Origin of the sequence: Spartinivicinus ruber, from assembly GCF_011009015.1 — a bacterium.
GTDB lineage: Bacteria > Pseudomonadota > Gammaproteobacteria > Pseudomonadales > Zooshikellaceae > Spartinivicinus > Spartinivicinus ruber.
This window is the reverse complement of sequence record NZ_CP048878.1, coordinates 5,675,001-5,790,343: the sequence shown is the minus strand read 5'-3', so window position 1 is coordinate 5,790,343 and position 115,343 is coordinate 5,675,001. Positions and strand designations below refer to the sequence as shown.

Here is a 115,343-nt window from a genome sequence, read left to right as displayed (position 1 = left end):
TGAAGCGACTGATATTCCTACATACCTACCTAGGGTATGATTTAGCTTTTGCATGTGGTCAATTATTTCATACCAAAGGTTTTTAGCTTTATTTTCAGGGAACGACTCATGAGTTAAAGACATTAAAATATTTGAATAAAGATCATTTTTATATTTGGTTTCATAACATTGATGCACTTTTTTATCATTTGCTATAAACTCAATCTCAGCTAATGACAGAGTGTTATCATCGACTTCAATAATATCTTCAAGTTGTTTGGCTTTTTTGTCATCAGCCTTATTACTTATATTATTGAACTTGTCGCTGTCATTTTTATTGACATTGTTGTCTTTACTACCTTGAGCCACGTTAGTACACCAATCCTAGTTTTTGACCTACACCCTTTCCGAATGACCTTTTGACTTCTTAAGTCCAGGGTTTAATTATAACTGAAATTTTTACTGTATCTGAATGATTGGCCACGCTTTGAGTGCCTTTTATAACAATATGGTTTGAATTGAGTACTGATTAACACAACAGCTTTTGACCATTAAATTATTATTTAATAACTGGTTTGAAAATGAAACAGCGTTGTTTTAGATTCATTTAACATACTGCTTTGTTACTCGTCCTCTTTTATTTTGTCGATTTCATTAACTAATGCCTCGCGCTTGCTATTAAGTTTGTCAAGTTGTTGTTGATATTCAGCCTGTTTAGAGGTAGTTGCTGTCTGAAGCAAGCCTTGCAACTGTTTTATCGATTGCTCAATGCCGCCTAATTCTGACTCTTTATCATGGAGTAGGCCCTGACCTTTTGACATAGTTGCTCCTAAAAGCCAATTACTTTGACTATATAAATGATGCTTTGGGTATGTATAGCACTGGCTTGCGTGTTTTATCCACTACTAACAGGGCCAACGAATGAGAATTTTTTCAACCACAAATAACCGCTTACTCCTGCAATAAAAGAGGCAATTAAGATTCCTGTTTTCGCTGTCATCAATGTTTCAGGCATGTTCTCAAACCCCAGATTGCTGATAAAAATTGACATGGTAAAACCCATTCCACCCAAAAAACCAATACCGACAATATGATAAATATTGATACTAGGTGGAAGATGGCCCAGGTTTAGGCGCAATGCCAACCAGGTGAAAAAAGGAATACCAATACCTTTGCCTATAATTAGCCCTAAAATAACGCCAACTGCTAAAGTTTCGTTCCATAGATTGGATATTACTTGCATATTTAAAGAAATCCCAGCATTAGCAAGGGCAAAAATGGGTAATACAAGTAGGGCTACAGGATGTTCCAGGGCCCTTTCCCAACGGCGCAGAGGAGTGGTGGTTTTTTCTGCTGCATTTTGTACCTCTTCAACAACGGCATGTTGAGTGGCTTCACCTAATAATGGTGTTTCATCATCTTTTGATTTTTCTATATCTTCAAACTTGCGAATAAGGCTATTGGTTTTACGAACAAACCAAAATGGCTCTTGCTTGGGGCGAGCGGGCACAGTGATAGCCACAAGAATACCTGCAACAGTAGCATGAATACCAGAGCCGAGCATAGCAGCCCAAGCAAGTAGTCCTCCGATTAAATAAACAACGGGCCGTCTGATACCACAAATATTACATAATATAAGCATACCAAGTAATAAAACACTTACACTTAGATGGGGCATGCTGATGGACTCTGAATAAAAAAAAGCAATAACTAAAATAGCGCCAAGGTCATCAATGATGGCTAACGCAGTGAGAAAGGTGAAGGCAGCTTGAGGAATACGCTTGCCTAGCAAAGCCAGAATGCCAACAGCAAATGCAGTATCAGTTGCCATTGGAATTCCCCAACCTTTGGCAAAAAAAGTGCCAGCATTAAATAAATAATAAATTACAGCCGGTACTAGCATTCCTCCCAAAGCTGCAGAGATAATAGGAATTAATCGTTGAACAACTCGAATTTCACCAACCAGAATTTCTCGCTTAATTTCCATGCCAAGTAACAAAAAGAAAAAAGTCATCAAACCTTCATTTATCCAGTGTCTTAAACTCATTTGAAAAGACCATTCACCTAAAACAAATCCAAAAGGAGTTTTAAGTATTGCTTCGTAGCTTTCTGCAAAAGGTGAGTTGGCGATAGTAAGTGCTGATATGGTACATATAATGAGTACAAGACTGCAGGTTGTCTGGTCGTGGATAAAATCCTGTAGCGGTGTAAAAACTTTTTCAAACCCTTTTTCTAGGGGTGTTTTGGTGATAGTCATTTATTAATCTTTTTGAACTAAATATAAGTATATAATATATGTATTTTCCTTATTATAATATTTATTGAGAAAAACTACATGCGGCTTGTGTAGTAATTTCTAAGCAATAAAAAATATAACTCTCCATATCTTTTATTCCAGTTTCAACTTTGTTAACTGTGTTATCTAGCCTAACTTGAAAGGTATCCTATATGTGCTGGAGGCTAGCTTATGACCACTTTTCGTCAACGTTGGGTTAGTGGCCCGCTTTTGCGGCGGTTGAAAGCAGTCTTGCCCCCTATTTCAGAGACTGAACGACAGGCATTAGAGGCCGGTGGTATTTGGTGGGATTCAGAGTTATTGTCTGGTAACCCTAACTGGTCAGTGCTGCATGATATTGGTAAACCTGAACTAACGGCAGAAGAGCAAGCGTTTCTGGATGGTCCAGTTACTGAGTTATGTAAAATTATTGATGACTGGGCTATTACCTTTGAATATCGTGATATCCCTAAACCTATCTGGCAATTTTTAAAAGAAAATCGGTTTTTTGGCATGATTATTCCCAAGCGATATGGTGGTTTGGAATTTTCTGCTTATGCTCATTCTGAAGTAGTAACCCGCATTGCAACGTGTAGCACCGCTGTTGCAGTGACTGTGATGGTGCCTAATTCACTAGGGCCTGGTGAATTGTTAATGGAGTTTGGTACTGAGGAGCAAAAAGAGCATTATTTGCCTCGTTTAGCTGATGGTCATGAAATCCCTTGTTTTGGTTTAACCAGTCCAGAGGCTGGCTCGGATGCGGCTGCAATGACTGATAAGGGAGTGGTTTGTTACGAAGAGTATAATGGTAAACGAACTTTAGGGATGCGAGTAAACTGGCATAAACGGTATATTACGCTAGGCCCTGTTGCTACCCTGTTAGGCTTAGCTTTTAAATTGTATGACCCTGACCACTTACTCGGTGAACAGGAGGAACTGGGTATTACAGTTGCTTTGGTTCCAGTTGATGCCCCTGGAGTAGAAATTGGTGAGCGTCATTACCCAGCATTTCAAGCCTTTCAAAATGGTCCTAACTGGGGAAAAGATGTGTTCATTCCCATGGACTGGGTAATTGGTGGTCAAGAACGTATTGGAGAAGGCTGGAAAATGCTGATGTCTGCACTGGCTGCTGGACGCAGTATTTCTTTGCCATCGCTTAGCACCGGTGGTGCTAAATTAGCAGCACGGGCAACTGGGGCTTATGCGCGTATCCGCGAGCAGTTTAATGTGCCAATTGGAATGTTTGAAGGCGTTCAGCAAAAATTGGGACGCATTGCTGCTTATGCTTATATGTTGGATGCCGCGAGGAAAACTACAACATTAGCTTTAGACAAAGGAAAGGTTCCAGCGGTTATTTCAGCAATATTAAAAGCACACTCCACTAGTTGTATGCGTGAAGCAATTAATGACGCAATGGATGTACATGGTGGTAAGTCCATTTGTGATGGACCAAGTAATTATCTTGGTAATTTTTATCGATCTATTCCAGTCGCCATTACTGTAGAAGGTGCAAACATTCTCACCCGTAGCTTAATTATTTTTGGGCAAGGAGCTATCCGCTGTCATCCATTCCTGTTAGATGAATTACATGTAGCTGAAGGTGAAGACGAAACTAAAGCTTTAGAAAAGTTTGATACTTTAATTACTCAGCATTTGATTTTTCAGCTCAAAACGTTTGGTCGTGCGTCGTTGCACGCATGGACAGGAGGGCTTTTTGCTAATAGCCCTGATAAAGATGGTAAGTTGCATCGACATTACCAGCGCATTAATCGATATTCTGCAGCACTGACATTGGTCGCTGAGGTTGCTCTATTAGCACTTGGTGGTGAATTAAAACGAAAAGAGTTTATTTCTGCACGGTTAGGAGATGTATTAAGCCAGTTGTATTTGCTGTGCTGTGTTTTAAAACGTTTTGATGATGATGGGCGGCATCAGGAAGATCTACCCTTAGTGGACTGGTGTATGGCTAATGGGCTGTGGATTGTTGAGCAGCGCTTATCTGAAGTCATTGCTAATTTCCCATCACGGCCATTAGCTTGGTTAATGCGCTTTTACATCTTGCCCAGAGGTGTTAGCCGTAAGCCTCCATCAGATACATTAACTCAAGCTTGTGCGAAGTTATTATTAGCGCCATCTAATACTCGACAACGATTGACTGACGGGGTATTTATTGGTGACGCTGATACTGGTGTAGGCCGGGTTGAAGAAGCATTTAACCAGGTAATCAACACCCAACCATTGCGGGATAAAATCAAAGCTAATCAATTACAGTCTATTGAGCAAGCTGTAGCACAAGGTATTATTACTGACCTTGAAGCTCAACGGCTCAAAGCTGCAGAACAGGCTGTAACCAAAGCCATAGAGGTAGACTATTTTGATGCTGATTATTTAAGCCAGTTAAAAACCAAGCCAGGTGGACACACTGGTGTTAAGAAAAAACGGAAGCATTAGAGGTGCTCTAAAGCTCTTGCTATTTTTATAATAAATAGTAAGAGCTTTGTTTTTCTGTATTTGAGTTCGTAATTCTTTTATTTTTATTGCTATTGAGTATAGTGATATTAAAAAAGAGGTACCCTCTGAATTAACGACCTTTATTGGCCAAATGCGCTCAGTATTGAGTTAAAGCGACCAGACGGGGTTGTGCTTAAGGTTAATGATTTATTTTTCCATGCAGTGGATGTATTAATATCTGGATTTATTGCCTAATATTATTAGGCTACAACTGACCCATCAGCATCGACTATTACTGTCAGTAAAGCCGGTAGACTTTCGAAAAGGAATCAACGGCCTTATTGCATTGTGTCAATTACAATTAAATGAGCGACCGGATTCAGAGCCTATTTTTTCTAACCGGGGTAAAGATAAAGCTAAATTATTAGTATACCATGGGCAGGGGGTTTGGCTCTGCATGAAAGGATTTTCTCAAGGTAAATTAAAATGGAGACCAAAGGCTGAAGACACCACCTATAAAATAAGTATAAAAGAGCTACAAATTCTGTTATACCAATGCAATTCAACACAGGCTGCCAATTATGGAAGACTGAAAATAAGTTGCTGCCTAGTTGTTTTTAGTGAGCCTAATGATTAGGCAGCTAAAGGGATTTCCTTTGTTAGTGCTTGTAATATTTCTTGGTAGTTCCAGAGCAAACAAGCAAACGGGTTTTTATGCCAGAGATTGAATATGCCTGCCTTTTTCTACTATTTATACCTCAAGCGTGGTTACTTTAGTAGCCATTGTTGTAGGCTAACAATAAAGTCTCTATCCCTGAGCTAGAAGATTTTCCCTAAACCTTGGTGAATGTATTTTCAAGTTAGTATGACTTAGCATGCTTTTGCTACAAATCAAATAAGTAGTAATTTTAATCATATTTTATGAATAAGTTATGATATATACTAAGAGCTTGGAAATACAATAATTATATAAATTTTATATAATATAAATCATATGTATCACCAAGGTTAAGATTTATACTTTCAGCGTCGTAAGATATTGACTTTACAAGAATAGCTTTTCTGTGACTGCTGGTAAAGTATTACCTAATTATCATCATACCTAAGCTATATTTAGTAGCTTACCTGGTAGTGGAGGTGTTCTCAATGCTACAAATGCTAGCCTAGGAATAAATTCTACTAAGCTAAATCTTCGATTAAATCGATACTGAAATTCAGCAAGATAACGTTGTGCATATTTAGCGCGAATAGCATGATAAGTACTACGTAAAGCACTTTTTAAGTTTCCAAGGATGGTGTTAACCCAATAAAATTCAGGTTCCTCTACTGATGCACGACCACCACCGCATACAATTTTATCATGAAGACAACCTGCTTCTATGACACCATTAAAACAGGCCAGTCCATCGGAGATTACGGTACTGCCCTTGGCCAAATTCTGCCTACTCCAAGCCGTTATCTCTTCTTTATTAAACCCTTTTAAAATGCTCAGTTTAATTCGTGTCGGTTGACCTTGTTTTGTTGTTTCTACGGCTGCTACAAAAGGTATTTTCCCATCTGCTCCCCTACCTCTTTTGCAACCTGTACGCTCACCACCAAGATAGGCATCATCAATTTCAATAAAACCCGACAATTGCTTGGTGCCTTCTCTTTCTTGCATCACTTTCATGAGCTTATGTTTCATTCTCCAGGCAGCTTGATAGGAAATACCTAAATGGCGATGTAATTCTATGGCTGATATACCTTTTTTGTCTTGGGAGATCAAATACATCCCTTGGAACCAAGTCTTTAATGGTAATTTGGTTGATTCAAAGATAGTACCTGCAGTTACAGATGTTTGCTGGTGACATTTATAGCACTGCTGAAGCTTTCTAGTAGTGAGTTGACAGCATTTGTCGTATCCACAATTGGGGCACTGAAAACCTTCTGGCCATCGCAATTTGTATAAGGTATTAAAGCATTGTTCTTCTGTACCATATTGTTTGAGAAACTCGTTTAAACTCAGGCCTTTTTGAAATTGAACTTTGTTGATAGCCATTATTTATACCTTCTCAATTAAGTTTCCATGCTGTTCAAATATACAGCAGTTAATGGCTTAGGTATAGTGATAATTAGGAAGTATTATACTTTTGTCTTCTTGTTTATGGATGCATTGTATTTTTCATACAATAAGGTTTCATATTCAGCAAGGCTACTGAGTGTTTATAGATTTTTGATGGTTAGTCATTTCAGCACGGTAAAAGCTTAAATACAAGCTTTACGGATAGATAGCAGAGATGCATACTTCATATATAAGCTTCTTTCGTAGGTAATGTTTTAATCATTAAAGTATGAAACTTTATTATTCAGCTTATTACTAGTAAAAAATATAGATTATATAAACTTTAGCTCTTTAATTTTTATATGATTAGTTTGTATGATATTTAATGTATAATATAAGTATACAATACTTGAAATATAATTCACTCTTTGTCTGATATCTCTGTTAATAAGAAATAAAGTCAACCCCTTTTTATTGCTGATTAATATTTTCTGCCTTGAATTTTGGATTTATAATTGTACAAAACTTGTAGACTTCGTTAGTAATCAGGGGGACAAGGTGAGTAATCTTATCCAGTCATTCAAGTGGGCCCTAATGAAGAAAACTTGTCTGAAACTAAGACGAAACTTTCAAACTGGAAGAAAGTAGCTGGTTTTGCATTTGGTGTTATTTCCCTTTCAGCTATTTTGGCGATTACTGTTTTCATTTCTAAACCTACCCTACTCAATGGAATGTATTTAAAACTGTACTAGCTATTGCGGTTGTCGGAAAAGGAGCCATTCTCGCTGGGTTTATTCCTTTCTATATATACATCGTAGATAGATTTACTAAATGTCGAAGTTAGTAATGGGATTAAAAACGATGAAACAAAAAGAGATAGCTGTCATCGGAATGGCTTGCCGCTTTCCTCAAGCCAAAAACTACCAAGAATTTTGGGATAAGCTTATACAAGGAGACTCTTGTGTAAGAGAAATACCGAAAGCGCGCTGGAATTGGCAACAATATTGGGGAGATCCCTATACAGAAAAGAATAAAACTAACTGCAAATGGGGGGGATTCCTTGAGGATATTGATGCTTTTGATGCTCCCTTTTTTCAAGTAGCAGCTAAAGAAGCCAAAAGTATGGACCCACAGCAGCGTATCATGCTCGAGTTAGCATGGAGTTGCTTTGAAGATGCGGGCTATCCCTGCAAAACCTTAGCTGAAAAAGAAATTGGTGTTTATCTTGGTATTTCTAATGCTGAGTATAAAGATTTGTCACAACAACAAAAAATCGATATCCAACCTCATTATTCTACGGGTACTGCACAACCAGCAATTATTCCCAACCGTATCTCTCTCTACTTTAACCTTAACGGCCCCAGTTTTTTTGTTGACAGTGTCTGCGCTTCGTCACTCAACGCCGTGCATGTAGCTATCCAAGCGATAGAATGTGATGAGTGCGATATGGCTTTAGCGGGTGGGATAAATTTGATGTTAACACCTACAATGTCCCTTGGTTATGCTGCAACGGGAATGCTGTCTCCTACTGGCTCTTGTAAAACATTTGATGCAAGTGCAGACGGGTATGTCCGATCAGAAGGAGCGGGATTGGTTTTACTCAAGCCTTTAGCTAAAGCTATAGAAGATCAAGATAATATTCATGGTGTAATCAAAGGGAGTGCTGTCAGACATGTCGGAAAAGTCTCTACCATTACTACACCCAATGCTGAAGCTCAAGCTAAAACCATTCACAAAGCTCAACAAAGAGCCGGAGTAGATCCAACGAGTATTCAATTTTTTCAGGTTCATGGCACGGGAACGCCAGTAGGTGATCCTATTGAAGTTGAGGGATTGAAGCAGGCTTGGGAGCTCTCTGGCGTATCTAAAACCTCGAAAGCTTACTGTGGAATCTCAAGTGTAAAATCTATCATTGGTCATACTGAAGCTGCATCAGGGATAGCTGGGCTAATAGCGACTCTATTGGCTTTTAAACATAACATGCTGCCAGGATTAGCTTCGCTAAACGACGTCAATCCGAATATTGATTTAGAAGACAGTCCTTTTTATATCGTCAAAACCCCTCTACCTTGGCACAAACCTAACTCACAAGATGGACGGAGTCTAAGACGTGCGGGTGTCAGTGCGTTTGGTTTTGGTGGAGTGAATGTACATGTGGTTTTAGAGGAGTATATCTCATCTAAAAATTCGCAGGCTCATAATCAAGAAGGTGAAAATACTCAGCTGGTAGTGCTTTCTGCAAAGGAAGAGGCAGGCTTAAAACGCAGAGCCGAGGATTTGCTGTTATATTTTGAAGCTTGTACGCAAGAGCAATTACCTTCCTTTAATGATATTATTTTTACCCTTATAAAGGGCAGAGATTTAATGCCGCAGGTCCTAGCATTTTTTGCTAAATCAAACAAAGAAATTATTCAAGGTTTAAAAGCCTTTTTAGATGAGCCTGCAGCTAAGAGCAATGATAAGTTTACTCCTGATTTCATCCGAGATATTCAAGAGGTTCAAAAAAAGCTTAAACATACTCCTCTTAATGTAGGCCAAAGAGTTCCATTACCGACTTATCCTTTTGCTAAAAACCGTTACTGGTTCGAAGGGGAAGGACTTGATGTTAGTCAACAGAAAGATAGTGATCGCTTGACCTATTATCGTCCTATCTGGGAAAATCGTTTGTTGGATAATGCTGCAATAAATAATGCTTCCCTCCAGGAGATGAATTGGATCTTTATTGATCACAGAGATGAACTAAGTCTTCAAACACAGATTCCCCCGCAAGAAAATATCATTTGGATCAAAATGGGAGAATCCTATCAACAGAACGGGGTCAATAATTATACCTTGCGTGCTGGATGTTCAAAGGAAATCGAAAAATTAGTATATATTCTTAAAGAGCATAAAGGCTTGCCTCAAAAAGTATTTTTTCTCTGGCCATTAGATATTCCTGGAACTTTAACGTTAGATAACTTGAGTGTCTCTTCGAAACAAAGCATTTACACTGTTGTTTCTTTAATTCAAACGCTTACTAAGCAGGAACATACTGATTATTCATTTTTGTATCTATATTCAGGAAGGTTTCCCGAAGAAAATCCTCTTCACTGGACATTATCCGGCTTCAGTAAGTCTTTAAAACGAGAGCATCCACAGAGTATCCTGAAGCTCCTTCATGTGGATGAATATGATCAAAATACATGGCCAATAGTTGTTAAAGAATCTCAAGCAAACAAAGAAGAACTACTTGTTTCTTACCAAAAAGAAAAACGTTTGGTGCATAGCATTACTGAGATTTCTAAAAAAGAATTGCAGAAAGCTAAACAGAATCCCAAAGCTAGTCTTAAAAAAGGGGGAACCTATTTAATTACTGGAGGGATGGGCGGACTAGGCAGGATCTTTTCTTCATATTTAGTGGACAAGTATCAAGCGAATATTATCTTAGTTGGACGGTCGGCTATAAATGAAGAGCAGCAGTCTTACCTACAGTCTTTTTTACAGCGAGGGGCAAATGTTAAATACTATCCTTTAGATATTACTGATTTTGATTCAGTCGCCAATTTATTTGCTCAGTTAGAATCTGACAATTTTTCATTAGTTGATAGTGTTTTCCATACAGCTGGTTTGATAACTAGCTTTGAAGTTGAAAATGATAGTTTATCCAACTTTAAAACTTTAATTTCACCAAAAATAAGCGGCACTTTGGTGCTAAACAAACTTCAAAAACAAGGAAATTTTCAGCAGTTATTCTTGTTTTCTTCAATATCAGCTTTTGGTTTTGAAGGAAGCAGTAGCTATGGAGCTGCGAATGCTTTTTTAGATGCTTTTGCTATGTCTATTTGTCGTCAGAGATCAGACTCAGTCTTCAGTATCAATTGGCCCCTTTGGGAATCAGAAGGGATGACACTAATAGAGGGAGTCAAAGATAATTTGATGCAGCCAAAAGGACTCGGCTTTTTAAGTGAAGAACACGGTTTGCAAAGTTTTGAGGCTGTATTGAAGCTTGGAATACCTCAAGTGTTAATTAACGATGGTGATCAGGGTAGATTTTTTCAAACATTCTCTACTCCGATTAAATCACTATCGTCAAGTGTACCAAAAAAATCAACAAGTTTGGGTATCTCAAATCATCAAGATTTAATGATTAAAATCAGAGAATGGATAGCAGAAATTCTAGGTATAAACGCAACAAATATCGCAGAAGAAGAAAATTTTATCAACTATGGCATGGACTCCATTGTTAGTATAAGGGTGGTTTATAAAATTAGAGCATCATGGTCAAGCGATATTCCAATGAATGCTTTGCTTAATTATCCAAGTTTAAAAGCGCTTTCAAATTACCTAAAAACATTCAATAAAGAATCCACCGACTCCATTAAAAGTACCAACACTCTGGCTTCGGCAATAGAGTTCTGTAATTACATGCCACTGATAAAAGAAGGTAAAGGTAGACCTATTTTTGTTTTTCCGGCTTTGTGGGGGAATTGCTCTTTTTATAGATACCTCTTAGAAGAAGTAACAGAGCGTCCGGTATATGGTGGCTATAGCTTTGGATTTCAAGGAGAAGCAGAGCCATTTAATCGTATTAAAACGATCGCTAGTTTCTATTTGGACTATATTTTGGCCATTCAAAAGCTTGGGCCATTTGATCTTATGGGCTACAGCTTTGGTGGGATGGTTGCTTATGAGGTTACCCAACAACTCATTCAAGCAGGGTATTGTATTGGCTTTTTGGGACTAATCGATACCTATTCTGCCTGGAAACCGCTCTCTCTATCTATGGGCCTAAAGGCCATTTCACCTTCTCTTTCAATCCAACCAGAAGCAATTAATGGGTTGAGTAAAGAAAGGATAGTTGCTTTAGTGAAAGAAAAAGGCCGCGATACAATTCCAGCCTTTTTTGGTACTGATTCGTTGAAAGTTTTTGAGTCTAATCAAAAAGCCTTGGTATCATATCAGCCGAAAAACTATATCGGTTCAAATAGAGTCTATTTTTTTGATGCACAAAAAAAGAATCCTAAAGACTTCCCTTCTTATAAAAAGAACTGGCTCCCCCTGATTGGAGATAAGCTAATAACTATTCCAATTTCAGGAGATCACTTTCAATGTATTCAAAAAGAGCAGGCTAGTCTTTGGAAATTCAAGCTAAAAGCAGCATTTCTACAAGCAAATAAAGTTGCTATTTTTGAAATGCCATTAAGTTTTGGTCAACTAGCATTATTTGCTTATCAACAAAAATATTCTGATTCTTATGCCTATAATATACCTTTATGCATAATGATACCGTCGGAACTTAATGTCAATTTATGGAAGCAAGCTTGTCAACTTTTTGTAGATTATCACCCTATATTAAAAACTCGAATTAGACTCAATAATGAAGGTACTCCAATTCAATGGCATGACAGTCATAGTTCTATCAATTTTGAGTTGGCTGATTTTAGAAACAAGAAATTTAGTGAAATCGATATAAAGCAATATATTACCAAAGAATCTCAACGTGCATTTAGCATTGAGAGAGATGTATTATGCCGTTTTCATCTACTTCAAGTAAATAAAAATGAGTGGTATTTTTTAACTGTTATTCATCATATTATTTTTGATGAGCATTCAGTAAGTCTTATTCAGGAATTATTTGATTTTTATCAGTTGTTACAGGATAAAAAAGCTCCTCAGTTTCATGAAAAAGAAAATAAGTTTTATGAGTTTATTGCTTGGCAAAATGAGTTCGTTCAAAGTGAAGCTTCTTTGAAACAGTTATCCTATTGGCGAGAGTCATTGAAAGGGTGCTCATGGAATATCGAACTCCCTTTTGATTCTCCTCTAGAGAAAAAGTCATCTGATGCGGGAGACTCACTGGTTTTTTATTTTGAAAAAGAAGAGGTAGATGCTATCAAAAAAATAGCTAACAGTAATGGGGTAACTCTGTTTTCTTTATTTTTTACTGTATATGCTATTTTATTAGCAAAATACTCTAATCAAGATGTTATACTAATTGGCACGCCAAGTCTGGGAAGAAATAAAAGTGATCATGAAAGTAGTATAGGGTGCTTTATTAATTTACTTCCACTACTTTGTTCAATTTCGGAAGATGACACTTTTTTATCTTTGCTTAAGAAGATATCAAATATTGTGAAAAATGGACTTGCAAATCAGGATTATCCTTTTCCAAAACTGATGCAAGAATTAAAAGTAACTAACCAGGCATGGGAATCTTACCCGATTCAAGCTTTTTTTGAAATACTATCTTTTGAGGAAAACCTAACGAGTAACAAATATCAAAAGCAGTATCCTTCTTTTACAATTAAAGGTTACTCTATCCCCATTCATGAAGGTATTTTCCCATTAAGCTTGATTCTGAATCCAGAGGTGGATGGCCGTATTAAAGTCTCTTGGAAATACAGGACAGACCACTTTAAAGCTGAAACGATAAAACGCTTTGCTAATAGTTTTAACCAAATTTTAAGTCAGTTAAGGAGTGCTATCGATCTACCCATTTCAGACATCTCAATCCTTAACTCAGAAGAAAGACAAGCACTTTTGGTTGATTGGAACCAAACAGAAAAAATTTACCCTAAGGAAATATGCTTACATCAAGTGTTTGAAAAACAAGCTCAAGAAACGCCTCAGGCTACTGCGGTAAAAATTAATGATCAAACAATCAGTTATGCTGAGCTAAACAACAAAGCAAATTGTTTGGCATTGTACCTCCAGTCATTAGGCATTAAACCTGATGATTTAGTTGGCATTTGTGTCGAAAAGTCACTTGATATGACTGTAGCTGTATTTGGGGTACTAAAAGCCGGTGCAGCTTTTGTTCCTCTCGATCCGCATTACCCTAAAGAAAGGCTTTCCTATATGATTGAGGATAGCCAAATATCCGTTCTTTTATCTCAAAGAAAGCTAAACACCGAACTCCCATTTTTTAAAAAAATCATTTATTTGGATTTAGACTGGCCAACGATAAGGAAAACAAAAGGCACTCTTAAAAATGAAGTACGTTGCGACCATCTGGCCTATGTCATCTATACTTCGGGTTCCACAGGGAAGCCTAAAGGAGTGATGATAGAACATAAGGCCATTTTAAATACTATTTGGGATGGTATTCAAAGGTTTAATATCAAATCAACAGAAAATATTGGTCAGTTTAGTTCATTTTCTTTCGATGTGGGTTTATATGATATTTTTACTGCTCTTTTATCAGGTGCGAGCTTGGTTCTCATTCCATATAATATACAAAAAGATACTCACAAATTCACAGAGTACTTTTATGAACATCAAATTTCTTCAATCGCCCTAATGCCTTCTTTTATAAAAAGTTTAAATCAGGTTAGGCTTCCTAGTTTAAAAAGACTGATTACAGCTGGTGAAAGGGCAAATCCTAGTGATTTAAATTATTATGCTAGAGATGCTGACGTTGTCAACGGTTATGGACCAACTGAATACTCAGTGCTTTCTACTTATTTCGAAATGAAACAAAACATCAGTAGCATTCCGATAGGCAAGCCGCTTTTTAATACAAAGTTGTATATCTTGGATGACAAGTTAAATCCTGTCCCCATTGGTGTACCTGGAGAGCTCTATATAAGTGGCGCAGGCCTTGCTCGAGGCTATCTTAATCGGCCAGAGCTTACTGAAAAAAGCTTTATCATCAACCCTTTTGTTGACCCTAAAGACCCGAAACTAGCAGTTTACCATCGGATGTATAAATCTGGTGACCTTTGTAAGTTTCTTTCTGACGGTAATATAGAATGGTTGGATCGAGTTGACACCCAAGTCAAAATTCGAGGTTTTCGTATAGAGTTAGGAGAGATAGAGGAAAATATAAAGCAACATCATCATGTCAAGAATGCGGTCGTAGTTGTACAAGGTGCTGAAGAAAATAAAAGACTAGTTGCCTTTTATTTGGCAGATACGACATTGACAGCAGGAGAATTAAAGTCCTACCTTACACAAAAGTTACCATCTTATATGATTCCAAGTTTTTGGATGAAGATAGATAAATTTCCACTCACCTCCAGTGGTAAAATTGATCGGAAAGTACTTCAGCAAAACAAAGTTTCAGCCACCTCTGAAGTGACCTACCATAAACCTAAAACGGAAATAGAAGAAAAAATTCATCAAATTTGGCTAGAGGGTTTACAACTGACAGAACTCAGTATTCATGATTATTTTTTTGATGTAGGTGGAAACTCTTTAAATGCTATTAAAATTACTTATATGTTGCAAAAACACGGTTTTAATATATCGGTAACTGATTTATTCAGTAGAGCAACTATTGCTAACCTAGCTTCACTCGTTGCTCATCAAGTTGGCTTGTCTCCAAAGGTAAGTGAAAAATCAACAGCAATACCATCTAACATAGATAAGCAGTCCAAAGAGGAAATAAAAGAAATTGCAATAATTGGGATGTCATGCCGTCTTCCTGGAGCTAGCAATGTGCAAAAATTTTGGGAAAATTTGCAATCTGGTAAAGAAAGCATTCAGTTTTTTAGTGAGCAAGAACTTCGAGAATCAGGCGTTTCTGAATCTTTGTACCACAAGCCAAATTATGTAAAAGCGATGGGGTGGTTAGAAGGCATTGAATATTTTGATGCGGAATTCTTTGGATATGCTGATTTAGAAGCCATGCTGATGGACCCGCAACATCGTATTTTTTTAGAACTTTGTTATCATGCACTAGAGGACGCCTCTTATAACTTAGACAAACAAAGTCGCCATATTGGCGTTTATGGTGGCTCTGGCATCAATTTCTATGAACAATATCATTTGCATCCTCACTATCAGCAATTAGAGCGAGCAGGTAAAGAGGATGCCGCTTTAGCCTATCAGAGGTTACTTGCTAACGCCCCAGACTTTCTTTGTTCAAGAGTGACCTATAAGCTTGATTTAACGGGACCTGCTGTTGTTTTGCAAACCGCGTGTTCAACATCAGCTACTGCTGTCGATAAAGCCTGCCAGGATATTCGTGAAGGCCGCTGTGATCTAGCACTAGCCGGTGGTATATCTCTTTTAGGCGGATTTGGAAAGAAAGGGTATTTATATCAACAGGGAATGATAGCCTCTCCAGATGGACATTGCCGTCCTTTTGATGAAAAAGCTCAAGGCACAGTTTTGAGTCACGGTGGAGGAGTGGTTTTATTAAAATCACTATCAAAAGCGCTAGAAGATGGTGACAATATTTATGCTGTCATTCGTGGCAGTGCAATGCATAATGATGGTGCAGAAAAGGTGAGTTATGCAGCACCTAGTGTAGAAGGACAACAAAAAACAATAGAATTGGCTTTAGAGAATGCCAATCTGACAGCCGATCAAATTGGCTATGTTGAAGCACATGGGACAGGAACAAACTTAGGAGACCCATTAGAAGTAAGAGCGCTAAATGCTGCTTTTCAAGGGATGGCTAAACAGGACTTACAGCCTTCTTCTTGTGCTATAGGTTCAGTAAAATCTAACTTAGGTCATACGGATTCTGCTGCTGGGGTGGTTTCGATTATTAAAACTGCTTTATGTTTAAAGCATCAATCGCTTGTACCTACCTTACATTATCAAACTCCCAATCCAAAAATTGGTTTTGATGAAACGCCTTTTTATGTTAATACTCAGTTTAAATATTGGGAAAATGCTTTTAATACACCAAGAAGAGCGTCTGTAAATAGCACAGGAATTGGAGGAAACAACGTTCATTTAATTTTAGAAGAAGCACCGGAGCACAACAAAAAGTCTTCGATTAGCCAACGACGTTATCACTTGTTTCCGTTTTCAGCCAAAAGCCCTACTTCTTTGATTTCACAAATTGCTTCATACGAAACCTATCTCTCCAGTCAACCGACATTTGAGATCGCAGACCTTGCTTTTAGTTTGCAAGTAGGACGAAGAAGTATGACCTATCGTAAAACTATCCAGGCAAAAGATTTGAGTGAGTTACAGGATAAATTAAAAGCTGCTCAGATTCAGAACAGCGTGTATAAAGAGCCCTGTCAATCGAAAGTTATTTTCCTGTTCTCAGGTCAAGGCTCTCAGTATGTCGATATGGCACAGTATTTTTATACGCAAGAACCAGAATTTCAAAAAACACTAGACCACTGCTTTTCTATTCTTAAGTCACAACAAGGCTTAGATCTAGCATCTGTTATTTATCCTCATAGTGGCTTATCTAAAGAGGAAAGCACCAGCGCGATTAATCAGACCAGGATGAGTCAACCAGCCCTTTTTTGTATTGAGTATAGTTTGGCTAAGCTTTGGGAATCTTATGGAATTACGCCAGACTTGATGGTTGGGCATAGTGTTGGAGAATACGTGGCGGCATGTTTAGCGGGTGTTTTCTCCTTGGAATCTGCTTTAGAGATTGTCAGCCATAGAGGTGCTTTGATGCAGTCTTTACCTGGTGGGAAAATGCTATCGATGGAACTAAGTGAAGTGGCAACAAAAACGTTGCTTAGTAAGGTTTTCTTCAGTGAAGAAAGCAGAAGTTTAGATATTGCGGTATTGAATCATCCTAATAAAACAGTAGTGTCCGGAGAGACTGAGTCGATAAATAGATTAAAAGAATACTGTGACTGGCACAAGATCCGGGTTGTAACTTTGCATACGTCACATGCATTTCATTCATCGATGATGGAACCCATTTTGGATGAGTTCCAATCGACTATCGCGAATCATAGCCTGGATGTTCCTAAGGTACCCTATATTTCAAATGTTACTGGCGACTGGATTACAAAGTCTCAAGCTTGTGATCCTAAATATTGGGCCAATCACCTAAGGAACCCTGTTCGATATCATGAAGGGGTGTCAACTTTACTGAATCAACTTCGTGAAGAAAAGCTTAATGGCTTGTTTATTGAGGTAGGTCCAGGTCAGGTGCTAAGAAGTTTAACGTCATTACACCCAGGAATAGGAGCTAAAGATTTAATCTTATCAAGCACTGGCCATCATTTAGACCCAAGCCTAGATGAAAAGCAGTTTCAAGAGAGTTTGGGGTTGGTTTGGGAAAAAGGGTATAACGTTAATTTAGGGCAGATTTATAAAAGAGAGCAACGTGTTCGGTTAACTGGCCTTCCTGTCTATCCTTTTGTTAAAAAGAGGTGCTGGGTTGAAAAGCCAGTAACAGAAATAACAGGTGAAACGAGGTCGATTCGAAAGGAAAATATTCAGAAAGTACACCACAAAAAATTGAAAAACAAAGCGCTCAGTCTGGAACAAGTGGAACAGATTGTTTCTAGCATTTGGAGCACCCGTTTTAATTTAAATTTAAATGACTTAATGGATAAAGACTTCTTTACATTAGGAGGAGACTCTCTAATGGCAGTGAGCTTAATTGCAGAAGTAAACCAAACTTTAAATATAGAAGTCCCTACTCATCAGTTAGCAACGACCCCTAGTTTTCAAGCGTTCTTAAATGCTGTATATCAAATGAAACCAGTTGATACCTCTACTTATCTTGATCATCAAAAAAGCGTATTTCCTGACTCAATAGATGTTAATCAAGAGAAGGAAGAACTGATTGTGCCATTGAGTCAGAAAGAAGCAGATAAAATATTGTACTTAATCCATCCAATAGGCGGGGAGGTTTATTTTTATAGGCCATTAGCAGATGCTTTAAGAGAAAGCTTTGAGGTATATGGCATTCGATCAAGACGAGGTTCTGTTAAAAAAGCTAGTTATACAGTAGAAGAGATGGCAACGAGCTATCTTAGAGAAATAGACAGGCACAGCAAAGGAAAAGAATATTATTTAGGTGGTAGTTCCTTAGGAGGTCTAATAGCATATGAAATTGGTCAGCAAAGGTTAAGCATGGGGAGGAAGATGTATCCGATTTTAATGATTGATACACCACATCCTGGTTATTTTCCGGAGCTAAATAAGACACCAGATCATGTATTAAATTACTTGTTCGGGGATCAGGTCAAAATTGAACTATCAATTTTGGAAAAGCTATCAAAATTAGAAAGTAAACTAGATTATATCGCAGGCTTGTTTGCATCTTCAGGTAGAGAGAGTTCATTCGTGATGGATATAACTCAGAAGTTAATTGACTCTTGGTTATCTCAGAGTGAAGGATTGTATATATATCAGCCAACGACATATGCTGGAGAAGTTTATTATGTTGGCCACAAGGAGAGAAAGGCCGGCTTCCCTGATGGGGCCCATCATGCATGGGAGAAGCTAATCAATCGGTTTTACTATTCTCAGACCAGTGGAGGGAATCACATTACCATGAATTATCCGCCCTATATTGAAGAAATAGCAGATGTAATTCAGTCTTATGTGTAGATGTAGAAGCTTAATCTAACCCTGTAACTTTAAGATGTCTTTTTAGCTCTTGAAGGGCCACGGAAGGCCCTTCAAGAGCGGCGAAGAATAGTCTGTTATTCCATATCGAACACTGGATTTATTTTCAACAACCTTTTGTGGAGCTAAAAATATTGAAAAACTATCGCCAAGACCAAGTCATATCGTGATCTGGTGTAATCATCACTTGCAAACTATCTGGATTGTAAGTGAGTGATAAATCGTAGTTGGCTAAATTCCGTAGATAGTTGCCATTCCACTGCCAACGTTGGGCTCGACTATTATTACAACGTTCGATCACTAATTTACCACCTTCGTTTATTTTTGCTGTTGCACACATATTGGTTGCATGGGCAGGGCGTAGACGACCATAACGGTCTTGCCACCATTTTTGGTTATTTCCTGAATTACAATCCCAGGCAAGAATCAAGTTGCCATCGGTTGTACCACTATCAGCTACGTCTAAACAATAGCCATCGTTAGACACTATTTGCCGCCATGTGTTACTCGGTGTATTACTATCCCCCGAGGCTCGAGCAAATAATTCGTTTACTACTGATGTTAGGGGTTGGCCATAACCAGATGCTTGTTTAGCTTTATTTTTCCAGTTTGCTGGGACGGATTGGCCTGAACTCCATTTACCAGAACCATCCTGCCAGGATTGCGCCATAGCATTAGGTGTTGGTGTCCATAAGAAGTCAGGATGGCGATTACTATACCACTCTCCACCTAAGATTTTACCTTTGTTATTTAATTCTAAGTCATAGTAATAACTGACTTTGGTAATGCCATCATATTGAGGACTATCGGTACGACGATGAGAAGGGTTGGTTTCTACAACATAAGACACATCCATTCTTACTCCAACAACATGACTAGATTGATTGCCACGGTAATTCCTAAATTTATCTTTGGTATAGCTAGATAATGGAATAGTGGCTGCTTTAGCTGAAGTATAAGTAGCGTTGGTCTGAGGGTTAAAATAAGTGACTTTATAGGACTGAAGAGGTTGGTTCCAAACCTGATAGTCATAAGTAGCATCCATAATTAAACTACGGCCAGAGATGCCTATTTGGTTAACCACTGAAATATGCCAAGTACCTGGGTTAGTATCAAAGCACACATTATTAGTTATTCGGCCATTACTATCCCGCTGAGGATTTTTTATATTACAGCGGCTACCGATAAAACGGGTATCAAACCTGGCATTAGCCCATAGTAAGGTAGCTAATGCTTTGATATCAGATGGATAAAAAGTAAGGTTTTCTCCATTAGCATCTTTAACACTTAAAGTTTTTATTGGTCGAGGTAGCATGTAAGCTGCAGGAGCCCAGCCATGACATAAACCCATCCAGCGCTCTACTTTTCCACTACGTTCATAGTAGCCTTTACCACTATTCCAAGCATTTGTTGTTAAAGTGTGATTGGAATCACCCATTAACAGGTCATATTTTTCAGCAGGGGATAAATTATCCCGTGATTGCCCGTAATAAGATGAAGTGGGCTTAGTTACATGGCTGAAATTCCAGTAATCTTTCCAGTTAGTTGGTGATGAATTCCATAAGTCACTATCGGCATAACGCCAGGCCGCTGCACCAGAATAAAGTGGCCAGTAAGTATCTGACCAAGGTTGTACATCTAGTGCGCGTTGTTTAGGAGCTTTGTTATCAAGAGTATATAAGTTACTAATAACATTATTACCTAAGTCAACTAATCGTGCAGGGTTGTCATTGTTATAATTTATTGGTGCTCTTGGGATATCTAAATTAGCATTATCTCCACTAATAATTTTTTGTCGAGTTTGATCTTTATATTGAATGTAATCTCTGTTATTGATAGCTGTATCAGAAAATAATGTGGTGGCATGCCCCATTTTAGGTGGGAGTTTATCCATGACGGCTGCAGGATCTTGATGAAATTGATCCATATAAGCTTTTATTTCTTCATTTACTCCTGCAAATGACCAGGTAGAGCACATCGCTAATGTCAAAGCTGCCAGAGGTAGCGGTTTGTTAATCATTAATAATCCCTTACTATTTTTATTTTATTTAGGTCTATTTAAAATGCCTGGCAATCTTAGTAAATAAAGATTACATTTTTATAGTCACATACTAAGAAAAATAGATAAACATTATATTGGCAGAGAATTATTTAATATTCCTAGCTAGCATGGTAGGGAGTCGTTTGAAGCGAAATAATATATACCCATCACAATTCGTTTTTAGGGGTAAAAATAAAGCGGTATACTCATAGCAAAGGGTTCTGACTATAGTGATACTCGTTGTTGCTCCTGCATAAACTGCATTCACACCATCCATGATGCTTAGTGATGGCAACAAAGCCTAGAAATCATTTGTGAAGAGTATAGTTGTGTGGAAGGATGAACTTACAATATAACCAAGGGTTGATAGACACTCTCAATGAGTATTACTAAAAAATGAGTTTTTAGTGGTTTTCTAATGATGTACTGACGATAGGAGGGATAGGGCAACCTATTAAAATGGCAATTGCCCTTAAAATTTGTACCTCTTTTAGAGTGACCTTCTGATTGAACTCAATGCAATAGCAGCAAATATTAATGAATTGTTGCTTAAGTCCTGGTGTTAGTCTTGAGCAGCATTCTAGTGCTTTGTAGAGTCTTTGGAAGGAAAGTTGAGAGGGTAACTGATCTTGGTCTATACCTAGTTTCAGCATGGTGGTTGCGAAACAGTGCTGTTGTTGTTCGGCATTCATACCAGAGACACGGCAAATAATTCCAATTATTTGAGGAATTTCATAGGTCAAACTATTAAACTGTTTTATTTCTTTAAATAACTTACCTGCACGATGAGTTTCTGCCCACTTATTAAAATAATGTTTTATAATTGCAGCAACCGCCCATTCAAATAAAGTAATTTTCTTATCTACTTGAATAATAGCAAGTAGGCTTTTTTCTAATTTAGTACGTTGTTCTAAATTACCTTGTTTTAAGGCTGGAATAGCTAATTCAACTAATGCTAATGGATCTGGAATGGCTGCTATTTTTATTTGGTTGGCAAATTGTTCTACTTTTACTGCTGTATTGGTATTTGGATAATATTGAGAAAGTAACTGTAATTGTTGTAACTGCAGGCTTTCTTCCTTAGCAAAAACCAGGGCCATAATATACAACGGTGCATCAGAAGGTGAATGAAGCCCTTGAGTAATAGTAACAGGCAAGGCTTTTAGTAACTGTTGAGCATACTGAATATGCTCCGGCTCTGGCTGGCCTATATGGTTAACTACTTGTGCTAATTGATGATGAGTCACTGCAGCGACAGAAGAACTAAAACCCATTGTTGCTGCGCTAATATTTATTTGCTCTTGGGGAGCAGCTGTTTGTTCAGGTTTCTCTTCGATTTCAGCTATATTTAATGGAGGTAAAAACCTACCATCCCAACCAGGTTGCAGCTTTTTAATACGTTTTTCTAATGGTGGATGAGAAGCAAACAAACTGGCAAAAAAACCAGATGAACTGCTGCCAAACATCATATGACTTACTTCACTGGCATTAGCCGATTCCAGGTTAGTGCCTACGGAGGCTCCGCCTATTCGTTTTAGCGCATTACTGATGCCATCTGGATTGCGGGTGTATTGCAGTGCAGAGGCATCTGCTAAATATTCGCGAGTTCGGCTGATCGTTGATCGTATCCAGCTCGCAAAAAAGGTACCAATAGAGCCTGCAATTACAAAAGCGAGCCCAAGTAGAAAAGTTCTACTTTCTCTGCTTCGTCCACTATGGCCGCCTCGTAAGATAATTTCACCTAAATGGGCAATCATGGTGATACCGAATACAATGCCAATTAACCTGATATTAATTCGCATGTCGCCATGAATAATATGACTGAATTCATGAGCAATAACGCCTTCCAATTCATCACGGGTTAATCTTTCACTGCAACCACGAGTAACACCTATAACGGCATCTTCTAGCTGAAAGCCAGCAGCAAAGGCATTAATAGCTAGTTCAGAATTTAAAATATAGACATCAGGAACAGTTGTGCCTGATGCAATAGCCATCTCTTCGACAACATTTAATAGACGCTTTTCATAGAAGTTGGTGGTATTAACATTAACCTTTCTGCCACCCAATGTTGATGCAACGGTATAGCCTCCAGAGGATAATTTATACGTTTTGAATAGGCTGCCACATAATACAGCAAATGCAACACCTGCTAAACAAGCAAAAAAGAAAGGTAAATTCATCCAGTCAATTTGTAGATAAGCTTTTTCTGTGGAAGGAATAGCACCACTTTGAAAATAGTAGAAAAAAAATAACAGAGGAAAGTAAAGTATCAGACTAATACCAATAACACTTACTATAAGTAATAGTACCAGGATTTTTGTTTTTCTCTTGGCTGTACTTTGCCATTCAAAGAAATTCATAAAACTATTTAATAGGCTTATTTACCTTTTAAGTGAAAAACTAAAAAGATACCTTGGGTACTTGTTGAATTTGGGCTGAATCTTCAAACTCAAGCAGCCCAATATCTTGGGTATGACCAAACATATTGGCAAGTACGTTAGGGGGGAATGATTGTCGAAAATTGTTATAGTCCGTGACTGCATCATTATAAAACTGTCTTGCTCTAGCTACTTTATTTTCTGTACTGGTTAACTCCTCTGAGAGCTGCATCATGTTTTGGCTTGCTTTCAGGTCAGGGTAGTTTTCCATCACAACGTTAAGCTGCCCAAGTGCACCTGTTAAGGACTGCTCAGCTTGGCTAAATTTTCTGACATCATCTGGTGTTAGATGCTGTGCCAGATCCTGCAATAAATTCGCTGCTGCATTTCTGGCATTAATAACTTTCTCTAAGGTTTCTTGTTCGTGTTTCAAGTAGCCTTTGGCTGTCTCGACTAAGTTTGGGATCAGGTCATGTCGTCTTTTTAGTTGCACTTCGATTTGGGCAAAGGCATTTTTGAAAGTATTTCGTTTTTTCACCAAATTATTGTAGATGCTGATTACATATAAAACTGCGCCAATTAAGATAGCGAGGATGACGATTGCGGAGATAGACATAGTATTTGTTCTCCCTATGTGGTGCTTAAGCTTGGTATTCTAGACAGTATAGTTAGTGTATATACTCTTCGCTTTGATATAGTCTAATCACTGATAACTTAATGAAGCCAGTAATAAAACCTCACCCTTGGAATTTAACTGAATCTGCCGCTTTATAGGAGCAATATCAGTTAGCAGGTAAGGTAATAAAAGAAGATAAGTTTAGTAAAATTCATTATGTTGTTGGGATTGATGTTGTTTATGACCAGTATAGTGATAAGCTTTTTGCTGCTGTTGTTGTACTAAAAGAAACCACTAGGCAAGCAGACTAATTAGTAAATAGATTCATGAAAAAGGCTAATCATGACTAAACCTGAAATATATGTAAGTACTGACATTGAGGCAGATGGTCCAATTCCTGGTCCTCACTCTATGCTAAGTTTTGCATCAGCAGCCTATACGGCAGAAAAGAAACTGATCAAAACTTTTTCAGCCAATTTAGAAACATTGCCTGGGGCTAATGCTCATCCAGAAACCCAAGCTTGGTGGGATAAAAACCAAGAGGCCTGGCAAGCTTGCCGAGAAAATTGTCAGCCCCCAGAAGTGGCAATGAAGGACTATGTGACATGGCTAAAATCATTACCAGGTAAACCTGTATTTGTTGGTTATCCTGCTACCTATGACTTTATGTTTATTTATTGGTATTTAATCTACTTTGCTGGAGAAAGTCCATTTTCCCATTCAGGGCTTGATATAAAAACTTATGCAATGGCCGTACTAAAAACCAACTACCGAGAGTCAGCAAAAAAAAATATGCCAAAGCGCTGGTTCGATAAACTTCCACATACTCATGTAGCACTGGATGATGCTATTGAACAAGGGGCATTATTTTGTAATATAATGCGAGAAGCGCATAATAAATGATCTATTTTGAGTGGTAATATTGGAAAACCAACAAGAAAAAACTACATAAGTCCTATGGTTTGTTAACAGCCCCCAGCTGATTATTTTTAGTTGGCTTGTACTTGCTTATAATGGTTAACATAGTGTTGTTTGAAATTATTTCTTGAGAGGCGTTCAGAAGCTCCTGTACTATTTCAGGGGCGCCTTTAGAAAATACACAGTGCAAAGGGTATTTCTTGTCAACTAAGGAGCTTAGTCGTAATCCAGTGGCAACGCCTTGTTTTTTTAAATAATTAAACGAAATCTCATTATCAATTAAAGTATGAACTCGCCTTAACTGTAAAATATTATACATTGCTGTCGTTTTTTGTTTATTTACTCGTTTACTAATACCTTGCTCAAATAGATCAGTAACTTTGTTGCTATATACGTAACCAAGATGTGTTGCAATACTTTTTCCTTTTAGCTGGCTATAGTCAGTTATGTCTGAGACCTCTTGAGGAATAATGAAGTATTCTTTTCGGTGAAACATCTCAGGTCCCCAATGGAACCGCTCTGGTTTGTTTACCCACATTGGATTGTGAAAGCAGATCATGTGTATTTTTACAGCGATGAGGAAGTCATCGACTCTATTAGTAGGCAACTTCATGAAGTGTGGCTGCTTATTCGCAGCTAATACAATAGCTTGAGCAACGTCATAAACTAAACCGCCAGACAGCTTTTCATTAGTCAGCTCATGAAAGGGAGGGCCATGAACAACATAACCAACTTTAACTTGATTACCTACTGTATTAAGTGCATAAAAAAAACTTAATACAGCAGTAATGAATTTACCCATGATATAGTTTTAACTTGATTTTTTTGAAATCTTTCTTTTATGGGATTGTAAAATAAAAAATATTTAGAGCTCTGTGTCTCTAAGTTAGATAATAGATAGGAAGTATAGATATGCAAGCTTTGCTGATATTTAGGTTGAGTATGTCTTCTTGTTAAGCCGTAATTTTTCTACATGCGTCACACCTTCTTTATTAATAGATATTTTGTAGGCTATATTTTTAATAATCTTTTTTTTCTGCTTTATTTCAGCAATTAAGTAAGCATTATATAGCCGTCTTGTTTGTAAGGAGATAACATCATTATCTTTAGTAAAAGCTGGTATTTCTTTATAGGCTTCATCAAGATTTTCAAAATATCTGCTCATGTTTACTCTGATGATATTTTGGATTGCATAGCCTGTATTTTTTATCTCATCTTGTAGTTTTGTGCGATATAAACATCTAAGTTGCATAACATCTTCTGGTTGATACTTATCAATTTTGCTGCCGAGTTTACTATATCTGAGCTGTTGTACAGAGTTTGGAAGTTTAGTGGAGTCAGTAATATGAAACCATTCTTTAATATTGCCAATTTTATTGCTTTGGGTTTCTAAAATAATATTATTATCTGGAAAGTAATTTGATAAAATATTATTAATAATTAACTTTAGTCTGTCCTTGAGTCGGTCTCTAATAGCATAACCAATAATAGCAAATGCCATTAAATATAATCCGCCTCGGCTAACAGTTTCCCAATTTGAGGCAGCGACTCTTTCAACAGTAAAACCACATATCGCAGCAAAAATTGCAGACAATACAGCAATAGGTTCTTTAAGGCGTTTAATTACAACCTTGTTGTTGCTTGTGTCTACAAACATTTCAGATTGAAAGTATTTCTTTAACTTACTGATTTTAACCAAATACTCTTCTGCTTCTCTTTCATTGGGTAGTTCGGTATTTAATCGTATTTTTTTTGAGTAATATGACTCGTTATTAGTAAGTTTTTGTAATGACTGGTTTATGGAGGCGTACTCTGGTTCTATATTGGGATTTAAAGTATGATTGGTTATATTGGTTTTTATTGAGTAAATATAACAAACATTTACATAATTTAAAAAGGTGGCAAAATTTAAGCGGTGCTCGGGATTTGATAAAGATAGGCATGATTGCCATATACTTTTGTTGACTTCAGTAATTTGGATTATATCCTGGGTTAATTGAGTAATATTATTTAATCTCACTTCAGGGTTGGTTTCGTGGGCTAGTCGTCTAATAATTTTAGTATGTGTTTTGGTTTTCTTTTTAATAATATCCCACCAGTAGGCACCTAATTTTCGAATAACCTTTAGATCATTGTTATGATCTCGGGTAGCGGTATTTATAAAAGACTGCTCATCTAATATTTGGCTTTTGAGCGACTTAGAAGATAAAGTTAGCCTAACACGACTACTAATGTATGAGTAAGCTTCTTCTTTATTAAGGTTGGTTATACCTAAAGTACGTGGTGCGATAAAGTAAAAAGCAACATCTGACACCTCATGCTTAGTTTTGGGTATAAGTAGCGACTTTATTTCCAGATTATGAGTGTCATGCCGGGAAACTGTAATTTTATGCTTCATTTTATTGTAGGCTGACTTTCTCCCATTTAAATTAATGCAAAATCTATGGGACATACTTATATAAGAATAGGGAATTTTATATGGAATTCAAGTAGGAAATACACTTGATGTGTGTTATAGGTTGCTGAAGTAGAGAGGGTGACCACCTTCCTTGGTGGTGTTTGGATAAGCGAACTGCCTAAAACTATTTTTCATCCTCTTCTGGTTTAGGCAATGCTTGCTGTGGCCATTCTTTTATATGTATATCCTGTTGTGGGAAGGCTATTTCGATATTGTGCTTAGCAAATAGTTCATTTATTGCTCTGTTAAGTTCATCTATAACAGGTAAGCGGTCTCGCAGCTCTTGTACATGAATACGAAGCTCATGGTTTAAAGTGCTATCGCCAAAAGCCAGGAAATATACATCGGGTGTAGGGTCGTGTAATACTTTGGGATGTTCATGAGCTGCTTTTAACAGTAGCTTACGGGTTAAGTTTAGGTCTGACCCATAAGCAACACCGACATTAATAATAACCCGAGTGATAGGGTTAGACAGAGACCAGTTGATTAGCTGATCCGTTACAAACACTTTGTTAGGGATGATAATCTCTTTGTTGTCCCAGTCGGTGATAGTTGTTGCTCGAATTCGAATTCGGGAAACCACCCCATGTTGATCCCCAATCGTGACTGTATCACCGATACGAACAGGGCGTTCAAACAAGATAATTAAACCAGAAATAAAGTTAGCGAAAATTTCTTGTAAACCAAAACCTAAACCAACACCTAATGCAGCGACCAACCATTGCAGTTTGCTCCATTCCAGGCCTAAAGTAGAAAGTGCCATGATGATACCAAACCCAGAGATCAGGTAGCGCAACATGGTGGTAAGTGCATAGGCTGTGCCTTGGCGAAGCTTCATTTTTGATAGGATGGCAATTTCCAATAAGCCGGGAAGGTTACGGCTTAAAATCATCGAAACGCCAAAAATAACCAAAGAAAGCAAGAAGTCTTTAAGCTTAATCGGTACCAGCTCGGTTCCTGTTTCTGTCGTCGATTTGTACTCCCATAGAGTGAAAGTATTTAAATATTCGAATACTGGCAGTAGGCTAGACCAAATAAGGTAAAATACACCGACTAAGACAGCGAGCATAGCTGCATTAATTAGTCGGGTCGATTGACTGCTGATTGCTTCAATATCGATGGTGGGCTCTTCAAATACTTCCTGGGCTTGCTCGGCATCTCGGCTGGCTGCTCGTTTTTCTAGTGCCCGCTGGAAAGCCAGGCGACGGGCTGCAACATGTAAATTACGAATAATTAGCGCATGAATAATGGTCCAACCAAGCAATACATATAGTGATGCTAGCAATAAACCTTGTACTGTGAGTGCAGTATAGAAATATCCCATCAAGGTCAGTACAACCATTGCAAGTGGCGTAAGGGCAAAGAAATAACCAAACAGGTAATGCAAAATTACAGACTTAAATAAATGTACTGGTGGCTGAATTAACCTGATGAGAGCCATGCTTAATAATAAAGAGGCAACCATAAAAGGTATTTGGCCGATAACATCGCTATCCAAGGCTACCATTAAATAAGAAGAGGCTGCGGTAATAAAAGCAAGGGGTATTAATCCTAGTGCAAGCCTTCTGGCGTTGCGATGAACATGCTCGCTGACTTCAGGCTTCCATTTAAAGTGTTCAGTGGTAATGCCCCCAGATTTGGTGATTTCTTTTAGCCAAATAACACATAATGATGCAATGGCTGCAGCAATAAATCCATCACTTAAGGTTTTGCTTAAGGTATTATTGTCACTGCCGTTGATGAAGTAGCCTAAAGCAAATAAGGCAAGTGGTACTGGCATTGAGTGCATTAGGCTGACGGCCAGTACTTTAGGGGTTACTGAGAGATTGTCTCGCTGTACTTTACCTACTTTTTCTGTTTGCCATTGCTGGTAGTTAGCCAGTGACTGACGACGGAAGATACAGAATAGGATTAGCACTAAAAACATCAAGGCAAGAGGCCAACGGATTTGTACATTAATAATTAATGATTCCCATGGGCTTCCTTTTAGCTTGCTTACTTGGTCACTGAAGTTATCTGAAAAATTTTTAAACCAGTCAATATCCATTTGGTCATTACTAGCAATCCAGAACAGTTGTTTCTGTAACTTGACTGCTAGATCATCGCGATTTTTTTCTAATGACTTTTGGTCACCAGCTAAATCTATTGCTTCTTTTAAAAGTTTGTCATGTTGATTAATTAGACTGTCGAGTAACTCTTTTCTAGTATTAATGAGCTTGCTAATTTCATCTTCAATGAGTGCTCGTTCTTGTTTGGGGATGTCTTCTGGTAATTTTTGGATTATTTTTTTTGTGTAATCGTCTTCCAGCTGTTTTTTTTCTTCATCTAACTGAAATTGATTAAAACGAAGGTTGGTGATAACCTCTGGTAAGTCTTGAACAAACTCTGTTTTAGGTAAGTTTTGTTTTTGCTTGCGGAGGAATTTACCGAGATTATGGCTGCCGCCTAATAAAGCGGTTTGCTGATCAATATCTTGTTGAATTTTTTTGATAGTCTCATGTGCTTGCTTAATTTCAGAAACTTTTTTGCTATATTCACCAATTTTTTCGGCTACTTCTGATAAAGCATTGCTATGTTCAAGGTTTTTCTTTGCTTCTTTTTGTACAGAAGAGTGTTTCTTAGTAATAGACTCGGTTACTTTAGTTGCAGAATCAAGCACTTTCTTAGCTTCTTCCGTACGCTTTTTAATAACCAGTGCTTCCATTGCTTTGACTTCTTTATCCAATACTTTTATTTGAGCACTAAGCCGTGCTTCTTGGGCTTGAAGTAACTTTAGGCTTTTGCTGCTGTTACGGTTTTGCAGTCTTAGTATTTTATTTTTTTGTTGTAGCAATTCAATCTGGGCTAAACTTTGTTGAGCGCGTTCGTCAGGGAAACTGTCGCTATCATCACCACTTTCAATATCTCGAATGATCGCGTTCAGCTCTTCAAGGAGCTCATTATTTTTTCTTGTATCTTCTTTAGTTGATTCTGGTAACTTTTGGGTTATAGTTATCAGGCTTTTGATTCGGTCGAGTTGGCTTTGGAATTCTGCCAGTTGTCCTTGCTTATCACTAATGGTCTCATCAAGAGTTCTAGAGTCCATATTATTGAACTTTTGTAATAGAGCGTCCCCTTCTGGAATCTTGATTTTTGCAACTTCAGCTTCTACTTTCTTGAGTTTGGCTGGAATTGCTTTGTATTCCGCACGAAGCTGCTTGTATTTTTTTTCTGACTTCTCAATATTGTTTAAATCGTCGATAGTTTTTTCAATAATATCGCGAAGCGCTTGTTCCTCGCTTTCCTCTAGCTTCTTTTTTTCTAAGCGTTTTAATGAATCAGTTAAGGCGCTAGTGGTAGGCAAGCTAGTCTCATTACCGGCTGCACTTAAATAGAGGGGTTGTAAAAACAGCAACAGTAACACTAAGCTGACAGGAAATTGCTTAACTACACGTTGTATAGATTGGTATAACATAATGACCTAGCTACTCACCATTAACATTACTAAGATTCAGCTAATGTAATTCGAACTAATAAGTTGTTGTTGTCTTTATACTAGCCCGCATTACTTGGCTAGTACTACTACAACAGCTGTATGACCTTCTTATAAAGCGACCCATTGTAAGCTAGTTCTCTAGCCTCGCTTAATCTTTTGATGATATTTTGCCAAACAGTTCTATAGGTAAAAGTCGCTAGTGGTGTATGCGTAAGGCTGAGCTGGCGAGGTGGAATGTATTGCTTACAGTGAGTCAACAGCCCTCGTCCAGAGGGCTTACAGAAGAAGGGATATGGTAGCTAATATAAGCTAAGTGGTGCTTCTTGCAAGGAAGCCAATTGTTCCCTTAGCTCTAAAATATGATCAGCCCAATAACGTGGGGTGTTAAACCAAGTAAAACTATGTGGAAAGGCAGGGTCATCCCAGCGTTTAGCCAGCCAGGCACTGTAATGCATCAGCCGTAAGGTACGAAATACCTCTATTAGTCGTAGTTCACTGGTATTGAATGTATAAAATTCATTGTAGCCATCTACTAGCTCTGAAAGCTGAGCTGTTTGATGCTGGCGATCTCCAGACAGAAACATCCATAAGTCTTGAATAGCAGGTGCCATGCGGCTATCGTCAAAATCAACAAAGTGAAATTGATCTCCACGGGTTAAAATATTGCCTAAATGACAATCACCATGGATACGAAGAGTGGTTGGTTCGAGACCAGTTTGCCAAATAGCTTGTACTTGTTTAATACAGTCTTCAGCTAGTGTTTGATATGCCTTAGTCAAGTCAGCAGGGATAAAGTTGTGTTCTAATAAAAACTGATAACTGTTAATGCCATATTGCTCAATGGAAATGCCAGGGCGAAAATGAAAAGGTTTGACAGCGCCAACCTGATGAATTCGTCCTAGCAGCCTACCCAGTTGAAGTAAAGTTTCAGGATCATCACATTCAGGTGCATGTCCCCCATAACGGGGAAATAAGGCAAATTGGAAACCTGCAAATTCATGCAAAGTGGAGCCATTAATGGTGATAGGTTGCACAGCGGGTAGTTCAACTTCTGCCAGTTCAGTAATAAATGTATGTTCCTCTAAAATTTGTTCACGACTCCAGCGATCGGGCCGATAGAACTTAGCAATCAGGGGAGTAGCTTCTTCAATGCCAACTTGATAAACCCGGTTTTCATAACTATTCAATGGGAAAATACGGTTATCACTGAGATAGCCTAATGACTCGACAGCCGTGATGATAGTGTCGGGGGTTAAGTTGTCATAAGGGTGGCTCATGCTAACCTCTGTCTGTGCATTTCAGGAATATTATTGCTAGATCTAATTAACCAACGGCTAACATATTACCTTTTGAACAGGCATAACAGCAATATTTAGCTTAGATTTATAGTTAAACATAGCTGGCAGTTGTTGGGAGCAGTGCTTGATGAAAAAATTAGGGCGGGTACTTACATTGTTCATTTTGCTGTTTAAGCTACCGGTTATCTGTGATGCTGAAGAGGGAATTCAAGGCAATACAATTTATTTTGGTTCGGTACTGGCGTTAAAAGGTAATGCAAGAGATTTGGGATTAGGGATGAAGGCAGGCCTGAATGCAGCACTAAAAGGCAAAACAGTTGGTGGACTAAAAATAGAAATACTATATAAAAATGATAATTATGAACCAGACCTGGCTGTTAAGGCTACTCAAGAGCTAATAAATAAACCAGTTTTTTTAATGATAGGTAATGTTGGTACGCCAACAGCTAAAGTAACGTTGCCATTATTAGCAGCGCATAATATCCCTGCAGTTGGTTTTTTTACAGGGGCAGGATTATTACGGCCAGGGGTAGCCCCTACAGTTAATTTTAGAGCCAGTTATGTGCAAGAAACAGGAGCAGTTATTAACGCGGCTATTCAAAATGGTATCAAGCCAAATGAAATATGTGCTTATGTACAAAATGATGCATATGGCATGGCAGGACTAACGGGAGTTAAAAATGTGCTAGCTAATCAGAGTAATACTGAAAGTATTATAAAGTTGCTCGATCAAATTATCAGGACAAAAGGGAGTGAGCCAAAACGAAATAATATTGGTCCTGTGGGAACGTATACCAGGAACACTAAAGAAGTGGTTAGTGGTTACGCGTCACTAAAAAAATGGGAAAAAAATAGTGCTACAAAATGCAAACTGGTTGTTACTGTTGGCGCATACGAAAATATAGCTAAGTTCATTTGGCATGCTAACTACAAGCAGCGTGAACACTGGATTATTAGTGCAGTTTCTTTTACAGGGGCTGATAATCTGAAACGGTTTCTTTCTCATTATAAGTCATCAAAAAATGTTCTAATGACACAAGTGGTTCCACTAACTGACTCAAACCTGCCCATTGTAGAAGAGGCTAAAAATGAAATTGGTAGACGGTTTGGTTATGTCTCTTTGGAAGGCTTTATCGTTGGGAAAATGTTGTTAAAAATTATGGAGGATATTGCTCCACCAATAACACGTGGAAAGTTTTTGAAGCAAGCAAGACGGTCAAAGTTTAACATGGGTGGTGTTGCTATTGACTTTACAAAAAATGGTTATCAGGGCTCAGATAAAGTAGAAATAAGTGTTTTGGGTAATGATGGGTTTGAAACTTTATCTAGTGATTTTTGGAAAAAAGCGATTAACTAGCAACATGTTTACCACTAATTATATTTTGTATTATTGTTTTGATTAAACTTAGAAAGACAATATATTTATATCTCGCAATTTTGATTTCTCAGCCTGTTTTTGCAAAAAAAACTGTAGTCTTTGCTGCATTTGAACAAGAGCCATATATTGGCCAAAGTTTATCAAGTAATGGCTATGTTGCAGAGTTAGTACAAGCAGTATATAGCCTTGCTGGGTATGAAACCAAAATAAACTTTTATCCGCTTGCCAGGGCAAAAGCGTTAGCTAAGCAAGGCAAAGTAGATGGCTTTTTACCTTTCTATCAGCAACATGCAGTTAGTGAAAGCTTTGTGCTTTCAAGCCCTTTTCCTGGGAGTAGTATTGGGTTAATAAGGAAAAAAACTTTACAGGTTGGTAAGTCACCTGAATTGATTGATAGGTCTTGGCATAAAAGAATTTTTCAAAGTAAGTATAAATTTGGTGTGGTAAGAGGAACGGAGGATATTTTACAAAACTATAGTGGAGCACAAAATATACAAATGGATGTTGTGAGCAGTGACATTCAAAATATTGATAAACTCGTTGCCAATAGAATTAATTTTGCTGTAATTGATAAATACACAGCGGCAGATTTGCTGGTTAATAAGCGACCTCATTTGATTGGAAAGCTTGAATTTATGCCTCCACCTTTACTTAACAGTCATTTTTATATTGCTTTTTCTAAAATATCCTCAGAATTCCAAAAAAATAAAGAATTATTTGATGAAGGCTTAAAAATAGTTAATGAAAATGGTGTTTTAAAAAACATTATGCTGAAACATGGCTTGAGGTCAGAAAAAGTCAATAATACATCCAAATTAAAGTTAACTATTGGTACAGTCAATAATAATGACATGATTATCATGAAAGGTTTGTCAAAACACTTTGAAGCTATGAATCCTGATGTGAAGCTGGAATGGAGAATCCTTGATGAGGATATTTTGCGTAAGCGTTTAATGGGGGATTTGGCAATAGCTGATGGCCAATTTGATATAATGACTATTGGTACTTATGAAGCCCCAATTTGGGGAGAGAGAAAATGGTTAACTCCACTGAAGAGCTTTCCAAAAGAATATGATGTAGATGATATAATTGAAAATGTAAAAAAAGGTCTATCTTACCAAGACGCACTTTATGCACTTCCTTTTTATGCCGAAAGCTCAATGACTTATTATCGGGCTGACATATTGAAAAAATATGGTATTAAAATGCCCCAACAACCAACCTATGAGAAAATAAAGGAAATTGCTGCTTTAATTCATAAACCATCTGAACAGACATACGGCATTTGTTTAAGGGGTAAGTCCGGCTGGGGGGTAAATATGGGGTTATTAGGTACGATGGTTAATACCTATGGTGGGCAATGGTTTGATAAAAGCTGGCAGCCTACCATCAACACAAAGGAGTGGCAGAATGCAGTGGCGATGTATAAAGACTTAATTTTAAATTATGGTCCGCCACAAGTGACTAATAAAGGATTTACAGAGAATTTAGCTTTATTTGCAAATGGCCAATGTGGGATCTGGATTGATGCAACTGTTGCTGCTGGCTATTTATACAACCCAAAATACTCAAAGGTGTATGATAAACTGGGATTTGCTAATGCCCCCATTGCAAAAACAGCCAAAGGAGCCGACTGGCTTTGGTCGTGGGCACTTGCTATACCGGCTTCTTCCAAGAAAAAGCAGGCTGCATTTAAATTTATTACCTGGGCGACTTCAAAAGACTATATCAAGCTGGTTGCACAGCAAGAAGGATGGGTAGCAGTTCCACCTGGTACCAGAAAGTCTACCTATCAGAATAAGCATTATTTACAAGCAGCTCCTTTTGCGAAATTTGTATTTAATGCTATACAATCAGCAGACCCTTATGATGCTACTCTAAACCCTTCACCCTATAAAGGTATTCAATATGTTGGAATACCTGAATTCCCTGCAATTGGTCATCAAGTGAGTTTAAAATTAGTTGATATGTTAATGGGGCTTATTAACATAGAGCAATTCTTACAAGCAAGCCAAAATATAGCAAAGCAACAAATGAAAGATTCTGGTTATATAGAGTAGTTTGTAGGGTGTTTTTTTATTCTTAACATTCTCAACTGCCTTTACTACACCCTAAACCGTTTAACTTGTTCATCCAATTGACTGGCTTTACTTAATAAGTGTGTAGTGGCATCTGCATTTTGTTGAGTTTGATTAGTGGCGAGTTGAATTAATTGTGAAATTTCCTCAATGGTTGTTGCTATTTCATGGGTGACATTGGACTGCTGTTCAGTTGAGGCGGCAATTGAGGTGATCATGCTAGCTACATCATTAACATGGTTGACAGCTTCTTCAATTGACTGCCCTGCGGCCTGAGCATTGTCAGTACCTTGTTCTACCAGTTGAATGCCATTAGCCATAAGCTTTACTGCTTCGCTGGTTTCTTGTTGAATAGCTTGAATTGAGCGAGTAATTTCTTCGGTTGAGGTGCTGGTGCGCTGAGCTAATTGTCGTACTTCATCGGCTACCACTGCAAACCCTCGACCTTGCTCGCCTGCACGAGCTGCTTCAATAGCAGCATTTAGCGCTAATAAATTGGTTTGCTCTGCAATGTCACGAATTACTTCGGTAATACGGCCAATTTCTTCGCTTTTCGCATTTAAATTTTCGACTGCCTGGTTGCTGCTCATCACGGCTTGTTGAATATCTTGGATAGTTGTGATGGTTGCTTTGAGTTTATCTCCACCTACATTGGCAATATTGGCAGAATCTTGAGCATGGTGTGATGCATCTGCTGTATTTTGTGCCACTTGATTGGCTGCTGCTGATAATTGGTCTACTGCACTGGCTATGGTAGTTATTTTTTCATTTTGATGTTGCATCGAATCTGCTATTTGTTTATTGGCTTCAGTTAATTGAGCTGTTCCCTGGTTTACGTCTTGGGTTGTATTATTCATTTGTTCAACCGATTGACGTAGATGATTTGCCATATGGTTAATTGATTCAGTCAGGTTGCCTATTTCATCTTTGACTTTGACGGGTAAATTTTTTCCAGAAAGATCACCATTGGCAATTTCATTTGCCTTACGATTAAGTGGTACTAAGGCACTGACTAGCTGTTTACTCAGTATCACTCCAATAATAATGCTGACTAACAGTGTTGCTATGCTGGCACTAATGACAGTCAGGCTGATTTTTTCTATGGCTTCACCTAGTACCATGGTATCTTGTTGAGTTAATTGATTTTGTTGTTTGATAATTTCAGTAATTTGCTCAACTCTAGGCACAGCTTCTGTTGCCATTAAGTGATAAGCTTTATTCCAGTCGTTGCCTTTACGTAACTTGATCATTTCTTCGGGTAGTGGAGCAAACAGCTGACGCATTTTAAGATAAAGCTTCCAAATGCGAACTTCTGTTTCTGTAAACAAGTAAGTCATGTCTTCAACTGGCTTTAGTTTTGTCTGGTTTATTTGCCAGTTGGCTTGGAATTTTGCAGCGAAACGATTATCACCTGTGATTAAAAAGTCCTTTAAATTCGAAATACTATTACTTAATGAACTGTGGCTATCAGCAAATAATTTAAGGAGATGCTTGCGTTTAGGGGTGGCTATTTGTTGGTCTTCTTCGTTCATTAAAATATTAAGTTGATCTAAAGCGGTATCTGCGTAAGGACCTGCATCGTTTAATAGCATTGTAATCGCAGGTATGTTTGCTTCTGTATGGCTTAGTGCTTCTATTTTATCTTGCCATTGTCGTAACTCTGTCATGATCGGACTGAGCTGATTTAAGCTATCACTCAGTTGATGGTCTTTTTGACTTGGTCGATTAGCTAGTTGGGTGAGTTGTTGTTGAGATTGCTGAATAGTTTCCCATGCTGATATGCGTTGTTTTTTGAATTTTTCTGCCTGTGCTGGTTGGTTGCCTAGAATTAAATAGCCCCGTAAAGCTGCGATTGAAGTATATAAGCCATTCAGTAACTCTTTACTGGAATTAACAACCACAAACTGGTGTTCAATCAGGTAGCTTTTTGCCTGGTTAATTTGGGTCGTGCGCTGCAGAGTTAAGAAGGCAGTAGCAGCGATCAAGGCAATGATTGTACCAAACCCAATGACTAGCTTTGTGGTGAGAGAGAGTTTCATTGTTGACGTTGTTTTTCAATATTACTACTGGTTCAAGTGTAGATGATAGGAGATAAGGGCATCTCTAAAAATGTACTTTTTCCGCAATAGCGGCGTTTGCTCCGTACTCAGGTCCTCATGTATTCCCTATACACTGCGGCCTTCGGCAACTGCTCCATGCGTTGTTCTAACTTCTGCATCCATGCAGTCGTCCGTGCGGTGCTGCCTTGCTCTAGCGAAAACATTACTATTTTTAGAGACACCCTTAAGTAGCCAGGGCTCGGGATAGTAACGCTACGCTTTTAATACTGGCGTAGATTGCTTTGCTTGGTTCTAAATGGAGCTGCTGGCAAGATTTACTGGTGATGAGTGATAAAATTCTCTGTTGTTTGACTGTCAGCTCAATCAAGCATAAACCGTCAGCAATATTGGTTATTTTGCTGATAGTGCAGGGGATACTATTTAACGCGCTGGTGTTGTGGTTTGGCTCAAGGGCCAGGCTAACATCTTTAGCAGGAATTTCCAGGCGAATCTGACAGCCTGGGCGATAAGGTAGTTTATGTAAGCACACTGAAAAACCATCCAGCTCAAAAAAAGACAAATGATTCAGTTCATCATGCTCGGTTAAGTTGCCTTCAACTACAGAGACCATATGGTGTAAATCCAGCCGTTGTTGTGGGAGGTATTGGCTTAACTGAAAAATATCAATATTGGCTGTAATGTGTCCCTCTTCCATCAAAATGACATGATCAGCCAGTTGGTTGACCTCATGGATATCATGGCTAATGACTAACCAGGGAATTGCTATTTGTTGGGCAAGGTGGTGCAGGTTACTCCAAATTTCCCGACGGCTTGCACGATCAAGTGCGGCAGAAGGTTCGTCCATTAAAATTAGCTGGCTGGCTGCTAATAAACCACGAGCAATGGCCACCCGTTGTTGTTGACCGCCGGATAATTCATAAGGGAAGCGATTAAGCAGTTTCTCAAGGCTTAGCAGGTTAATTGCGTCTGTTAAGCTAAGATATTGAGGGTTATCACTTAATCGGCGTTTAATGGCAAACTGTAAGTTATCCAATACGGTTAAGTGTGGAAATAATCGGGCATCTTGAAATACATAACCAATGCCCCGTTGATATGCTGGTATAAATATATTTTGTTGGGTATCTAGCCAGGTTTGCTGGCCTAATTTAATTGCACCGGTGGCATTTTGGTTTAACCCAGCAAATGTTTTAAATAAAGTAGTTTTACCACATCCAGAAGGGCCAAAAATAGCCGTAATGCCTTGGTTGGTTACTTCACCAGTAACTTTTAGTTGAAATTGGTCCTGGTTATTTTGCAGTAAACACTGAACATTAAAACTTAACATGGGTGGGGTTGCTATCTGCAAATGGGTTTTTACGTTGTAGGCTATATAAAAGCCATAACAATAAGAATGAAAAAGCCAGTAAAATTCCTGCTAGCCAATGGGCTTGTTGGTAATTTAATGACTCTACATGATCAAACAAAGCAATCGATAATACTTGGGTTTCGCCAGGAATATTGCCACCAATCATCAATACTACTCCAAACTCACCGACGGTATGGGCAAAAGCCATGCTTGTGGCAATTAAAAAGCTGCGTTTGGTTAAGGGGATAATTAAATTGAAAAATTGATCCCAGCGGTTGGCCCCCATGCTGGAGGCTGCTTGTAATAATTTAATGTCCAGTTGATTAAATGCAGCCTGCAGTGGCTGAACCATAAATGGCATGGAATATAACACAGACCCAATCACTAACCCTTTAAAAGTAAAAGTGAGAGAGGTACCCGTCAGTTGTAGCCAAAAATTACCAATAAAAGAGTTAGGTGAGAATGCAATTAATAAATAAAAGCCTAGTACTGTGGGTGGTAAAATTAATGGTATTGCCACCAATGCTTCAATCATACTGCGAAAACGGCTACGGCCATGAGCTAGCCACCAGGCAATAGCAGGCCCAATCATTAGTAGAATAATGGTAGTAATGAGTGCTAGCTGAAAAGTGAGCTTAATTGCTAGCCAGTCTTGTTCAGTCAGTATTTCCATTGATATACGGGTATAGAGCTTAATGAGGAGAGTTTTTAATCATTGCTAGTCCCATAGCCATTGCGTTGAATAATCTGGTGACTGTCAGGGCTTTTTAGAAAGACAATAAAGTCAATAGCAGCATCATTGGTAATCGCTTTTTTTAACAAAACGGCTTGTTGTACAATTGGCTGGTAGTGTTTTTGTGGTACTACCCAATAGCTGTTGTTTTTCAAAGTGGCTACTTGTGAGAGTGCAACCAGCCCTAAGTCGGCATTACCACTGGCGGTAAACTGATAGGCTTGGGCTATATTATTCCCCATTACTACTTTATATTTTGCGGATTCCCACAATTTTAGCTGTTTAAGTGTTTGTTCTGCTGCGACCCCATAAGGTGCAAGGTCGGGGTTAGCAATACTAATAAAACGACTATTGTTGATTGCTTGAGCTAAGTTGTTGCTGGTTAAGTGAAAGTCCGCTTTTGGGTGCCAGAATACTAATTTACCGTATGCATAGGTAAAGCGACTATTAGGAATAATTAAATTTTCTTTATCCAGCATTACTGGGCGACGTTGATCGGCAGCTAAAAAAATATCATAGGGAGCGCCGTTTTTAACTTGTGTGTAAAGTAATCCAGTTGCTCCAGAGCTAACTTTAAAGCGAGCCTTGGAGTTATTATGCTTATAGTGGCGGATAAGTTGATGCAGGGTATTTTTAAAGTTAGATGAAACGGCAATGGTTATTTTTTCTGTTTCAGCAAAAGCATGCTGACAAAACATAGTCAGGATTAGTATGAAGAATCCTTTTTTTTTAGTCATATACTAAGACCTTATACTTCTTTTATACCCTATTACTCCATTTGAATTTTCTAACCTTTTTGTGAATCTGACAAAAGGCACTGCTAATGTAAATGCCTAGACTAATCAATGTCAATGATTACCGCCATTTTGGAGTTTTTGCTAGGCACCAGATGTCGACTTTTTGTACGCCTGATTTTTTTAGCAACTGACTTATTTCATTAACGGTGGTACCGGTTGTCACTACATCATCAATTAAGGCCAGGTGGTTTGGTAGAGATTGACATGTTAACTGGAAAGCATAACGAATATTCACGTGTCGTTCTTTAGCTGATAATCCTGTCTGGGCACTGGTTTTTTTATGTCTATGAATCAGGCGACTATGTAAAGGTATTTTTAGCTGTTTACTTAATTGTTTAGCAATCAGCAAGGCTTGGTTAAAGCCTCGTTGTAATTCTCGTTTTCGGTGTAGTGGGGTAGGGATGATTAACTCTGGCCAAGGTTGGTTCAGGTAATCTTGGTTGAGCTTTTCACTTAGTAGATAGGTTAGTGCTTGTCCACAGATTAGTTTTCCGTTGAATTTAAACTGGTGAATCATGTGATCCACTGGGAAGCTATAGCAAAACGCAGGCAGGCATTGGTCAAACTTGGGTGGCTGTGTGTAACAGCGACCACATATCATGTCTTCTGTCTCGACAGGCAATGGCTCTGCACAAAGGCGGCAAGGATATTTTATTCGTGGTAACTGTTTAATACAGTCCAGGCATAATCGGTGATAGGCATCACATGGTGCCTGACATAACCAGCAATAGTGTGGTAATGAAAGATTACTTTTTATCCATTTGTAAACCATGGGGTGTCTTTTGGGTTGACAGATACTCTGTCCTTTATATTATGTCGTCCATACCCTTCGCGAATAACTTTTAGGCTTTGTTGTCATCGCTCGACGGCCTTACCTAAAAACTCTTCGCTTTGGCTAATTATATTATGAAGAGTAATTCATACAGCCGATGATGTAGGATAAAGAAAAATGTCTGCCACCGCTTCCAAGACCAAGCTTATACGTCATGACTGGACTTATGACGAAGTTAAAACACTGTTTGATTTGCCATTTAACGATCTATTGTTTCAGGCACAGACCATTCATCGGCAATTTTTTAATCCTAATGCAGTACAAACCAGTACGCTGTTATCGATAAAAACAGGTGCCTGTCCAGAAGACTGTAAATATTGTCCACAGAGTGGCCATTACAACACTGGTTTAGAAAAAGAAAAGTTACTGGCTGTTGAGCGAGTGCTGGAAAAGGCCAAAGAAGCCAAGCAAGGCGGCGCAAGCCGTTTTTGTATGGGGGCGGCTTGGAAGCATCCTCGTGAAAAAGATATGCCCTATGTGTTGGAGATGGTTAAAGGTGTAAAAGCGCTAGGTTTGGAAACCTGTATGACTCTGGGCATGTTAAATCAAAATCAGGCTGATCAGTTAGCAGAAGCGGGATTGGATTATTACAACCACAATCTTGATACCTCACCTGAATTTTACGGCAATATTATTACTACACGTACTTATCAAGACCGCTTGAATACTTTAGGCAATGTGCGTGATGCGGGTATTAAGGTGTGCTCTGGCGGCATTATTGGTATGGGTGAAACTGAAACTGATCGAATTGGTTTACTAGCGCAACTAGCCAACCTGCCCCAACAGCCTGAAAGTGTGCCGATTAATATGTTGGTAAAAGTAGAAGGCACACCGCTGGAAAATGTAGAAGATTTAGATCCTATCGAATTTATCAAAACCCTGGCTGTTGCCCGAATTATGATGCCAGCCTCTCATGTACGTTTGTCCGCAGGCCGTGAACAAATGTCTGATGAAATGCAGGCATTGGCCTTTTTTGCGGGAGCGAATTCTATTTTTTATGGAGAGTGCTTGCTCACAACAGCTAACCCAGAAAAGAACAAAGATTTAATGCTGTTCAAGCGGCTGGGGATTAAGCCAGAGCAACGTATTGAAAAGTCCGACGAAGAGCAAACCTCGGATATTTTGCAAGCAATTCAAGACAAGCAAAATAATGAGCTGTTTTACGACGCAGCCCAAAGTCAGTAAAGCCAGTTGGTGTTGTATCAATGACAGATTGGAGTCGCCTGACCAGTCGATTAGCTCAGCGCCAACAACAGCAGTTGATGCGTCAGCGAAATACGATTGAAACGGCTCAAAACGCAGAAATTGTTAGTAATGGCCAAAAGCTGCTGAATTTCTGCAGCAATGACTATTTGGGGTTAGCCAATCACCCCCAGGTGGTTGCTGCCTTGCAACAAGCTGCTGCGGAATATGGGGTGGGTAGTGGTGCTTCTCACCTAGTCAATGGTCATTCAACTCTCCATCACCAGTTAGAGGAAGCATTAGCTGCGTTTACGGGTCATCAACGAGCGCTGCTGTTTTCCACTGGCTATATGGCCAATGTTGGGGTTATTAGCGCCTTAGTCGATAAAGGCGATCTGGTGTTACAAGACAAGCTCAATCATGCCTCATTAATTGATGGTGGCCTGTTATCTGGAGCGCGTTTTGCTCGCTATCTCCATAATGATGTAGTCAGCCTAACTCAAAAGCTTCAGCAGCATCAGGCTAATCAACAGCTAATCGTTACTGATGGGGTGTTCAGCATGGATGGAGATATTGCCCCGTTAAACGAAATTGCAGCAGTTGCCAAGCAACATAATGCCTGGCTAATGGTGGATGATGCGCATGGCATTGGCTGTCTTGGGCCAAATGGAGAAGGCGCAGTTGCTGAGGCAGGGCTAGCGGGTGAGGATGTACCCATATTAATTGGCACCTTTGGTAAAGCGTTAGGAACGGCTGGAGCTTTTGTCGCGGGGGATGAGGTATTAATCGAGTCACTCATTCAGTTTGCTCGGCCTTATATTTACACCACAGCAATGCCGCCTGCTATTGCTGCAGCTACGTTGGCTAGTCTCAAGTTGGTGCAAACTGAGAGCTTTCGGCGAGAAAAGCTTAAGCAGCGTATTCATCAGTTTCGCTCAGGCGCTAGCCAGCTTGGTTTGCAGTTAATGGAGTCAACTACCGCAATTCAGCCAATTGTAGTGGGAGATACTGAAACGGCTTTAAAGCTTAGCCAGTTTTTAAAAGCTCAAGACATATTGGTTACAGCTATCCGTCCACCTACAGTACCAACAGGGACTGCCCGATTGAGAGTAACGCTGTCTGCCAGCCATTCTGAGCGGCAGGTCAATCAGCTGTTAGATGCTTTAGCCAAAGCCTGTAAACAGCTTAAAGATACTTCTAGCCAGTTGAATTAGTGGTATGTCAGTGAATTACTCAGCGCCACTTTCGTTAGTATTAATCCCCGGTTGGTCAATGCCTGCAGCTGCCCTTGAGCCACTTGCAGAATCTTTATCTGGCGAGTGGCCTGTTACGATTTTGCAGTGGCCTACCGAGTTGGAAGTTTGGCAGCACCAAGATAGCTTGCTTGATGCGATGGCCGCTCAGTTACCAGAAGGGCCAGTTGTATTGGTGGGGTGGTCGCTGGGAGGACAAATAGCGAGTTTGTTGGCTGCCGTAAAAGGCTGTAAAAATAAGCTCAGTGTCCAATATGGAGTAGCATCTGGTAGGGAACGGGAGGATAAAAGGGAAAAAATAAAAGGCTTAATTACTCTGGCTAGTAATCCCCGCTTCGTAGCTAACCAAGATTGGCCTTTTGGCATGGACCAGCACACCTTCAAAGCTTTCCAGCAAGGCTTTAATCAGTTCCCCGCTAAAACCCTGAAAGAGTTTTGCTTGTTGGTGGCAAAAGGGGCAGGTAATTATCGTGCTACAGCAAAATCACTTCAGCAATTACAATCTCAAGTAGACTTGAGCCATGAAGTGTTAGCAGAGGGGCTTAAGCTATTGGCAACTCTCGATACGCGTTGCCTATTACAGCAACTCACTTGTCCTCAATTGCATTTATTAGCAGAGCAAGATGCCTTAGTTAATCACCAGCTAGTGGAATGGTTTCAGCAGCAAATATTACCTGTCACTAGCTTTGCTAAAACAGGCCATTACCTAATGACTGAAGCAGATGAAGTAGCCAGTCAGATAAAGCAGTTTGTCGTGGAGTGCAATTAACAATGAAAAGGTTGGATACACTCGACTGGTCATGGGTAGGTGCAGCAAAGCCGCTTACTGGTGAGTATCATCCTGCAATTGATGAAAGGCAACAATTAGCTACTAATGAACAAACGCTCGTTGACAAGCAAACAATTGATCAGAACGTTGATAAACAAAAAGTTGCAGCTGCTTTTAGTCAGGCAGCGCCTTGTTATGATAGTGCTGCAAAATTGCAACAACGGGTGCTTGATGGGGTAGTTCAACAGCTGCCTAATTTGGCAAATCATCCAGTTATTGTTGATCTTGGCTGTGGTACAGGAAAAGGTTTACAACAGCTAACCCAGCGTTATCCCTCGGGGCAGTTATTTGGCTTGGATCTGGCCTATGGCATGTTGGCCCATGCTCGTTCAAATAAGAGTATTTCTGCAAGCTGGTGTTGTGCCGATGCAGAGCAGTTGCCCTTACAGGCAAGCAGTATTGATTTAGTCTTATCTAGCCTGGCGATTCAATGGTGCCAGTCTTTTCCTAAGCTACTAAGCCAGATACAACAAGCCTTAAAGCCAGGTGGCTATTTTGTATTTAGCACCTTGACGGAAGGTACTTTGGTGGAGTTAAGTCAAGCTTGGCAAAAAATTGACCACTATGCCCATGTGAATAAATATCCCAGTGAAAGTTGGCATTACCAGCAGGTTAAAACTAGGGGCTTTCAGATTGTTCAGGCTGAAAATAAGCAGGAAGTGGTCTATGAGCAAAACCTGAAAGCAATCTTGGAAGGGTTAAAGAGTATTGGTGCTGGCACGGTTAATGGTAAACGCCGCAACAGCCTAATGACTCGCCGACAATATCGCCAATTAACCAACCATTATGAAAACTTTCGTCAGCTTGCAGGCTTACCTGCAACCTATCAAGTCCTCTACGCAGTGTTACAGAAAAAGCCATGAAATCTCCTTTCTTTGTTACTGGCACTGATACAGAAGTAGGCAAAACGCTGATCAGTTGTGCTTTGCTACGGAAAGCACAACTGCAGGGGCTGAAAACGATTGGTTTGAAGCCACTGGCGGCTGGGTGTGTCCAAACTAACGATGGTCTGCAAAATGAGGATGCGCTTGCGCTACAGCAGTGCTCCACAGTTAAATTGCCTTACCAACAAATTAATCCCATTGCCTTAGAGCCACCCATTGCACCTCATATTGCGGCGGCTGAAATAAATAAGCCGATTCGTGCTGATAGGTTGGTTGGCTATTGTCGGGGGGCCTTAATGCAGCCAGCAGATTTCAAATTAATTGAAGGCGCTGGAGGGTGGCGAGTGCCCCTCAATTATCGAGAGACCCTAGCTGATGTAGCCAAGCAGCTTAATTGCCAGGTGATATTGGTAGTTGGAATGAAGTTGGGCTGTATCAATCATGCGCTATTAACTTATGAAGCCGTTATGAGAGATGGCTTAACCGTGGCAGGCTGGGTAGCGAATCAAGTACAGCCTGAGATGTCGCGATTGGAAGCCAATATTGAAACCCTTCAACAAATGCTGCCAGCACCCTGTCTTGGGGTGGTGCCTTATCAAGAGCAGCCCACCCCTGAGAGTGTTAGTGAATATCTAAAAATGCCAAGTTTTTAGCTCGATTATCAGCCGCCCTTCACAGACTATTATTTATAACAAATACCATTATTATGAAAAATCCATTTAATCTGGCTGGTGCTGCTTGTGGTTAAATAATCTACAGAGTTATAGGTTTGCTTAATGGACGTTGATTGAGAGGGTTAACACATGCAAGTAAACTCTGCTTTTAGTTCGGGATTAGCTGGAATACAACGTGGCATGCAAGGGGTGCAGGCATCAGCAGAAACCATTGCAGAAGCCAATGCTCGTGATAGTTTTTCCATGAATAAAATTACCGAAGCCATTGTTGATCTTAAGGTTAATAAACATACTGTTGAAGCATCAGCAAAAGTTATTAAGGCTGCTGATGAAAACATGGGGACCTTGATAGATACATTGGCATAAACAGCTTTGATATAGAAACTAACACTTAAGCTTTTGCAACATCCTCTTTTGGTCGAGGTCAAACCCTCGTAAGAGGTGAATATAAATGCAGGTAGTTACACCAGTATTAATCCCAACGGTGGTAACGCCTTTTTCTCCACCAGGTAAGCCTTCGGATGCCATTAGTCGGGCAGAAACCGAGGCCACTACCTTTGCGCCGATCGATCAGACCTCTGAACTTACTCCAAAACGAGAAATAGAGCAGTCTCCTTCATCTTCAGAAGAGCAGGCTCGTAATCGTCAGCAAGAAATTGTGCAAGGTCAGGAAGACGGTGAAGGGCAAAGTTCACAACAGATTCAGCAGCAACCCAGTCAACCAATTCAAGAGCAACAGGAGCAGGCTCAGCAACAGCAACAAATAGAAAAGCAACAACAGCAGCTAAAAGAGCAGCAAGATTTAGCTGTGATACAGCAACTGGCCAAACGAGACCGTGAAGTACGTGCCCATGAACAAGCTCACCAAGCAGTTGGAGGTAGATACGCTGGAGCTGCCAGTTTTACTTTTGAACGTGGTCCCGATGGTGTTGCCTATGCAGTCGGTGGAGAAGTACCAATTAATACCGGTGCAGTAGCGAATAACCCTGAAGCGACCATTCAAAAAGCCCAAACTATCCGTAGAGCAGCATTAGCACCAGCACAGCCCTCTGCACAAGACCGGACAGTTGCGGCACAAGCGACTCAGCTTGAACTACAGGCGCGACAAGAGCTGGCTATTCAGCAGCAAGAAAAAGTCGAAGCAGCAGAGGTGGAGCGTCAAGCTGAAGCAGAAGAAGTTGCTACTACTGAGCAAGCAGAACCCACCAATAGTACTTCAGAAGAAGTGCAAAATTCTGATGCTCAAGAACAGGAATTAGTACAGAACCAGTCATTTAATGCTGTAACAGAAGGCTCTGCGGAGCAGCTTGAAACGCTGGAATCGCAAACAACGCTTAATCGTCGTAATCTTACTATCTACAATGATTTTGTTGAAGTGGCTGCAAATAGCTCCCAAGCTAGCCAGTCGTCACCTATTGACTTTATTGCTTAACATCAAGACTTAATTCTTTTCACTCAAAACTTTTTTTTGCAAAGTTGTCACTTAACGACTTTATGTTGTCTATTGAATTTTAGTTGCTTACTTGGTGGCTAATCAGTCAATAAAAACACTATGTAAGAAAAACAATCATGCTTGACAATAAACAGAACTGAACTTATGTTTTAAACAATTGTTTGATTCTCTTGGCTTTCAATCGCTGTGCCTAATTCAAAGAAGTGATCATTAAGAAAGCTAAACTATGAATAAATAACGAGAATTATAGAGGTGCGTTAACAATGCCAGAGTATAAAGCCCCCTTACGAGATATCCGATTTGTGCGTGATGAAGTGCTGTCTTACCCAGAGCACTACGAAACGCTGCCAGGCTGTGAAGAAGCAACCCCGGATATGGTTAATGCCATTCTGGAAGAGGGCGCCAAGTTTTGTGAGCAGGTGCTAGCACCTCTAAACCAGGTGGGCGACCAGGAAGGTTGCCAACTAACGGATGGTGGAGTGAAAACCCCAACAGGTTTTAAAGAAGCTTATCAGCAATATGTTGAAGGTGGTTGGCCTTCTTTAGCTCATGAGACTGAGTATGGCGGCCAAGGCTTGCCTGAGTCACTAGGGCTCGTAATGAGCGAGCTGATCGGAGAGTCAAACTGGTCTTGGGGGATGTATCCAGGTTTGAGCCATGGCGCAATGAATACCCTGACAGCTCATGGCACTGAAGAACAAAAGCAGCTGTATCTGACCAAACTAATTTCAGGTGAGTGGACAGGCACTATGTGTCTTACAGAGCCACACTGTGGTACAGACTTAGGATTGCTGAGAACCAAAGCTGAACCTCAAGCCGATGGCAGCTACAAAATTTCTGGCACCAAAATATTTATTTCTGCAGGCGAACACGATATGGCTGAAAACATTGTTCATATCGTATTGGCAAGATTGCCAGATGCACCAAGTGGCACTAAAGGTATTTCCCTTTTTATCGTGCCTAAGTTTGTGCCTAATGAAAATGGTGAGCTGGGTGATCGTAATGAAGTGAGTTGTGGCTCGCTAGAACACAAAATGGGTATTCATGGTAATGCAACTTGTGTAATGAACTTTGATAGTGCAACTGGCTATTTAATTGGGCCACCAAATAAAGGCTTGAACTGCATGTTTACCTTTATGAATACGGCGCGGCTAGGTACTGGTTTACAAGGGTTAGCTCATACTGAAGTGGCCTATCAAGGTGCATTAGTTTATGCCAATGAACGACTACAAATGCGTTCGTTAACTGGACCTAAATCACCAGATAAACCTGCCGATCCAATTATTGTACACCCCGATGTACGACGGATGCTGCTGACAATTAAATCTTTTGCTGAAGGTAACCGAGCACTGGCTTATTACGCTGCAAAGTTAGTGGATGTTACTAAGCAGGCTGAAAGCGAAGAAGAGCGTGAAGAAGCAGACCAATTACTTTCTTTCTTAACCCCGATTGCTAAAGCTTTTATGACTGAAGTTGGGTTTGAAGCAGCTAATCATGGAATGCAGGTATATGGTGGACATGGTTATATCAGTGAGTGGGGCATGGAACAGAATGTTCGCGATTGTCGTATAGCATTAATGTATGAAGGCACCACTGGTATTCAAGCATTAGATCTGTTGGGTCGTAAGGTATTAATGACCCAAGGTGAGTCATTAAAATGCTTCACTAAAATAGTGCATAAATTCTGCAAAGCTAATGAAGACAATGAAGCATTAAAGGAATTCATCGAACCGCTTGCGACCCTTAATAAAGAGTGGGGCGAACTAACCATGAAAATTGGTATGGCCGCCATGCAAAACAGGGATGAAGTTGGTGCCGCTGCTTATGATTATTTGATGTATTCCGGTTACGCCTGTTTAGCCTATTTTTGGGCAGAGATGGCGAAAGTGGCGAGTGAAAAGCTGGCTGCAGGAACAACGGAAGAAAGCTTCTACCAAGGTAAAGTGAAAACGGCGCAGTTTTATTACCAGCGAATTTTGCCTCGCACCTTGATGCATAAAGCGACCATATTATCAGGTGCAGATAATTTAATGGGGGTGGAAACAGCCGAGTTTGGTGAAGTTTAAGATTTAATACTCTCAGATCCAGGAAATTAGCAGCGATGATTTGCCCGTAGTTTAGCTACGGGCTTTTTTTTTAGCCTTCATCTAAAATTGCAAAGGTAATAAAAGTAGCCATTAGCAGTATGCCAATGATAAGTGCTAACGAGTTTATTTGACTTAAAAATATGGCCAAACTCAACCAATAGTATTTAAGGCGTTGTTTTTTTTGCAGGTATTTTTGGGTAAATAAGCGACGATAGAAGTGCTTAGGGTCAGGGGATTTATCCTGCATCCAGATGGGTAATAATTTCTCGAGTAGCTGCTGCCAAATTAACTTCATAACTGCAGGCACCTCTAAAAGTACACTTTTTTCTCGATAACTGTGTTAGCTCCGTACTCAGGTCCTCATGTATCCTTTTATACGCTGTGGCCTTCGACTCCTGCTCCATGCGTTGCTGGCTTGCTCTCATGAAAAAATTACTATTTGTAGAGGTACCTTTGACTGAACAGAGAGTAAAACCTAATTCATAACTCAGCATTATTTTATTGGTAAAGCATCTAAAATGACTAAAACCAAAAACTTAAGTGTAGTTGCTGAAAGTCTATTCCATCATTATTACTATTAATGCCTGCATTTGAGTAATGAATATAGCGATAGCCTAGTTCAAACTGCCGCTGGCTTCCAATTTGCAAACCAATTCCAATACGGTCTTCAAACTGGAAGTTGCTGCCAAGATCTACTGCTGAAAAGGACTTTGCCACGATTTTAGAGTGTGTGAGTAAAGCTGCACCCACTCCAATTTCCAAATAAGGGGTAAGGGCGTTAAAGAATGCATCTCTAGGTTTGATTCTAAATATAGGACTAAAGGAAATAGCAGTAGTTGAGCCATTACCTTCAGCAGACAAACCATCTTCATGACTGAGCTGGTTTTCCCAATAGATCAGGCTGAAATCATAGTAACCGGAGAGAAGCCAACGAGAACCTTGTAGCCAGTCTTGTTGCCAGTCCCAAAGTAATGAAACCCTGTAACTATCCATATTTGCATTTGAGTTAGTTTCTGGGCCAGTGCTAACGGAAATGCCATCAAAAAAGCTATCAGCCGCACTATAGCTGTAACTTAAATAACTCAAGATAAAAATACTCAAAAGTTTTATGGGCATATTGTGTCCTTACATACAGCTCATTCCATTAAGGGGCAGATAGTTAATTATAGGTTTAAATCTTAAATACAGTATTTCAAAAAATAAAAACTAATTAGTCAAATTATGGTGTAACAGGCAGGTTAAGTTTGATTTATTATTGATGTATACCCTGATAAAAATATATGGAGGCCACAGATGGCAGAATATAAAGCACCAATCACTGATATGCAGTTTGTGCTGTATGATGTGTTTAAAGCAGACCGGCTGTGGTCACAGTGGAAGTCGCTGGCTGATCTAGTTGAGCGTGATACAGCTGATGCCATTTTGGAAGAAGCAGGTAAATTAGCGACAAATCTGCTGGCACCTATTAACCGATCAGGTGATGAAGAAGGTGTAAAGTGGAGTGAAGGAAAGGTAACAACCCCTGAAGGTTTTAAAGGGGCGCATCATACTTATGCAGAAGGTGGCTGGGTTGGCCTAACCGGTAATCCGGAATACGGCGGTATGGGTATGCCCAAAATGCTGTCAGTGCAAGTGGAAGAAATGGGTTACAGTGCCAATAACTCATTTATGCTTTATCAAACTCTGTCATCTGGTGCTTGTCTAGCTATAGATAAGCATGCTACTGAAGAGCTAAAAACTACCTATCTGGAAAAAATTTACAGCGGTGAATGGGCGGGTTCAATGTGTTTAACAGAACCCCATGCAGGTACAGACTTGGGTATTATTCGGACAAAAGCAGAGCCTCAACCTGATGGTAGCTACTTGGTTACAGGTACCAAAATTTTTATTACCGGTGGTGAGCATGATTTAACCGATAATATCATTCACCTGGTTTTAGCAAAACTACCTGATGCGCCAGCAGGCTCGAAAGGGATTTCATTATTTTTAGTGCCTAAAATAATGGTGAATGAAGATGGCTCTTTAGGTGAGCGTAATGCCGTTCATTGTGGGTCGATTGAGCATAAAATGGGGATTAAAGCATCCTCAACCTGTGTGATGAACTTTGATGGCGCTAAAGGCTATTTAGTCGGTGAAGTGAATCGTGGTCTGGTTTGTATGTTTACCATGATGAACTATGAAAGGCTTTCTATTGGTATTCAGGGTTTGGGCTGTTCTGAAATGTCATATCAGAAAGCGCTGTCTTATGCCAAAGAACGCTTGCAAGGTAAAACCATTATTAATGGCAAACGTTCTGATCACATAGCAGACCCCATTATCGGCCACCCAGATGTACGGCGAATGTTGCTTAATATGAAAGCAATGACCGAGGCAGGCAGAGCATTTTCCACTTATGTGGCGATGCAATTAGATACTGCTAAATATGCGACAGATGAGACTACCAGAGAAAATGCCGAAAAACTGGTAGCGTTACTAACCCCTATTACTAAAGCATTTTTTACTGATATAGGCTTAGATAACTGTGTATTGGGGCAGCAGGTATATGGTGGGCACGGTTACATAAGAGAATGGGGACAAGAGCAATTAGTACGTGATGTGAGAATCGCACAAATTTATGAAGGCACCAACGGCATTCAGGCACTTGATTTGATGGGCAGAAAAGTGGTGCATAATAAAGGTGAGTTTTTTAATTGCTTTGCCGATGAAGTGAAAACTTTTATCAGTAATGAGAAAAGCAATCCGGACTTAGCTGAATATATTGAGCCGTTAGAAAGAGCATTAAATAACTTGGTGGTATTAACTGCCTGGATTATTGAGCAGTCAGCAAATGATGTGAATGAAGTAGGCGCAGCTTCTGTTGAATATCTGCATGTGTTTGGTTACACCGCTTATAGTTATATGTGGGCGCTAATGGCAAGAACGGTGTTGGAGAATAAAGCCGAAGGGGATTTTCTGCAAAGTAAGTTGCTAACAGCTAACTATTTTAATAAGCGTCTATTGCCCCGAGTTTATGGTTTAACTGAAGCCATTCGTGCGGGGTGTGGTCCTTTATACACATTTAGTGAAGAACATTTTTAAAAAATATTCTTTTTCCTCTATAGCTGTGTTAGTTCTGTACTCTTGGTCCTGCTAGGTCTTTTATAAATACTTGAGGAAATTATCGCTAAGCACGCAGTAGCTGCTTAGCCCTCATGTATTTTTTACATACACTGTGGCTTTCGATAACTGCTCCATACAGTCGTCCATGCGGCGCTAATCTCGTTCTCACGAAAAATTACTATTTTAAGAATAGAGTTTCCTGGACGGAAAAACTGTAGGAGATTTCCTACGACATTTGGTGTATATATCTGATTGAGTGTTTTTGATTTTAGGCTACCATAGCAGCCAGTTTTCTTTACCCGCAGCAACAGGGAAGTTGTGTAGGACGTGGTTTGAAGAAAACGGATTTCTTATGGAGTAGGGTCTGGTAAGATACTCACCCCGCTATATAATAATAGCGGGGTTTTTTTATGCTCTGTATTTTTAACTATGCTATTTTCGCAATAGTTTGTACACAGAGCATTATGTAGCTGATTTGGTTATGGGCACACCCATTTCCAATCCCAAGGATCAAAATAGCAACTGCTACTACCTGTGTCGGGTTCTGTTCCTGTGTCGCTTGTTAAGGATTTGGCTTTTTTCACTGCTTCATAAGCATCAATTATTCCTGCGCCGCAGCCATAGCGATGGCACTTACTGTCGCTGGGGAAGTTTCTGGCTGTATCAGTTAAAATAGACTTCACCTGATTTGGAGTAATATCAGGGTTAACCGAATACATTAATGCCACTACGCCTGCAACATGAGGAGCAGCCATACTGGTTCCTTGATAAAATTCGTAATTATCAAAACCAGGGCCGTCTTCACCACTGTTTAAAGTGGATAAAATACCTTTGGACTTATCTTCCCAAACTAATTCATTGTCACTATTCCGATAATTAGTTTCACCACCGGGTGCTGCAACAGTAACTTGATTACCGTAATTGGAATACCAGGATTTATTACCGTCGCGGTTGGTTGCAGCAACGTTAATAACACCTGGGCAATTTCCAGGAGACGCATTGGAGGCATTCATGCCTTCGTTCCCTGCGGCAACTACCACGGTTACCCCTTTTTCAACAATGTCTTCAATGGTGTAGCGGTAGGTTGAAGAACAGCGCCCATAGCCACCTAAACTTAAATTAATCACTTGTGCTGGGTTGTAATTTGTAGGAACTCCTTGCACTTTAATACCAGCAGCCCAGCGCATGCCATCGGTAATATCAGAGGTGTAACCACCGCATTTTCCCAGTACGCGAACGGGTAGTATTTTTGATTTCCAAGCCACGCCTGATACACCTGTACCATTATTTGAAGTGGCAGCTATAGTCCCTGCTACATGGGTACCATGCCAAGAGCTGGTTGTATCTCTTGAGGGGCTATTAAATCCACAATCTCCAGCGTTAGCGGCATCACCTGGGTCATATTCGTTGCTATCTCTCCCGGTTCCATCATTCGCATTATCACTGTCAGAAATAAAGTCGTAGCCAGATACTAAATTGGCTTTTAAGTCAGTATGGGGGCGAATGCCGGTATCAACAACAGCGATAATTACATCTTTACTGCCAGTCGTAATATTCCAAGCTTTTGGTAAATTAATTCCCCCGACGGAATCATGATAATTCCATTGTTCACTGTAGCGTGAGTCATCAGGAATTTGTTGTTTGGTCATTATGTAGTCTGGTTCAGCATACGCCACGTGACTTTTATCATTTAACTCTTTGGCTATTTTTTCAGCGGTTGCCAAGTCTACAGATTCCCCTATGTGGTAAACTTGAGCTCCAGTGCTGGTACGACGCACATGTTTTAATGACTTGCCTGCAACCATTAATGGCCTGTTCGCGTTAATATCAGCTGCAGCACTGCCACTTCGTTGTACTTTTTTATATTTGACAATAATTCTGTCGGTAGCAGGTGCAATATCAGCCAGGGAGGTTGCACCATAAGTTGCTAATAATGACGCAGAAACAGCAGTAAACAGTTTCTTAGGGTTCATTTACTCACTCCTTATATTATTTTTCTTCAACCTGTGTACCCTTGGCGAATGGCTTTTAGGGGAAATCTGCTACGGCAAGGCTTGTTGCAGCATTTAACGTGCTGGTTAGGGCGCATCCCTCAATAGCTTCATCTAAAAACCTTAAGTCTTGGGTATGAATTTATTGTATTTTTGTTTTATAGGTGGGAAGTAGTACTAACAACATTGAATTAATTCATCTCCCCTGAATACAAATTACGTCGTTTGTATGGCCATCCTGCTACGCAAGTTTACTCTAGAGGCATAAATAGTATTCTTTGTATTCATTATTGTTATTATGATTTGCCCCGAATAAGAGTTAATTAAAAATTGATCGATGTCAAATTATTTTATTGAATATCTTTAGCTAAAATTTGTTATTTGCCGTTCGATTGTATGACATGGTTTATAAGGGTTTTCTAGTCATTTTTTATACTCCAGGTTGGTTGGCTTTATATTAGCTACTGTTGTTTTTGCTTTTGTTATTTTGTTTGCTGCTGTGTTCATAGTAAAGCAAAAGGTGGGCCATAGCCAAAATTAGGAAAAATAATAATTTTTTAGGAGTTGGGTGCATGGTTTTGATGCATGCGCTTTAATTTGGTGGCTCTGTTTTTTATACAAAAGTTGTAGTTTTATTTGGTGGGAGAAGAGTTTTGTTGAAAGGCTGGTGGGTGGCTTTGTCCCGTCAAGCTGTAGGTCTGTAAGATTTTACTGTTGTAAGGATGATAACAAGTTTTTGTATATAACAATATGCTTTTATCGTTTAAATTTTCTGGTCCAAGCTTTTATCAGGTCGCATAAATTTTTCATATGATATAAGAATCTTTGATGCCTGGTAAAATATTTAGTCTAGTTAACGGACTTGCCGCTAAGTAGTTTCATTGAAATAATTCCTACAGCTAAAACTTTTATTAAGCCTGCTTGTTTTAGTTTGGTTTTTTTATTTGATTCTGAACCAGAGTTCTGTTTTTTTTTGTGTTGGTTGCTTTTGGCAAAAAATATTGGCTATTTAAGTTCTCTGCTTGCCAAGAATAGATTGGTTGACGATCAGTGAGTGATAATATAGGTAGCGATGCTGACAAAGTGGTTTTAAATACTTTGGAGTGAAGCGGAGCGATGTTCATTGAGTAAGTAGGCACTGCTTTAACATGAGTTGGCAGTAAAATAATAAAAAATACTGCAACTATAGTATGTAACAGTTTCATAATAAGCTCCTGACCATTTAGAAAAAGAAGCCCTGCATGAGCAGGGCGAAAGTCGTTAGGAAGTAGGTCACTAGATATAGAGCAAGCCTTGTTCCAAATCTGAAAACCGGTTTACTTTTAGCTAGTTAACAAAAATGCTTTGAATAGAATCACTCTTATTGTTAATTAAGTGGACAATAGGGGGAAGGAACATCAATAAATGAAGTGTGCAACTATTTACTTTTTTATTTCGATTTTATTACGAAAAAGTGATTGAAAATAGAAGGTAGCACATGAACTGTCGTACGAATATTGGAATACTGAAAAACTATACATCAAACACTTTATATTAATTTGAACTGGTTATCTTTTCTAAGGAGATTTTTATATTACTCTAGTGATTACTGCTTATAGCGCCTGGTTCTACAAGCAGCTGCTTGAGATGCACTTTCATACTAGTATGTTGTCAGGTGTGTTTTGAAAAAGTTGTTTTGTAGGAAGGATGCTTAAGAAATTAACGGTTGCTTTAAAAGGCTACCGTTGTACTTCCCTAAACCTAGCGTTGATGTTAGCTGTCTCTTTTTAAGAGGCAGCTTTTTTTAGCTTAAAATTTAAGTTTGCAGGTTGTTTATTCTTTTGCTCAACCCACCGTATTAATTTCCATCACTTACCTTGTTCACAAATTGGCTCAAAAACGATCAACATCTGTTTTTTGCTTGCATAAGATAGCTTCTTGTGTATATAGAAGGTGTTTATCGGTGTCATTTAACCCGCAGCCAGTCAAATCACAAGCTGTTACTCAGGAAGCGTCGCGTTACCCACCTGCCAGATGGTTATTCTTGTGTGGGCGGTTAGGGAGAGTCAGGTTCACCTGTTACGTTCTCGCAGTTGTATTGCCTATTATTATTGTATTAGATATTTTGCGGCTACTGGCAAAAACACGTCAGCCTGATTTAATTGATGTGATACCTGCTGTTACACCTTGGATTGTGGTGTCTGTGGCTGCGACGATACTGTTACCTCTCATTATTAGGCGTTTGCATGACTTTGGTTGGTCGGCTTGGTATTGTGCGGGGTTGTTAATCCCCTTTGCTAATTTATTGGTACTAATTCATTTGTTTATTGGTGCAGGGCAACAGCAACCTAATCGTTATGGACCAGCTCCAAAGCCAAACACGCCAATTATCTGGGTGCTATTTGGCTTTTTAATGGGCGTTCCGTTTCTTTATTTCTATAAGATCTTCAAGACTTACCTACTATTTTTGTTAATCGCGATATACTAACGTAACGGTCCAGGTAGGTTATGAGTTAGGTAAATGAAGGTCAGTCAGTTAATTAGTTTAATGCTGTGGTTAGTGGCAGTCCCTGCACTATCAGAAATGTATAAATGGGTGGATAAGCAGGGGAATGTTCATTATAGCGATAAGCCTCCAGCTAATGCGCAGCAAAAATCCGAACAAGTGGAAGTTAAAGTGCAGAATACTGACTTTAACTATCTAGATGCAGAAGCCAAGCGCAAACAGCAACAAATCAGAAGAAACAAGGCTATTCAAAAACAACAACAAAATCGACAGGAAGCTAAGAAAAAAGAGGACCCACGTGAGAAAGCCTGTCAAAATGCCAAGCAACGCTTAAGTAAATTACAGGGAAGAGTGGTATTTGTGGATAAAGATGGCAAAGAACTAAAAGTCACCGAAAAAGAAAGGCAGCAACAAGAGAAACAATTAGCAGAGCAAATTAAAAAGTATTGTAAATAGAATAATAGAGCGAATTTTCCCTATTTTAGACTACCGCAACAGGCTACGGAGGAGGTTAAATAACTCGTTCACCTGCTCCTAATTTAGATTGCTCATTTGTCGCAACCAACATCGCTTTAGCATGTTGCTTTAATGTGTTCCAGTCAGGTTCATTCACCGTAATTCCATTTACCCAGGCGTGCTGCTTAGCGCTATTCAACTGTTCTGCAGTAATATTCTGGTCGTATTCTTCGGGATGGGGTGGCTGAAAAGGTTTTTTGCTAACTTCAATAGTTAGTGAGTGTAAGCAGTCTTTTGGCGTATCAGAAATATAAATCTCTGGTAGCTGGTTACTAGGGGGGATGAGGTACATCACATGTTGTGGATGACTACCATTACTCCATGAGGCTTTAATCGAGAGGCCTTGATTTGACAGGCTATTAAGCGCCCCAAAAGCTAGCCAGCGATTATGGCAATGTTCAATTGATAGTGTGATGCTATTTTTATTTACCAGCTGCTCTTGGGCATAGTCCAGCAAAATAGGCAAATAACCTAAAATACTGCTGTCTCTTAGGTTGGCGACGAGCTGGGATGGCGACGAAGAACCCACCTGGGGAGGTAAATCGCTGTCGTTTTGTAAAAAAGTTAGTGCTTTAACAAAATGTTGAATGCCATTTAATCCTACCATTTCCAAATCAACGACCATGTTGGCAATGATATTTGGCTCACCACAATGACGTTGAAATCCAGAAAACGCTTTTTCACAAAGTGTCACTAACTCATTATGCGAAACTTGCATTATACAATTGCCTCCTCCTTGGCTGGGTCCAATAATGTCGTTGATTGAAATTGATGAGTATTATTTACACCTTCTGTATCAGGTAAAAGGGGAAATAACCACTCGTTTTCATGTAGTTCTTCCAGTAAGGGAGCACCCTGGAACAGGGTGACACGTACCCACCGATCAGACCTTGGGTCAAACTTGGTAGCACCAAGCATAGCAAGCTTGCAGCGCAGTAAATGCATCGGCAGGGCGTCTTTGCTTAATACATTCATTTGAATATCCCCCATAGGACAAAGGCTCATTGTCCACACCCGTCGTGCAATTGAGCGGTATTGGGGGTACTGAAGAAGGAATTCAGAGAGTGATTGAGTTTCAGGCTCATTAAAAAGCGCCTGATGAAAGATATAGACCTGACGGCCTATATCTAGGGGGAGTTCACGCTCTTCGCCGGGCTCTTCGCCACGGACGCCAAGTCTGGGCTCTTCTTTATCTTCTGATCGATACCAGAACCAGTAACAATTTTCAGATTGAGTATAATCAATAGCCAGTGCCCATTGATAATTCTCATTCAGTAGCTGTTGTACATCAGCTACTGTAATCCCTGCTGTTAAAGACAGCGTTTCATCAGCATTCATATTATTTTCGTGCTGATCAACGTGCTCGGGGTAAAGCTCTAATAAGCAGGATAGAATGATTTCCTGGGTTTCCACGCTGTGTTGCTGGCTTTGTTCTATCAGCTGCTCCCATGACCATTGCTGTGAACAAGCATGTTGTATCTGCGTAATAATGGCCTGTATTTCCCCTGCCGACTGTTTATTGAGCTGTTGCTGGTGATCGTCAATGGTTGTCACTTGCTGTAAGTGTGCCGCAGCTCGTCTGAGCAGTAAGCTGATTTGGCTACATTTATCCTCAGTGATGGGATAAGAAACAACGCTTGCTAATGCTTGCTCTCGTACAGATAACCATTGATCAACAATACGGGGGTGGTTGATTAAATAAGGGGCCATGCCTAACCCTGTTGCGTTACCAACGCCTAAATAACGTTGTAATTCGCGGTTTAAATAGACTGCTTTATTGCCACCGCGTTGCTTAGCAAGGTAGTGAATCCAATCAATGCTGAATTGGCGTAGCAAATAAACGGCACACATCTGTGCGCTAAACGAGAGGTTAAAATCAGGATTTTCTTTTAGTAATTCAAAGTCAGCAATGCCAAACTTACCATTACCATAGACGGCTGTGGTACGTAGAATATAGCCAACGGTAGCCAGCACTTGAGGATTGGGCTGCTGACCATTTGCCAGTGAGTCGACAAGGTGCTCAAATACACGAACACTTTTGTTTGCACGAGCCAGTACTAATACTTGGCTAGTATTGCGGCCGGCCTCTTGTAGAGGAACGTTATTACGCAGTTGCTTAAGTTGAGTACTGCTAATGCTTCCTTTAACAAAGGCAAAGGTAACATCCCACTTTTCTGCAATTACTCGATCATTGCGCTCTTCATTACTGATTTCATCGCAAAAAAAAACGAGATGGTAATGGTGGTTAGGTGTGTTCAGCCGATAAATAGCAGTACCAAAGCCCTGTGCTGACATATTCCAAAGAGATAAGTCAGTTGTCCACTGTTGCCTAGTCATACGACGAATTAAACTGCGAACAAAGCTTAAACGACTTTGGTGCATTGCACCTAACCTGCTGGGGTTCATCACAGTATTGGGATGTCGGAATGGAGAACGATTCTTGGTACAAAGACGTGCATCCATATTGTTCACTCATTATTGTTATTAAGAGCAGCCATCAGACATTTGGCCGCTCACCTTTTTTGATTGTTGTTAGTTGCTTTTGTTAGACGTTTTATCAGTTTTTATAAATTGTTTTTATCTGTTTTTTAATTTTTAATTAGTAGCTGTACTGAATTGATCTGAACTTATAAACCTTGTGCTTTTGCCATTTTCATTGCTAGCTGCGGTGCATTCCAAAGTGAGGGTAGTAAAATTAATGACACTGGTACGGCAGTAATCACAATAAATGATTGCAATGCAGATACACCGCCAGAGCCGAGAGAGATTAGCATGATGGCAGTAACACCCATCATTACCCCCCAGAAGGTTCTAATAAATGCATTGGGCTCTGTTTTTCCACTAATTACCATACTAATGGTGTAAGTCATTGAGTCGCCGGTAGTAACAATAAATATTGAAGTCAGCACCAAAAACAAAATAGAGGTTAATAAGGGCAGAGGGAGTTGTTGGGTAATGGCCAGCAATGATGCAGGTAAATTAAATCCTTCAAATGCTTTGCTCACAGAACCAGGGTCTGCAATCTCAAAGGCTAATCCGGAGCCTCCCACAATGGTAAACCAAAAACAGGTGATCAGCGGTGCGGTTACTGCAACAGCCAATATCAGTTGACGAATTGTGCGCCCACGAGAGATACGGGAAATAAATATTGCCATCATAGGGCCATACCCCAGAAACCAGCCCCAGAAAAAGACAGTCCACCAGCTGAGCCAACCTTCGTCACCCCGGTAAGTAGCCATGGGGATGAACTTATCCAGCATGGTGCCTACCCCTTGCAAGTAGCTATTGATGATAAAATTCGTTGGGCCAACGATCAGAATGTAAACCATTAAACCAACAGCAAGGATAATGTTGTAACGACTGAGGATTTGGATGCCACGATTCAGTCCGCTGAGGGCAGACAAGGTATACATAGCAATAGCGAGCACAATAATGATGAATTGCGTGGTAAAGCTATCAGGCAAATTAAATAAGGCATTTAATGCATAACTTATTTGCAGCCCAAGAAATCCAATAGGGCCAATGGTGCCGGCAGCCACAGCAACAATACAACAGGCATCAATTGTTGCTCCTATCATTCCTTTTAGTGCACGCTCACCCAGTATGGGGTAAAGCAAAGTGCGTGGCTTTAGTGGCAAGCCTTTATCATAGTGCAGATGGGTTAACACAATAGCCGTGAGGGTGCCTAAAATAGCCCAGGCGAGAAACCCCCAATGCATAAAAGACTGTGACAGTGCATTGATTGCCGTTTGAGTTGTATTTTCTTGCGATCCATACAAAGGTGGAGGAGAAACAAAGTGTGCGATGGGTTCAGCGGCTGCCCAGAATACGCCACCACCGGCAAGCAAAGTACAAAGAATAATGGATAGCCACTGAAAACTGCTCATTTCTGGCTTGTCAAGATTGCCCAGTTTGACATGGCCTGTTCTGCCAACAGCTAAGCACAGACCAATCAAAAAGGTCAGTAGCAGCAGCATTTGCCAGTAAGGGCCAAATACTTTAACCGACCAGGCAAACCCTGCATTGACAACATTGGATAGAAGCTTGTCATCATAAAGGGCAAGCCCAACAAACAAGGCAATAAAGCCACCACTTAGCCATAGGGCCGGGTTGTCTAGTTCTAGCTTTGCTGTGGGTTGTTGGGTATTAATATGCTCCGTGTTAGCAGCATCAAGTATTTCAGACATTCTATGCCTCCCGGCACTATCAGGTTGGCGCGTGATGGTACTTCATTACTTGTAAACTTGCTGGTTTTCAGGTGATAAACCAGCTTTAAGGAAGCTGAACCAGTTGCCACCCATAATTTGGCCGACTTCTAATGTGTTGAACCCTTGCTGGAATAAGCCGTTATAAATATTTTCCATCCCAGTGCTGTCACAAAACCACGAAAGAGCATCTGGCCAGCTGGCATTACTGGCTGAGCCTTCGCCATAGTCCATGGCTTTTGACCAGCGACCATTGCGCATCCATTCTAGTACCGTTTGTGGTTGGTTAAGACACAGGTCGCTGCCTATACCCAAATGTTCTACCCCAACTAGATCAGCAGAGGCTGCGACCATCTGACAGAACTCTTCCAGTGTGCATTGGCTGCTATTTGGTAAATGGAAGGGGTAGAGGCTAAACCCAATTAGCCCCCCTCGGCTGGTTAGCGCTTTCATGAGAGCGGTTGATTTGTTACGCAATGCATGATGAGCAAAGCTGGGGTTTGCATGGCTGATGCAGATCGGGCGACCTGACAGGTCAATCGTTTCTAAGGTAGAACGTTCTGCACTGTGGGACATGTCGATAATCATGCCCACCCGGTTCATCTCCGCGATCACCTGCTTACCAAAGCGGGTGACTCCACTGTCTTGCTGCTCATAGCAACCGGTGGCCAGTAGGCTTTGGTTGTTATAAGTCAGTTGCATGATCAGCAGCCCCTGCTTGCGCATGACTTCCACCAGGCCAATATCATCTTCAATTGGACTGCAGTTTTGAGCACCAAAGAAGATACCGACTTTGCCTGTCACCTTAGCTGTTTCCACGTCTGCCATGTTCATCACAGGCATAATCAAATCGCTGTTTTGCTCAAAGCGCTGATTCCACTCAGCAAAGCGTGACAAGGTTTCTCGAGCTGCTTCGTGATACACCAAGGTAGCGTGAACAGCTGTGATGCCACTGGCTTTCAAGGTTTCAAAGTAAGCACGATCCCAACGACAGTACTGTAAGCCATCGATAATGATCTGGTTTTGGTATGTTTGCGGCTGACTCATAGTGGTTAATAAGCTCGCTGATACGCAGTTTTCACAACGGTATAAAACTCTTTTGCATACTGACCTTGCTCTCGCGGGCCAAAGCTTGACTGCTTACGGCCACCAAAAGGCACATGGTAATCAGTACCTGCAGTAGGTAGGTTCACCATGACACAGCCGGTCTGTGCTTGTTGCTTGAACAATGCACTGGTGCGAAGGCTCTGAGTAACAATACCTGCAGTTAGACCAAAACGGGTGTCATTTACCGTGGCGATGGCTTCATCCAGGTCACTAGCCTTAATTACACAAGCCATGGGCGCAAAGATTTCTTCCTGGTTAACATCCCACTGATTCTGAGTATTAAGAAATAAGGTTGGAGACATGTAATAGCCCTCATGAGCCATTGAAAGCTTGTTGCCACCAAAGGCCAATTCGCCACCATGGGCTTGGGCTTTTTCAATCCAGCTCAGGTTAGATGCCAACTGTTTGTTATCAACAACAGGTCCTATAAACACACCTTCTTCCAATGCATGACCAACTTTTAATTGCCCCATGCGCTTAATTAAGGCATCTACATAGGCATCATGAATGTTCTCCAGGACTACCAGACGTGAAGATGCTGTGCACTTTTGGCCTGCACCAGAGAAAGCCCCCATAATTGAGGCTTCTACTGCTGTGTGGATATCAGCATCCTCGGCAATCACTAATGCGTTTTTACTGCCCATTTCCAGCTGGCAACGAACAAAATTAGGCGCGGTAGCGGCCGCCACCTGACGACCGACATCAACTGAGCCAGTAAAACTGACGGCATCGATTTGATCAGAATGGATCAAGGTATTGCCTACTTCAGCACCGCTACCCAATACCAGGTTAAAAGTGCCGGCAGGCAAGCCTTGTCGGTGAATGATTTCAGTTAAAGCCACGGCACTGGATGGGGTTAAATTCGCGGGCTTCCAAATTACACTGTTACCAAATGCCAGGGCGGGGGCTATCTTCCAGGCAGCAGTGGCAGTAGGAAAATTCCATGGTGAAATAATGGCCACCACACCCACAGCCTCACGAGTGATTTCAATCGAAACACCAGGGCGGATAGAGTCAGCGATATCTCCTATTTGTCGTAGCACTTCGGCAGCGTAATATTGGAAGAACTGGCCAGCTCGGTAAATTTCACCTCGTCCTTCAGTAAAAGGTTTGCCTTCTTCGCTGGATAACAACTTACCTAGATCATCGCAGCGTGCTATTAACTCATCACCAATCGCTTGCAGGACTTTTTGTTTTTGCTCTAACGACGTTTTTTCCCATGCTGGTTGTGCAAATTTGGCGGCCTCAATAGCTTGTTGTACTTGCTGCTGGCTGGCTTGGGCAAAATCACCTAAATGCTGAGAAATATCGGATGGATTAATATTTTTGAGGGTAGAGGTTCCAGGCAGCCATTCCCCAGCAATATATAGTGCTTTCTCTGCTACAACTTCAGCTACAACAGTCATAAATAATCCTTTAATTACTTATTATTTATTGGCTTTTTAATATTGTTATATATGCGACGAGCTAAACCAAATCTGATAATGCCCACAAAAGACTGGTCAGTCGAATGGTTTGTTTTTGACAAATGATAAGATTTATTTATCAATCAGCTGGATAATAGGTATGAATGCTAAGGCGTTATTTCACATATTTTTTCTAAGTAAGTAACTCTGTATGAGTAAGTAGAGTCAGTAAAAGCAATGGATATAAAACTACAGCAGCTGAAGCACTTTTTACTGGTTGTGGAAAAGGGAGGATTTCGAGCAGCATCTGCTAAAGCCAATCGCTCACAAGCAGCGCTATCATCTTCAGTAAAAGAGCTGGAAAAAAATCTTGGACAAGCCTTGTTTGAAGTAGGGCATAAGGCCAAATTAACGCCTTTTGGGGAATTTTGTCTGCCTAAAATCAATCACTTTGTTAATCATTATCAGATATTGAAAATGGATTTAAGAGCTGCGGCAGCAGGGCAACGAGGTAAATTGGGGATTGCTTGTGTACCTTCAGTGGCAGCCAAACTGATACCAGGAATATTAGCAACATTTACGAAAAATTATCCTGAAGTAGAAGTATCACTAATTGATGATAATGCAGCGGGTGTAGAAGCCAGACTATTGGCAGGTGAAGTAGACTTGGCATTAGGTAATTGTTTGCATATCAATGATGAGCGTATCGCATTTACTCCTTTATTTTCAGACCCGTTAGGGGTGGTTTGCCTAAGTAATCATCCATTAGCCGAGTGGGGTGAGGGAGTTAACTGGCAACAAGTTTTGTCTTATCCGTTTATAAATAATGGTACCTGCGAGTTATTAAGTCATACGCCTGCTTTGGTATTAGCTGAAAAAGCCATTTATTCAGTCAAAAATATTGTTTCATTATTTTCTGTATTAGCTCAGGGGATAGGGGTGACGACACTTCCCAAGTTAGCATTTCCTGATGACTCAACCAGCCTGGTGTGGCTGCCGTTAAAGGATCCTGTTGTGGAGCGGCAAATTGGTATTTTTCGACTACGGGATCGTCCTATTTCACTAGAGGCAAATGCTTTTTTTGAGTTATGTTTAAAAGAGCTTAATGAATAAGCCTATACCCGTCGCGAATCATTTTTAGGTTTTGTTATCTTCATTCCTAATCACCAAGGATGGTGGAATGCAGTTAATGCTACTATTGCTAGCCTCACAGTTGTAGGCTAGCCCTAAAAACCCTTCGCATTGGGTATACATTAGAAATTAAGTATTTTTCCTGTCCTTAATTAACGCATCCACTACTGAAGGATCAGCCAGGGTGCTAGTGTCACCTAGATTTTCTAGCTCATTGCCTGCTATTTTGCGAAGTATCCGGCGCATGATTTTGCCTGAACGGGTTTTTGGTAGTCCAGTCGTCCACTGAATCAGGTCAGGCTTGGCAATTGCACCAATTTCTTTTGTCACAAAATCAGCTAGTTCTTTTTCCAGTTGTTCGGAAGGAGACACATCATGCATTGGCATAACATAAGCGTAAATTCCCTGACCTTTAATAGGATGTTCGTATCCCACCACAGCAGCTTCTGCTACTGTTTCATGAAGCACTAAAGCGCTTTCTATCTCGGCTGTACCTAGCCGGTGACCAGAAACATTCAGTACATCATCCACTCGGCCGGTGATCCAGTAATAACCATCTTCATCACGGCGGGCGCCATCTCCAGTAAAGTACATACCAGGATAGGCTGAGTAATAAGTTTCAAAACAGCGTTGATGATCACCGTATACAGTGCGGATTTGGCTGGGCCAGCTCCCTATAATGACCAAATTACCTGAACCAGCTCCTTCGATAAGTTTGCCATCATTATCTACCAGTGCTGGTTTTACCCCAAAGAATGGGCGGGTAGCTGAGCCTGGCTTTAAATCAGTTGCACCCGGTAAAGGGGTAATAAGAATAGAGCCAGTTTCCGTTTGCCACCAGGTATCCACAATTGGGCAGCGGGTTTCACCTACCACATTGTAATACCACTCCCAGGCTTCCGGGTTAATAGGCTCACCCACGGTACCAAGAATTCTAATGGAGTTGCGTTTAGAGCTGGTGACATAAGTATTGCCTTTTGCCATTAAGGCACGAATAGCGGTAGGTGCCGTATAAAAAATGTTTACCTGATGTTTATCAACAACTTCCCAACAGCGTGAGGCGGTGGGATAAGTCGGTACCCCTTCAAACATTAGGGTAGTTGCACCGTTCGCTAAAGGTCCATAGACAATATAAGAGTGGCCTGTTACCCAGCCGACATCTGCTGTACACCAGTAAGTTTCACCGGGCTGATAGTCAAATACATATTTATAACTCATGGCTGCCTGTAAAATGTAGCCGCCTGTTGTATGTAGAACGCCTTTAGGCTTTCCGGTAGAGCCAGAGGTATATAAAATAAATAATGGGTCTTCAGCATCCATTATCTCTGGTGGGCAAGATGACGCTACATGGTCACTTAGTTCGTGGTACCAGATGTCTCGTTTATCATGCCAGTCAATCTTTCCACCCGTATGTTTAACTACTACTACCGTATTTACGCTAGGGCAGTGCTCTAAGGCGGTATCAGTATTTTGTTTTAATGGAATGGTTTTGCCACCACGCACACCTTCATCGGCAGTAATAACTGTTTGGCAATCAGCATCAAGAACGCGGTCTTTTAAAGATTCTGGTGAAAAGCCACCAAACACCACAGAGTGGATAGCACCAATTCGAGTACAAGCCAGCATGGCGTAAGCAACTTCAGGAATCATTGGCATATAAATACATACCCGGTCGCCTTTTTTAACGCCACGCTCTTTTAATACATTGGCAAATCGGCAAACATTTTCATATAGCTCTTGATAGGTAATTTTCTTGTCATCTTTTGGGTCATCACCTTCCCAAATAATAGCAATATCATTAGCTTTTTCTGGTAGGTGGCGATCAATGCAGTTGTAACTTACATTTAACTTTCCGCCGATAAACCAAGCTGCTTTACCTTCGTTGAAGTCGCTTTCGTGTACTTTTTCCCAAGGAGTAAACCAGGTTAAAAATTTTTCAGCCTGCTCAGCCCAAAAAGTTTCTGGCTGCTCAATAGAGGCTTGGTACATTTGCAGATATTGCTCATTGGTAATATGAGTATGAGCTTTTATTGAGCCCTTAACCTTGTGGTTTTTAATTTGGTACATAACGCAGTAATCCTTGTTGTTATTTTTTATAGACCTAATGTATTAGGTAAGTGCTAGTTATAATTGTTAGTCTAATATGCTAGCTAGTATATCCATAAACGGGAGCTATTATCACTTTCCTGTGCATTGTGTTGGGTGCAAAAGTTGAGTAGTAGGGGATGGCTTTTCAGTGTAGTGAGAGAAAAACTTGCAACCCCCTAAGGGGCGCAAAAGTCATTTTTAGCTCTTGATGGGCTGTGAAACTTTAATTGATACTAAAGTGCTGCTGGAATCAGGGATGGCACTTCAAGAGCAGCGAAAGAGGCTCCTGTTCTTCCATATCAGACACTCAGTTTACTTTCTGCTCCCTGATGTTGCTTAGCCTATTGCTTCTGATTAACTTCCCTAAACAGCGAAATCAATCCATTTGTGGAGCTATCCTGATCAAGGACGCTATCAGCATTTTTTAATTTAGGAAATAAGGTGTTGCCTAATTGCTTGCCTAATTCCACACCCCATTGATCGAAAGAATTAACCTGCCACAACACACCTTGAGTAAATACTTTGTGCTCATATAAAGCAACCAAAGCACCTAGGGTTTCAGGTGTCACTTTCGACATTAAAATCGTGTTGCTGGGGCGGTTTCCTGGAATTACTCTATGAGGGGCCAGTCTTTCAATTTCTTCAGTGCTTAAGCCTTGCTCGGCTAATTCAGCTTTGGCCTCATCCAACGTTTTACCAGCCATTAGTGCCTGGCTTTGACTTAATGCATTGGCAAATAGCCAAGGGTGGTGGTCGCCAGTATCGTTATGACTTTGGGCAGGTACCACAAAATCCACGGGGATTAGCTGGGTGCCTTGATGAAGTAGTTGATGGTAAGCATGTTGGCCGTTGGTGCCAGTGTCACCCCAAATGACAGGGCCGGAGCTATAAGACAGTACTTCCCCATTATGATTAACTGACTTACCGTTACTTTCCATATCTACCTGTTGCAAATGGTTGGGTAACTCGCTGAGATACTGGTCGTAAGGTAATACAGCATGTGCGGTAGCACCATGATAATTGTGGTACCACACGCCAATCAAGCCTAATAAAGCAGGCATGTTTTCGGTGATAGGGGCAGTACGGAAATGCTCATCCATTTGATAAGCACCTTTTAGTAAGGCTTTGAAATTATCAAAACCTAGAGTAAGCGCAATGGGTAAACCGATGGCAGACCAAAGTGAATAGCGGCCACCCACCCAATCCCACATTGGGTAAATATTGTCGGGGTGAATACCAAACTCGACGGCTTTATCCACATTGCTGGAAACCGCTAAAAAGTGTTTGGCAATATCTTCAGCTTTAGCACCTTGATCCAGCATCCATTGACGACAGGTTTCGGCATTGAGCTTGGTTTCTATGGTGGAAAAGGATTTGGAAGCAACTATAAATAAACTGGTTTCTGGGTCAATTTTTTTAAATGCTTCAGCAACATCGTTAGGGTCAATATTAGCGATATAATGATGCTTAATATCAGGTTTAATATAGGGAGTAAGCCCTTCAATGATCATTTTGGGGCCTAAGAATGAGCCGCCAATTCCAATATTGATAATATGCTTAATTGGCTTGCCAGTGTAACCGCGCCATTTGCCAGCATGTACCTGCTGGGTTAGTTTTTCAATTTTAGCTAAAGTGGCTTTAATTTCAGGCATTACATTCTGGCCATCAACCAAAATAGCTTCATCATCTTGTTTGCGTAATGCCATATGTAAAGCAGGGCGTTGCTCAGTATGGTTGACTTTTTCCCCTTGGAATAAGCGCTTGATGGCTTCAGGTAATTTAGCTTCTTCTGCCAATTTGCTCAGTAATTGCAGGGTTTGTGGGGTAATTAGGTTTTTAGAGTAATCTAAAAACAGCCCAGCAGCTTTTAGTGAAAACTGCTCAAACCGTTTACTGTCTTCAGCAAATAATGCTTTTAAGTTGGTTTTATCAATAGCTTGTTTTTGCTGTAACAAAGCATCAGATGATGAGTATTGGCTAAGGGGAGTGATGCCATTTATTGTGCGATTACTCTGGTTAAGCATATCTATTTGTCCCTTAATTATGCCAGTTGCACAGGAATATCATTAGCTGTGTGGCTGACTTCATTACCTTCAGCCAAATAAATTAAAGCAGGCTTGAAGTTTTCCAGTTCATGGGCTTCAAAATTAGCGTAAGCACAAATAATTACCCGGTCACCAACACTGGCTTTATGGGCTGCTGCCCCATTAACAGAGATAATTTTTGAGCCTTCTTCACCGCGAATAGCATAAGTGGTAAAACGCTCGCCGTTTGCCAGGTTGTAAATCTGAATTTGTTCGTATTCGCGGATACCTGCCATATCCAGCAGCTCGCCATCGATTGCACATGAACCTTCGTATTCTAGTACGGCATGAGTAACACGAGCCTGATGAAGCTTAGCTTTTAGCATTATAGATTGCATGGAAATAGGTCCTAAGTTAGTTGATGTCTACTTGAATATTGTCAATTAAGCGGGCTTTACCCAAGTAAGCAGCTGCTAAAATAACCAGGGATTTATCTTGCTGGGTAGCTGGTAGTAGGGTTTCACGGTTGCATATATCAAGATAATCAGGCTTAAACCCAGCTTTCGCTAAACAGGCGATACCATCACGCAGGACATGATCATAAGGCCTGCCAGCTAGTATCTCTTGTTTGGCATTTTCCAGCATTTGATTTAAAGCTGGGGCAATGGATAATTCTTCTGCAGTAAGGTAGCCATTTCGAGAACTTAAAGCCAAGCCTGCTTCATTGCGAGCAATAGGAGCACCAACAATTTTAACCGGCATACATAGGTCGTTGACCATGCTGCGGATAACTGCTAATTGTTGAAAGTCTTTTTCTCCAAATATGGCTGCTTCGGGTTGCACGATATTAAATAATTTACAAACAATCGTCGCGACACCAGTGAAATGGCTTGGGCGGCTTTTACCGCAATGTAAATTCGATAAATGGGCTACGGCAACTGAAGTGTGATGCTCCATCCCATGGGGATAAATTTCGTTGCTGGAAGGTGCGAATAATAAATCAACAGCTTGCTCTTTTAATTGTGCTTGATCTTCCGCCAGGGTTTTGGGGTAGGACTCTAAATCTTCATTAGCACCAAACTGTAGAGGGTTAACATAAATACTAACAATCACCACATCAGCTTGCTCTTGGGCCTTATGAATTAACGATAAATGCCCATCATGCAGGTTGCCCATGGTAGGTACAAAGCCGATGGTTTTACCAGTTGCTTTGGCCTCTCTTACATAGGCTTGTACATCATTAATGCTATAAACGGTTTTCATGCTTTAAACTCATGTTCTGCTGCGGGAAATGTACGGCTTTTGACGGCAGTGACATAGTTTTCGATGGCAGCCTGAATAGAGTCAGCATCTGCCATAAAGTTTTTCACAAATCTAGGAGATTTGCCTGGGGATATGCCTAACATATCGTGCAAAACTAATACTTGCCCATCAGTGGCAGCGCCTGCACCAATACCTATAACAGGAACAGAAACTGACTCGGTAATTGCTTGAGCAAGTGTGCTGGGAACGCATTCCAGTAAGAGTATTGAAGCACCCTCTTGCTCAAGGGCTTTGGCATCTTCAAGCATGGCTTTGGCTGCTTGCTCTTCTCGGCCTTGTACTTTGTAGCCGCCAAAAACATTGACTGACTGGGGGGTTAAACCAAGGTGCACGCAGCTGGGTATACCATTACGAGTTAACTGTTGTACAGTGTCACACAGCCATTTGCCACCTTCTAATTTAACTACCTGGGCGCCAGCACGCATTAATTTCGCAGCATTTTTCAGAGCACTGGCTGGTTGATCAAAAGTCATAAAAGGCAAGTCAGAAACAATCAAAGAGCCTTGGTTACCTTTTGCTACACATCGGGTGTGATAGCACATGTCGTCTATGGTAGCGGGTAAGGTAGAGTCATTACCTTGTAAAACCATGCCCAGTGAATCACCCACTAAAATAACTTCTACGCCAGCAGTGCTAACAACATGAGCAAAGGTTGCATCGTAAGTGGTTAACGTCGCAAACTTTTCCCTGCTTTGCTTAATTTTATTTAGTGTGGTTAGGGTGATATTGGCCATAACAAACTCACAGACTTTTACAGAAATTTGGCTGGATTATACGAAAAGCAATTAGGAATCTCACTGCAGCTTGAGAACTAGTCAGTCAACGTTACGCCTTCTAATTGGTTAATGCCATCACTGGAGCAGTGGCTAGCCAAATCTTTGATTGACGTACCTGTGGGTAATACTAATGTTGGGGCAATATCGTGCAAGGGCAATAGCACAAAATTGCGTACAGTAAGTTGGTAGTGAGGAACTATTAATCGCTCTGAGTTAATAGTTTCATCGCCATACAACAGTATGTCGATATCTAAGGTGCGAGGCCCCCAACGAATATCTCGCACTCGGCCTTGTTCTTTTTCAATTGCTTGGGTGTGGTCTAATAAATCTAGCGCTGCAAATTGAGTATCAATAGCAACAACTGCATTTAAGTAATCTGGCTGGCCTTCAGGTCCAACTGGTGCACTTTGATAAATAGGCGATATAGAAGCCAGCTTGGTTGATGGCATCTGTTTAATAGCGCTAACAGCTGCAGCTAACTGTTGAAGTGGGCTGGACAGGTTGCTGCCAAGCCCAAGATAGCAACGGATGTAAGTGCCGTTCTTGATCACTGCTCATTCTCACTTGGTTTTCGACGATGATGGCGACGTGGTTTTCTGGATTTTTTGTATTTGCCACTTTGAAGTGCCTTAACCATTTGGCGACGAACAAATTCATCGGCTACCTGATAATCAGTCCACCACTGCCCTAATCCACCTAAGTCTTCGCCAGCCTGCTCTCTTAACAATAAAAAGTCGTAAGCTGCTCGGAATCTTGGATGATTAAGAGTTTGATCAGCTTTTTTACCAAAACGTCGGGTGAGGCGATATTGCAGTTCCCAGATTTCCCGCATGGGTATAGCAAATCGTTTGGGTATAGAAGTCCGCTGGTTTTGGTTTTCAATGGCCGTCATTGCTCCCCGGTTTAATGCAGGTAGCTTGGGTACATCCTGCTCTTCAATTTGTCGAGTGTAAGCAAGGGTGGAGTACCATAAAAATACTGCATACAAAAATGCAGGAGTTAGGCTTTTGCCTTGTCTGACACGCTTATCGCTATTGACCAGTGCTGCATGAATAAAGCGTGCGTAAAACCCATCTTGTTCGTTAATTGCAGCAGCTGTTGCTGGCAGTAACTGCTCCAATAAACCAAAGTCCTGTAACAGTTGGAATGAAGCTTCTGCATGGCCATTTAAAAATAGCTTGAGTACTTCATCAAAAAGCCTGGCAGATGGAATATTTTGTAAAAGGTGGCCTAGCTGATAAATTGGTTTGGCAGTGCTTTTTTCGACGGTAAAGCCCAGTTTGGCTGCAAACCGCACTGCTCGTAGCATTCGCACAGGGTCTTCCCGGTAACGTTGCTCTGGGTTGCCAATCAGTCGAATCAGCCGGTTATCAATGTCTTGCAAACCACCTGCATAATCTTTGACGGCAAAATCACTAAGCCGGTAATAAAGTGCATTGATGGTAAAGTCACGACGAGAGGCGTCATCTTGAATAGTGCCGTAGACATTGTCACGCAGAATTTGCCCATCATCAGAGTGGTGGGAATGATTACCGTCACCATGACTGTCTTGAGAGTGGTGGGCTCTAAAGGTAGCCACTTCTATTACTTCGCGGCCAAACTGTACATGCACCAGCTTAAAACGACGCCCAATTAGCCGGGAATTACGAAATAATGAGCGTACCTCTTCTGGTTTTGCACTAGTGGCAACATCAAAGTCTTTCGGCCTACCACCGACTAAAATATCGCGGATACAACCGCCCACTAGGTAAGCCTGATGACCATGATCTTCAAGGCGTCGCAATACCTTCAGCGCATTTGGGCTTAGCAGTTTGCGAGATACTTGGTGCTGATCTCGGGAAATAATTGTCACATCACCAACTGATGCTTGTTGCTGTTTGCCGGATAGCCGACTGAACAAATTTTGTAGCCAGCCTAACCGCTTCTTTAGCATAGTAATAATCGAAACTTAGCTTTATCAATCTTAGTTCTACTAGAGTCTGTTAATAGACCCTAAACCAAAGGGCAGTGTTTGTGCACTCCCAATTACAAGGCTTCAATGAATAGCCCTGAAAGAGCTGGCTATAATAATCACTGCTAAGCCTAGATGCCAGTCTGGATATTTCATTAGCTTGTGGAAAAATTAGTGGAAGGATGAGGGAAGATAGTTTCTCAGACTATAAACAGCAAAAAGGAGGGCATGCCCTCCTAACGAAAAGTTGCTTTGGTAATATTATTCTTATTATATGCTTGGATGGAGAGTTGGTTATATAACCCTCTCTGGAACCAAATTTGGGTCCGTAAACAACAAACGGATTCCTTTGGAAGCTGGGTGTGGCAGTGGTGAGCGTACACCTTGGTGTTCAATAAATAAGCTCGCCCTTTTAAGGTTCTTGACTTACTTACCTGCTTTCTAACGAAAGCCACTCATGTTGGCCACTAAAAAGGCCCCTCTCCAAAAAAATCAATTTGTCGACTCCAGTTATTGTTTTTATTGGTGGAGTAATCGTTATTCTTATTATTAGTAAGCATTCTTATTATTGTTGTTGTTGTACGCAATAAATAGCATTTGCTGTGCCAAGAAAAAATAAGTCTTTAAAATCAATGAGTTAAAATTTGAGGCGATATTGGCCGCACTTTTGTACGTATAAATACCTAAAAAGTGTTACCCGATCTGAGGTGTTTTCACTGCATAGTGTTACTGTCTTCCCATTGCGGTAACACTTTGACCTAATGGACAGAATTAATATAGCTTTTATAGATTAAAATATAGACTACTTTGTGGAGTGCTGTGGAATAAATTTGCCACAGAGAGGCAAATTTTGTTGTCAACTATAGGTTGGTGCTTGCTAGTTACTGGTTGCTTTTTGACGGGGGATACCTAAGCGTTGTCGACGTTCCCATAGACACTTACGACTAATACCCAGTCTTTGGGCAAGCTCGGTTTCAGTCATGTGTTCCTGGTGTTCAAGTACGAAGTTTTGAAAGTAGTCTTCGAGGGTAAGATCTGTTTCAGCTTTGCCTTCTTGCCTGGTTCTGCTTTGATTGGACTTTTCATTTAACTCTATTCCCAGCAAGTCCGTTGTAATCAAATGATGATCAGCCAAAATTACTGATCGCTCAATAGCATTTTCAAGCTCTCTGACATTGCCAGGCCAGTTATATTGCTGGATAGCATAGAGGCTTTCTGGGGAAAAATGTAACTGTTCCTTGCTCATTTTCTCACAGACTTTGGCCAGAAAATATTTAGCTAGATCAACCACATCTGAGCCCCGCTCTCTAAGCGGCGGCAAGTTGAGCTGAATAACGTTTAGCCGGTAGTAGAGGTCTTCACGAAACTCACCAGATTGTGCCAGTTGTTTAAGTTGGCGATGAGTGGCGGCAACTAGTCTGACATCCACCTTTTGTGATTGTACTGAGCCGACCCGGCGAATTTCGCCTTCTTGTAGCACCCTTAATAGCCTGGCTTGGGCCTCTAATGGTAATTCGCCGATTTCATCCAAAAACAGCGTACCGCCATCAGCTGCCTCAACCAAACCGTGGCGTGCGGCAGTTGCACCAGTAAAAGCGCCTTTTTCATGGCCAAATAATTCAGATTCAATCAAGGTTTCTGGAATGGCTGCACAGTTAACTGAGACCATTGGCTTGTCTGCCCGCTGGCTGCTTTCATGAATAGCCCTGGCCACCAGCTCCTTACCTGTACCTGACTCGCCAAGAATTAGCACAGTAGAGTCAGTCGGCGCTACTTTATTGACCCGCTTAAAGAGGGTTTGCATCTCTTCGCACTGGCCGATAATACCATTATTCTGAGCTTCGATTTCGGGGTTGGTGGTATTAGAAGAGGGGGTTGAAGATTGCTGAGCGTTTTGAGGCTTAGTGTGTTTGGAGAAAATGCCTTTGATAGTGTCGAGGAGTTCATCGTTATCAAACGGCTTAGCAATATAGTCCACTGCACCAAGTTTCATGGTATCCACCGCTGATCGCAAACTGGCATAGCTGGTCATGATTAGCACTGGTGTTGTTCCCGAAAGGTTTATTATGTCTGTACCAGGTGCTCCAGGTAGCCGTAAGTCTGAAATGATTAAGTCAAAGTCGTTGGCTAAGTCATACTGCTTGGTGGCATCATCTACTGACTCTGCCTCACTGACAGTATATTTGTTTCGCTCAAGCAAACGACCAAGTGCTGCTCGAATAACTGACTCATCTTCAACAACTAAGATATGCTTCATAGCTACGACCTGAACATTGACTAATTGGTAACCCTCTTTTCTGTCTCTCCCACTAGAGGCTGTCGCAAAACTACTGTGTTACTGACCTTTTGCAACACCCTCAATAACTATAAACTGATTTTGTTTTTTTGTTGTTACGCTGTTACTAGTGGTAACGACACAGTTACTTTTGTACCCGAATTGTGCTCCAGGTCAAGAGGGCTTTCAATATTTATCTGGCCGGAGTGCTCTTCAATAATGTTATAAGTCAGGGCCAAGCCCAATCCAGTGCCTTTTCCAGGTTCTTTAGTGGTAAAGAAAGGCTCAAACATTTTGCTTTGAGCCTCCTTGGAAATACCACAGCCTTGATCAATAACTGCAATATTCAGTAATGGGCCGTTTGTTGTGGTTATAACTTTAATTTGGCTGTTTGCATGTGATGCATCACAGGCATTGCGGAGTAGATTGATAAACACCTGCATCAACCGTTGTTCATCGCCCATTACTGCAGCTGAAAGGCTGCATTGGTTAAGGTAAACCAGTTGCTTTTCCTTATCTGCCAACTCAACCAACTGGATAGCTTTATCTATGAGTGGGTAAACTGCAATCCGTGTGTATTGGTGGTTAGGTTGATACTGAATACCCTGATGGGCAAAACTGACCAGAGTCTGCACAATGCGACTGATGCGCTGGGTTTGCTCAAGTATTTGTTCGGCAAATTGTTTGGTACTGTCTTCTAGTGACTCTGACTTGAGTTCTTGAGCCAGGCAGGCAATACCTGTTACTGGGTTACCGATCTCATGGGCTACACCAGCTGCTAATTGACCTATTGAGGCAAGCCGTTCGGTATGGATCAGTTTATTTTCCAGTAACTGGGTATCTGTAGCATCATCCAATAAAATCACCAGCCCTTCGTCATCAGTGAAAGGGGCACCAATTGCGGCTTTGTGTAAACTTAACCAGCGAGGTTCTCCATCCACCATGATTTTCTCTTTACTTAAGTGGTTTCGAGCTGGGTTGGTGGCAAAGCGATTGAATAGTGACTTCCAGGGGTCGGGAATATCTTCAAACCGTGACCCCACCACTTTGCTAGAGCCGATACCTGTAATGGCAGCCATGGCACGATTCCACATTAATACTTCCGAGTCTCTTCCAATAGAGCAAACCCCAAGTGGCAAGTTCTCTAAAGTATGGCGATGGAAACGGCGCAGGTTATTTAACTCTGCAGCCAAACCGGTGAGCTGGGATTGATAGGCTTCAAACCGGCCTTCAATGAAGTTGATGTCTTCAGTAACATAAACATCTGCCTGCAGTTTGTAGGGCAGAAAACTATCAACAATATCTTTAGCTACTGAAGGTCCCATCAGACCAGATAAGTTGGCTTCAATCCGGTCGCGCAATCGACGCAAAGCATAAGGGCGGCTTTCGTCCATTGCTAAAGTGAGGTCTTGTAATGCCTGGTTAACCTCTCGTTGAGCTGCTTTGCTACCCAGGATTTTCCCCAGTTGCTCTTGAAACTCAGCAGGACTCTGCGCGGCGAGCATCCAGCGATGGGGGCGGCTGACGTTATCTACACTACAAGCATTGGCTGCGCTCACCTCTTCTTCAGAAATAGGGGTTAGCAGTGAGACCAGAATAAATGTCAGAGTATTAGCTGAAAGTGAGGCGATGGTAGCAATGTGCCAGCTGTTTTCATCCAATGACAGTGTGAGATTGATGATAGGGAAGACTATTGCCTGGATTTCAAAAAACAGGGGCAGCATTAAAGTAAGAAACCAAACGATAGCACCCACAATTAAACCGCTGATAAACCCTTGTCGGTTGGCTGCTGGCCAATAAAGCACACTTAAGATGCCGGGTAAAAATTGCAAGGTGCCAACAAATGCGGTGATACCCAGGTTCGATAGATCCTGCTTAGCTCCTAATAACCAATAAAAGCTGTAACTGGCTGCAATGATTAGCAGGGTTAAAAAACGTCGGGTCCAGAGTAGCCATTTATAGATGTCGATTTTGCTGGAAGGTTGGTAGCTGGGTAACACCACATGGTTAAGCAACATGCCAGATAGTGCCAAGGTAGCAACAACAGTAACGCCACTAGCAGCTGACAGCCCGCCAATGAAAACTAAATATACTAGCCAGGAACTATCGCTTGCCAAACCAATGCCTAAGATAAAATATTCGGGTGTGGTTGGGCTATTCAGTTTTAGACCAGCCCATAGAATAGGGGGAATAGCTAAACCAAACAGCAATAAAAACAGTGGTAGCCCCCAGCTGGCGGTAAATAAGGCTTTGGGGTGAGGATTTTCAATAAAGCCCATATGAAACATATGGGGCATCACCATGGCTGCAGCAAAAAAGATTAACAACAAAGTACGCCATGGCCCTTCTTCTAACGGAGTATGTAAACTTGCTAAAGCATCAGCATTGGTTGTTAGCCACTGTTCTAAGTCGGTAGGGCCACTAAACACAAACCACAGGGCGAAGATTCCTGCAGCCCCCATTGCCAGCAGCTTTACTACGGCATCAAAGGCAATGGCCATCACTAAGCCAGTGTGTTTGTCGCGACTGGAAATATGTCGGGTGCCAAACAACACAGTAAACAGCGTTATCAAGCCACAAAAGCCAAGCGCTAACTCTTCTGGCTGGCCATGCTGACTGAGGATGTCAGCGGAATCTGCTACAGCCTGAATCTGTAGTGCTATCAGTGGCAGCATTGCCAATAACATAAATCCGGTAGTTAAAGTACCAGCCCAGCTACTGCGGAAACGAAAGGCAAATAAGTCTGCCAGTGAGCCAAGTTGATAGGTGCGAGTGAGCTTAAGAATGGGGGCCAGTAACACAGGCGCTAGCAAATAAGCACCACAAATCCCTAGAAAATAGGCTAAAAACAAAAAACCATATTGATGAGCTAAGCCAGTGGTGCCATAAAACGCCCAGGCACTAGCATAAACCCCCAGTGATAACACATAAGTCAGTGGATGATTAACCCAAGTGCGTTTAATAATGGCTTTTTCGGCGCAGTAAGCAATGACAAATAGCAGGGCAAGGTAGCAAACACCGATGATAAACAGTTGGCCAAGCTCAAAGTTCATCAGACCCTCGCTGAGTTTGCAGTAAAAAGCCCACCACAATCAAAATTAGCCACAACAAATAAGGCCGATACCATTCTGTCGTGGACTCAATCCACCAATCCATAATGGCAGGAGAAAACAGGTAAATGCCTACCACCAATAACAGAACCAGTCGGTAAATATACATACCCGTAACCTGTTGTAGATTTTTATTTCATAGTAAAGCAGAAATTGGGGCGGGGAAAGGAGTAGCTTGTTTAGGTGTGCTGAAAGAGAGATAGCAAAAGCCAGTATGTAACTGGCTTATACAGTCTTTTATTTTACAAAATCTAAGTTTAAATCAACTCTGTCTTGAGTTTCTTTTGTGAATGCGGGTTGAACGGATGTATTAAGAAACCAGCTTTTGCCATCAACCTTAATAAATGCTTCTACTTCGTAATTATTTGATGATTTGATGTATTTAAGATCGACAGGTAACTGATAAAAGCCTGGCTGGCTTGATACTTTCATGCTTTGCTCTGAGATTACTTTACTTTTAGCGTCTCTTATTGATACATCGATTAGTCTAACTTTAAACGTTGCATTTTCCGGTAATTCAACAGTTTTTGAATAATTCACTGTGCCTGAAATATGTACTTGCTTAAACTCAGTTGCAACGGCAACTGCCTGAATAGATAAACCAAGTAAAATTAGTATTAATTGTTTCATTAAGCCCACTGTTTTTCTCTATAGGTGAAAATTTAAAAGGGGTGTAAATACACCCCATGCTGTTTTTTTTGATTTTTATTATTTTTTGCGAACTTCAATAGATGAGATAGTGTCGTTTATACCGTATTGAACAAAACAGCTAGTGTCTGAAGAGCGTGACGTTTTCCAGCCGCTGAACTGATCATGTTGGTAAAGTATAACTTCATATCCTGCACTTACTTTTAATGATGAGATGTCATCATTTTGCATTCCCAGTGCTTGCAACTGCTTTAAGGTGTAACGGCCAGGTTTTAAGCTAACTTTATAGCCACCAAAACTACAGTGTTTATAAACTTCTGCTACTGTAGAAACAGTTTGTACAGGTTCTTGTCCTAACTTCCATTGTTGGTTGTTATAGCCGTGTTTAGGCCATATTCCAACATGAGCACCTTGGCCATATGGATGAGAGTAAAAGACATCTAATACAGAGTAACTGCTACTCGCATTTTTGATGAATTTGCCATTGATTTCCCATTTTTGACTACTTTGACCATTACAATTGTTTAATTGCGTTAGGTTTTGATTTTTTGAATTTACATCCAGACATAATGAAGTAGTTTGTCTTGGGCGGATAGTTCCATCACTGAACGTTGCCCATTGCTGGCTATATTGTGTTTTACAAGTCTGTACTACAACAGATGCAGTAGCTTTTGCACTTCCACCTTTAATATCCAAACATAAGTTTTTGTTGCTTTCCGTAATGAATGCTTTATAGCTACTTGTTCTAGTGGCTTTAGTATTGGTTGTCGTTGTCGTGGGAGTAGTAGTTGTAGTGGTAGGGGTTACAGTTACTTTCTGAGGAGCAACATTCAGTACAAAACTACGCTTTGTTGAATACCCATGCCCATCCACAACTTCAACTGAAACGGTTGCTTTACCCTTTGATGCTTGTTGACGAGTTTGTAACATAATTAAGCGTTCGTTATTATCACGCCCAGGTTTTACTGATATGTCATAGTTAGACAGGACAGCCTGGTTATTTGACTGGGCTGAAACCTTTAGTTGGCTTGCTTCAGTTTCACCATCACTAATACGCACTCTAAGTCCATAGTTGCTACCGGCTATTAACGAAGTAGAGCTGCTGGATAATGATAAAATTGGGGCGGTGTTTGTTACTTTGGCTTCTGGCTTTCCATACGCTGCCTGCAAAGCTTTGATGTCACCTTCGCTTAGCGCTGCCCTTTGACCAATGATGCGCTGGTAACTAGGGTCTTTTGTTGTCATGGCTCTACCACCACCATAATGCATAATAGAGTGGTAATCGTAACGGCCGTATTTAATAGAGTACTCGCCTAGCTTTCTATATTGGCTTTTCCAGTCATCGGATATGTTGTTCCAGTTAATAGTGATATAGTCATCCCGGTCATATCTTGTTTGTTCGTGCATAAAGCCTAGGGCGTGCATTAACTCATGTGCTGTTGTGCCTAGGGCATATCCGTCAGTGTAGGAGAGAGGCTGGCGTCCACCTGTTTTACCTAGTAGTGAGTAAGCACCCCCATCTTCAAAAATATGGATGTAATCTTTTTCTGTCGTTCTCTCAACAAATTTAATGTTGGCAGCCTCTTCAATCCATTTCATCCCTGTTTTCATCTTTTCACGAAGGTGCTTAGGGTATTCTGGGGCAAACTCGTAAGGAACAATACCTTTTGGCCAGGTTGTCTTGCCACCCCAAGAGCTATGGGCTATAAACGCTCCATCTTGTTCGTAAACATCAGCTGCATCAGATTCGCTTGCTTTTCTTACTACAAGAGGTTCGATTCCATAGGTTTGTATGTCTTCTTCAGTACCAACTAGGATGTCGCCTTGAACAAGGGCTTTGCCGTTAATTGTCTGAACGGTTGCTGCTTGTCCTGTTTCTTGAAAGTAGGACTGAACAGTTTTTTCGAATTTATCTGCATTCGCATCAAGTTCACTATAGGCAGAAGCTGTGCCTGTTGTTACTGATATTGCTGCGGCTAATGCTGTTAATGAATGCTTGATGCTCATTTATTAATTCTCCAGTGATGTAAAAACTGGCTGAATAATAATCACAAACGAACGTTAGTTTTTGTTTGTGTTCACAAAATGATCGGCAAGGCTCTTATTTTGGAGTTTTCTGTGAGCTGGTTTGAATGGATAAAACATGTTTATCTCAAATAGCAATATTCTCCTTCATTTACTGCTTTGAATGAGTCTTTATTGCTTAGAAATAGTTATAAGCATGGAATGCTACTACTTTCTCAGCACTACAATATCAACCAATAATCTTTGAAAAGTGCTTTTGAAGAAAAGAAGTTATCTTTGTCCCTGAAACTAAATACCTCTACCCACCTTTCGAGTGTTTTTATGCTATTAGGAAATAGCCGTCTTTCAGAAATAGTCGACATATCTCTAAAAATGTAAACACTGTGTAAAAAATGACCATTCTTCAGACTGGCTTCACACTTTTCTTTTTCTGTTTTGTTTAAATTTCGCACAGCTGATTTTTATCAAACGTTCAAAACAAAATAGAGACTCACCAATGAAAGCAAGTTATTTACTACCAACAATGGTTCTTAGCCTGTCTGTATCTGCTGTTCAGGCTGTTAATGCTGCGGAATATCAACAACTCAAGTCTGGCACAGGGCTTTGCCTTGATGTATTTGGTGCACAAACAGCAAATAAAACCCCTGTCATCCCCTATAGCTGTCATGAAAATGCTAATCAGCAATGGTTAATGGATAGTTTAGGTCGGCTTCACCCCAAGCATGCACCAGATAAGTGTTTAGAGGTTGGGCGTAATGTGACTTACAACAAAACTGCCTATATTGCTCAGTGTAATTCAGAAATGTATCAGCGCTGGCGCTGGTCAGGAAACAGCTTGCATAACCAAAGCAATCCTTACATGGCCTTAGATTACTATGCTGACCGTCAAGCGATTGGAGTATGGCAATTTCATGGTGGGCCAAACCAGCAATGGCAGTGGGTTAAATCAGAAAAGCCAAACACAACAACTACACCAACGAAAAAGCCTACGCAGAATAAAGATATTCGCGACATCATGATTTCTGTCAATTTATGGGGGCAGTATGAAAATAGAGGTTGGGAAGGCCAAAGTGATGTTCGTGAAAAAGGTGATTTTAAACTCTACAATGCAGTTATTTATTTAGATAAAGTTGAAGGTTATGACTTAGGAAACGATGAAAAGTGGCAGCAAAATCGTTCGTTAGAGCCTCAAAATATTATGTTGCAACAATCAATATTACACAAACATGATCGTAGCGATGAGCAGTTAGAAAAACAGCACAGCAAACAGCTGCTAACATTTTTCAAAAAATACTTGGATAAAGTAGTAGCCAAAGAAAAGCAAGCTAACCCTAATAAAAACTTGCGCTTTAGCTTTTTAGTAAGAGGGCATGGTGGGCCGAATAAAGGCAGTTTATTTGAAAGAAGACTGCTAGCTGAAGATGCTAGAGAACTGTTAAAGTATATTAAAACTATCTCGGGTCAAAAACTAGCGCTGCTAGATTTGTCTACATTATGTAATGAAGCATTTTGGGCTAATATCAGTAACTTTTCCCCTTACGCAGAATATATTTTAGCATCAGAGTTTATGTCTGGTGGCATCAAATCAAAAGAAGGTAGTCCATTTCATCGAGAAGTGTATCCAGAGCATCATTATCCAGAAGCATTTAGTAAAAAACTAAGTCTTCAGCAAATGACGACTAACTACTTAAATAATATTAAAGAACTACGTTATGCATATCACTCAGCAGCTTGGAAAGAGGGCTATGCTACGCAAAAATCAAAGACGTTATTTGATGCAAGTAAAGTTGATCAGTTTGTTTGTAGCTTAAAAGGTATTCAAGGTGATTTAGCTCCAGAAAAACATCATCAAGAAAACTTTGTTCATGACGTGAAAAAATATTTATTAGCGTTAAAAGCGCATGGCACTAATAATCGAAGTAAAATTGATAAAGCATTACAAGCTTACGATAAATTGGTTATCCGCCATGTAACTAACGAAGCTGCAATGCCTGTAACCTGGTCTAAATATCGCAGCTATGGGTTATCAATGTTCCCATCAAATTACACTAACCCCACAGGTAAAGATCTTTTTGATGCATTTGCTGAAGTAATGCATCAAAAGCCTCAGTGTAATTAGCAGTCATAACTTTTAAATAAAAAAACCGCCAGAATGGGCGGTTTTTTTATTGCTGCACTTTAATCTCATCTATTCTTACAAAATGTTAAAGTTTTTGTCATATCTGCCGGGGTGGGTGGATTATGGTGCAGTCTTTAAATACCAACCTTACTTCTTTGCTGGTGCAACGGCATGTAGATCAAAGCCAGCGGGCCCAGGATACGGCTCTTGAGCGGCTGGCTTCGGGATTACGCATCAATGGTGCCAGAGATAATCCAGCAGGATTTGCTAATACCATACAGTTTGATACAACCATTTTCAGCACGTTTGCCAGTGTGCGTAATGCTAATGATGGTATTTCTTTGCTGCAAACTGCTGAGGGAACTTTAGGGGTAATCACCAGCTTGTTATTGCGGATTCGGGAGTTAGCCTTGCAGTCGGCAAATGGCAATAATGATGATGTTGATCGTGCAGCGTTAGATGAAGAGGCACAGCAGTTAATTCAGGAAATACAAACTGCTGCAGCAAACTCAAGTTTTAATGGTCAGAAATTACTGGATGGCAGTTTTACTCACCATATTATTCAGTCAGGTACTGATCTGGGAGAAGTTGTTCGGGTCACTATTCCAAGTACTACCACAGCTTCGTTAGGTACTTCACTTACAGCCGGTATTTCGTCAGCTAATGTTGCCCTGACTACTTCCTCCTTTGTTCGGGGTGATGTGATTATTAATGGGGTTGAAATTGGTGACTCGTTGGCGGTAGATGATGCGTTATCTACTGCAAACCCAGAGTTCAGTGCTATAGCTAAAGCTGTAGCCATAAATCGGGCCTCTTCTTTTACTGGAGTGGCAGCCCGAGTTGATGCCAATACAGTTGGTTACTCTGGCCCATCTGCAACCAATGCCACCGTTGCCGCAACCACTATCAATATCAACGGCGTAGCCATTAATGTAGCGACAGACTCTGGACAATCGGCGGATGTTAACCGCCAAAACGTTGCAGATGCTATCAATGGTTCTGCTGGACTAACTCAGGTAACAGCAGTTGATACAGGTAACATCAATACCGGGATTACGTTGGTTGCCGCTGATGGCAGAAATATTCAGTACGATGATAATTTTTCGGGTATTTCAGCCGCAGTGGGGGTGGGCAATAGTGGTGCCTCACAGGTTTATTCCGGTACTTTTACTTTGGTTTCCCAAACAGGCTCGCCTATTGTACTTGATCAGCGATTTCGTGATAGCCACTTAATTACGGGTCTGCGGCCTGGCACTTTTAGTGGTAGTAATAGTGGGGCGATTGGCCGGCGAGTTACTGATCAAGCTTTAGCAGCTGGTGACTTGGTGATTAACGGAGTATCTGTCGGTGCTTCTTCCAGTTTGGATGACAATGCCTCTTCAACAGCGAAAAGTGCCAGCGCTATTGCCAAAGCAGCAGCCATTAACGCGGTGAGTGACCAAACTGGGGTGGTTGCTAGAGCACTACCTAATGTTGTGATTGGTTATACCATTACGCCAGGCAATGCCCGCCAAGAGTCGGTTGATATTAATGGAGTAACTGTTGAAATTAACTTCAGTGCCTCAGATTCAGCGGAAGATATTGCTCGCAAGGTGGTTGGCTCAGTCAATCAGCATACTGGAGTGACAGGGGTGGTGGCTGAGTTTGTGGTGGACCCGCACTTTGCTGCAGGGAGTATTGGCCCCTCATTTCGGTTAGAAGCAGCTGATGGCCGGAATATCGTGTTTGAAAATGAAACGGCCAATATTGCAGAGGCAGGCTTTTCAACTGTCGAACCACCTAGCCCCAATGTGATTAATAATAACAACCCGCATTTAAGTGCTATTGAGCTGATATCGGCAGGTAAAATCACGTTGAGCTCAACGACGGCATCTGGTGGTATTGCTAATGCGGGCTTTAGCGTAGGTGAGTTTGGTGATCTAGCGGATAGTATACCGCTGAAGTTTGCTAGTATTGCTACTGTCGATGGGGCAAGTCTGGTGCTCACAGCAGTTGATAATAGTCTTCAGCGCCTGGCTTTTCAGCAAGCGCAACTAGGCGGCTTGCACAATCGCTTTGTTTCCAGCGTCGATAATTTGTTAAATCAACGAGAGAAGCTGGCCTCCGCAGTTTCGAGAATTCGAGATGCTGATTTTGCCCAAGAGACGGCCAATCTAGCAAAAGCACAGTTATTACAGCAAGCTTCTATTTCGGTATTGGCTCAAGCGAACATCAGGCCACAACAAGTATTAAAATTGTTGGAGTTTTAATCTTTATATTGCCTCTTCTGTAACGAGTCTTCAGGTATTCCCATTTCGTTAGGTACTTTTTTTAGTTGCCAGTGCTGTATGCCCCATTCAAGGATTTCACTTACAGAGCCATCGGCTAGTGCTAGAGGAGGCTTTTGTCCTAGTGCCACCAAAGCTTGTAGCAGCTGTGGAGCAGGCATATCTAGAGGGAGAGGCTTGGCAAAAGTCTGTTTGCTGAGCTTGCTACCATCTGTTTTTTTTATAACTGGGTGGTGAGCATAGTAAGGGGTTTGATAGTTTAAATACTGCTGTAGCAGGCATTGTTTATGGGTGGATGTTAGCAGGTCTGAGCCTCTGACAATATGGGTAATTCCCTGATCTTGGTCATCTACGGTGACGGCAAGTTGATAGGCAAATAAGCCATCTTTACGAAATACTACAAAGTCTCCGTCATCAACACCGAACTGACATTGCTGAATTCCTTGAATAAGGTCGTCAAATATTACTTTATAGCTGGCGGTTTTTACCTTGATTGAATGATCATCATCGGGCTCTAAGGTTTTGTCATGACAATGGCCAGGATAAACCGGCTGGCCTGTTAGCTGCCTACGTGAACAGGTACAAAAGAAGCTAAAACCCTCAGCTTGCAAACTTGCTAAGGCAGCTTTATAAAGCTCACTTCGTTGTGACTGATAAACCACCGGCCCATCCCAGCTCAAACCATAGACGTCAAGGGCTTTTAGAATTAAGTCAGTAGCGCCGGGTTGTTCGCGGGGCGGATCAATATCTTCAATCCGAATCAGCCATTGGCCTTGGTTGGCTTTGGCATCAAGGTAGCTGGCAACAGCGCTGACTAGCGAGCCAAAGTGGAGTGGGCCAGTAGGGGATGGGGCAAAACGTCCAATATATTGTGGGGCAGTCATTCACTTAGTAACAAATTGTCTTTTTAGTGAATCATTAAGCTAATGAATTTTAAAATAATTTTTCTTGGCTATCTTACCCAGTTGTTCGGCTGGCTAGCAAGTATTCAAAATCTTGCTGTTAAAAGCGACTATACCATGGAATAGAAAAGCCATGGTGTAGAAAGACCATGGCATATTGTGTATTTGCTAAATAATAGTGTTCGAAATTAGATGCCTGTTTGACGCTCTTTGATTTCAGCTAAAGTTTTGCAGTCGATGCATAGTGTCGCTGTGGGTCTTGCTTCTAGCCGGCGAATACCAATCTCTACACCGCAGGCGTCACAAAAGCCGTAATCGTCGCCTTCAATTCGCTCTAAGGTTTTTTCAATCTTTTTGATTAGCTTACGTTCGCGGTCGCGCGTTCTTAGCTCAAGGCTAAACTCTTCTTCTTGGCTAGCGCGGTCGGCAGGGTCAGGAAAGTTGGCTGCTTCATCTTTCATATGGGAGACGGTGCGGTCAACCTCTTCCATCAGCTCTGTTTTCCAGGTTTGCAAGATGCCTGCAAAGTGGGCAAGCTGCTTCTCATTCATATATTCCTCACCCTCTTTCGCTTGGTAAGGAGTGAAGCTTTTTAACAGGTTGCCGGTGTCTGTCTTATTTTGTGCTGACATATTTTTACAGCCTCACATTCAAGAAATTTTCCCATCGATCAGCAGCTGGCTATGTCACTTTGGCTCATCTGCCCGCCCCAACCGGATAAATTCCTTTTAGGAGCGGAGAAACTACCAGATAGCTTAAAAGGAAGCTACTGATTTATTTGTGGAAGCTGTGCTTCCCTAAATTATCAAAGTGATAAAAAGCTGCTCCTTTATTACCAAGTGTTGTGAACTGCTGCCAACTTAACTAGTATGGTCGATTTATCGTTAGACTGCACACATTTGATTGAATTCAATCAAGGGATATTAGCTTGAAGTTCACTCCAACTTGCCAACAAGGCGTTCTCATAAAGCGCTATAAACGCTTTTTAGCAGATATCGAGTTAGCAGATGGCTCGCAAATCACCATTCACTGCCCCAATACCGGCTCAATGAAAAACTGTTGCCAGCCAGGCAGTAAAGTTTGGTTTTCTAAATCTAACCAGGCGAAGAGAAAGTATCCTCATACCTGGGAAATAGTAGAAACACCTATTACTCACCAAGATGGCTCAATTGACCACTACTTGGCAGGCATCAACACTGGCCTGGCGAATCATCTGGTCAGGGAAGCTATAGATAAGGGCGTAATAAACGAATTACAAGGCTATAGCGAAATTAATAAAGAAGTTCGTTATGGCAAGGAGAACAGCCGCATAGACTTTTTGTTAAAAGGACAAGGTTTAGCGGACTGTTATGTAGAGGTTAAAAATGTCACATTGGCCATTGGAGATGGTTGGGGTGTCTTCCCTGATGCAGTCACTACCCGAGGTGCCAAACATATCCGCGAGCTGATGGAAATGGTGAAAGTTGGCCACCGTGCGGTTTTGTTATTTTGTGTACAGCACCATGGCATTGAGAAAGTGGCTCCTGCTGATGCTATTGACCCAACTTACAGTGAGTTGTTACGAGAAGCGATTAAATCTAGCGTTGAGGTGATTGCTTATCAGGCTGAGCTATCTTCTGAGCAAATTGAACTGGTTAAGCCATTACCTGTTTATGACGGCTTACGTCGTAATCTGGATGTAGATCTGTCCATCTTGTTGGACTGAAAACGGGCAGGGTAGTAGACAGTCTCCTTGACAGGGGCCTGCTATACATTCACCAGACTCTATTAAAAACAAAGCACCATGAGTAGCACACTGAATCAAACTACCTTCCACATCTAAAAATTGGTCTGGCATCCATTCCAAACTAATGCCCAAGTGGGGGCAGCTGTTGTGGTAAAGGTAAACTTCCCCCTGTTTTTTAACTGCAAATACATTGTACTCACCACTTTTAAAGCCGCGGCTTTCCCCTTCATTGATGTCATCTAAATGGCACAGCTTGATCACACGAACTCCTATAGTTTCTCGCTTGCCAGATTGTACCTAAATTAATCAGTAATTAATAAAACTCACTGTCCCTTCCCCAAAAGATTGCATCCAGCTCAGAATGATATTGACTTGCAAATAATAATAATTATCATTTGTGTTTGTGTTCATTATGCTGCTACTCACTTAGCATAATCACTGGAGTATACGCTTCAGTGAGTTATTTCTATCCAATATCTGGGGGATATTCCAATGCCAGAGCAGCCATTTTGGCAGCTCACTGCTTTAGCCAGTGCACTAGCTGTTAGCGTTTCTAGTTGGGCCAGTCAAAAAGTCACATTTGATGAGGTAGTGGTAACCGCCACACGTTCAGAAACAACTGCCCAGAAAGAGCCTAAATCCGTAGATCAGGTCGATAGCGAGTCTATTTCACTACAGCAGCCGGATAGTATTGCTGATACCGTAAAGCACTTGTCGAATGTGCAAGTATCAGCTGGGCCAAGGAAAACCTCACAGCGGGTGAATATTCGTGGCTTAAGTGAACGCCGAATTGTGCAAGTGATTGATGGTGCTCGGCAAAACTTCAGTGATAGTGGTCATCGTGGGTTATTTTTTATCGAGCCAGAGTTATTGAAGTCAGTTGAAGTAGTTAAAGGTGCATCAGGCTCACTATGGGGTAGTGGCGCAATTGGCGGGGCTATTGGTCTAACAACCATTGATGCTGATGACATTTTAGATCCAGATGAAAACTTTGCAGTTAAAGTAAAGCAAGCTTATCAGTCAGCAGATCATGACAACCGTAATAATACGACATTAGCAGGGCGCTTAGGTAATACCGATTATTTACTCAGTACATTTTATACAGATAGTAATGAGCTAAGGCTAGGGAGTGGTAAAGACTTAGAAAACTCTGCATCTCGACATAAGGGTGGGTTAGCTAAATGGCGTTGGCATTTGTCTGAAGATGAAATGCTGAAGTTTACTTATCATATGAATCATATTGATGAGGGGGTTCCATCTAACCCTGGGGTAGACATTTCCCGGTCAAACCCTTTAGTTGAGCGTAAAATCGAGCAAAATAATTGGGTGGTTGGCTATGAATTAAATCCAGAATATAACGACTGGGTAAATGTAAATGCCACCCTTTATCATAATTACACCAAACTTAATGAGTTTAAGAAAACAGGTGCACCAAGGCACGACTCCATTCGTTATAGCACTACGGGTCTTTCACTTGTTAATACCTCTGAGCTCAGCTGGGTGGATTGGACTTATGGGTTGGACTATTACCAGGATCGGGTTGAAGGTAAGCGAAACGGAGCAGATCGGCCGGAATTTACTGATGGACGGAGCACGGTATGGGGCGTATTTACCAAGCTAGCCATTCCTTTGGGTGACTACTGGACGATACAGCCAGGTCTTCGTTTTGATCAGTTTGATAACAGACCAGACGACAGTTCAGTGGGTAAAGATCAAACCGAAAATGAGTTATCTAAGTCACTGGCAATTAGCTATAACCTATTTGAGTGGTTAACCCTTCATGCACTTTATGATGAGGCTTTTAGGGCACCAAGCCTACAAGAGTTGTACGTTTTTGGCACTCACTTCCATGGCAATGTATTTGTGCCAAATCCTAACTTGAAGCCCGAAGAAGCCAAAAATAAAGAGCTTAGTGCTCGCTTTAAATTTAATGATTTGCTTAGCCAAGGCGATATTTTAAGTATGCGGCTGACTTATTTTAAAAATGATGTGGATAACTACATTGAGCAGGATGTTGAAAGATTTACCACCACTTTTGTGAATGTTCGCGATGCTGAACTAAATGGCTATGAGTTCGATTCCCAGTATAAGATGGATGATTACGGGGTTAATTTTTCCTATGGCCGTACCCGCGGTAAAGACAAAGACAGTGGCCAATATTTACAGAATATTCCTGCTGATAAAACGGTGGTTGGATTAGAACGTTATTTTTTACAAGGTGATGTTACGGCAGGGGTAAGGGTGACTCATGCTAAGAATCAAGATCAAGTGCCAGTAGGTAACTCTCAGTCTAATTATGATGGCTATACAGTGACAGATGTTTATCTTAGCTGGATGCCTAGTCAGAAAAAACTGGAAGGGCTACGGGTAGACTTTGGTATAGATAATGTCACTGATCGTCATTATCGAACTGCATTCTCGCAGCTGGATGAATCAGGGGTTAATGCCAAAGTGGCGGTGAGTTATAAGTTTTAATGGCATCTTTGCACGTATCTACCAGTCTATATCTAGCAGTTAATCCCTAAATAACGTGAACCCTCATGAGGGTTCACTATTGATTTGCGTGTTCTTGTAGTTAATAATCATTATCATTAAGTTGATTTTGATAAAGTTGGTTATGAACCAGTTGTTGCTGTTTGCGTTAAGTGTTTCAGTTCTATTGCATGGTTGGCTTTGGTTGTATGCTCAGCAACAACCAGAAGTTAAACCAAGGGCAATGGCGGCGTTGAGTGCGCCACTGAAACTCCAGCATGTATCTTTTAAGCAGCGTGTAGTTCAGCCTGTTGAAGCTCAAGAACAACCGAAACCTGAGCCTCAAAAAGAAATTGCTAAAGTTGAACCAAAACCCACACCTAAGCCTATTAGTAAGAAAGTACCTGCTAAAAAGCCAGCGAAGAAAATAGTTAAGCCAAAACCTGCAAAGAAACCACCCGTAAAAGTCGCAAAAGCTAAGCCTAAACCCAAGCCAAAAACACCTAAACCAGTGGTTGCTAAAAAAACTGAAAAGCCTATTAAAAAGCCACAAAAGCGGGTGCAAGAGGCAAGCACAACACCTGTGGTGGCAAAAAAATCTTTTGGGATGAATGAAAAAGTTGTTACTTCCAGACCTGATTACAAGCGGAAGGTGAAGCCTGATTATCCTTCTAGGGCATTACGCAGAAATCAGCAAGGTAAGGTGATTATAGAGGTTGTATTAAGTCCTAATGGTGTGAATGAAAAGGTTTCTGTTAAGAAAAGCTCGGGCTACCCCTTATTAGATAGAGCTGCAGTTAAGGCGATTAAGCGCTCCGAGTTTGTTCCCCAAATGCTGGCTGGTAGAGCTGTTACTTCTACTTTTGAGGTCCCTGTCGAATTTAAACTTAACTAATAATGACTCATTTATGAATATCGAAAGTTTTAGCTATTTCCAACAAGCCCTAAATGCCATGGGCTGGATGTTATATCCTCTAGGATTTTGCTCGCTACTGATGATCGCTTTGATTCTAGAGCGGTTTATTTATTTCCTATTATTACCACTAATACCAGACAATAAATTGTCTGCGTTGTTGAATCGTTGGAAAAATAATGTGGGTGAGCAACCGGCTTGGTTGCAAAAGAAGCCGCGCGGTATTGCTCTTGGCATCAAGCTACTTAACGAGTATCAAGGCAAAACGGCGGTTCGAGAGCAACAGTTATCTTGTTGGTTGGCGAAGCAGCACCAGACCAATACAGCGCACCTAAAATTATTGCAATTAATTGGTATGGTGAGTCCGCTACTGGGGTTGCTAGGTACCATTTTAGGTATGATCGTGATGTTTAAAGGCGTAGCTCAACATCAAGGTCCAGTAACACCCAATATTCTTGCCGATGGTTTATGGCAGGCCATGTATACCACTGCATTTGGTTTGGTAATTGCGGTTCCGGCTATTGTTGGTGCACAACTGTTTTATATTTGGAGTAATAGCTATTGTCAGCGGATTCAGCATTGGCTTAATGAATTTCACTGCCAAATGATGGTGAAAGAGCATGAAGAAGGCGTGCTTGAAGAGGGTTCAAGCGAAAAACTGAAGGCTGCAGCATGATTCAGTTTTCCAATGATGACGATCAGTCATCCGGCTCATTTTTGCCTGATTTAACCTCACTGCTGGACGTACTGTTTATTGTACTAGTGTTTTTCCTGCTTACTGCAAACAGTGCTCAGCTATTGTTGCCAATTGACTTGCCCGCTGCTGCATCTGAATCACTAGAGCCGCAAAAAAAGCCAAACCCTATCGAAATAGCGGTACTTAAAGATGGCACTGGCTGGCAAATTGAATCCGCCACTTTTACTGAGTGGGAAGCATTAACCAAAGTGCTTGATGAAAAGCTACAGCAAAACAAATTGGATAAAGTCACTGTTGCTGCAGATAAACAAGCTCAGGCAGAACAGCTCCTAAAACTGTTGGCTTATTTGCAGGAAAATGAAATTGCTGTGGCTGACATTGTTATGCAGAGGGAATAATGAAAGCCAAATTAACCGCTTTAATCCTCGGTATTGTTTTTTCTACTTTGTCTCAAGCCCAGCAGAGAATTATTTCAGCGGGTGGTGCCATGACCGAACTAATTTATGCGTTAGACGTGCAAGATGACTTAATTGCAGTAGACACTAGTAGTGTATATCCAAAGTTAGCCAATCAATTACCTAAAATAGGTTATCACCGTAGTTTGTCTTTGGAGGGGGTGTTAAGCCTAAAGCCTACCTTGTTGCTTGGCTCGGAAGAAATGGGGCCACCTAATGTTATTCAGCAACTACAAAAACTAAAGGTTAATGTACAACAGTTGCCGACAGCAGTAACGGTAGAAGCATTAAAGGAGCGAATAGCTCGGGTTGCAAGATTAGTGGGTAAAGATGCGCAAGGGCAAGTGCTGTTAGCAGAGATAAATGTAAGCCAGCAACAGTTAAGCGAACAGCTAAAAGCAGTAGAAAAACCGCGAAAGGCTGTATTTTTAGTTCAGCATAGCGGCCGTTCGCCAATGGTTGCGGGAACTGATACATCCGCTAATACATTAATGGAGCTAGCTGGTTTATTAAATCCGGCAGCAAAGTCGATTAAAGGTTATCGCCAATTAACCAGCGAAAGCCTTATAGTAATGGCACCTGAAGTGATCATTGTGCCAGATCATATGCTGAAAAATAACAGCAGCTTAGAGAAATTACTGGCATTACAGCCCGGTTTAAAAGAAACGCCCGCTGCTAAAAACAACCGAATTATTACTGTAGACAGTAGTTTATTGGTCGGTGGTATTGGGCTGCGTATTTTGGCGGCGGCACAAAAATTAGCAGGGGAAGCTTACCCTGAGCTACATTCTGCGATTGTGCAAGTTCCATAAATCTAATTCAGGGTTTGAGATAGCCTCCAACGAGAGGTAACAATTATTACTTATGAAGCGATCTCAAAAAGCCCTGTCAGTGATTGTAGTTCTGGCAGTGGCTCTACCTGTTTTTTTATTGTTAGGAATTGCTTATGGTGCTGTGCCGATCAGTATGGCAGATGTAGTCAACACAGCTTTAAATAATTTAGGCTTTTCTCTAGCCTCAACAAGTGATGCCTTTTCTCAAAACCAACTAATTATCGAATCCATCCGTACACCTAGAGTATTGCTGGCCTCATTAATTGGTGCTGCATTAGCTGTTAGTGGTGCCTTGATGCAAGGGTTATTTCGAAATCCATTAGCTGACCCAGCAATAATTGGCGTATCCAGTGGTGCAGCGGTGGGAGCAGCATTGGCTATTTTATTTGAGAGCATCTGGCCTGCTGGCTATGCGCATTGGGCTACGACAATAGCAGCATTTTTAGGTGGACTGGCAGCAACTTGGCTGGTTTTCAAGATTGGTACAAGTCCATACGGCACTTCGGTAGCCACTATGTTATTGGCTGGTATTGCCATTAATGCATTTGCCATGGCAGGAATAGGGCTGATTAATTATCTGGCGGATGATAACCAGCTTAGAAGCATTATTTTCTGGCAAATGGGCAGTCTAGGTGCTGCCAGTTGGCTTAATGTGTGGTCTATGGCAGTAGTCGTGGCTGCTGTTGCCTTGGTGCTGCCTCGCTATGCTAATACACTTAATGCCTTATTGTTAGGTGACTCTGAAGCACGGCATTTAGGGGTTAATGTTGATAAAGCGAAAAAATGGCTAATTATCGTAACTGCAGTGTTGGTAGGCGTTGCAGTGGCATTTGCAGGGATGATTGGTTTTGTTGGCCTGGTTGTGCCTCACTTGATTCGGTTAGTCATTGGGCCTGATCACCGTTTTCTTTTACCTGCATCTGCCTTGTTAGGTGCGACGCTAATGGTGTTGGCGGACTTATGCGCGCGCATCGTAATCTCGCCTGCGGAACTACCAATAGGGATTGTCACTGCCTTAATTGGTGCGCCATTTTTTATGTTTTTGCTCCTCCAAAAACGACAGACAATTAGTGGGTAGCAAGTAAACCAATGAAAAACCCTATGCTAGAAGTACAAAATCTGTCGGTTAATATCCAGGGCAAAATCATTATTGAGAATATTTCCATTGGTGTTAGTCCAGGTGAAGTGCTAGCTGTATTGGGGCCTAATGGTGCTGGTAAGAGCACCTTGTTTTCTGCATTAACTGGAGAGCGAGTGCCAGTTAAAGGACAGGTGTTAATTAATCAGCAGCCATTATCTGAAATTTCAGATAATCTGAGAGCCACTCAAATAGGGGTTTTGCCGCAAAGTTCTGCTTTGAGTTTTGCTTTTAGCTGTTATGAAGTGGTCTCTATGGGGCGAATTCCTTGGGCGACAGGCAAGGATAAAGATGCTGAGATTATTAAGCAGGCTATGAAACAGGTTGATGCTTGGCATTTACGTGATCGTATTTATACATCACTATCCGGTGGGGAAAAACAGCGGATTCATTTAGCCAGAGTGATTGCGCAAATCACTACTGATAACCAGCAAGTTCCTAGGCTGTTATTACTAGATGAACCAACCTCAGCGTTAGACCCTTCTCATCAACACTTAACGCTTCAGTTAGCCAGGCAGTTGGCTGAGAATAATACGGCAGTATTGGTGATTCTTCATGATTTTAATTTAGCGGCCCGCTATGCTGACAAGATAATGGTGATAAAAGAAGGCAAGCAAGTCGTCCTGGGCTCCCCAATTGAAGTATTAATACCGGATTTAATTAAAAAAGTTTTCGATATTGATAGTCAGGTAATTAGCCACCCAACTTATCATGTACCTGTGGTGTTGTTAGGGTAAAGAGGAAGTATTATAAGATTAGTGTTTGATATGAAAATACCCTATTACTCCATATTCATTAGCTTTCCTAATTATCACTATACCTAAGCCATCAACTGCTGTATATTTGAACAGTATGGAAACTTAATTGAGAAGGTATAAATAATGGCTATCAACAAAGTTCAATTTCAAAAAGGCCTGAGTTTAAACGAGTTTCTCAAACAATATGGTACAGAAGAACAATGCTTTAATACCTTATACAAATTGCGATGGCCAGAAGGTTTTCAGTGCCCCAATTGTGGATACGACAAATGCTGTCAACTCACTACTAGAAAGCTTCAGCAGTGCTATAAATGTCACCAGCAAACATCTGTAACTGCAGGTACTATCTTTGAATCAACCAAATTACCATTAAAGACTTGGTTCCAAGGGATGTATTTGATCTCCCAAGACAAAAAAGGTATATCAGCCATAGAATTACATCGCCATTTAGGTATTTCCTATCAAGCTGCCTGGAGAATGAAACATAAGCTCATGAAAGTGATGCAAGAAAGAGAAGGCACCAAGCAATTGTCGGGTTTTATTGAAATTGATGATGCCTATCTTGGTGGCGAGCGTACAGGTTGCAAAAGAGGTAGGGGAGCAGATGGGAAAATACCTTTTGTAGCAGCCGTAGAAACAACAAAACAAGGTCAACCGACACGAATTAAACTGAGCATTTTAAAAGGGTTTAATAAAGAAGAGATAACGGCTTGGAGTAGGCAGAATTTGGCCAAGGGCAGTACCGTAATCTCCGATGGACTGGCCTGTTTTAATGGTGTCATAGAAGCAGGTTGTCTTCATGATAAAATTGTATGCGGTGGTGGTCGTGCATCAGTAGAGGAACCTGAATTTTATTGGGTTAACACCATCCTTGGAAACTTAAAAAGTGCTTTACGTAGCACTTATCATGCTATTCGCGCTAAATATGCACAACGTTATCTTGCTGAATTTCAGTATCGATTTAATCGAAGATTTAGCTTAGTAGAATTTATTCCTAGGCTAGCATTTGTAGCACTGAGAACACCTCCACTACCAGGTAAGCTACTAAATATAGCTTAGGTATGATGATAATTAGGTTAGCTTTTGTCATAGCCTCTTTCTTGGAGGGATTTGTGTGTGAGTAAACTACTAAAACTGTCTTGGTTATTTTGCTTTTATAGTGTTATTTCAGGTTGTGCGGCAACTGTCGAAAAGCAGCCTGAAAACCCTATTTGGCAACAACAAAATGCCCAGTTAATTGCAGAAGAAGAGCTATTAAAAAAGCTCCCTAAAGTTGATGTTTTGTATTTAGGCGAAGCTCATGACAATCCCATTCACCACCAAAATCAGTTAGCAATACTTGAATATTTGCAAAAAAAAGGAAAGCTAACGGGTGTAGTGATGGAGATGCTTAACACTGACCAACAAGCAAAAATCGATCAGGCTTATGGCAAAGTAAAATCACAAACAGAGCTATATAAGTGGCTGGAGTGGCAGGATGTAAAAGGTTGGCAGTGGGAATTTTATGGGCCAATGATGTGGCTGGCTATTAATAATAACATACCACTTAAGGCGGGTAATATTACCAGGAAGCAGGTAATGGGTTTATATCACAATTCAACCAGGCCTAAAGCAGAAGGACCTTATGCTGATTCTATTAGAGCGCCTTTGGCCAAACGAATAGAAGAAGCCCACTGTAATAAAATCGATGCGAAATCACTGGAAGCGATGGTTAATATTCAGCAAACACGGGATAAAAAGCTAGCTGAAGAGGCTGTTAAGCTTAATGGTGGAGTAACGGTTGTTATTACTGGCTCGTATCACGCTAGAAAAGATGTAGGCTCACCGAGGTTTGCTAAGTGGCTAGCACCTGAGATCAGAATAGCGAGTGTGATATTTGTTGAAACGTTTGAAGGTCAGCAGTCTCAGGCTGATATCACATGGTATCAAGATTTAGAACAGTGGGGTGATTGGTTGTGGCTAACGCCTAAAGCAAATACTGACCGTCCTGACTGCGGATAGTGGAATCAACCTTTGATTGTAGGGTATACCACTTGTTAGGGTTGTGTTCATCACTAAGAATGTAAATAGCTATGAAGAAAGGGGTTGTAATTTTTTAAAAATTTAGTAATATAGCGCGCCCATCGAGGGTCGTTAGCTCAGTTGGTAGAGCAGTTGGCTTTTAACCAATTGGTCGCTGGTTCGAGTCCAGCACGACCCACCATTTTTCCTTCCTTATTTCCTGTATTTACCCCAGTTTCAATTAAAGCACCAGTTATATAATTCAGCCTTTCTTCTTTGACTAAAAATTAGTTAATAGATGCTTGTTCTGATGCATGGTTATACCAGTATTTGGCCCGCTGTTGGTTTAAGCTGACTCCCCTGCCTTGTTGGTACATCTCAGCAAGCTTTAATTGAGCTGTTTTGATTCCCTGTTTTGCTGCCTCCCAATACCACATGGCTGCTTTGGTATGGTCTTTTTGTATTCCATTACCTAACTCGTAGTGCTCACCAAGTTGCCACTGGGCAATTGGGTCGCCATTATTGGCAGCATGCCCAAGCCAAAATACACCTTCGTGAATATTAAATAACTGGCTTTGATCACTGAGAAATACTTCACTCAGTTGCTTATAGGCACTTTTATCTCCCTGGTAAGCAGCTTCTTTAAGCCATTCAACAGCTAACGCCTGGTTGAACAATTTACTTTCTGGTTCCAACATTAATTCCGCCGCTTTTACCATAGCAACCTCACTGCCTTGTTTGGCTGCTTGTTCAAACCAGTAAAGTGACTGGCTGTGCTGATCTGCGAATTGTTGGTAGTAAGAGCCTAGAACCAGCTGGGCGTTAACATGATTTTGCAGTGCTGCTTTGCTGATAAGATAAATACCGCGCTTGCTATCTTTGGGGATTCTTTGGCCTTGGATTAACAAAATACCAAGACGATATTGAGCATATTTGTTGTCTTTTTTGATAGCTTGCTCATACCAATATATCGCTTTTTTCGGGTTTTTAGGTACGCCGTCACCCGTTAAATAAATCTTAGCCAAGTTATTTAAGGCAGCTGGATGACCTTTTTTAGCTGCTTTTTTATACCATTGGGCTGCAACTGTTTTATCTTTTTTTACCCCAAGCCCTGTGGCATACATATAGCCAATATTATTTTCTGCCGCCGCGTGACCTAACTTAGCAGCAGTTTGATAATAGTTTAGTGCTTGCTTAAGGTTTTTTTCTGTCCCTTGGCCAAGTTGGTGCATCATGCCTAAGTTGTTAATGGCTTTTGGATACTTTTCGGCAGCAGCTTGATTAAACCAGTAGAGTGCTTGTTTATAATCCTGTTGCAGGATGTTGCCGAACCAATACCATTCACCAAGTAAAACCTGGCTTGCAGCAAAACCCTGTTCAGCAGACTGCTTAAGTAGCGATACGGCTTGAGTTGTATTATTTGGAGCGACACAGCGAGCAGCTTCATATTGGCCCATTACTGACGTTAATTCAGCAGAATTTTTAAACCAAGTGCACGCTGTTTCTGTGCGCTGGTTCGCTTGGTAGAATTGGCCGATAAGATAGTAAGCAAGCCCAAGGGATTTATTGCTGGCTGGTTTTAAACTTTGTAAAGGCTGGTTTTGTTGGGCAGCAGTTGATTCAGTCTGCTGTAATTTGTTTGTAGCTGACACAGGGGTATTGGAACTAGCTGTCATAGCCGCCAGGTTTAGTGTAACGGATAAACCTAAAGTAAGGTAACTAGATCCTTTTTTGATGTACTTCATGAGCATCCTGTGAGCTAGTTATCTACTTTTAGTGGCTAACTTAAAACAAACTACATAAAAAAGCAGACAAGAGCTGTTTATTTATTCACCTACTTTTAACATATCAGTAGTTTTGAATTATTTCAGTGAAATTAAGCATTTGATTTAAAAATTGATGCATTTATATGAAAGACGCTTAAAAAAGGTGATATGGGTCGTATAAGAAAATTATTGGTAAGCGATTAAAAAAGTCTTCAGTGAATAAGCAAAAGAAGCGGACAAAAAAAAGGCTACCAAATGGTAGCCTTAGAACCGTGATTAGCCTGATGAGGAGATAACCTGTAAAAAAGCTGCTTAACTGCCAGGTAAACATCTTACAGTTGTTATCAACAAGTTGCCTGTGGCAACTGTTAATCAGAATAGTCAAGCGGCATTTAAATGTCAACACAAATGATAATTATTTTTATTTGCAAATAGCAAGTGTGAAAGGAATGCATAGGCTAGTGATGCATGCGTAAAGCTGGTTAACAGTCTTCAAAGTCATTTATTTTCTGGCAAGTTGCTTTTTTGCAGGCATAGTGGGCCTACATCAAGAAAAAGCAACACCAGCAAGAGGGTAAATGGAGAGGAAGTTTTTTTACCTTATTTTGTGCATGCACCACTGGCTGAATTAAAGGCAAAAAAAAGCCACTCAAATTGAGTGGCAAAAGTCTGTGATTAGCCTGATGAGGAGATAACCTGTTTATAGCATCCTGTTACTTACAGAGGTGATATCGACAGATTAAATCTGTTGTGCAACGACAACAATGCAAATGATAATTGTTATCATTTGCATTGTCAACGGAATATCTGCAAAAATTTTTTGTAGCAAAACTTTGAGTGGATAGATTAGCCCATGATCTCAACTGATGTAGCTGGGTCACCACTGTCTGAAGAGGCGAGTTTCTGGTTGAGGGAGTTGATTCTTCTGGCCATGTTTTCCATCAGATTCAGGCAGACTCTTGGGTGAGTTTGAATTAAATTGATAAATTGCTCTTTCGGAACTGCTGTTAATGTACAATCATCTTTAGCCATTACAGTGGCAGAGCGTTTCTCTTGGGTAAACATGGCCATTGCGCCAAAAATCTCATCCTGATAAATATTGCCTACTTTTACTCCACGTACATATACCTCTGCTCTACCTGTCATTAAAATAAACACATGATCAGCTTGCTCACCTTCACTAATAATGGTGTCACCCGCTTTTACTTGCAAAAAGCCCGTTGCTGGCTTGCTGGTATAAGGGGTAAGTCGAGAAAGTCCATCGGCTAAAACTGCCGCATAGCCAATCAGGTATTTTGTCAGTAATGTTTGTCTGGCAGGGTCAGCTTGGATATGTTGAAAAAATGCTTTGCGATCATAAGGGATTAATTCAATAGGGTCTTTACTGCTGTATTTGCATTTGGGTAGATTAAAGCCTTGCCGAAGGCCAACGATATCACCCTCTTGCATATAAAATACTTCACGTTGATTGATAGAACCGGCCAGTTTACCTTCACAGATTAAAAATATTTGGTCTGGATCATGCTGGGCATAGAGGTCAGCCACGGAATCTAAATAGATATTAGCGGCTTGACTGGGCAAACCATTAACAAGCTGTGCAGGAATAAGCTGCAGCTCTGAGATCACTTCGCTGATATAGGGGAATTGCTCTCCCACCAAATACATGCTTGACGCCTTAAGTTAACAATTAGCCATATTCATTGGCTGACTGCGCTGGGCTCTTTGGCTTCAGCTTCCCGTATTAACCTTTCTTTTAGTGAAGGGTCAAGCTGGTTCCAGTGTGCATTGAGCAGAGCACCTTCTAATGCATATAACAACACTTTGGATACTTTAAAACCACGTGTTTTAATTTTGCAGTAAGCCTCTACCGCGCCAATTTGTTCTAATGTTTCGCGGTCTCTAATGCCAACGGCATTAAGCCATTGGACAGATGTTTTCCCAAGGTTTTTCAGCTCGATTAAATCTGTTGCCATCTTCGAGTCCTTGCCCTCTGAAATACTAGGAACAGGTGACAACAAAACTTCATATCAGTCATTACCAAGTTTGCCACCTTGATATAAATAATAGCTGATTATTGTGACTTGTATGATAATTGATCAGAAACTCGGCTAAATTTTTGTTGCCGCAAGATTGGCATGCTTTATTACGAGCGAGTGACTCTAATGATTAAATTGTATAAGCAAGCTTGAAAAACGTACAGGCTCGCTTAAAAATTCTGCTTCTATAGCAGTATTTTTAGCCATTTTTGCCCTGATTTATAAGACAGCTTGAACCGCTTATCGCTAATTGCCGTACGTTGAAAAAATGAGAAATTCTACTCAATTTGTCCGTTTGTTCTGAAAATCAACAGCTTAATCGAATACACTTTAGCCAACTATTTTTGTAAGACAGCTGACGCAAGAAAAATACTGACGTTACTAACTGCCAAGAGTGCTTTAGCAGTGGTGTGTAGCATGCTTTATGTGAACTAGGAGCAGCATGTAAGTAACAAACCTTATTATCAGCCTAACAACACTCGTTTATTGTGCTGAGAAATTAGCCAGTAAAAGAGCTTGGCTAGCAGTTTTTAGGCGCAAGTATTTGATTGCAGTCTGACGGTCTTTAGGAAAAAAATACAAGCACATGACTGAACGTATCCGTACTGGCAGGCAGCCAGCTAAAAAAGGCAAACAGCGAAATGGAAAAGCCAAGAAGGGTGGCTTCTGGAAAAAGCTATTTAAACTGACAGCTTTGCTGTTAGTGATTGGTGGTGTTTTATTTGTCGGCTATGCCAGTAAATTAGATATAGAAGTCACTGAAAGATTTGAAGGTAAAAAGTGGGCTATTCCTGCCAAGGTATACGCGCAACCACTAGAGCTATTTTCAACAAGACGAATTAATGTAAAACAGTTGGTTCAGCAACTTGACCAGCTGGGTTATCAGTCTGTTAGCTATGTTGAACGAGCAGGGCAGTATCATCAAAAAGGCAATGTTGTTACGTTAAAAACACGCGGTTTTCAATTTGATGATGGCTATGAAGAGCCAGTTTTAATTAAAGTTTTATTTCGCAATAAGCAAATTCAAAAAGTTACTGATCAGATTGGTCAGGAAACCTTAGCCCGTTTAGAGCCACAGTTAATTGGTGGTATTTACCCTGCATCCAATGAAGACCGGCTGTTAACGAAGTTAGAGCAATTACCTGAAACTTTTATTCCTGCTTTGTTAGCAGTTGAAGATAGAAACTACTATGACCACTGGGGAGTGTCTCCCAAGTCAATTGCCCGAGCTTTTTATATCAACTTTAAAACGGGAAGAGCTGTCCAAGGCGGGTCAACTTTAACTCAACAATTGGTAAAGAATTTATATTTGTCGAATGAGCGCAGTTTGAAAAGAAAAGCCAATGAAGCCATTATGGCGGGTTTGCTGGATTTTCATTACGACAAAGACGAAATACTCGAAACCTATATCAACGAGGTTTTTTTAGGCCAACAAGGTAAGCGAGCCATTCATGGGTTTGGACTGGCCAGCCAGTTCTTTTTCGGTCAACCTATTAATGAGCTATCCGCTGAGAAGGTGGCATTGTTAGTTGGAATGGTTAAAGGCCCATCTCAATACAACCCCCGTCGTAAACCCGAAAAAGCCCTTAAACGCCGCAACTTAGTATTAAAGGTAATGGCACAGCAGGGTGTGATTACTGAGCAGGAAGCTAACCAAGCACAGCAAAAGCCGTTGGGGGTAGTGAAGCATAGTAAAGTACAAATGAACCATTATTATGCTTACCTGGACTTGGTTAAAAGACAGTTAAAGCGTGACTATGATGAAGAAAACCTTACCTCGCAAGGGTTAAGAATTTTTACCAACCTTGATCCCATCGTTCAACAGCAAGCACAAGAAAGTCTGACTGATACTCTTAAAAAAGTTAGAAAATCCAATCAGAAGCATAAAGCATTACAGGGGGCAATGGTGGTTACTGCACCAGGCAGTGGTGATGTATTAGCTGTTGTTGGTGATCGTAAGGCAGGTTACACCGGCTTTAACCGAGCAGTAGATGCGCAGCGCCATATTGGTTCTTTAATTAAACCCATCGTATTTTTATCTGCGTTGACTGAACCAGAGCAATATACCCTAGCTACATTTGTTGATGACAGTAAAGTCAGCATCAAAACTCAGGATGGCCAGCTATGGGAACCTGATAACTTTGATCATAAAAGCCATGGCACAGTGCCATTACACGAAGCACTAGCAAAATCCTATAACTTAGCTACTGCCAAAATTGGTTTAACTATAGGGGTAGAAAAAGTACTGCAGTTACTCAAAACACTGGGAGCTGATCAGGATTTTCCTGCCTACCCTTCATCATTGTTAGGAGCAGTTGCGATGTCGCCAGTAGAGGTGGCAACTGTCTATCAAACCCTGGCTGGTGGTGGCTTTAAAGTACCACTGAGAACTATTCGGGCGGTTTTGGATGCAGAAGGTAAACCACTGCAGCGCTATCCATTAGCAATACAACAAGTGGTTCCTACGGAGTATGTGCACTTGCTGCAATATGTCATGCAAGAAGTGATGCGAGAGGGTACGGGCAGAAGAGCGTATCGGCTGTTAAATAATAAAGTGCGTGTGGCAGGGAAAACCGGCACCAGTAATGATCAGCGTGACAGCTGGTTTGCTGGCTATTCCGAAGATTATTTAGCAGTTGTCTGGATGGGGCATGATGATAATAAGCCAACACCAGTAACAGGTAGCAGTGGTGCGTTAAGAGTTTGGAGCGACTTTATGTTTAATGTTAATCCTAAGTCGTTACAGCCCAAAGTACCTGACCAGGTGCACTATGTATGGGTGGATGAAATTAGTGGAATGCTTGCCAATGAGTCTTGTGCAGGTGCCCGTTATTTACCATTTATTAAAGGTTCTGAGCCACAGGAAGAATCTTCCTGTATTGTCCGTCACCAACCTCGCAGAAGAGGTTCCAAAGTGGTAGATTGGTTCAGAACCCTGTTTCGCTAATTGGGGGCAAAAATAGTGTTTCAACAAAATATAGATTTAGGAAAGGCTGGTTTTCAGCTTAAAGCTGCTTGGTTAAAGCCGGCAGCTATCAGTGGTTTGTTGTTTATTGTATCAGGCTGTGTTCAACATACTTATATTCCAGCATCACAAGATCCAGGCCGGGATATGCGACCTGAAGTGGTGGATGCAGCTCCTGTTTCTGCTGGTCGTCCAGAGTATCGTGAGCCTCAGGTGGTCACCCAACCTAACCAGCAAAATGAAGATCAATACGCTTATGTTACTCCAGACTACCCTGACTCAGGGGTGAGTAGTAACCCTGCTGCTCGTCGGTTGATTGATAGAGCGCTGGAACAACGCGCCACTGGTGACTTAGAGGCTGCAGCCGCTACTTTAGAAAGAGCATTGCGGGTTGCCCCCAATGATCCAGAGGTTTATTACGAGTTAGCATCAATCCGATTAAACCAGCAAAACTATGCTCAGGCTGAGCAGTTAGCACGCCGGGGTTTATCGCTGACCCGTGATCCAGGAATGAGAGCTCGGCTGCAATCAATCATTGATCAAAGCTCAACTGGGCGCGGCTAGTTTTTGTCATTTCTTGTCATCTAAAGGACAAGCTCGTTAAACTAGGGGCTGTTGATGTTTGTTTGAAAGATCAAACTTCGGCAGTTTCTATAGATCTTGAGTTGAATTAAACCTAACGAGTGCTTGTCTTTTGTATGAGAAATGAGCAAATCTCCTCGCTACTAACCGAATTAGAGCAAGAACTTCAACACTTGAATATGTGGGAGTTTTCGCCACCTTCTGCTGAGTCTCTAACTAGTACCGAGCCTTTTTGTGTTGATACCCTCGCATTGAACCAGTGGTTACAGTGGATTTTTATTCCTCGTCTGCGAGCATTAATTGAAGGTAGTCTTCCATTACCCTCTAACTGTAGTATTCTACCTATCGCTGAAGAATTTTGTGGCCAGCAGTCAGCTGACTGTACAAAGCTACTGATTATTATCACTAAAATTGACCAGTATTTCTCTTAAAATTCTTATAATCACAATGCGTACGGTAAGATCATTACAGCTAGCTTCGTTAGTGCTGGTGGTGCTGTTGTCTGGATGTCAGGCGATACACCAAAAGCCTATGCCTATAGCGCCAACGATGCAGTTGGATAAAATCAGAATTCGTAACTACCTTTCCCAATGTTTAACTATTAAACCTTTAGGGGTGCGGCATACTACGGAAAATGTCACGCTACTTACCCAAATGGTGGCATCTCAGGACTTAAGTCAATGCCAATGTAATTCCGTTTATGTGGAATACCTGGTAGAAGAAAGAGTCCCTATCCAGCAAAAAGCTAGAGGCAAAGCTAAGCTGGTGAATTGGGGGAAAGGCTATTTCATTGCGCCTGTACCTAAGTTTCAGTCGAAACCCCAGCTTCTTACGTTAAAGCATGATACCGCCCTGCAGTATCAGGGTCCTTTAGTGATTAGTTTGCGTTGCAAAGATGAAAAGCCGTTGTAAATTTTTTGGCAGTAGTAATTATGGAGTAAGTAACCGCCCAGTCAACTGGTTTGCTGGGCGGTGGATAGGTAAGTGATAGGCTGTTTGCTGAGTTGAGTTAGTTACACCACTCTTTAATTGCCTCATCTGCTTTTTTCAGCTGCGCATCTTTCTCTTCTGCGCTAAGAATTTTCACTGAACCATCTTCCATGGTCATTCTGACTCGGTTTTTAATTGTAAGCTGAATCTTGTTTTGCTTGGCTTGCTTACAATTTTCTTCTTTTTCCTTCTTGGCCTTGGTTAGCTCTTTCTCAAACTCTTCTTTATCAGTTTGTTCTTGTTTTTTCGCTGCTTCGGCATCTTTAATACCTTTTAGCTTTTTTTCACCAGCTTCTTTACTGGAAGACTTCTGGGCTCTGGTATTCACAACTTCACCTTGGCCTTCTTTTGGTGGCGTGGTGCTGTAGTGAGTAACGCCATCCTCATCTACCCACTTATAAAACTTGCCTGCAGTTAAGTTGGTAGAGATTAAAATTAAGCTGGTGAGTAGCAGTAGCTTTTTCATGAGTGTTCCCAAACGCTTTGTTATCTTCAATAACACCACAGTTTAGTGGCCACATGAATATATAGGTAACTTGATATGATAAGTAGGGATGTGATGCCCCTATCTCTAGTTTTGTTATACATATCACTAAATATAAACCAGGTGAAATAATATTTACGATTTAAAAACTCTGTTTGGCTGCTAAAGGACTTCACTACAGTCGTTTGGCTGTTTTTGATCGAATGCCTCTGAAACTATTGTAGTGGAAGAGTTTGAGCCTTGACTTCTGTCGTTAAACTGTAAAGAATTATCGGTCTTACTTTTTGGATGTTTACTGCGTAAATCGCCATCCACTCTAAACTGAAACTTTACACCTTAAATTTTCAGTTTTATCCCAATGACGCGTTACCTCGCGCTGGGTCGGCCCACTACACCATACTGTGGGCCTGACAATCTGGCAGTTTCGTTAGGCGGCTGAGCAATGCTTAGCGAAGCGAGGTAGTGGTGTATCAATTCATTAGAGCAGCATGTGGCTCTTATCTTTAATGCAAACTAGATTGACCACTAGCTTAAAAAAATAGCAAGTAATAAACCGATAACTTCTGTTTGCTCTGTTAGTAACCACCTGCAGCTAACTTGAGTGGGTTGTTAACCTTGCCATTCAGATAGGTTTATGTTGCTCTATAGCTAATGAATATAGACTGTTAGACAGTTAAATCAATTTGTTATGTAGCGATGTTCTAGAGGATTCATCAAGTGGAACTATTATCGGGTGCTGAAATGGTTATCCGCTCGTTAGCGGATGAAGGAGTTGAATATATATATGGTTACCCTGGCGGTGCGTTACTTCATGTCTATGATGCACTGTTTCGGCAGGATCGAGTGACCCATATCCTCGTGCGCCACGAACAAGCTGCAACGCATATGGCAGATGGCTATGCGCGGGCATCGGGTAAGCCTGGGGTAGCACTGGTTACATCTGGGCCTGGCGCGACTAATACCATTACTGGCATTGCTACTGCCTATATGGACTCAATCCCAATGGTTGTGATTTCTGGGCAGGTACCATCGGATTTTATTGGCACGGATATGTTCCAGGAAACGGATATGGTGGGAATTTCTCGGCCAATTGTTAAGCACAGCTTTTTGGTAAAACGTGCCGAAGATATTCCGATGACCATTAAAAAAGCATTTCATATTGCTCAGTCTGGTCGTCCTGGCCCAGTGGTTGTGGATATCCCCAAAGATATCACTAACCCCAGTGATAAGTTTGAATATGCTTATCCAAAAAAAATAAAACTTCGCTCATATAATCCACCATTAAAAGGGCACTCAGGACAAATTCGTAAAGCGCTTGACCTATTAATGCAAGCTAAACGACCAGTGATTTATAGCGGTGGTGGGGTAATTTTAGGACAAGCGTCTGATGTGTTGACGGAGTTAGCTCAAAAGCTAAATGCACCGGTTACGAATACATTAATGGGATTAGGTGGTTACCCTGGTTCTGATCGCCAGTTTTTAGGCATGTTGGGTATGCATGGTAGTTATGCCGCTAACTTAGCAATGCATCATGCTGATGTAATTTTAGCCGTGGGTGCTCGATTTGATGATCGGGTAACAAATGGTGTTGCTAAGTTTTGCCCTACTGCCAAAATTGTTCACATCGATATCGACCCCGCCAGTATTTCCAAGAATATTAGAGCCGATGTGCCTATCGTTGGCCCAGTAAAGGCAGTGTTGAATGAAATGCTGGGTGCAATAAAAGACGGTAAGCGTGAAGTTGATAAAGAAGCAGTTAATGGCTGGTGGAAACAAATTGATGAGTGGCGTAGCTCTAAAGGTACCTTCCCTTATGATCCGGGCGATGGAGGCATAATTAAGCCACAAGCGGTGATTGAATCTTTATATGAAGTGACTAAAGGCGATGCGTTTGTTACTTCTGATGTAGGGCAGCACCAAATGTTTGCTGCACAATATTACAAGTTTGATAAGCCTAATCGCTGGATCAACTCAGGTGGATTAGGCACCATGGGCTTTGGTTTCCCTGCAGCAATGGGGGTGAAGCTTCATTACCCTGATCATGACGTAGCCTGTGTAACAGGTGAAGGTAGTATCCAGATGAATATTCAGGAGCTATCTACCTGTTTGCAATATGACCTGCCAATTAAAATTATTACCTTAAATAACCAGGCGTTAGGTATGGTACGACAGTGGCAGGATATGCAATACGACAGTCGTTACTCTCACTCTTATATGGACTCACTCCCTGATTTTAAGCGATTAGTTGAGGCTTATGGTCATGTGGGGATGACTGTTGAAAAGCCAGATGATCTGAAAAGTGCAATGGAAGAAGCCTTTGCCCTGAAAGATCGGTTAGTGTTTTTGGATGTGAAAGTTGACCCTAATGAGCATGTTTATCCCATGCAAATTAAAGATGGCTCAATGCGTGATATGTGGTTAAGTAAAACGGAGCGTACCTAATGCGTCGTCATATCATTTCAGTTTTAATGGAAAATGAACCCGGTGCGTTGTCTCGGGTAGTCGGGCTATTTGCTCAGCGTAACTACAACATTGAGTCACTAAACGTCGCGCCGACAGATGACCCAACCCTTTCAAGGTTAACGCTTACAACAATTGGTGCTGATGATAAAATCGAGCAAATTACCAAGCAGCTAAATAAGCTAATTGATGTAGTAAAACTGGTTGATTTATCAGAAGGTTCTCATATCGAGCGGGAGTTAATGTTCCTGAAAGTAAAAGTATCAGGTGCTCAGCGTGCAGAAATAAAGCGCACTACTGATATTTTCCGCGGCCAAATTGTTGATGTCACCAGTTCAACATATGTCATTCAGCTAACTGGTGATAGCGATAAACTGGATGCTTTCATTCAGGCTGTTGCACCTGTATCTATTTTGGAAGTGGTGCGTACAGGTGTGTCTGGTATTGCGAGAGGTGAAAAAGTACTTAGTTTGTAATTTACCCTTCGCTTTGGGTATGCAATGATAACTAATAAAAAAAGCCAGGCTTTTATGCCAGGCTTTTTTGTTTATCAAAAAAGATTATTTTTGCATGATTAAATAATGCGTTTCATATCAGTCATATGTCCACGTAACTCATAACCGATTAACTCAACAGTATGGTCACGGATAGCATCGTTAACTTCAACTAGGCGAGCGTTATCAACACTGTTTGATTTAACATCTAAGCCTTTACCAATAACATCTGTTCCGATTTTTGCCATAAAGTCTTTTAACAGTGGTACGCAAGCATGGGCAAATAGGTAGCAGCCATATTCTGCAGTATCAGAAATAACTACATTCATTTCATACAACTTGCGACGGGCAATAGTGTTGGCAATTAATGGCGTTTCATGTAGAGATTCGTAGTAAGCAGATTCTTCAATAATGCCAGAGCTGCTCATTACTTCAAAAGCTAGCTCAACACCTGCTTTAACCATCGCTACCATTAAAATGCCGTGGTCGAAGTATTCTTGTTCATCAATTTCAGCATCCGTAGATGTGGCTTTTTCGAATGCTGTTTCACCTGTTTCAGCACGCCATGTCAATAGGTTTTTGTCGTCATTGGCCCAGTCTTCCATCATAGTTTTAGAAAACTCGCCAGTGATGATATCGTCCATGTGTTTTTCAAACAGCGGACGCATAATGACTTTTAATTCTTCTGACAGATCAAATGCTTTAATTTTTGCTGGATTGGATAAGCGGTCCATCATGTTGGTGATGCCACCGATTTTCAGCGCTTCTGTAACTACTTCCCAGCCTTGCTGAATTAGCTTAGAAGCATAACCAGCATCAATGCCATCAGCGATCATTTTGTCGAAGCATAAAATAGAGCCAGTTTGCAGCACGCCACACAAAATGGTTTGCTCACCCATTAAGTCAGACTTTACTTCAGCAATAAATGAAGATTCTAAAACACCAGCGCGATGACTACCTAAGCCTGCTGCGTAGGCTTTTGCTTGCTCTAAGCCCTCGCCATTTGGGTCGTTTTCTCTGTGTACAGCGATAAGTGTTGGTACCCCAAAGCCGCGTTTGTATTCTTCTCTTACTTCTGTTCCAGGACATTTAGGAGCAATCATAATAACGGTAATGTCATCACGAATTTTCATGCCCTCTTCAACGATGTTGAAGCCGTGAGAATAAGATAAAGTAGCGCCTTTTTTCATTAATGGCATCACTTGTTCAACAACAGAAGAGTGCTGCTTATCAGGAGTTAAGTTGCTTACTAAATCTGCCTGGGGAACTAGTTCTTCGTAAGTGCCAACAGTGAAGTCGTTATCAGTGGCATTTTTCCAAGACTGGCGTTTTTCTTTAATAGCTGACTCACGCAAAGCATAAGACACATCCAAGCCACTATCTCTTAAATTTAAGCCTTGGTTTAATCCTTGTGCACCACAACCAACAATGACGATTTTTTTGCCTTTTAGTGCCTCGACTCCTGCATCAAATTCTGAGCGATCCATGAAACGACACTTACCCAGCTCTTCCAGCTGAATACGCAATGGCAGTGAGTTGAAGTAATTCATTTGTAGCTCCTTAAAGATTTTTTGCCGGCATGGGCTGTAAGGAAGGTGGCCATGTAGGCAGCTAGGGAGGCCCTATTGTATTCGGTTTGTGGATTAAAAATAGCCTAGCAGCATTGCTGCTAGGCTGATTTTATTATTAGTCACTGCCTCAACTTTAAGAAATATCAAAAAAATTCCTTCAGCCCGACTACTCGGCCGCAAGCAACCGAGTTTACGCCGACCTGATTGACCTTCGGTCAAACGGAATTTTTACAGTTACACTCGGGAGCAAGCTCCCGAGATATCTTTCTTTATATGTTGAAACGAGAGACCTTTATAGACACTCCACTTTGTAGTGAGAAAAAAGATAGCCTATTATCAGTATTGCGTAAAATGATATGTTTCGAATACTGTATTGCATAAAATGAAATACAACTCGATGAGTGCTTTATGGATTACCAAGGCTTAAAGCTGTTCCTTCATTTAGCTTCGACCTTGCATTTTGGGCAAACCAGCGAAGCCTGTTTTATTAGCCCCTCTACGCTTAGTCGCCATATAAAAAGGCTAGAAGATGAGGTAGGTAAGTCATTGTTTGAGCGAGACAAGCGAAAAGTCAGTTTAACCCGAGCGGGTGAGTTGTTTCGTCAGTATGCCTCAGAAACCTTAGCTAACTGGAATCGCTTTCAGGAAACGTTACAAGAAGAAACAACGTTGCTAAATGGCGAAATCAGTATGTATTGCTCTGTAACCGCAAGTTATAGCTTTTTATCTGACTTGTTGGTGACTTATCGGCAACGCCAGCCTAATGTGGAGGTAAAGCTGCATACTGGTGATGCCGCTTATTCAATTCCTAAAGTGGTAGCAGGTGAAGAAGATATTGTTATTGCAGCTAAGCCAGAACATTTGCCCGCCAGCCTTAGCTTTAAACCTATTGCAACATCGGGGCTGGTTTTTATTGCGCCAACTGTGAGTTGTTTAGCCAGAGAGTTAATAGAAATAGAGGATATTGATTGGCAAAAAATACCTGTAATTCAAGCAGAGCAGGGGCTAATCAAGCAGCGGTTGCAGCTTTGGTTTCGCCAGCAAGGTATTAAGCCAAATATTTATACGTCAGTTGCTGGGCATGAGGCTATAGTCAGCATGGTCAGTTTAGGTTTTGGAGTGGGTATTGTGCCTGAGCTGGTGCTACTTAATAGTCCGCTGGCTAATAAAATTCAACAATTAACGGTAGACCCGGTCTTGCAGCCATTTACTATTGGCTTGTGTGTGCAAACCCGTCGTTTGCAAAACCCGCTGGTAAAAACTTTTTGGGATACAGCCAAAGTGCTTGGCTAGTTTTCGTATTTGGTTAAAAGTCGCTAGCTTGAATATTTCCTGTGGTTTGATGAAATATTTGGGTAGCACACGCAATTTAATTCGGGTTTGATATAATGCTAGAACCGTTTGTTTTTTGGACAATTACTCTATGACCCAAGAGAAAGACAACTCTGTGGTAGATGATACTGAAGATCAATTACCACAATCTATATTACCTATTGATGAGCATGTAGAAGAAGTCGCTGAAAATGGCCGTAAAGTGCGGCGAAAAGGGGTTTATCTACTGCCTAACCTGTTCACTACGACGGCTTTGTTTTGTGGTTTTTATGCCATTGTTAGCTCAATGAACCAAATGTTTGAGCAAGCCGCGATCGCTATTTTTGTGGCAATGATTTTTGATGGACTTGATGGTCGAGTCGCCAGGCTAACCAATACCCAAAGCGCTTTTGGCGCTGAATATGACAGTTTGTCTGATATGGTAGCCTTTGGTGCTGCGCCGGCGCTGGTTTGCTTTAACTGGAATTTAACAGGTTTAGGTAAAGTAGGCTGGATGGTGGCTTTTATTTATGTTGCCTGTGTTGCCTTGCGTTTAGCACGATTTAATACCCAAATTGATACAGCAGATAAACGCTATTTTACCGGACTGCCTTGTCCTTCAGCAGCGGCTATCGTTGCTGCAATGGTGTGGGCGTTAAATGAGGTGGATTTAGCTTCAAATAGCTTGATCACTATATTTACAGCAGTTGTTATGGCGCTGACGGGAATTTTGATGGTGAGTAACGTTCGTTACCACAGTTTTAAGGATTTAGAGTTCAAAGGCAGGGTGCCTTTTGTTGCGATTATAGCGATAGTATTGGTATTTGCAGTGGTGTTTACCAACCCTCCTTGGGTACTAATGTTGGTGTTCTTGCTTTATGGGGTATCTGGGCCTGTGCTCTCTGTGTGGCGTTTTAAGCAAAAACATGTAGCGGCTGGCCAAGAGAAATAATTTTCTGACTTGTACTGTCTATATTGTTAAGAAGAAATTTTTGACTCAGGCATCTCCAAAGAAGTTGTTGCTTTAGAGATGCCTTTAATTTTATAGGCAGTCTTTTATGTTGATTAAAAAGCCCAGCGATATCAAAAGCTATGAAATAACCTCTGAGTCTGCTTACCTCAATCGACGCCAGTTTATTAAAAGGGCAGGGCAAGCAGCAATGCTGGCTGCCGGCTCTGGGTGGCTGGTTGCGTGCGCGGAAGAAACTGAAAGCAACGAAATGCAATCCCTCAGTGCTGATAAGCCGATCAAGCTGGTCTCTACTGAAGGCATTAAGCAGTATCCTGCCCCAGAATGGCTTACGGCAAAATTTCCTAGTCGAGCAGTCTGGCCTAGTTCAACTCGTGAAGAGTTAACTCCTTACCAAGATGTCACTCGCTATAACAACTTTTATGAGTTTGGTACCAAAAAAGGGGATCCTGCGAAGCATGCAGGCAGCCTGATTACTGATCCATGGTCTGTCATTATTGATGGTGAAGTAGAAAAGCCTGGTACTTATACTCTTGAAGACATTCTAAAACCTCATGATTTTGAAGAACGTATTTACCGGCTGCGTTGTGTAGAAGCTTGGTCAATGGTAGTGCCATGGGTAGGTTTTCAGTTAAGTGATCTGCTAAAGCGTTTTAATCCAACCTCAAAAGCGAAGTATGTAGCCTTTACTACGTTGAATGATCCTGAACAAATGCCAGGGTTGAAATTGCCATTTAGTAGTATCGAGTGGCCCTATGTTGAAGGGTTGCGAATGGATGAAGCAATGAACCCGCTTACCCTGATTGGTGTTGGGTTGTACGGAAAAACCATGCCGCCACAAAATGGCGCGCCATTGCGGTTAATAGTGCCCTGGAAATACGGTTTTAAGAGTATTAAATCCATTGTCAAAATCAGCTTGGTTGAAAAGCAACCACCTACTACTTGGAACAAATCAGCGCCTGATGAGTATGGCTTTTACTCTAATGTAAACCCAAAAGTGAGCCATCCACGCTGGAGCCAAAAACGAGAACGACGCTTACCTTCTTCGTTATTCAATCCTAATTATGTGGAAACTCAGCTATTTAATGGTTATGCCGATCAAGTGGCCCATCTCTATAAGAACATGGATTTAGCCAAGTACTATTAGGGCTAAGGAGTTGTTGAATTGATAAAGAAGTTAAAGCCGCTATGGTTTGTCTTAGCATTATTGCCGGCTGTATATTTGTCTTACTTAATTGCTACCAATGGACTTGGGCCTGATCCAGCTAAAGCTGTTGTCGAATTTTTAGGTATTTGGGCGCTACGTTTTCTGTGGATTACATTGAGCCTTACTCCATTTAAGCTAATTACCGGGAATGGACAGTTTATTGCCGTACGACGGATGATAGGGCTGTATGCATTCTTTTATGCCTGTCTACACTTAATGGCTTATTTGGCGTTTATGCTAGGGTGGCAATGGAATAATTTATACGAAGATATTGTAGA

Annotated in this window: 85 protein-coding genes and 1 tRNA gene (2 of these 86 cut by a window edge); 41 read left to right on the top strand and 45 right to left on the bottom strand. The window is 41.0% G+C overall.

Annotated elements, in window-relative coordinates; all coding sequences use genetic code 11:
• The 3 genes from G4Y78_RS26055 to nhaA form a co-directional block, all read right to left on the bottom strand.
• On the bottom strand, nt 1-348 hold the start of the coding sequence (locus G4Y78_RS26055) for a GGDEF domain-containing protein (RefSeq protein ID WP_163835892.1). It extends 567 nt beyond the left edge of the window; 348 of the gene's 915 nt are visible here — the first part of the coding sequence; the start codon lies at nt 346-348; its stop codon lies off the left edge, out of view.
• Between the two features lie 254 nt (nt 349-602).
• Complete coding sequence (locus tag G4Y78_RS26050; RefSeq protein WP_163835891.1) at nt 603-800, bottom strand: hypothetical protein; 198 nt, start codon at nt 798-800, stop codon at nt 603-605.
• 74 nt (nt 801-874) lie between these two features.
• Nucleotides 875-2,236 (bottom strand): Na+/H+ antiporter NhaA, encoded by a 1,362-nt coding sequence (gene nhaA, locus G4Y78_RS26045; protein ID WP_163835890.1) that lies wholly within the window; start codon nt 2,234-2,236, stop codon nt 875-877.
• A 210-nt stretch (nt 2,237-2,446) separates the two neighbouring features.
• On the opposite strand from nhaA, the gene G4Y78_RS26040 reads away from it, so the two are divergent.
• Complete coding sequence (locus G4Y78_RS26040) at nt 2,447-4,705, top strand: acyl-CoA dehydrogenase (RefSeq protein ID WP_163835889.1); 2,259 nt, start codon at nt 2,447-2,449, stop codon at nt 4,703-4,705.
• Between the two features lie 247 nt (nt 4,706-4,952).
• Nucleotides 4,953-5,342 (top strand): IS66 family insertion sequence element accessory protein TnpB, encoded by a 390-nt coding sequence (gene tnpB, locus G4Y78_RS26035; protein WP_163835888.1) that lies wholly within the window; start codon nt 4,953-4,955, stop codon nt 5,340-5,342.
• A gap of 465 nt (nt 5,343-5,807) precedes the next feature.
• Here the strand turns inward: tnpB and G4Y78_RS26030 are convergent, their stop codons facing one another.
• Nucleotides 5,808-6,743 (bottom strand): IS1595 family transposase, encoded by a 936-nt coding sequence (locus G4Y78_RS26030; protein ID WP_163830705.1) that lies wholly within the window; start codon nt 6,741-6,743, stop codon nt 5,808-5,810.
• 864 nt (nt 6,744-7,607) lie between these two features.
• On the opposite strand from G4Y78_RS26030, the gene G4Y78_RS26025 reads away from it, so the two are divergent.
• The gene (locus G4Y78_RS26025; protein WP_163835887.1) at nt 7,608-18,998 is read left to right on the top strand and encodes a non-ribosomal peptide synthetase/type I polyketide synthase; all 11,391 of its coding nucleotides are present in this window, start codon (nt 7,608-7,610) and stop codon (nt 18,996-18,998) included.
• A gap of 160 nt (nt 18,999-19,158) precedes the next feature.
• On the opposite strand, the gene G4Y78_RS26020 is transcribed toward G4Y78_RS26025, so the two are convergent.
• The 3 genes from G4Y78_RS26020 to G4Y78_RS26010 form a co-directional block, all read right to left on the bottom strand.
• Nucleotides 19,159-21,036, bottom strand: coding sequence for a ricin-type beta-trefoil lectin domain protein (locus G4Y78_RS26020; RefSeq protein ID WP_222937586.1), 1,878 nt, complete (start codon nt 21,034-21,036; stop codon nt 19,159-19,161).
• A gap of 425 nt (nt 21,037-21,461) precedes the next feature.
• On the bottom strand, nt 21,462-23,420 hold the full coding sequence (locus G4Y78_RS26015; protein WP_163835886.1) for a M48 family metallopeptidase: 1,959 nt from the start codon (nt 23,418-23,420) through the stop codon (nt 21,462-21,464).
• Nucleotides 23,421-23,460: 40 nt separating this feature from the next.
• Nucleotides 23,461-24,054 (bottom strand): LemA family protein, encoded by a 594-nt coding sequence (locus G4Y78_RS26010; protein ID WP_163835885.1) that lies wholly within the window; start codon nt 24,052-24,054, stop codon nt 23,461-23,463.
• A gap of 342 nt (nt 24,055-24,396) precedes the next feature.
• On the opposite strand from G4Y78_RS26010, the gene G4Y78_RS26005 reads away from it, so the two are divergent.
• The gene (locus G4Y78_RS26005; RefSeq protein ID WP_163835884.1) at nt 24,397-24,957 is read left to right on the top strand and encodes a 3'-5' exonuclease family protein; all 561 of its coding nucleotides are present in this window, start codon (nt 24,397-24,399) and stop codon (nt 24,955-24,957) included.
• Nucleotides 24,958-25,009: 52 nt separating this feature from the next.
• Here the strand turns inward: G4Y78_RS26005 and G4Y78_RS26000 are convergent, their stop codons facing one another.
• The 4 genes from G4Y78_RS26000 to G4Y78_RS25985 all read right to left on the bottom strand — a co-directional run bounded on the left by G4Y78_RS26000 (nt 25,010) and on the right by G4Y78_RS25985 (nt 32,182).
• Nucleotides 25,010-25,774 carry a substrate-binding periplasmic protein gene (locus G4Y78_RS26000; RefSeq protein ID WP_163835883.1) on the bottom strand — a complete coding sequence of 255 codons (765 nt, stop codon included), beginning with the start codon at nt 25,772-25,774 and terminating at the stop codon, nt 25,010-25,012.
• Between the two features lie 129 nt (nt 25,775-25,903).
• The gene (locus G4Y78_RS25995) at nt 25,904-27,286 is read right to left on the bottom strand and encodes a hypothetical protein (protein ID WP_163835882.1); all 1,383 of its coding nucleotides are present in this window, start codon (nt 27,284-27,286) and stop codon (nt 25,904-25,906) included.
• A gap of 268 nt (nt 27,287-27,554) precedes the next feature.
• Entirely contained in the window at nt 27,555-30,884 is a 3,330-nt protein-coding gene (mscK, locus tag G4Y78_RS25990) for a mechanosensitive channel MscK (protein ID WP_163835881.1), read from the bottom strand.
• 320 nt (nt 30,885-31,204) lie between these two features.
• Nucleotides 31,205-32,182 carry a serine/threonine protein kinase gene (locus tag G4Y78_RS25985; protein WP_163835880.1) on the bottom strand — a complete coding sequence of 326 codons (978 nt, stop codon included), beginning with the start codon at nt 32,180-32,182 and terminating at the stop codon, nt 31,205-31,207.
• A gap of 148 nt (nt 32,183-32,330) precedes the next feature.
• On the opposite strand from G4Y78_RS25985, the gene G4Y78_RS25980 reads away from it, so the two are divergent.
• Both G4Y78_RS25980 and G4Y78_RS25975 read left to right on the top strand, forming a co-directional pair.
• Complete coding sequence (locus tag G4Y78_RS25980; protein ID WP_163835879.1) at nt 32,331-33,560, top strand: ABC transporter substrate-binding protein; 1,230 nt, start codon at nt 32,331-32,333, stop codon at nt 33,558-33,560.
• 38 nt (nt 33,561-33,598) lie between these two features.
• Complete coding sequence (locus G4Y78_RS25975) at nt 33,599-35,641, top strand: extracellular solute-binding protein (protein WP_222937585.1); 2,043 nt, start codon at nt 33,599-33,601, stop codon at nt 35,639-35,641.
• Nucleotides 35,642-35,685: 44 nt separating this feature from the next.
• Here G4Y78_RS25975 and G4Y78_RS25970 read toward each other — a convergent pair whose 3' ends face one another.
• The 5 genes from G4Y78_RS25970 to G4Y78_RS25950 all read right to left on the bottom strand — a co-directional run bounded on the left by G4Y78_RS25970 (nt 35,686) and on the right by G4Y78_RS25950 (nt 41,366).
• Entirely contained in the window at nt 35,686-37,698 is a 2,013-nt protein-coding gene (locus G4Y78_RS25970) for a methyl-accepting chemotaxis protein (RefSeq protein WP_163835878.1), read from the bottom strand.
• Between the two features lie 244 nt (nt 37,699-37,942).
• On the bottom strand, nt 37,943-39,043 hold the full coding sequence (gene modC / locus G4Y78_RS25965; protein WP_163835877.1) for a molybdenum ABC transporter ATP-binding protein: 1,101 nt from the start codon (nt 39,041-39,043) through the stop codon (nt 37,943-37,945).
• The gene (modB, locus tag G4Y78_RS25960) at nt 39,030-39,737 is read right to left on the bottom strand and encodes a molybdate ABC transporter permease subunit (RefSeq protein WP_163835876.1); all 708 of its coding nucleotides are present in this window, start codon (nt 39,735-39,737) and stop codon (nt 39,030-39,032) included. The genes modC and modB overlap by 14 nt, the downstream gene beginning before the upstream one ends.
• Before the next feature lie 35 nt (nt 39,738-39,772).
• Complete coding sequence (modA, locus tag G4Y78_RS25955; protein WP_163835875.1) at nt 39,773-40,534, bottom strand: molybdate ABC transporter substrate-binding protein; 762 nt, start codon at nt 40,532-40,534, stop codon at nt 39,773-39,775.
• A gap of 118 nt (nt 40,535-40,652) precedes the next feature.
• Nucleotides 40,653-41,366, bottom strand: a complete 714-nt coding sequence (locus tag G4Y78_RS25950) for a ComF family protein (RefSeq protein WP_163835874.1) — start codon at nt 41,364-41,366, stop codon at nt 40,653-40,655.
• Nucleotides 41,367-41,543: 177 nt separating this feature from the next.
• Here G4Y78_RS25950 and bioB point away from each other — a divergent pair, with 177 nt between their 5' ends.
• The 8 genes from bioB to G4Y78_RS25910 all read left to right on the top strand — a co-directional run bounded on the left by bioB (nt 41,544) and on the right by G4Y78_RS25910 (nt 49,767).
• On the top strand, nt 41,544-42,611 hold the full coding sequence (gene bioB / locus G4Y78_RS25945) for a biotin synthase BioB (RefSeq protein WP_163835873.1): 1,068 nt from the start codon (nt 41,544-41,546) through the stop codon (nt 42,609-42,611).
• Nucleotides 42,612-42,631: 20 nt separating this feature from the next.
• Entirely contained in the window at nt 42,632-43,822 is a 1,191-nt protein-coding gene (gene bioF, locus G4Y78_RS25940) for an 8-amino-7-oxononanoate synthase (protein ID WP_163835872.1), read from the top strand.
• Between the two features lie 10 nt (nt 43,823-43,832).
• Nucleotides 43,833-44,630 carry an alpha/beta fold hydrolase gene (locus G4Y78_RS25935; protein WP_163835871.1) on the top strand — a complete coding sequence of 266 codons (798 nt, stop codon included), beginning with the start codon at nt 43,833-43,835 and terminating at the stop codon, nt 44,628-44,630.
• Between the two features lie 2 nt (nt 44,631-44,632).
• Entirely contained in the window at nt 44,633-45,553 is a 921-nt protein-coding gene (bioC, locus tag G4Y78_RS25930; protein ID WP_163835870.1) for a malonyl-ACP O-methyltransferase BioC, read from the top strand.
• Entirely contained in the window at nt 45,550-46,227 is a 678-nt protein-coding gene (bioD, locus tag G4Y78_RS25925; protein ID WP_163835869.1) for a dethiobiotin synthase, read from the top strand. Before bioC ends, bioD begins: the two co-directional genes overlap by 4 nt.
• Nucleotides 46,228-46,377: 150 nt before the next feature.
• The gene (locus G4Y78_RS25920; RefSeq protein WP_163835868.1) at nt 46,378-46,614 is read left to right on the top strand and encodes a hypothetical protein; all 237 of its coding nucleotides are present in this window, start codon (nt 46,378-46,380) and stop codon (nt 46,612-46,614) included.
• An 85-nt stretch (nt 46,615-46,699) separates the two neighbouring features.
• Nucleotides 46,700-47,680, top strand: a complete 981-nt coding sequence (locus tag G4Y78_RS25915) for a putative metalloprotease CJM1_0395 family protein (RefSeq protein ID WP_163835867.1) — start codon at nt 46,700-46,702, stop codon at nt 47,678-47,680.
• A 284-nt stretch (nt 47,681-47,964) separates the two neighbouring features.
• Nucleotides 47,965-49,767: a phenylacyl-CoA dehydrogenase gene (locus G4Y78_RS25910; RefSeq protein ID WP_163835864.1), complete on the top strand. Its 1,803-nt coding sequence runs from the start codon at nt 47,965-47,967 to the stop codon at nt 49,765-49,767.
• Nucleotides 49,768-49,837: 70 nt separating this feature from the next.
• Here G4Y78_RS25910 and G4Y78_RS25905 read toward each other — a convergent pair whose 3' ends face one another.
• Together G4Y78_RS25905 and G4Y78_RS25900 are read right to left on the bottom strand one after the other, a co-directional pair.
• Nucleotides 49,838-50,083 (bottom strand): hypothetical protein, encoded by a 246-nt coding sequence (locus tag G4Y78_RS25905; protein WP_163835862.1) that lies wholly within the window; start codon nt 50,081-50,083, stop codon nt 49,838-49,840.
• Between the two features lie 227 nt (nt 50,084-50,310).
• Nucleotides 50,311-50,904: an acyloxyacyl hydrolase gene (locus G4Y78_RS25900; RefSeq protein ID WP_163835860.1), complete on the bottom strand. Its 594-nt coding sequence runs from the start codon at nt 50,902-50,904 to the stop codon at nt 50,311-50,313.
• A gap of 177 nt (nt 50,905-51,081) precedes the next feature.
• Here G4Y78_RS25900 and G4Y78_RS25895 point away from each other — a divergent pair, with 177 nt between their 5' ends.
• Complete coding sequence (locus G4Y78_RS25895; RefSeq protein ID WP_163835858.1) at nt 51,082-52,866, top strand: acyl-CoA dehydrogenase C-terminal domain-containing protein; 1,785 nt, start codon at nt 51,082-51,084, stop codon at nt 52,864-52,866.
• Nucleotides 52,867-53,366: 500 nt separating this feature from the next.
• Here the strand turns inward: G4Y78_RS25895 and G4Y78_RS25890 are convergent, their stop codons facing one another.
• Both G4Y78_RS25890 and G4Y78_RS25885 read right to left on the bottom strand, forming a co-directional pair.
• On the bottom strand, nt 53,367-54,860 hold the full coding sequence (locus tag G4Y78_RS25890) for a S8 family peptidase (RefSeq protein WP_163835856.1): 1,494 nt from the start codon (nt 54,858-54,860) through the stop codon (nt 53,367-53,369).
• Nucleotides 54,861-55,804: 944 nt separating this feature from the next.
• Nucleotides 55,805-56,083, bottom strand: a complete 279-nt coding sequence (locus G4Y78_RS25885) for a hypothetical protein (protein ID WP_163835854.1) — start codon at nt 56,081-56,083, stop codon at nt 55,805-55,807.
• A 737-nt stretch (nt 56,084-56,820) separates the two neighbouring features.
• Between G4Y78_RS25885 and G4Y78_RS25880 the strand changes: the two genes are divergently transcribed.
• Nucleotides 56,821-57,345, top strand: coding sequence for a DUF805 domain-containing protein (locus G4Y78_RS25880; protein ID WP_163835853.1), 525 nt, complete (start codon nt 56,821-56,823; stop codon nt 57,343-57,345).
• Between the two features lie 33 nt (nt 57,346-57,378).
• Nucleotides 57,379-57,819: a DUF4124 domain-containing protein gene (locus G4Y78_RS25875; RefSeq protein ID WP_163835851.1), complete on the top strand. Its 441-nt coding sequence runs from the start codon at nt 57,379-57,381 to the stop codon at nt 57,817-57,819.
• Nucleotides 57,820-57,874: 55 nt separating this feature from the next.
• On the opposite strand, the gene G4Y78_RS25870 is transcribed toward G4Y78_RS25875, so the two are convergent.
• The 5 genes from G4Y78_RS25870 to G4Y78_RS25850 all read right to left on the bottom strand — a co-directional run bounded on the left by G4Y78_RS25870 (nt 57,875) and on the right by G4Y78_RS25850 (nt 64,597).
• A complete protein-coding gene (locus tag G4Y78_RS25870) occupies nt 57,875-58,597 on the bottom strand; it encodes a DUF3726 domain-containing protein (RefSeq protein WP_222937584.1) in 723 nt (240 codons plus the stop codon).
• Nucleotides 58,597-60,261: a hypothetical protein gene (locus tag G4Y78_RS25865; protein WP_222937583.1), complete on the bottom strand. Its 1,665-nt coding sequence runs from the start codon at nt 60,259-60,261 to the stop codon at nt 58,597-58,599. Before G4Y78_RS25865 ends, G4Y78_RS25870 begins: the two co-directional genes overlap by 1 nt.
• 245 nt (nt 60,262-60,506) lie before the next feature.
• On the bottom strand, nt 60,507-62,066 hold the full coding sequence (locus G4Y78_RS25860; protein WP_163835849.1) for a BCCT family transporter: 1,560 nt from the start codon (nt 62,064-62,066) through the stop codon (nt 60,507-60,509).
• 45 nt (nt 62,067-62,111) lie between these two features.
• Nucleotides 62,112-63,131 carry a membrane dipeptidase gene (locus tag G4Y78_RS25855; protein WP_163835847.1) on the bottom strand — a complete coding sequence of 340 codons (1,020 nt, stop codon included), beginning with the start codon at nt 63,129-63,131 and terminating at the stop codon, nt 62,112-62,114.
• Nucleotides 63,132-63,136: 5 nt separating this feature from the next.
• Nucleotides 63,137-64,597 carry an aldehyde dehydrogenase family protein gene (locus G4Y78_RS25850; protein ID WP_163835845.1) on the bottom strand — a complete coding sequence of 487 codons (1,461 nt, stop codon included), beginning with the start codon at nt 64,595-64,597 and terminating at the stop codon, nt 63,137-63,139.
• A 237-nt stretch (nt 64,598-64,834) separates the two neighbouring features.
• On the opposite strand from G4Y78_RS25850, the gene G4Y78_RS25845 reads away from it, so the two are divergent.
• Nucleotides 64,835-65,710: a LysR family transcriptional regulator gene (locus tag G4Y78_RS25845; RefSeq protein WP_163835843.1), complete on the top strand. Its 876-nt coding sequence runs from the start codon at nt 64,835-64,837 to the stop codon at nt 65,708-65,710.
• A 147-nt stretch (nt 65,711-65,857) separates the two neighbouring features.
• Here the strand turns inward: G4Y78_RS25845 and acs are convergent, their stop codons facing one another.
• From acs to G4Y78_RS25785, 12 genes are all read right to left on the bottom strand, one after another.
• Nucleotides 65,858-67,795, bottom strand: coding sequence for an acetate--CoA ligase (gene acs, locus G4Y78_RS25840; protein WP_163835841.1), 1,938 nt, complete (start codon nt 67,793-67,795; stop codon nt 65,858-65,860).
• Between the two features lie 362 nt (nt 67,796-68,157).
• Complete coding sequence (gene pgi / locus G4Y78_RS25835; protein ID WP_163835839.1) at nt 68,158-69,840, bottom strand: glucose-6-phosphate isomerase; 1,683 nt, start codon at nt 69,838-69,840, stop codon at nt 68,158-68,160.
• A 17-nt stretch (nt 69,841-69,857) separates the two neighbouring features.
• Nucleotides 69,858-70,238: an aspartate 1-decarboxylase gene (gene panD, locus G4Y78_RS25830; protein ID WP_163835837.1), complete on the bottom strand. Its 381-nt coding sequence runs from the start codon at nt 70,236-70,238 to the stop codon at nt 69,858-69,860.
• Nucleotides 70,239-70,254: 16 nt separating this feature from the next.
• Nucleotides 70,255-71,103 (bottom strand): pantoate--beta-alanine ligase, encoded by an 849-nt coding sequence (gene panC / locus G4Y78_RS25825; protein WP_163835834.1) that lies wholly within the window; start codon nt 71,101-71,103, stop codon nt 70,255-70,257.
• The gene (gene panB, locus G4Y78_RS25820) at nt 71,100-71,897 is read right to left on the bottom strand and encodes a 3-methyl-2-oxobutanoate hydroxymethyltransferase (protein ID WP_163835832.1); all 798 of its coding nucleotides are present in this window, start codon (nt 71,895-71,897) and stop codon (nt 71,100-71,102) included. The genes panC and panB overlap by 4 nt, the downstream gene beginning before the upstream one ends.
• 77 nt (nt 71,898-71,974) lie before the next feature.
• Entirely contained in the window at nt 71,975-72,490 is a 516-nt protein-coding gene (folK, locus tag G4Y78_RS25815; RefSeq protein WP_230425647.1) for a 2-amino-4-hydroxy-6-hydroxymethyldihydropteridine diphosphokinase, read from the bottom strand.
• Nucleotides 72,487-73,872 carry a polynucleotide adenylyltransferase PcnB gene (pcnB, locus tag G4Y78_RS25810; RefSeq protein ID WP_163835830.1) on the bottom strand — a complete coding sequence of 462 codons (1,386 nt, stop codon included), beginning with the start codon at nt 73,870-73,872 and terminating at the stop codon, nt 72,487-72,489. Before pcnB ends, folK begins: the two co-directional genes overlap by 4 nt.
• 895 nt (nt 73,873-74,767) lie before the next feature.
• A complete protein-coding gene (locus G4Y78_RS25805; protein ID WP_163835829.1) occupies nt 74,768-76,147 on the bottom strand; it encodes a sigma-54-dependent transcriptional regulator in 1,380 nt (459 codons plus the stop codon).
• A 134-nt stretch (nt 76,148-76,281) separates the two neighbouring features.
• Entirely contained in the window at nt 76,282-79,218 is a 2,937-nt protein-coding gene (locus tag G4Y78_RS25800; protein ID WP_163835827.1) for a sensor histidine kinase, read from the bottom strand.
• Nucleotides 79,208-79,384 carry a hypothetical protein gene (locus G4Y78_RS25795; RefSeq protein ID WP_163835825.1) on the bottom strand — a complete coding sequence of 59 codons (177 nt, stop codon included), beginning with the start codon at nt 79,382-79,384 and terminating at the stop codon, nt 79,208-79,210. The genes G4Y78_RS25800 and G4Y78_RS25795 overlap by 11 nt, the downstream gene beginning before the upstream one ends.
• A gap of 128 nt (nt 79,385-79,512) precedes the next feature.
• The gene (locus G4Y78_RS25790; RefSeq protein WP_163835823.1) at nt 79,513-79,905 is read right to left on the bottom strand and encodes a YbaY family lipoprotein; all 393 of its coding nucleotides are present in this window, start codon (nt 79,903-79,905) and stop codon (nt 79,513-79,515) included.
• Nucleotides 79,906-79,983: 78 nt separating this feature from the next.
• Nucleotides 79,984-81,930, bottom strand: coding sequence for a M12 family metallopeptidase (locus G4Y78_RS25785; RefSeq protein ID WP_163835822.1), 1,947 nt, complete (start codon nt 81,928-81,930; stop codon nt 79,984-79,986).
• A gap of 514 nt (nt 81,931-82,444) precedes the next feature.
• Between G4Y78_RS25785 and G4Y78_RS25780 the strand changes: the two genes are divergently transcribed.
• Together G4Y78_RS25780 and G4Y78_RS25775 are read left to right on the top strand one after the other, a co-directional pair.
• Entirely contained in the window at nt 82,445-84,067 is a 1,623-nt protein-coding gene (locus G4Y78_RS25780; RefSeq protein ID WP_163835820.1) for an RICIN domain-containing protein, read from the top strand.
• Nucleotides 84,068-84,189: 122 nt separating this feature from the next.
• Nucleotides 84,190-86,316, top strand: a complete 2,127-nt coding sequence (locus G4Y78_RS25775; RefSeq protein ID WP_163835818.1) for a flagellin N-terminal helical domain-containing protein — start codon at nt 84,190-84,192, stop codon at nt 86,314-86,316.
• On the opposite strand, the gene gluQRS is transcribed toward G4Y78_RS25775, so the two are convergent.
• A complete protein-coding gene (gene gluQRS / locus G4Y78_RS25770; protein ID WP_163835816.1) occupies nt 86,313-87,218 on the bottom strand; it encodes a tRNA glutamyl-Q(34) synthetase GluQRS in 906 nt (301 codons plus the stop codon). The genes G4Y78_RS25775 and gluQRS overlap by 4 nt on opposite strands.
• Nucleotides 87,219-87,424: 206 nt before the next feature.
• A complete protein-coding gene (gene dksA, locus G4Y78_RS25765) occupies nt 87,425-87,868 on the bottom strand; it encodes an RNA polymerase-binding protein DksA (RefSeq protein ID WP_163835814.1) in 444 nt (147 codons plus the stop codon).
• Between the two features lie 296 nt (nt 87,869-88,164).
• Between dksA and sfsA the strand changes: the two genes are divergently transcribed.
• Nucleotides 88,165-88,941 carry a DNA/RNA nuclease SfsA gene (sfsA, locus tag G4Y78_RS25760; protein ID WP_163835812.1) on the top strand — a complete coding sequence of 259 codons (777 nt, stop codon included), beginning with the start codon at nt 88,165-88,167 and terminating at the stop codon, nt 88,939-88,941.
• Here the strand turns inward: sfsA and G4Y78_RS25755 are convergent.
• Nucleotides 88,897-89,223 (bottom strand): Rieske (2Fe-2S) protein, encoded by a 327-nt coding sequence (locus G4Y78_RS25755; RefSeq protein WP_163835810.1) that lies wholly within the window; start codon nt 89,221-89,223, stop codon nt 88,897-88,899. The two genes, sfsA and G4Y78_RS25755, sit on opposite strands and share 45 nt — an antisense overlap.
• 231 nt (nt 89,224-89,454) lie before the next feature.
• Here G4Y78_RS25755 and G4Y78_RS25750 point away from each other — a divergent pair, with 231 nt between their 5' ends.
• The 10 genes from G4Y78_RS25750 (at nt 89,455) to G4Y78_RS25705 (ending at nt 98,431) form a co-directional block, all read left to right on the top strand.
• Nucleotides 89,455-91,437 (top strand): TonB-dependent hemoglobin/transferrin/lactoferrin family receptor, encoded by a 1,983-nt coding sequence (locus G4Y78_RS25750; RefSeq protein ID WP_163835807.1) that lies wholly within the window; start codon nt 89,455-89,457, stop codon nt 91,435-91,437.
• Nucleotides 91,438-91,579: 142 nt separating this feature from the next.
• A complete protein-coding gene (locus tag G4Y78_RS25745) occupies nt 91,580-92,329 on the top strand; it encodes an energy transducer TonB (RefSeq protein ID WP_163835806.1) in 750 nt (249 codons plus the stop codon).
• A 13-nt stretch (nt 92,330-92,342) separates the two neighbouring features.
• Complete coding sequence (locus tag G4Y78_RS25740) at nt 92,343-93,023, top strand: MotA/TolQ/ExbB proton channel family protein (protein WP_163835805.1); 681 nt, start codon at nt 92,343-92,345, stop codon at nt 93,021-93,023.
• On the top strand, nt 93,020-93,442 hold the full coding sequence (locus G4Y78_RS25735; protein WP_163835803.1) for an ExbD/TolR family protein: 423 nt from the start codon (nt 93,020-93,022) through the stop codon (nt 93,440-93,442). The genes G4Y78_RS25740 and G4Y78_RS25735 overlap by 4 nt, the downstream gene beginning before the upstream one ends.
• Nucleotides 93,442-94,311, top strand: a complete 870-nt coding sequence (locus G4Y78_RS25730) for a heme/hemin ABC transporter substrate-binding protein (RefSeq protein ID WP_163835801.1) — start codon at nt 93,442-93,444, stop codon at nt 94,309-94,311. The genes G4Y78_RS25735 and G4Y78_RS25730 overlap by 1 nt, the downstream gene beginning before the upstream one ends.
• A 52-nt stretch (nt 94,312-94,363) precedes the next feature.
• Entirely contained in the window at nt 94,364-95,410 is a 1,047-nt protein-coding gene (locus G4Y78_RS25725; RefSeq protein WP_163835799.1) for a FecCD family ABC transporter permease, read from the top strand.
• An 11-nt stretch (nt 95,411-95,421) separates the two neighbouring features.
• Entirely contained in the window at nt 95,422-96,207 is a 786-nt protein-coding gene (locus G4Y78_RS25720; protein WP_222937582.1) for a heme ABC transporter ATP-binding protein, read from the top strand.
• Nucleotides 96,208-96,351: 144 nt separating this feature from the next.
• Complete coding sequence (locus tag G4Y78_RS25715; protein WP_163830705.1) at nt 96,352-97,287, top strand: IS1595 family transposase; 936 nt, start codon at nt 96,352-96,354, stop codon at nt 97,285-97,287.
• A gap of 57 nt (nt 97,288-97,344) precedes the next feature.
• Entirely contained in the window at nt 97,345-98,229 is an 885-nt protein-coding gene (locus G4Y78_RS25710) for a ChaN family lipoprotein (protein WP_163835797.1), read from the top strand.
• 126 nt (nt 98,230-98,355) lie between these two features.
• A tRNA-Lys gene (locus G4Y78_RS25705) sits at nt 98,356-98,431 on the top strand.
• 85 nt (nt 98,432-98,516) lie between these two features.
• Here the strand turns inward: G4Y78_RS25705 and G4Y78_RS25700 are convergent.
• The 3 genes from G4Y78_RS25700 to G4Y78_RS25690 all read right to left on the bottom strand — a co-directional run bounded on the left by G4Y78_RS25700 (nt 98,517) and on the right by G4Y78_RS25690 (nt 101,968).
• A complete protein-coding gene (locus tag G4Y78_RS25700) occupies nt 98,517-99,974 on the bottom strand; it encodes an SEL1-like repeat protein (protein ID WP_163835795.1) in 1,458 nt (485 codons plus the stop codon).
• Between the two features lie 867 nt (nt 99,975-100,841).
• Nucleotides 100,842-101,660 (bottom strand): Crp/Fnr family transcriptional regulator, encoded by an 819-nt coding sequence (locus G4Y78_RS25695; protein WP_163835794.1) that lies wholly within the window; start codon nt 101,658-101,660, stop codon nt 100,842-100,844.
• 32 nt (nt 101,661-101,692) lie between these two features.
• Nucleotides 101,693-101,968, bottom strand: coding sequence for a TfoX/Sxy family protein (locus tag G4Y78_RS25690; protein WP_163835792.1), 276 nt, complete (start codon nt 101,966-101,968; stop codon nt 101,693-101,695).
• Between the two features lie 649 nt (nt 101,969-102,617).
• Between G4Y78_RS25690 and mrcB the strand changes: the two genes are divergently transcribed.
• The 4 genes from mrcB (at nt 102,618) to G4Y78_RS25670 (ending at nt 106,490) form a co-directional block, all read left to right on the top strand.
• Nucleotides 102,618-104,978, top strand: a complete 2,361-nt coding sequence (mrcB, locus tag G4Y78_RS25685; RefSeq protein ID WP_163835790.1) for a penicillin-binding protein 1B — start codon at nt 102,618-102,620, stop codon at nt 104,976-104,978.
• A gap of 15 nt (nt 104,979-104,993) precedes the next feature.
• The gene (locus G4Y78_RS25680; protein WP_163835788.1) at nt 104,994-105,560 is read left to right on the top strand and encodes a tetratricopeptide repeat protein; all 567 of its coding nucleotides are present in this window, start codon (nt 104,994-104,996) and stop codon (nt 105,558-105,560) included.
• A gap of 134 nt (nt 105,561-105,694) precedes the next feature.
• The gene (locus tag G4Y78_RS25675) at nt 105,695-106,009 is read left to right on the top strand and encodes a YqcC family protein (RefSeq protein ID WP_163835786.1); all 315 of its coding nucleotides are present in this window, start codon (nt 105,695-105,697) and stop codon (nt 106,007-106,009) included.
• Between the two features lie 16 nt (nt 106,010-106,025).
• Entirely contained in the window at nt 106,026-106,490 is a 465-nt protein-coding gene (locus G4Y78_RS25670; RefSeq protein WP_163835784.1) for a DUF2195 family protein, read from the top strand.
• 97 nt (nt 106,491-106,587) lie between these two features.
• Here G4Y78_RS25670 and G4Y78_RS25665 read toward each other — a convergent pair whose 3' ends face one another.
• Complete coding sequence (locus G4Y78_RS25665) at nt 106,588-107,034, bottom strand: DUF4124 domain-containing protein (RefSeq protein WP_163835782.1); 447 nt, start codon at nt 107,032-107,034, stop codon at nt 106,588-106,590.
• 735 nt (nt 107,035-107,769) lie between these two features.
• Between G4Y78_RS25665 and G4Y78_RS25660 the strand changes: the two genes are divergently transcribed.
• The gene (locus G4Y78_RS25660) at nt 107,770-109,494 is read left to right on the top strand and encodes an acetolactate synthase 3 large subunit (RefSeq protein ID WP_163835780.1); all 1,725 of its coding nucleotides are present in this window, start codon (nt 107,770-107,772) and stop codon (nt 109,492-109,494) included.
• Nucleotides 109,494-109,988, top strand: a complete 495-nt coding sequence (ilvN, locus tag G4Y78_RS25655) for an acetolactate synthase small subunit (protein WP_163835778.1) — start codon at nt 109,494-109,496, stop codon at nt 109,986-109,988. The genes G4Y78_RS25660 and ilvN overlap by 1 nt, the downstream gene beginning before the upstream one ends.
• A 98-nt stretch (nt 109,989-110,086) precedes the next feature.
• On the opposite strand, the gene ilvC is transcribed toward ilvN, so the two are convergent.
• The gene (ilvC, locus tag G4Y78_RS25650) at nt 110,087-111,556 is read right to left on the bottom strand and encodes a ketol-acid reductoisomerase (protein ID WP_163835771.1); all 1,470 of its coding nucleotides are present in this window, start codon (nt 111,554-111,556) and stop codon (nt 110,087-110,089) included.
• Nucleotides 111,557-111,985: 429 nt separating this feature from the next.
• Between ilvC and ilvY the strand changes: the two genes are divergently transcribed.
• The 4 genes from ilvY to G4Y78_RS25630 all read left to right on the top strand — a co-directional run.
• Complete coding sequence (gene ilvY, locus G4Y78_RS25645) at nt 111,986-112,870, top strand: HTH-type transcriptional activator IlvY (RefSeq protein ID WP_163835769.1); 885 nt, start codon at nt 111,986-111,988, stop codon at nt 112,868-112,870.
• Nucleotides 112,871-113,000: 130 nt separating this feature from the next.
• Entirely contained in the window at nt 113,001-113,840 is an 840-nt protein-coding gene (gene pssA / locus G4Y78_RS25640; protein ID WP_163835768.1) for a CDP-diacylglycerol--serine O-phosphatidyltransferase, read from the top strand.
• 106 nt (nt 113,841-113,946) lie between these two features.
• Nucleotides 113,947-115,005 (top strand): protein-methionine-sulfoxide reductase catalytic subunit MsrP, encoded by a 1,059-nt coding sequence (msrP, locus tag G4Y78_RS25635; protein ID WP_163835766.1) that lies wholly within the window; start codon nt 113,947-113,949, stop codon nt 115,003-115,005.
• 18 nt (nt 115,006-115,023) lie between these two features.
• Nucleotides 115,024-115,343 carry the 5' portion of a protein-methionine-sulfoxide reductase heme-binding subunit MsrQ gene (locus tag G4Y78_RS25630; RefSeq protein ID WP_163835764.1) on the top strand. 277 nt of this gene lie beyond the right edge of the window, so only the first 320 of its 597 coding nucleotides appear in the window; it begins with the start codon at nt 115,024-115,026; its stop codon lies beyond the right edge, outside the window.

Excerpts from the sequence above, each read along its gene's own strand:
- G4Y78_RS26050 (WP_163835891.1), bottom strand. The coding sequence starts at position 800 with ATGTCAAAAGGTCAGGGCCTACTCCATGATAAAGAGTCAGAATTAGGC.
- nhaA (WP_163835890.1), bottom strand. The coding sequence starts at position 2,236 with ATGACTATCACCAAAACACCCCTAGAAAAAGGGTTTGAAAAAGTTTTT.
- G4Y78_RS26040 (WP_163835889.1), top strand. The coding sequence starts at position 2,447 with ATGACCACTTTTCGTCAACGTTGGGTTAGTGGCCCGCTTTTGCGGCGG.
- G4Y78_RS26030 (WP_163830705.1), bottom strand. The coding sequence starts at position 6,743 with ATGGCTATCAACAAAGTTCAATTTCAAAAAGGCCTGAGTTTAAACGAG.
- G4Y78_RS26025 (WP_163835887.1), top strand. The coding sequence starts at position 7,608 with ATGAAACAAAAAGAGATAGCTGTCATCGGAATGGCTTGCCGCTTTCCT.
- G4Y78_RS26020 (WP_222937586.1), bottom strand. The coding sequence starts at position 21,036 with ATGATTAACAAACCGCTACCTCTGGCAGCTTTGACATTAGCGATGTGC.
- G4Y78_RS26015 (WP_163835886.1), bottom strand. The coding sequence starts at position 23,420 with ATGAATTTCTTTGAATGGCAAAGTACAGCCAAGAGAAAAACAAAAATC.
- G4Y78_RS26010 (WP_163835885.1), bottom strand. The coding sequence starts at position 24,054 with ATGTCTATCTCCGCAATCGTCATCCTCGCTATCTTAATTGGCGCAGTT.
- G4Y78_RS26005 (WP_163835884.1), top strand. The coding sequence starts at position 24,397 with ATGACTAAACCTGAAATATATGTAAGTACTGACATTGAGGCAGATGGT.
- G4Y78_RS26000 (WP_163835883.1), bottom strand. The coding sequence starts at position 25,774 with ATGGGTAAATTCATTACTGCTGTATTAAGTTTTTTTTATGCACTTAAT.
- mscK (WP_163835881.1), bottom strand. The coding sequence starts at position 30,884 with ATGTTATACCAATCTATACAACGTGTAGTTAAGCAATTTCCTGTCAGC.
- G4Y78_RS25985 (WP_163835880.1), bottom strand. The coding sequence starts at position 32,182 with ATGAGCCACCCTTATGACAACTTAACCCCCGACACTATCATCACGGCT.
- G4Y78_RS25980 (WP_163835879.1), top strand. The coding sequence starts at position 32,331 with ATGAAAAAATTAGGGCGGGTACTTACATTGTTCATTTTGCTGTTTAAG.
- G4Y78_RS25970 (WP_163835878.1), bottom strand. The coding sequence starts at position 37,698 with ATGAAACTCTCTCTCACCACAAAGCTAGTCATTGGGTTTGGTACAATC.
- modC (WP_163835877.1), bottom strand. The coding sequence starts at position 39,043 with ATGTTAAGTTTTAATGTTCAGTGTTTACTGCAAAATAACCAGGACCAA.
- modB (WP_163835876.1), bottom strand. The coding sequence starts at position 39,737 with ATGGAAATACTGACTGAACAAGACTGGCTAGCAATTAAGCTCACTTTT.
- modA (WP_163835875.1), bottom strand. The coding sequence starts at position 40,534 with ATGACTAAAAAAAAAGGATTCTTCATACTAATCCTGACTATGTTTTGT.
- G4Y78_RS25950 (WP_163835874.1), bottom strand. The coding sequence starts at position 41,366 with ATGGTTTACAAATGGATAAAAAGTAATCTTTCATTACCACACTATTGC.
- bioB (WP_163835873.1), top strand. The coding sequence starts at position 41,544 with ATGTCTGCCACCGCTTCCAAGACCAAGCTTATACGTCATGACTGGACT.
- bioF (WP_163835872.1), top strand. The coding sequence starts at position 42,632 with ATGACAGATTGGAGTCGCCTGACCAGTCGATTAGCTCAGCGCCAACAA.
- bioC (WP_163835870.1), top strand. The coding sequence starts at position 44,633 with ATGAAAAGGTTGGATACACTCGACTGGTCATGGGTAGGTGCAGCAAAG.
- bioD (WP_163835869.1), top strand. The coding sequence starts at position 45,550 with ATGAAATCTCCTTTCTTTGTTACTGGCACTGATACAGAAGTAGGCAAA.
- G4Y78_RS25920 (WP_163835868.1), top strand. The coding sequence starts at position 46,378 with ATGCAAGTAAACTCTGCTTTTAGTTCGGGATTAGCTGGAATACAACGT.
- G4Y78_RS25915 (WP_163835867.1), top strand. The coding sequence starts at position 46,700 with ATGCAGGTAGTTACACCAGTATTAATCCCAACGGTGGTAACGCCTTTT.
- G4Y78_RS25910 (WP_163835864.1), top strand. The coding sequence starts at position 47,965 with ATGCCAGAGTATAAAGCCCCCTTACGAGATATCCGATTTGTGCGTGAT.
- G4Y78_RS25905 (WP_163835862.1), bottom strand. The coding sequence starts at position 50,083 with ATGAAGTTAATTTGGCAGCAGCTACTCGAGAAATTATTACCCATCTGG.
- G4Y78_RS25900 (WP_163835860.1), bottom strand. The coding sequence starts at position 50,904 with ATGCCCATAAAACTTTTGAGTATTTTTATCTTGAGTTATTTAAGTTAC.
- G4Y78_RS25895 (WP_163835858.1), top strand. The coding sequence starts at position 51,082 with ATGGCAGAATATAAAGCACCAATCACTGATATGCAGTTTGTGCTGTAT.
- G4Y78_RS25890 (WP_163835856.1), bottom strand. The coding sequence starts at position 54,860 with ATGAACCCTAAGAAACTGTTTACTGCTGTTTCTGCGTCATTATTAGCA.
- G4Y78_RS25885 (WP_163835854.1), bottom strand. The coding sequence starts at position 56,083 with ATGAAACTGTTACATACTATAGTTGCAGTATTTTTTATTATTTTACTG.
- G4Y78_RS25875 (WP_163835851.1), top strand. The coding sequence starts at position 57,379 with ATGAAGGTCAGTCAGTTAATTAGTTTAATGCTGTGGTTAGTGGCAGTC.
- G4Y78_RS25870 (WP_222937584.1), bottom strand. The coding sequence starts at position 58,597 with ATGCAAGTTTCGCATAATGAGTTAGTGACACTTTGTGAAAAAGCGTTT.
- G4Y78_RS25865 (WP_222937583.1), bottom strand. The coding sequence starts at position 60,261 with ATGCACCAAAGTCGTTTAAGCTTTGTTCGCAGTTTAATTCGTCGTATG.
- G4Y78_RS25860 (WP_163835849.1), bottom strand. The coding sequence starts at position 62,066 with ATGTCTGAAATACTTGATGCTGCTAACACGGAGCATATTAATACCCAA.
- G4Y78_RS25855 (WP_163835847.1), bottom strand. The coding sequence starts at position 63,131 with ATGAGTCAGCCGCAAACATACCAAAACCAGATCATTATCGATGGCTTA.
- G4Y78_RS25850 (WP_163835845.1), bottom strand. The coding sequence starts at position 64,597 with ATGACTGTTGTAGCTGAAGTTGTAGCAGAGAAAGCACTATATATTGCT.
- G4Y78_RS25845 (WP_163835843.1), top strand. The coding sequence starts at position 64,835 with ATGGATATAAAACTACAGCAGCTGAAGCACTTTTTACTGGTTGTGGAA.
- acs (WP_163835841.1), bottom strand. The coding sequence starts at position 67,795 with ATGTACCAAATTAAAAACCACAAGGTTAAGGGCTCAATAAAAGCTCAT.
- pgi (WP_163835839.1), bottom strand. The coding sequence starts at position 69,840 with ATGCTTAACCAGAGTAATCGCACAATAAATGGCATCACTCCCCTTAGC.
- panD (WP_163835837.1), bottom strand. The coding sequence starts at position 70,238 with ATGCAATCTATAATGCTAAAAGCTAAGCTTCATCAGGCTCGTGTTACT.
- panC (WP_163835834.1), bottom strand. The coding sequence starts at position 71,103 with ATGAAAACCGTTTATAGCATTAATGATGTACAAGCCTATGTAAGAGAG.
- panB (WP_163835832.1), bottom strand. The coding sequence starts at position 71,897 with ATGGCCAATATCACCCTAACCACACTAAATAAAATTAAGCAAAGCAGG.
- pcnB (WP_163835830.1), bottom strand. The coding sequence starts at position 73,872 with ATGCTAAAGAAGCGGTTAGGCTGGCTACAAAATTTGTTCAGTCGGCTA.
- G4Y78_RS25805 (WP_163835829.1), bottom strand. The coding sequence starts at position 76,147 with ATGAAGCATATCTTAGTTGTTGAAGATGAGTCAGTTATTCGAGCAGCA.
- G4Y78_RS25800 (WP_163835827.1), bottom strand. The coding sequence starts at position 79,218 with ATGAACTTTGAGCTTGGCCAACTGTTTATCATCGGTGTTTGCTACCTT.
- G4Y78_RS25795 (WP_163835825.1), bottom strand. The coding sequence starts at position 79,384 with ATGTATATTTACCGACTGGTTCTGTTATTGGTGGTAGGCATTTACCTG.
- G4Y78_RS25790 (WP_163835823.1), bottom strand. The coding sequence starts at position 79,905 with ATGAAACAATTAATACTAATTTTACTTGGTTTATCTATTCAGGCAGTT.
- G4Y78_RS25785 (WP_163835822.1), bottom strand. The coding sequence starts at position 81,930 with ATGAGCATCAAGCATTCATTAACAGCATTAGCCGCAGCAATATCAGTA.
- G4Y78_RS25780 (WP_163835820.1), top strand. The coding sequence starts at position 82,445 with ATGAAAGCAAGTTATTTACTACCAACAATGGTTCTTAGCCTGTCTGTA.
- G4Y78_RS25775 (WP_163835818.1), top strand. The coding sequence starts at position 84,190 with ATGGTGCAGTCTTTAAATACCAACCTTACTTCTTTGCTGGTGCAACGG.
- gluQRS (WP_163835816.1), bottom strand. The coding sequence starts at position 87,218 with ATGACTGCCCCACAATATATTGGACGTTTTGCCCCATCCCCTACTGGC.
- dksA (WP_163835814.1), bottom strand. The coding sequence starts at position 87,868 with ATGTCAGCACAAAATAAGACAGACACCGGCAACCTGTTAAAAAGCTTC.
- G4Y78_RS25750 (WP_163835807.1), top strand. The coding sequence starts at position 89,455 with ATGCCAGAGCAGCCATTTTGGCAGCTCACTGCTTTAGCCAGTGCACTA.
- G4Y78_RS25745 (WP_163835806.1), top strand. The coding sequence starts at position 91,580 with ATGAACCAGTTGTTGCTGTTTGCGTTAAGTGTTTCAGTTCTATTGCAT.
- G4Y78_RS25740 (WP_163835805.1), top strand. The coding sequence starts at position 92,343 with ATGAATATCGAAAGTTTTAGCTATTTCCAACAAGCCCTAAATGCCATG.
- G4Y78_RS25735 (WP_163835803.1), top strand. The coding sequence starts at position 93,020 with ATGATTCAGTTTTCCAATGATGACGATCAGTCATCCGGCTCATTTTTG.
- G4Y78_RS25730 (WP_163835801.1), top strand. The coding sequence starts at position 93,442 with ATGAAAGCCAAATTAACCGCTTTAATCCTCGGTATTGTTTTTTCTACT.
- G4Y78_RS25725 (WP_163835799.1), top strand. The coding sequence starts at position 94,364 with ATGAAGCGATCTCAAAAAGCCCTGTCAGTGATTGTAGTTCTGGCAGTG.
- G4Y78_RS25720 (WP_222937582.1), top strand. The coding sequence starts at position 95,422 with ATGAAAAACCCTATGCTAGAAGTACAAAATCTGTCGGTTAATATCCAG.
- G4Y78_RS25715 (WP_163830705.1), top strand. The coding sequence starts at position 96,352 with ATGGCTATCAACAAAGTTCAATTTCAAAAAGGCCTGAGTTTAAACGAG.
- G4Y78_RS25700 (WP_163835795.1), bottom strand. The coding sequence starts at position 99,974 with ATGAAGTACATCAAAAAAGGATCTAGTTACCTTACTTTAGGTTTATCC.
- G4Y78_RS25695 (WP_163835794.1), bottom strand. The coding sequence starts at position 101,660 with ATGTATTTGGTGGGAGAGCAATTCCCCTATATCAGCGAAGTGATCTCA.
- G4Y78_RS25690 (WP_163835792.1), bottom strand. The coding sequence starts at position 101,968 with ATGGCAACAGATTTAATCGAGCTGAAAAACCTTGGGAAAACATCTGTC.
- mrcB (WP_163835790.1), top strand. The coding sequence starts at position 102,618 with ATGACTGAACGTATCCGTACTGGCAGGCAGCCAGCTAAAAAAGGCAAA.
- G4Y78_RS25675 (WP_163835786.1), top strand. The coding sequence starts at position 105,695 with ATGAGAAATGAGCAAATCTCCTCGCTACTAACCGAATTAGAGCAAGAA.
- G4Y78_RS25670 (WP_163835784.1), top strand. The coding sequence starts at position 106,026 with ATGCGTACGGTAAGATCATTACAGCTAGCTTCGTTAGTGCTGGTGGTG.
- G4Y78_RS25665 (WP_163835782.1), bottom strand. The coding sequence starts at position 107,034 with ATGAAAAAGCTACTGCTACTCACCAGCTTAATTTTAATCTCTACCAAC.
- ilvN (WP_163835778.1), top strand. The coding sequence starts at position 109,494 with ATGCGTCGTCATATCATTTCAGTTTTAATGGAAAATGAACCCGGTGCG.
- ilvC (WP_163835771.1), bottom strand. The coding sequence starts at position 111,556 with ATGAATTACTTCAACTCACTGCCATTGCGTATTCAGCTGGAAGAGCTG.
- ilvY (WP_163835769.1), top strand. The coding sequence starts at position 111,986 with ATGGATTACCAAGGCTTAAAGCTGTTCCTTCATTTAGCTTCGACCTTG.
- pssA (WP_163835768.1), top strand. The coding sequence starts at position 113,001 with ATGACCCAAGAGAAAGACAACTCTGTGGTAGATGATACTGAAGATCAA.
- msrP (WP_163835766.1), top strand. The coding sequence starts at position 113,947 with ATGTTGATTAAAAAGCCCAGCGATATCAAAAGCTATGAAATAACCTCT.